A 115,343-nucleotide genomic window follows, 5' to 3' on the forward strand; every position below is an offset into this window, starting at 1 on the left:
CGGGATTAGCTGCGCTCTTCCCTAAAAGGCTCCGCCTTGAAAGTAAAAACCCCAAACTTACAAATTCAAGCAAGCTTGATTTGCCGTTTGGGATTTTTACTTATTCGTGACCCCGGAGGGATTCAAACCCCCAACCCTCAGAGCCGAAATCTGATGCGCTATTCAGTTGCGCCACGGGGCCTTTTGCTAATATAATTACTGACTCTTTTGTATAGCAACTACCGGTATTGGTTTAGCGAGCGCAATTTACGCAAAAAGAGCTACTCGGCGCTAATAAAATTCGTTCAATTGGTATTTTCTTTTTACAATTTGGACAGATTCCAAAATCGCTGGCGCCCAATTTCTCCAGGTTTTGCTTTAATCCGGACAGTCTTTCTCTGGCTTTTACCAAAGCTGCATCCATAACCCCTTTGTTGTTGATAGCATCCATCCTCGATACTCTGCCAATAGCATTATCAGGAGAAATTGGTTGAGACAACTCTTCGTATTGCCGGATCTTTTTCTCAGTCCTGGCTATATCTGATTCGAAGCGTTCACGAATTTTTTGAACATTCATTCCAAAGCTAGGTAAGTTTGGCACGAACAATACCGGAAATTGTTTTCCCATCTGCCTGGCCGGCTAATTGCTTAGATACCATCCCCATTACTTTACCCATATCTTTCATGCCACTGGCGCCAGTACTTTCAATAATCTGTACAACAACTTTTTCTATCTCATCCTCACTTAATTGAGCCGGTAAAAATTTTTCAATTACTGCTACCTGCGCCAATTCGGGTTCTGCAAGATCCTCTCTTCCCTGTTCCTTAAAAATAACCGCACTGTCTTTACGCTGTTTTACAAGCTTTTGTATTAATTTAATTTCTTCAGCATCGGACATTTCACTACCGGCTCCCTTTTCTGTTTGCGCAAGTAATAAAGCAGATTTTATTGCCCTTAAGGACTCCAGAGCTACTGTATCTTTAGCCTTCATTGCGGCTTTAATTTCTTCCATCACTTGATTCTGTAAGCTCATATTTCTTAGGATTTTAGAAACGACAAGATAAAAAAATAAACCCGAAAAAGTAATGACTTTTCGGGCCTATTCTATGTTTGGGCACATTAGCGCATAATCTGACTAATCCACATTATCATGTAAAAAGGAGTTGTTAGAACGCAATTGAATTTCATCATTGCTATCTTCACTTAAAGTAGTTCTGGAGACTTTACCTTCTTTGGGGTTTTCATTTAAATCTATCCCCTGGCGTTTATAAGCAGGTTCCTTTTCAATTTCATCAATATTATTTACGCTATTCTTGAACTTGTAGTTAAAATCCTTTAGTTTTCTCCTTCGCTCATCAGCCCTTTCTCTCAGTATTTCTTCTATTGGAGTATTCATTGGATCTCTGTCCTTGGTATCAACTTCATCTTTCGCGGCAACGGTCTTTCTCTCAAAAACCAATTCATCCTCTACCAATTTAGGTTCAAATTCCTCTGCTTTGGACTTTGCACCCGTTAATTTATTTTCCAGTTCCATATAGTCATCAAGACTATAGCGTGTTTCCCCTTCTTTGTTGTATTCCAAAACAGGAATTACCTCTATATGTTCATTAACATCCAGATCATTTATGTTTTCATCCAGGCTGAAGGTAATTACATTTTCATTTTCTTCTTCCGCAGAATCGGTCAATGGCATATCAAATCGCAGTGCTATCTGCTCCTTGTCATCAACTTTTCCGGATAACTCTTCAGGGTCTATTACTTCAATGTCCTCCAGGGTTTTTTTAGAATCAATGATTATAAAATCTTCCTCCGAAACTTCTTCTGCTATTACCTCTTCGTAAAACACGTTAAAGTTTCTGATATAGTTGGTTGTCGGAATAAGATCTATGGTATCTTCTGTCTCCAAAGAGTGTTTTATTACGGGCTCAAGTATTTCCTCTTCCTCTTCTTCTTCCAATTTGTACACAACATTTTCATCACTCAAATCCCGCTCTGCTTTTTGCTCATCTTCAAGAGTATGTATTATTTTCTTGGTTTCAGTATTGACAATTTCATCTTGTTGGTCAATATTAAAACCGGTGGCAATTACGGTAACAGCTATTGCCTCACCCAGGTTTTCATCTTCACCCACACCCATAATAATATTGGCGCCATGACCTGCCTCAATTTGAATATGATCATTAATTTCCCCTATTTCATCAATGGTAATCTCCTGGGATCCAGAAACAATAAGCAATAAAACATTTTTAGCTCCTGTAATCTTATTATCATTCAATAAGGGAGAATCCAGTGCCTTCATTATAGCTTCCTGTGCTCTGGCTGAACCCGATGACATGGAAGAACCCATAATAGCGGTACCACTATTTGAAAGAACTGTTTTGGCGTCACGTAAGTCAATATTCTGAGTATAATGGTGGGTAATTACCTCAGCAATTCCCCTTGCCGCCGTTGCAAGCACTTCATCTGCTTTTGAAAAACCAGCTTTAAAACCCAAATTCCCATAAACCTCCCTTAATTTATTATTATTGATTACAATCAAAGAGTCTACATTAGAGCGAAGTTTTTCAATACCAATTTGAGCCTGCTGGCATCTCATTTTACCTTCAAACTGAAATGGCATAGTAACAATCCCCACAGTTAGGACATCCATTTCTTTAGCTTGTTTAGCGATAACCGGAGCTGCCCCGGTACCAGTTCCACCACCCATACCGGCTGTGATGAAAATCATTTTAGTGGTATTATCAAGCATTCGCTTAATTTCCTCCATGCTTTCAAGGGCTGCTTGCTCCCCTACTTCAGGATTGGCACCTGCTCCGAGTCCTTCTGTAAGAGAAACACCTAATTGTATTTTATTGGGGACAGGGCTATTTTGCAAAGCCTGCGAATCCGTATTGCAAATCACAAAATCTACTCCATTTATTCCTGCCTGGAACATGTGATTTATAGCATTACTTCCGCCTCCTCCAACGCCAATTACTTTAATTACATTACTTTGATTTTTTGGTAAATCAAAGGCTATATTTTCAAATTCGGTATTCTTGCTCATGTTTTCTGTGTTACTTGTTATTAGGTGCTACTATTTAGGTTTACTCTGCGTTATCTAAAAAATCTTTAAGTTTCTCTGACCAAACGTCAAATACAGATTTTCTTTCCCCCTTTGACTTTTCGGTTTTTCTTCCCTCGGGATGGCCCTCTAAAACTAATTCTTCCTCTTTCTTATCTTCTTCCTGATAAATAAGGTTTTTTTCTTTATTCTCTATGGCATTCATCAACAATCCTACAGCGGTTGCATACAGGGGGCTGGCAATTTCCTGATCGGAATCCCCGGCTAAATGCTCATTAGGATATCCAATTCTGGTATCCATACCAGTGATATATTCTACCAGCTGCTTTAAGTGTTTTAACTGGCTCCCTCCCCCGGTTAAAACAATACCGGCGATCAATTTTTTCTTTTGCTCCTCGTGACCGTAATTTTTGATTTCCACATAAACCTGCTCAACAATCTCTACTACCCTCGCATGTATGATTTTGGAAAGATTTTTAAGGGTGATTTCTTTGGGTTCTCTTCCTCGCAATCCAGGTATTGAGACAATTTCGTTGTCTTTATTTTCCCCCGGCCATGCAGAACCAAATTTCATTTTAAGAAGTTCTGCCTGTTTCTCAATTATGGAACAGCCTTCTTTAATGTCTTCGGTTATAACGTTACCGCCAAAAGGAATTACTGCCGTATGTCTGATAATCCCGTCTTTAAAAATAGCAAGGTCTGTTGTCCCGCCTCCAATATCAATTAAGGCAACTCCTGCTTCTTTTTCTTCCTGGCTAAGAACTGCATCTGAAGATGCCAGGGGTTCTAAAGTAATATTACCCAGGTCCAGTCCTGCACTTTTAATACACCTGCCAATATTTTTAATAGATGAAACCTGACCAACAACCACATGGAAATTAGCTTCTAGCCTGCCGCCGTACATCCCTATTGGCAGCTTTATTTCTGCCTGACCATCTACCTTATATTCCTGAGGCAATACATGTATGATCTCCTCTCCTGGCAACATGACCAGTTTATATACCTGGTTACATAGTTTATCCAGATCGTCTTCATTGATTACTTCTTCAGAATTAGCCCTCGTTATGTAATCGCTATGCTGAAGGCTCCTGATATGCTGTCCGGCAATTCCAACAACCACGGAACCAATTTTTAATCCGGAATCGGCCTCCGCCTGCTCAACAGCCTGCTGAATAGACTTTATGGTTTGTGTTATGTTATTCACCACACCCCGATGTACACCTAGGCTTTTAGATCTGCCTATGCCTAACACCTCAATCTTGCCATACTCGTTTTCCTTTCCAATTATGGCAACAATTTTTGTAGTACCTATGTCTAACCCAACTGAATAATTGCTATTTTCCATACTAATTTAAATTTTGGTGCACACTACTTGATTATTAAATTCTAAACTTACTATATTATAGTTTTCCAATGTTTTGTCTTTGGCAGCTTTAGTGTAAAAAGCTTTGAAATTATTGAACTTCTGCTCCAATTTATCCACATCACCTAAATTCACAACAAAGTTTTCCATGCGGAATTTTAACTGATAATTATCCTCATGTTCAATATGAATTCCGATAACATTTTTTCTTAAAAAGTCGTCCTTGTTTATGTACTCCAATATCACATAAACGTCTTCCAAACTTTTTCCAGTGATATTGCCCGTAATGATCGGCACCCTTGCAGAGTGATTTCTGGATAATGGCATATTTTTACCCTCCTCATCCAGGTAAAATTTTGTCTTTCCCTCTACACGTCCGATTGGCTGCCTTTGTAAAATTTTTGATGTAAGCTCACCATCTATAGTAAGATAAACTTGGGCACTTTTTACCATTTCATTGGTCTCAATGACCTTTTCTATAGTATCCAAATCTAATTTTTCTTTGGGCACGTTTTTAATGATTCCATAATTTTGTATTAACAATTTATTAACCATTGATTTTGTGAGGTAGAGATTGTTCTCACCAATGAATTTTACTGAAATCTCCTGTACACCTCTCGAATCGCTTCTATGACCTGAAAATGCATAAAGACCTGTGATACAAATTATTAAACAAATAAATTTGATGTAATTCCAATTAATTTTCATATTCAAGTTCTTGTTGTATTTTTGATATATCCAATCCAATATCTCCAGCACCCATAGTAACCAAAACCTCCGGTTTTTGCCTTTTAATCTCGGCTATCAGATCAGCTTTTTGCATTAATTTTTTATTCGGATTCTTTATTTTAGCCATTAACCATTCAGAATTCACTCCTTCAATAGGTTTTTCTCTCGCCGGATAGATATCCAATAATAAAACGCTATCAAATTGTGAAAGACTCAGAGCGAAATCTTCAGCGAAATCCCTTGTTCTTGAAAATAGATGCGGCTGGAAAACTACCAGTGTTTTCTTATTAGTGTGCATCTCTGAGACGGCATCATATACGGCATTTATTTCTGTTGGATGGTGTGCATAGTCATCTATAAAAACAAAGTCTGCATTTTTAATCCTGTATGAAAATCTCCGCTGCACTCCCTTAAAGGTTTCTAAAGCTTTGACAAGCAGATTAGGTGGGGGTCCAATCTGTATTGCCATTGCAAAGGCAACTAAACCGTTAAGCAAGTTGTGCTTTCCGGGTTTGTTAAACTTAACACCTTTAAGGGTAGTGTCCGGAGTTTCCAAATCAAATATGTAGGCGCCATGTATTATTCTTAAATTTCTAATGCAATAATCCGAATCATCATCTATACCATAGGTTATTCCCTCCAAAGGCAAGCCCTTTCTAATAAATAGCTTCCCACCGGGTTTTAGTTTGTCAACAAATTCCCTGAAAGATTTTCTTAGTTCATTGCTGTCACCATAAATATCCAAATGATCAGCATCCATAGAAGTAATACAGGCAATGTCCGGAGATAACCGTAAGAATGAGCGATCGTATTCATCGGCTTCCACAACAGAATATTCACTGCCCCCAAACCAAAAATTACTATTAAAGTCTTCAGAAATACCTCCCAGAAACGCTGTAACCGGGGTGCCTGTTTCTCTTAATAAATGTGCCAGAATACTGCTTGTGGTTGTTTTACCGTGTGTTCCGGCTACTGCAAAACAAAAAGTATCTCGTGTAATAATGCCCAATACTTCTGATCGTTTTTTTATTTGAAAACCCCTGGAAGCAAAATAATTGTATTCTATCAGGTCGTCAGGAATTGCCGGTGTATAGACAATGAGCGTACTTTCTTTATTTTTGTATACCGTGGGAATTTCAGATATATCATCTTTATAATGAATCGGAATACCTAAAACAGTAAGCTCTCGGGTTAATGGAGTCTCCGTTTTGTCATATCCTGCCACATTCTTTTCTAGCAGTTTAAAGTATCTCGCAAGAGCAGACATACCAATACCTCCAATACCGATAAAATAAATGTTATGTATGTCTTTTAGCGTCATATTAACTTTTCAGTAAATGTTCTATTTCATCTACTATATTCTTTGTGGCGTCAGGCAGTGCCAGCGCCTTTATATTTTCACTTAATAATTTCTTATGCTCCTCCGATTCATTCAGATTTGAAAAAACTTCTTCAAATTTGTCCGCCAGGTCTTTTTCTTCTACCATCAGTGCCGCTTGTTTTAAAACCAGACTCTTGGCATTTTTGGTTTGATGGTCTTCTGCAACATTTGGCGACGGGATAAATAGTACCGGTTTACCTACAATACATAATTCAGAAACCGAACTCGCCCCGGCTCTTGAAATTATGACGTCTGCTGCTGAATAGGCAAAATTCATTTTGTATAAAAAATCATAGACTTTTACATCAGCTGAGTGATATTTTTTATATTCCTCATAGTATACACTGCCGCATTGCCAAATAAGCTGAATTCCTAACTTTGAAAAGAAACCCAGTTCCTTTTCTATCAGTTCATTTATTCTTCTTGCACCCAAACTACCCCCTAGGACAAGCAACGTAATTTTTTCTGGATTCAAACCAAAAAACTCATAAGCCTCATTGGCATGCTTTATGGGATCTATCAGATCTGCTCTTACAGGATTCCCTGTTTTCACTATTTTATCTTCCGGAAAAAACCTTCCCATATCGTCATATGCAACACAAATTTTAGCTGCTTTTTTAGCCAATAGTTTATTGGTTATACCGGCATATGAATTCTGCTCCTGCAGTACGCAGGGAATTCCTTTTCTTGAGGCCATTTTTAATACAGGGCCACTTGCAAATCCTCCTGTGCCTATTACCACGCTGGGTTTAAACTTCGCTACTATTTTTCCTGCACTTATCAAACTACTTATTAGTTTAAATGGGAACATTAAATTTTTTAATGTCAATTTTCTTTGTATGCCACTAATCCATAAACCTTTTATCTTATATCCTGCCCTGGGCACTTTTTCCATTTCCATTCTGTCCTTTGCTCCTACAAATAAAAATGCCGCATCCGGATATCTTAATTTTAACTCATCTGCAATTGCTATTGCGGGATAAATATGACCTCCTGTTCCACCACCGGATAATATAAACCTATAGTTGTCCACTTAGTATTTCCAATGGGTTAGCATCATCTATATCAGATTTTTTAATATCAACAGCTTTAAATTTTCTACTCGCACTCAACACAATTCCAATTGCCAGACAAGTCATCCAAATAGATGTTCCTCCGCTACTTATAAGCGGTAAAGTCTGTCCTGTTACAGGAAATAATTCTACCGCAACTGCCATGTTAATAAGTGCCTGAAATACAATGGGTAAACCAACACCAACCACCAATAATTTGCCAAATACCGTCTCGTTTGAATTTGCCACCACCACAATTCTGAATAGCAAAAGCATATAAAAGAACATTAGCACAAACCCTCCAACCAGGCCGTACTCTTCAATAATAATTGCATAGATAAAATCTGAGGAACTCTGAGGCAGGAAATTTTTCATAACACTTTTACCTGCTCCGTTTCCTATAATCCCACCGCTGGCAATTGCAATTTTTGCTTTTTCTATCTGATAATCAGCCTCCGTATCGGCAGGATCCCAAAAGCTTACAACTCTATTTGTCCAGGTATCGACCCTGTTTGGAAAAAGATCCGGATAAGCTTTTGCCGTAAGAATAAAAATGCTAAGCACTAGCAGACCTGTGCCTACTATTCCCGAAAGATACTTTAGCGGATACCCCCCTAAAAAACAGAGTGTGAGTACCATAAAAAACAAAATGGCAGCAGTAGAGAAGTTGGCTGGTAAAATTAAAATTGTAACAATAAAAACAGGAAGCCACAAGGGGACCAGACTTTCACTGAAAGTGATTATTTTATCTTTGATTTTGGTAAGGTATCTCGCCACATAGATCATAAGTACCACCGCTGCAAGATTTGAGGTCTGAAAAGTAATTCCGACCAATGGAAGGCGTATCCATCTACTCGCATTTGCCCCATCTATTGTAGTACCCTGGGCCAACGTATATATCAATAAGACCAAAACAACGGGCAAGGCAATAAGAGATAGGCCCTTAAAAAAATGCGTAGGGATTCTATGGACACCATAGATTATACCAAATCCTAAAAATAATAGCATTCCATGTTTAACCAAATGGCCGATTGTTGTACCATTTCCTACTACATAAACCAAATTACTACTGGCGCTGTAAACAGGTAAAAATGAAAAAAGAGCCAGTAGGGCAACTACACCCCAAATGGCTTTATCTCCTTTTATATTTCCAAAAAACCTGGACATTTTTATAAGTTTTTTATCGCTTCTTTAAATTGATTTCCCCTGTCTTCATAATTTTTAAAAAGATCAAAACTGGCACAGGCAGGTGATAGCAAAACAGTATCTCCCCTTTCTGCGATTTTATAGGCCACTTTCACAGCTTCGCTCATTGCATATGTTTCTACAATCAGATCTACTACATTGCCAAAAGCGTATTTAATTTTGGAATTATCCATTCCCAGACAAATTATGGCCTTTACTTTTTCCCTTACTAAGGGCATGAGCGCTTTATAATCATTCCCTTTATCTATCCCGCCAGCAATCCATACAACAGGAGTGCTCATACTTTCCAAGGCATAGTAGGTTGCATTTACATTGGTAGCTTTAGAATCGTTAATGTATTGGACATGATGAATTTTTAAGACCTTTTCCAGGCGGTGCGCAGCTCCTTGAAAATTCTGAATACTTTCGCGGATAGTATCCTTTCTAATACCAACCAACTTTGCAACTGTTGATGCCGCCATTGTATTTTTAAGGTTATGTAAACCTTCTAATGCCAAAGAATCTGCTTCCATTTCAAGTGTATTATTATCTGTTCTAATTAATATTTTGTCATTCTCTAACCATGCCCCTTCACCAAGTTTATTAATTATACTAAAGGGCAATAATTTTGATTTAATCGGGTTATTCTCCAGCCAGCTTTTGATTACCTTATCATCGTAATCATAAATCAATCTGTCCTGGGCACTATGGTTTTGCACAATCCTGAATTTCGAAGACACATAGTTTTCAAAAGAATGCTCATACCTGTCTAAATGGTCCGGGGTAATGTTTGTTATTACCGCTATCCCCGGTTTAAAATCAACTATTCCATCTAACTGAAAACTGCTTATTTCCAGCACATAGTAATCGTAGTCTTTTTCCGCTACCATTTTGGCAAAACTATCTCCAATATTACCTGCCATTCCCACGTTTAAGCCTCCCTCTTTTAATATGTGATACGTAAGCATTGTGGTAGTGGTCTTTCCATTACTGCCTGTAATTCCTATTATTTTTGCATTCGTGTATTTAGCTGCAAACTCAATCTCGGAAATAACCGGAATACCTTTGGCAATAAGCTTTTTAACGAGTGTTGCTGTATCCGGAATACCAGGACTTTTCATAACCACATCCGCATTGAGAATTTTGTCTTCTGAATGTCGTTGTTCCTCCCAATCAATCTCAAAATGTTCAAGAACGTTCTTATATTTTTTTTTAATCTTACCCCTATCCGAGACAAATACCCGGTAATTCTTTTTTTTTGCCAGAATAGCTGTTCCTACCCCGCTTTCACCAGCTCCGAGCACAACCATTAATTTCATTATCTCACTTTGAGTGTCACAATTGTAATTATGGCCAATAGTATTCCTATAATCCAAAACCTCGTGACTATTTTACTTTCGTGATACCCCTTTTTTTGATAATGGTGGTGCAAGGGTGCCATTAAAAAAATACGTTTTCCTTCTCCTGATCTATTTTTCGTGTATTTGAAATAACCTACTTGCAACATCACTGATATGGATTCGGCAAAGAAAATTCCGCAAAGAATAGGGATCAATAATTCTTTTCTTACAATTAATGCAATTACTGCGATGACACCACCTATTGTAAGGCTTCCGGTATCGCCCATAAATACCTGAGCAGGAAATGCATTGTACCATAAAAACCCTACCAGGGAACCCACAAAAGCCGCTATGAACACCAATAGCTCACCAGCCCTGGGTATGTACATGATATCCAGATATTCGGAAAAAATGATATTACCCGATACCCATGCGAAAATTCCAAGGGTAAGTACTATTATGGCAGACGAACCGGCCGCCAGACCATCAATACCATCCGTAAGGTTTGCTCCATTCGAAACCGCAGTAACAATTAAGATTACAATTGGTATAAAAATCAGCCATGCATACGATACTGCATTCTCGCCTAACCAGGAGATCAGATTACTATAATCCAATTCATTATTCTTAAAAAACGGAACAGTGGTCATTGTAGATTTAATATCCTCTCCTGTAATCTTTTCTACCATATATTGTTCCGTGATTATAGTATTGGTCCTTTCCCGCATAGTGACTTCCGGATGGAAGTATAGGGTTGCACCAACTATTAAACCAAGCACAACCTGACCGATCACTTTAAACCTTCCTTTAAGTCCCTTTTTATTCTTTTTAAATATTTTGATATAGTCATCTACAAATCCAATAATACCCATCCATATAATCGTGACTATCAATAAAATGACATAAATATTCATTATATCGGCAAATAATAAGACGGGGATCAGGGTGGACATTATAATTATTAAACCACCCATTGTTGGCGTACCGGTTTTCTGCTTTTGCCCCTCGAGTCCCAGATCCCGGATAGTTTCCCCTATTTGCTTTTGTTTTAGAAAAAGAATAATTCGCTTGCCATATACTGTTGCCAATAGTAAAGAAAGAAGAACTGCCATTGCTGCCCTGAACGTCTGAAACTGGAACAGACCTGCCCCGGGAAGCTGGTATTGTTTTTCTAGATATTCAAACAGATAATAGAGCATATTACGTTATCTATTTCTTGTTACTTATTTAAACCGGTTAGCACTTCTTTTACAATTTTAAAATCATCAAAATCGGTTCGTTCACCATTTGTTTCCTGATAGGTTTCGTGACCCTTACCGGCGACCAGAATAATATCATTAGGAACCGCAAGCTGACAAGCAGTTTTTATAGCCTGATTTCGATTTTCAATTGATAATACTTTGTTGACATTCTGCGGTTCAACCCCAGATTCCATCTCTTCAATTATAATTAGTGGCGGTTCAGATCGTGGGTTATCAGAAGTAAAAATTACCTTATTGCTCATTGCTGAAGCGATATGACCCATTACCGGACGCTTAGACCTGTCACGATCACCACCACACCCCACTACGGTGATGACGTTTTCATTTCCAGTCCTCAATGCATTGATTGTCTCAAGTACATTTTTTAACGCGTCCGGCGTATGGGCATAATCAACAATAGCCGTTATTCTTTCTTTAGATATAAAATACTGAAACCTTCCGTCTACATTTTCCAATTCACTTAACAACCTGAGGGTTTCAAGTTTTTCCAATCCCAACAAGTCTGCGGTGGCATATATTGCCAGGATATTGTATGCATTAAAATGACCTATTAACCGTGTCCATAGCTCATTATCATCAATTTTTAACAACTGACCATTAAACTGATTTTCCAAAATCTGGGCCCTGTAATCAGCATAACTTTTCAAGGCATAAGTGTATTTTTTTGCTTTGGTGTTTTGCAGCATCACAAGCCCGTTTTTATCATCGATATTTGTTAAGGCAAATGCTCTTTTAGGTAAATCGTCAAATAATTTCTTTTTTGTATCCCTGTATTCGGCAAATGTTTTGTGATAATCCAGGTGGTCATGTGATAAATTGGTAAATATTGCTCCCTCAAACACCAGGCCTTCTGTCCTTTTTTGATGAATACCATGGGAACTTACTTCCATAAAACAAAATTCAACGCCTGCCTCATTCATCAAAGCGAGATAATGATTAATAGTCATAGCATCCGGAGTGGTATGGGTGGCGGGAAATTCTTTATTATCGACCATTATTCTGATGGTCGACAACAGGCCCACTTTATATCCTGCCTTTTTAAACAACTGATACAACAAACTGCTAACCGTAGTCTTGCCGTTTGTTCCGGTAACACCTACAAGCTTCAGGTTTTTGGATGGATTATCATAGAAATTCGATGCCATAATAGCAAGGGCCTGGTTGGCATCAGGAACTTCCACATAAGTTATATCATTGACCAAATCTCCGGGAAGATCTTCACATACAATGGAATTAGCTCCGGCTTCTATGGCTTTATCAATATATTTATGCCCATCGGTTAAAGTACCCTTGATGGCTACAAAAACATTACCCTCAGCCACGTTTCTGGAATCAAAACAAATAGTATTTACTAATACCCCGGTTGATCCGCTCACAGCAGTAAGACTAACACCATACAATATGTCCTTCAGGGGCTTCATGAAAGTTCCAATATTATTTTCTTTACTTTTTTTAGATCTGTTCCCTTGGAAATTGATTGTTTTTTTACCTTTCCATTTCCTTTTACTTCTACCTCCAGGCCCATGTTTTCAAGGATAGAAATTGCATCCATTCCGCTCATGCCTTTCACATCGGGCATTTGATTGTAATTTTTTTGCGCGACTGTATAGTAGCTTTGAAAACTTGCCTCTAAATCATCGTTTGAAGGTTCCAGATTTTCTATTTCGTCAATCAATGGGTTGTTGGCATAAATCTTTCTGGCGATGGATTTAAATACAGGCCCGGAGACATCAGCCCCATAGTAGCCCACGCTTTTATCTGGTTCATGGATCACTACTATGCAGGAGTACTTTGGTTCATCTGCAGGGAAATAACCTGCAAATGTTGATATATATCTCAATTTATCAGGGTCGCGTGCGACATAGTTTTTTTGAGCTGTACCTGTCTTGCCGGCCATTGAAAAGTTTGGGGAATATAGACGATGTCCGGTTCCATGTTCTTTTTCCACCACATTCTTCAATAAGTCTTTTACCTGTTTTGCTGTCTCCTTTGAGCAAATAGCCCCATTAATGACTTCTTTATCAAACGTATAAATGGTTTTGTTCCATTCCTTAACCTCTTTTATTAATCTGGGGCGAACTAATTGGCCATCATTTGCTATGGCATTGTAAAAGGCAAGGGTCTGCAGCGGTGTTAAGGAAACTTCATAGCCGTGAGACATCCAGGCGAGGGAAATACCAGACCATCCCTTGTCGCCGGGATATCTGATTACGGGCTTTCCTTCTCCTTTTATGGGCATCCCAAGTTCCTGATGAAGCCCCATAGACATAAGTCGATCTACATAAACAGATGGTTCTTCTTTATAACTGTTATGAATCATTTTTGCGAAAGCTGTATTTGAAGAAACTTCAAATGCCTTTGCCATAGATATTTTTCCGTAACCTCCATGTTTTGAATCTCTGACAGTTCTATCGTAAATTCTCCAACGTCCTTTTTCAGTATCAATAACAGTGCTTGTGTCTATCTTTTGATCTTCCAGGGCGGCGACCAGGGACATTAATTTAAAGGTAGATCCAGGTTCATGAGATTCGCCAATTGCATAATTCAATCTTTCGTAATATTTACCATCTTCCGTCCTTCCAAGATTAGAAATTGCTTTTACTTCCCCTGTTTTAGTTTCCATAACGATCACACATCCATGATCTGCTTTATACTTTTCCAATTGAGTCAGTAGTCCATGATGTGCAATATCCTGAATATTGATATCGATGGTCGAAACCACATCATACCCGTCTTTAGGTTCTACAATATTGTCCAGGCCAATTGGCTTCCATTGCCCTTTTGCAATCTTCTGCTTTAGTCTCTTCCCTTCTATTCCTCTTAAATAATTACCAAAGGCACCCTCAAGACCTACCCTGGTCACATAGCCATTTTCATCAAATTTTTCATATCCCACACTTCTTTCCGCTATTTTTCCCAAAGGATGTTCTCTCACGGTTTTTTGTTCTGCAATAAAACCACCCCTGTTTGGTCCTTTATTAAAAAGTGGAAATTCCTTTACCTGCATATAATCTGAATAGTCAAGATTCCTGGCCACTAAAGCGTATCTGTTTTTATTGCCTTTTGCTTTTCTTAGTATTTGCTCATAATGGGCGGAAGGTTTCCCAAACAGGTTTGACAAGGCATCACACAAAGGCTGTATTTCCTCCTCAAAATCTGAATTTTTTACGGTAACCGCATCAAAACGTATTGTATATCTGGAGACTGATGTGGCTAACAAACTACCGTCATCTGAATAGAGATTTCCCCTGTTTGGCGCAATTGTAAAAAGCCTTTCTGTACGTTGAAGGGCCATCTCCTTGTACTTATTACCATGCACCATTTGAATACTGACGAGTTTTACTGCCACTGCAAGTGCAAAAACAAACAGACACGCTGAAACTATATAAAGTCTGGTAAGTATTTTTTTTTCTGTGATCGCCACTTATTATTTATTAGTTTTTACCTTAATTTTTTTTGGTGGTGCTTCAGAAGGAAAAAGACCTTCGTCCTTCACATAGTCCGTAACTGTTGATTCTAATTTCAATCGTTGCACATCTGAACGCATATCAACGAATTCGTTCTTTAATTCTTTAACCTCTTCATTTAATGCAGCAACCTGATGTACTTTTTTGTCTGCACTGTGAGAACTTGCAATCATTATAGTAGCCAAACCGGAAGCAAAAATTATAAAAAGCCAATTTTTCGGAGCATCACCACTCACCAGGAACTTGCCTTTTAAAATATCTATGATTCCCTTTCTCATGTGTTTTGTATTGTTTTTAATCTAAATCCAAAATTTATATTCGTTCTGCTATTCGCAATCTTGCACTGCGTGCTCTGCTATTCCTGGCTATTTCGTCGGCTGAAGGAACTATTAATTTGCCTACCTTCTTAAAGGGCACATTAATATTTCCGTAAAAATCCTTTTCTGCTTCACCTGAAAAACTACCTGCCCGAATGAATCTTTTAACAAGTCTGTCCTCCAAAGAGTGATAGCTGATTAAACTTAACCTTCCGCCTTTATCCATTATCTCCGGAGTTTGTAACAAAAATTCTTCTATTGCCACTAATTCCTGATTTACTTCAATGCGTATTGCCTGATATATCTGTGCCAAAATCTTGTTTTCCCTGAACTTCGGCAGAAAATCCTTAAGTACCATTTTTAAGTCGGTCGTTGTTTTTACAGGTGATTTTTCCCGTTGCGCAACAATTGTTTTAGCCATTGCATCTGCTCGTCGTAAATCGCCATATCGGAACAATACATTCCTTAGATCATCATAGGTATATGAATTAACCACTTCATAGGCGCTCTTTTTATTTCTGGAGCTCATCCTCATATCCAGGTCAGCATCAAAACGGGTTGAAAAACCTCGTTCAGCCTTATCGAACTGATGCGAAGAAACCCCGAAGTCTGCCAAGATTCCATTTACTTTCCTAATGCCATAGAACTTCAAAAACTGCTTTATATATCTAAAATTTTCATTGATCAGGGTAAACCTGTCATCAGCTATCGTATTTTTTAAAGCTTCCTCATCCTGATCAAATGCAAACAAAGCGCCTTCATTACCCAATCTTCTTAAAATCTCCCTGGAATGCCCACCCCCACCAAAGGTTACATCTACATAAATTCCATTCTCCAATATGTTGAGCCCGTCAACAGATTCTTTTAATAAAACAGGGTTATGATAGTTCGTCTCCATCATCTCCCATTACCTCTTCCGCTAATTCCGCAAAATTTTCTGCGGTTTCATCAATTACTTTTTCATAACTCTTCTTATCCCAAATTTCAATAATGTTTATAGCCGAACTCAAAACCACTTCTTTGCTAATTCCTGCAATGGAAACGAGGTTTTTGGGTATAAGCAATCTACCTGTCCCATCTATTTCCAAGGGTTTCACCCCGGCTGAAAACCGCCTGATAAAATCATTGTTCTTCTTCTTGAACCTGTTCTTTTTATTCATTTTTTCCATTAACAGATTCCATTCATCCATAGGGTACAATTCAAGACAAGGTTGAAATACGGAGCGTTTAATGACAAAGCCCTTGTTTAGAACAGGGGCCATCTGATTTTTTAGAGTAACGGGTATCATTATCCGTCCTTTGGCATCAGCTTTACAATCATATGTTCCTATAAAACTTATCACTTAAATCGGCTGGTTTTCTAATATAAACTCAAATATATAGAAATTATTACCACAATTTACCACAATTTACCACTTTGTTGATAAAAAATTCTGAAAAAAATGAGAAGTGTACTGCAAAGTCCGGCCATTTTAAAAAGTTTCAAAAATTGCGGAAGGACTTTATTTCTAAATAAAACATTGGTATTGTAAAGGTATCCTCTTTTTTCGAAAAGCATAGGTATTATGCGGAAATGCCTATATTTGCCCACTGAAGACAGAAGCAGCATTTAATGGAAGAGCACATTAAAAAAGAAGGTAAATATAAGTTTATTGAGATAGGAGAAGGAACTCCTATGATTATTCTTCACGGTCTTATGGGAGGGCTCAGTAATTTTCATGGTGTAACGGATTATTTTCCCAAGAAGGGCTACAAAGTCTTAATTCCTGAATTACCAATCTACTCTTTGCCATTATTAAAAACCAATGTAAAAAACTTTGCAAGATTCCTTGAAAAATTTATTGAGCACAAAGGTTTAAAAGATGTAATATTATTAGGAAATTCACTTGGAGGTCATGTAGGTTTATTACATACAAAGCTTTATCCAAAAATGGTTAAAGCTCTTGTTATTACCGGTAGTTCCGGACTCTACGAAAGTGCCATGGGCGATGGTTATCCCAAGCGAGGCGATTATGAATTCATTAAAAAGAAGGCGCAGGATGTATTTTATGATCCTGAAGTTGCTACCGATGAAATTGTTGACGAAGTCTTTGCTACGGTAAATGACAGAAGCAAATTAGTAAAGACACTGGCTATAGCCAAAAGTGCAATAAGGCATAATATGTCGAAGGATTTACCAAAAATGAAGACCCCAACTTGTATTATTTGGGGTGAAAATGATTCGGTAACACCACCGAATGTTGCCCGGGAATTTCACGAATTACTACCGGATTCAGATCTCTTCTGGATAAAAAAGTGCGGTCATGCCCCTATGATGGAACATCCAGACGAATTCAATGTCATTCTGGATCAATGGTTGCAAAAACGCAAATTCTAATACACTTTATATCATGAAGATAAAGTCTGCCGACTTTTTAATGAGCAACTCAAGTGTAGAGAAGTGCCCCAACCAGCCTTTGCCGGAATATGCCTTTATAGGGAGGTCTAATGTTGGAAAATCTTCCCTTATAAATATGCTAACCGCTCGCAAAAGCCTTGCGAAAACATCAGGAAGACCGGGTAAAACCCAACTTATCAATCATTTTAAAATAAATGACCAATGGTTCCTGGTAGACCTTCCCGGATATGGATATGCCCGTGTATCTAAAAGGGATAAAAAAACATTTCAGAAATATATCACCGATTACTTCCTTAAAAGAGAACAATTGGTTTGTGCGTTTTTATTAATTGATATAAGACACGAAGCCCAGAAAATAGATCTTGAATTTATGCAATGGATGGGTGAAAATGGTGTTCCGTTTTCTATAATATTTACCAAAGCAGATAAACTGAAGCCCGGAGCGATCGAAAGAAATGTCAAAAACTACCTGGATCAACTCCTTTCAGGAGTCTGGGAAGAAGTCCCAAAACATTTTATTACTTCTTCGTCAAATGGCATGGGCAGGGAAGAGGTTTTAGACTATATCGGGGAAATAAATGAAAGTTTCTTTGAGAGAATATAAAGCAGCTACCCTAGACTTCAATTTCCTTACCCCTCTTATTGATCAAATCAATTAAGGCTTCCATATTTTCCAGTTCATTGAGTTCTGTAGCAGAAACAAATACCTGTAGTTGGTCATTTATCGCTATCAGAACAATTGGAAACTCGAATTTATGTCCAAATTTAGAAGCGTACTGTTTTTTAAATTCATCCTTATATAAAAACTCCATGCCCCATTTTTTTTCTTCCCGGAATTTCCTCCATGCTTTTCTCTCTTTAAACACTCCAAAGGTCAAATCACAGAGATTACACTGATACGTATTCGGGCTCAATGCTTTATGAGCAGCATCTAAAAGAGCATTTCTCAATCCTGAATTGGCATTATAAATAAAAATTAGCCGGGCCTCCTGATGGTTTTCCATAAATAAATTTATACATTTAATAAGTACTGAAAATGCTCTTTACAACTTATTTCTCAGACAGTTAAAATACTCAATCCTTACAAATTATATCTTAAATCAACTCTTCTATGTGTAAACTTATAAAATGTTGTCTGCTATTGTTTATCCTGCAATTCCATTCAGGCTATGCTCAGGCTCAAGCGACTCCACTTTCCTCCCCATTTAAAAATATAGATACTCTAGCTACCAATGACTGGTGGAACAGAGCTCCTAATGAAATTATCAATCTTAAAGTAAACAGAGATAGTGTTGTAGCTTTCGGACTTTATACCGTGCATGCCAATGTCCTTAAATTAACTGCTCAACTTTATCCCCTTTATCCCAATGAGACCAGGACAATTAGTTTGGCTTTATACAAAGATGGAAAATGGAACACGGTTCAAAAACAAAATGTAAATGAATTAGGCTGGTCTGCACTTTTCAGGATAGAAAACTGGGACTATTCAGAAGATACCAAATACAGAATAAATCACGGCGAGGGAGCCTATTTTGAAGGAACAATCCGTAAAAATCCAGATTATAAGAATGAAATAGTAATGGCCGCGCTTTCATGTAATTCAAACAAGGACCGGGGGTTGAGGGAAAATTATGTAAGGAATATAAATTACCAGGATCCGGATATCCTGTTTTTTGCCGGCGACCAGTCCTATGATCATACGGAGCATACGGCCGCCTGGCTAAAATTCGGACTTCAATTCAGGGAAACTTTCAGAAACAGGCCCTGTATTACCATTCCTGATGACCACGATATTGGGCAGGGCAACCTTTGGGGAGAAAATGGTAAATTATCTACAGCCGAAGGAAGCAGCGATGGTGGGTATAGGTATCACCCCGAATATGTAAAAATGGTGGAGAGGTGCCAAACCGGTCATCTTCCCGATCCTTATGACCCAACCCCTATTGAACAAGGTATTGGTGTATACTACACGAATCTTATTTTGGGCGGTATCGATTTTGCCATACTTGAAGACCGAAAATTCAAATCGGGACCAGAAGGGAAGATTCCTCAGCAAGGTCCGCGACCAGATCACATCAGGAATCCCGACTACAATCCGAAGTCCATCGATTTGCAGGGTCTGACTTTACTGGGCGAAAGACAACTTAACTTTTTAAAAGACTGGGGGGCTACAAAATCTGAGGCCATGAAAGTGGTTTTATCACAAACCGGATTTTGTGGAGGTGCCCATATCCATGGATCCATGGATAACAGATTACATGCAGATCTGGATTCCAATGGCTGGCCACAAAGTGGCAGAAACAAAGCATTAGCGCTGATAAAAAATGCAAATGCGGTTCATATAGCAGGAGACCAACACCTTGCTACTGTTATTCAACATGGAATACAGGACTATGGAGATGGACCATGGGCGTTTGTAGTTCCTGCAATAGTAAATGACTATTACAGCAGGTGGTGGTGGCCGGAAGATGAAAAAGCGGGGGCAAATCCGAATAAGAATACTGCACTACCCTGGACTGGTGATTATTTAGATGGTTTTGGAAATAAGATAAGTATGATGGCCTATGTAAATCCTGAAAGTCCATCGAGTGGAGCAGGCTACGGCCTTATCAGATTTAACAAAAAAGAGAAGAATATAACCTTTGAATGCTGGCCAAGAAATACTGATGTTACCAAAGCTGAGGCAGCGCAATTTGAAGGATGGCCAATTACCATAACCGTGGATTAATCCTTTTTTAATTCGAGCTTCTCTGCGAAATAATCGCAAAAATCCTTCATCGTTGAGGTCATTTTTTCGTCCTGGGTAGCTTTCATAAAAGTATCGGACATTGCCATCAGGGTTTGATGAAAGAAAACTTTCATTTCATCCACAGGCATATCTTTGGTCCACAAGTCTATTTTTAAGGACTCCTGCTTCTTACTGTCCCACACCGACAATAACATAGCTTTAGCCTCTTCGTTTACAATCCCGCCGTCTTCTGCGGACCAGGTAAGTTCTTCAGGAACGCGATTTTCATCCAGGCCAACTTTAAGTGTTATTTGTGAAGTATGTAATTTTCCCATGATCTATTTTTTCGGTTTGTAATTTGACTTTTTAAAAATCTCTTCGGCAGATAATTCGAATAATTGATTCAGTTCCACTTCATTGTTATTCATAAAAGCCCTTACTATTTGCCATCCCATATAGCGACCCAGCCTACCCGGAGATTCATTATCCAGTTCCAGCCTGAATTTTGAAAACGGGGCAGGATCCAAAAACCTGGGAACCAACATATTGTCGGTACTGTAGAGTATTTCCTGTTCTATGAAATAACGCCAAATCTGTTCTTCATTGGCCTGTGCCCATTCCAATTCCTCGGTTGTATATACGATTTTCTGAGCATCTGTGGCCAGAGGCATCAACATATCTTTCAGATATAATTCTTTCCCATAATATATCATCTGTGCTAAAAATGTGCGGTCAGAAGGAAAACGGAGCCTGGTTTTATTAAAAGCACTTGCAACATCACTTATCAAATAATCTTTATCAAGTCCGGCTGCAATATATTGTTCTATTCCACCATAGAACCTGTGATCTTTACCAAGATAATTATCCAGGCCAATTAGTAATAGTGTATCCGCCAAAATTACCCGGTTGGAATAATCTACATCAGAAATAACCGTAATTACCTTTGGCACTTTATAATTGGGGAAATAATACAGAATATGCTTAAACAAAAGTTCCAGATCTGCCGTTTCCCTGGCAAAATCTGGAAATTCCTCATTAACTTCACTTAATAATTCCTTCTGTAACGTATCATTCAGTTTGGCAATCCAGACACTATCGGAATACTTTTTGGGAAAAAGATAAGGAAATTCATTCTTTAGTAAAGGTATGTCTCCAGGTTTTGCTTCAGCAAATTGTTTGTCAAATCGGATCACAGCAAGATTTATCCGGATCTTTGAAACATCTTCAGATACTCCTGTCTCATTTTTACAGGAATAGAACCCGAAAAGAATAAATAAAACAACAAAAAATCTTGTTTTCATATAAAGTAATGGCACTTCAGTTTTATTATTAAGCCTGCAGGCTTTATTTTTATCGCAACAAAGTTAATATTTCCACATAATAATGTACCCTATGCAAACAGAAAAGGTAATAGATCATATTGTAAACTGGTTAAGAACATATGCCACCCAGGCAAAAATCAATGGTTTCGTTATAGGTGTATCGGGTGGAATAGACTCTGCTGTTACTTCAACCTTATGCGCAAAAACCGGTTTTGACTTATTATGCATCGAAATGCCAATTCATCAAGGGGCAAATCAGGTGACACGAGCATCTAACCATATTGCCTGGTTACAGCAGAATTTTGATAATGTATCCAGACAACCTGTAAATCTCACTCCGGTATTTGATAACCTGGTTGCGGCACTGCCGGCAGTTGATAATGAAGAAGACAGATTTATGTCTTTGGCTAATACCCGTGCAAGACTGCGAATGACAACACTCTATTATTTTGCCGCATTGAAGAATTATCTGGTTGCAGGGACAGGTAATAAGGTAGAGGATTTTGGAATTGGTTTCTACACCAAATATGGTGATGGTGGGGTTGACCTCAGTCCTATTGCCGATTTGCTTAAAACTGAGGTCTATGAAGTAGCTGAATATTTGGGTATTAATGAAGAAATTATTATTGCTCCTCCTACAGATGGTTTGTGGGGAGACTCAAGAACAGATGAGGATCAGATTGGGGCCTCTTATCCTGAGTTGGAATGGGCTATGGAAATGAATAATAAAGGAAAGCAAGCCGATGATTTCAGTGGAAGAGAAAAAGAAGTCTTTCTTATCTTTAAAAGATACAACACCATGAATCAACATAAGATGCTTCCCATACCTGTTTGTGAAATTCCTGACAACCTAAAATAACATCTTGACTAAGAATCAGTTAATTAAGACGAATATTAACTGCATTTTTCCCAATTATTGATAAAAAAAGTACACTTTTGTTTAAGTAATTAGATTATTTAACCTTACATTGCATGTCAGTATTTTTAGACATGCAATAGTTTTAAAATCTACAAAAACCAATCAAAATGATAAAAGTTTTAATTGCAGATAGTCATCCAATAGTCAGAATGGGAATAAAGAATGTTTTAAATTCTGCATCCGGTTTTGAAGTTATTGGTGATGTTGCCACTACTACTGAACTTTTTACAAAATTAGAGACCTTAGATCCGGAAGTAATTATACTGGAAATGGACATTCCGGAAATAAATGGAATAGCAACTTTGAGAAAACTTAAACAAGAATATCCGGAGTTAAGGGTATTAATTTATAGTGGTCAGTCTGAAGACGTATATGCACTTAGCACTATTAGGGCAGGGGCGTTCGGCTATCTTTCAAAAACTGCGGACCTGGATTACATAATTACTGCCGTTAGAAAAGTAAGTGAAGGCAATATGTTTATTACTAATGAATTAGCACAAAGGCTGGCGTTCGATGAAGGCACTCAAAAACCGCGTAGGTTTTTTAGAAAATTGTCTACCAGAGAAGTCGAGGTTCTAAAGCTTCTGGCCAGTGGAAAGCGAAATAAAGAAGTTGCCTTAGGTTTAAATTTAAATGAAAAAACCGTTAGTACCTATAAAGCACGTTTAATGAAGAAATTAAATGTTGATAATCTTGTAGATTTGCTTCAACAAGCGAAGGCGCTGGAATTGTATTAAGCTCAGATCAAGAAATAGTACTAACCCTGACCAATGTGTCGGGGTTTTTTATACTCCTTAGGTGTAAATTGAAATAAGTTGCCTGCAGATTTCAGGAAAGAACCCTATTCAACTTCTTGTTTAAGAGTTTATTTAATTGAAGGTAATTCATTATCTCTTCCAAAGTCTCCTGGTGATCATCATTACTATCCTCCGTATTCTCCTGCAGGGAGGTGATCCGTTTTTTAATCAGAAAGCATCTTAAAGTTAAAATTGTTTCACTTACTAACTGAGAAATACTTTTTTCTTTGTCTTTTGGGTAGATGTCCTTTCTCTCCCAGTGATGCAGCTCATATTTTTCTTCCTCCATTAGTATGGACGAGATTTGAGATACCATTTCCTGATCTAGCTCAGTCATAAAGGCAGATATGGAAAAATCTTCTTTTTCATTCAAGCCTTCTATTAATTTGTAATAGATGTTTCTGAATTTGTCATGGGTAAGTTCTATCTCATCTTCCTGAAGGTCCAAATACACCTTTTCATATACCTTTGCTTCCATATTTTCCGGCTCCAGCACAAGATCCCCTGACTCATTTTCTTTTAAAATCAGGTCTTCAAATTCCTGAAGTTCATTCCCGTATAGCAGAAGCATTTCTATTATCTTCTTTTCCAACTCATATTGCACATCCAGTTTCTCCTCTCTCTGGCTATGCTTAACCACCTCAAATGCTTTTTGTTGCTGTCTGGCAATTGTAGCCGCATCTGTTTGTTCTTTCCTTCCAATCTGTGCAAGGGTATTAAACAAAACATCTTCTGAGATATTCATTATATGAGCACATTCCTGAATATAGATTTCACGTTTTATCCTATCGGGAATTTTAGAGATGCTGTTTACGATTTCACGTATAGTATCGGCCTTTTTTATTGGGTCATTCGCAGCATCCTCAGCCAGTAATGATGTTTTAAACTGTATAAAATCCTTGGCATTCTCTTTAAGGTAAAGCGTAATCTCCTCCAGTTCATTTTTCCTGGCAAAACTATCGGGGTCTTCTCCTTCGGGAAAGGTGCACACTTTTACATTCATTCCCTGCTCGAGAATAAGATCAATCCCTCTCAATGACGCTCTCAATCCTGCTGCATCGCCGTCGAATAAAACTGTAATGTTTTTAGTTAACCTATTTATTAATCGGATTTGCTCTGATGTAAGGGCCGTACCACTGGAAGAAACCACATTATGTATTCCTCTTTGATAAAGTTGGATTACATCTGTATAGCCTTCTACCAAATAACAATTATCTTCCCTGGCAATCGCCTGCTTTGCATAATAGATACCATATAGCACTTTGCTTTTATGATATATTTCGCTTTCGGGGGAATTTAAATATTTAGCAGCTTTTTTTTCATTGGAAAGTATCCTGCCTCCAAAACCCAAAACACGGCCACTCATAGAATGGATAGGAAACATCACTCTACCCTTAAATCTGTCAAATTTTTTAGAGACTCCGGGGTTGTTATTGTCTTCCTTAACAATTGTAAGTCCTGTCTTCTGCAAAAATTCCAGTTGATACCCTTCTTCAAGAGCAGAATTGGTAAATGCATCCCATTGGTCCAGGCTATAGCCCAGCCCAAATTTTTTGATGATCTCATCTGTAAACCCCCTTTCCCTGAAATAAGTAAGGCCAATAGCCTTACCCATTTCCTTCTCCCAAAGGGTATTTTTAAAATACTCCTTTGCATATTCAGATACCAGGTACATGCTTTCACGTTCGTCCGCCTGGGCTTTTTGTTCATCTGTACGCTCCGTTTCTTCAATTTCTATATTGTATTTCCTGGCCAGGTATTTAATAGCTTCGGGGTAGGTAAAATGTTCATGCTCCATAAGGAATGCCACAACATTGCCCCCTTTGCCACTGCTAAAGTCCTTCCATATTTGTTTTACAGGCGATACCATAAAACTTGGGGTTCGTTCATCAGTAAAAGGACTCAAACCCTTAAAATTAGAGCCAGATTTCTTTAGTTGCACAAAATCCCCAATTACCTCCTCCAGGCGCGCGGTTTCATAAACTTGATCTATTGTGAATTTTGAAATCAATGTGTTAAATATTTACCTTGTAAAAATAAGAAAATTGAATACTTTAAATTACAGTATTTTTAGAATTCAAACCGTTTGGAAATGATTAATTTTCTTTGGAAAAATAACAAATTTTATGATGATATTATTCTTTGGAATCAGGCCCGGAAAAACAATAAGCATAGACTTGAAACAGCTAAAGTGTCCTCATTGTAATCAGAATGATACACTTACCGGCGAAAGTACCCCTAATTTTTTTCATTTATTCTGGATTCCGATTTTTCGTGTAACAACAACTCAGGCAGTACATTGCAGTCATTGCAAAAAAGTGTATTACAAAGAGGAATTTACAAAAGAAATGAAAGCTGCTTTTTAGCGATAAATTACAAAGCAATGCCAAATAACAGCTTTCAAACATAAAATTTAACCTGAACTAACCCAAAAAAAAATGGGATTTCTAGTTTTTAAATCCTTCAAATAGCGAAGCGAAGACCAAAAGATATATTGCGTTGTTCGTCAGAAGGACTCTTAAAAATAGGATTAAGATCGTATTTAACATAGACGGAGAAGCAATTGACTCCCATATAACCACTAAGGCCATATATAAAAGGACTACTGTTTAACCCCCCCTTTATTTTTGTCTTTCTGTTAGATCCGTCCTGATCGTATTTTAGCTTTTGCCGGGTTCCCATATTAAGACCTCCATATGCCCCTACCCCTATTCTAAATTGATCTTTTAATGAATACCTAATCCTATTCTCAGATCTGGTAGTTTTAAAGGGTCCGAATTCAAAATGAATTGGAAATACCAGATTATCCATTCTTAACTTCGACTTACTTAAAGGGTATTCAAATGGAGCCTGTACAGTTTTTCCTTCGTCATCCACTACATAGTACAGGTTATCCTGTGATTTTAAGCCATTAAATTGAAAGGAAAATCCATAATGGAACCGCATAAAATTAGTATTATTAAAAACTCTTGTTCGCCAGGTCCAGCCTATTTCAAAAAATCTGCTACCCCAAACCTTATAGGGCGTATCATTAAGAGACTGGCCCTTAATAATAGCATTATTCAATCCAAAAGCAAAAACCAGGTCTGAATAGGTTCTGCGATCATATTTTGCCTTATCCGTAAAAATATCCCATTCTTCATCATCTATTTTTATCCAAACATCGTCATCTATTTTTATGGACACCCCAGTCTCCTCCTCCCTGTCAATGGTACTGTCATCTTCTCCTAAATCATCGTCCTTATTTCGTTCTAACAGGGCAATCTTATTATCAATTATAGCAAGTCTGTTCTCAATATTCAATGCGCGCCTCCTGGCCGCATCTTCCTTTAGTTCAGTTGCCTCTTCGGCATTAATGCTTCCTCTCTCCAATCGTTTATCAATGACTTCTACTTCATCTTTTAATGCTTCTTTTTCCTCTTGTGTGATTTTTTCTTTCTGTTCTTTCAGATCTTGTATCTTGTCTTTGTAATTGTCCTGTGCCACCACGGAATTGGTTATAATAGCAATTAAAACAAATACTAAATAGGTACTGATTGTTTTCATTTTGATTTATTTTTAATGATTGATGAATAAACTCCATACAGATTCCTGAAAATCCGATAAAGATATTTTAGAATCGCTGGTTTATAAGATTAATTATTACGATCCGCAACTGCTGTTCTGACTTTGTTGTATCCTGACTTAAGTTTCTGGAGAATCTTATCCCGGAATGACTGATCTAATTCATCTTCCACCTGTGCAAGCAGCGCTTCCGGATTAACAGAATTATCAGAATTATTGCGTTTTTCTGTTAAAATATCTTCCTCCGCCATTTCTAAAAGGAAATCTACTTCTTTATCTGTAAGTTCTTCGTTGTTCTCTTCATGGACAGAAACAATAGTTATTACCTCTTCTGTTTTTATATCAACTAATGCATTCGGATCTTCTGGTACCTCATTTCGGTTACCACCGGCATTTACCAATAGAGTTTCTTCAACTATTACCATTTTCTTTTTGGGTTCTTTTTTAGCAACTTCAGATGATTCTGCATCATCTGCTTTAAAGGAATCTTTAACTTCTATCATTGAGCTTTCTTCTTCGGCAAGAGGCACTTTAGTAAGTTGTTCTTTTTCAATATCAGCAACAGAGGTTGAAGGTTGAGGAACAATTTGCATCTCCTGATTTAAATCTGCATCATCAGCTGTATAGTAAAGTACGGATAGCAGCAATACTCCTATAAAACCAGCCGCAATCGCAAACCTGAAATATCCGTTATTCTTTGGTTTGGTATCCTGACCAATCTGTCCTTTAATTTTATGCCAGGCAGCTTCTGAAGGTTTAATTTCAGTTTCCTTTAAGGTCTTCTTAATATGATCTTCAAATTTAGTGGGTTCCATAGCCGAGTATACTTTGTTCTTTTAACTTATCCTGCAATAATCTCCTGGCTTTAAACAGTTGGGATTTTGATGTCCCTTCCGTAATGTCAAGCATTTCTGCAATTTCTGAGTGCTTATATCCCTCTACCACATAAAGCACAAATACCATTTTATAACCCTCGGGCAATTCGTCTATGAGCTTCTGAATATATTCAATATCCATAGGAGAAGAAATGGTAATCTGGTTTGGCGAGTTGTACTCATAAACCTCATCATCGAAGACTACAAATTGTTTTTTTCTAAGATAGGTGATGGCTTCTCTAACCATAATTTGTCTGATCCAACCTTCAAAACTTCCTTCATGTTTAAATGAATTTAGATTTTTAAAGACTTTTACAAATCCATTGATCATCACATCTTCTGCATATTGAAGATCCCTGATATAGCGCCTGCACACTCCAAGCATCTTAGGTGAAAACTTCTCATATATAGCTCTTTGTGCATTCGGATGGCCTGAAATTGCTTTCCTTATCAGCACTTTTTCATTATTGTAAAAAGAAATAATTTTCAAGCGTTTCATTTTAGTCTTCTATAGATATAGACGATTTGGGAATAAAAAACGTTGCCCGAAACCCGAAATTATGGAGAATTAATTCATAACAATTTGTAAATGCGGTGATTAGAAATTATATTTTTCTTTCCACCACATAATTTACCATAAGTCTAAGAGCATCTTTATATTCAGAATCCGGGTAGGTACTTAAAAGTTTCAGAGCTTTATCCTTAAATTCATTCATTTTGGTTTCTGCATAAGAAAGGCCACCCTTTGCCTTTACCAGGGCAATTACTTCTTTGACACGGGACTTGTCCTTATTGTAATTTTTTACAGAATTAATAAGCCACTTTTTCTCTTTGGGGGAACTGTTGTTAAGTACATATATTAAAGGCAGGGTCATTTTTTGCTCCTTAATATCAATTCCTGTAGGTTTACCAATTTTTTCCGCACCATAATCGAAAAGGTCATCTTTTATCTGAAATGCCATCCCGCAAAACTCTCCAAACTTGCGGAAAGTTTCAACATCCTGGCTATCCGGCTTCACAGAACACGCCCCAAGACTGCAACATGCTGCTATCAGGGTTGCTGTTTTCTGTCTGATTATTTCATAATATACTTCTTCAGTAATATCTAATCTTCTGGCTTTATCTATTTGAAGTAATTCTCCTTCACTAATTTCCCTTATCGCTACCGAAATAATTTTAAGTAAATCAAAATCTTCATACTCTACAGACAGTAACATGCCTTTGGAAAGCAAATAATCTCCAACCAGGACTGCGATTTTATTTTTCCACAGTGCATTTATGGAGAAAAATCCCCTGCGCTTGTAACTATCATCAACCACATCATCATGCACCAGAGAAGCCGTATGTATTAATTCTATCACAGATGCTCCACGATAAGTCCTTTCATTAACTTGCCCGTTATTAACCAGTTTAGCGGTCAGAAAAACAAACATTGGTCTCATTTGTTTTCCCTTCCGGTTTACTATATAATACGTGATCCTGTTAAGAAGAGCCACTTTAGTGGACATGGAGTCACGGAACTTTTTTTCGAAAAGTTCCATTTCTTCATTGATCGGTTCTGTTATTTGCGCGACAATTTTCAAAAGAATTCATTTTACCAATGATGAACGATAAATTTAGGGAAAATAAGTAGGGGAATGAAGTGAGTATAAAGAAATAAGAAATTCATTCTGATCCTTTATTCAATTAAGTTTTTCCTACACGACAAACTCTTTAGAATTAAAAGAAATTGTGATTTTAACTATAAAGATTTGTTGGCTAATTGTCCGCAAGCTGCATCGATATCTTTGCCTCTTGACCTTCGAACTGTAACTATTATTCGATTTTTTTCAAGTGCCTCTACATATTTATCTATGGCTTCATTAGATGCCTGTTTAAAGCTGGAATCATCTATCGGATTATACTCTATCAGATTTACCTTTGAAGGTGCAAATCTACAAAACGCCAAGAGTGCTTTAATGTCCTTATCCCTATCATTAATACCTTCCCATACAACGTACTCGTAGGTAATCCTGCTTTTTGTTTTTGAATACCAGTATATCAAAGAATCTCTCAACTCTTTTAAATTAAAGGTAGCATTGAAAGGCATAATAGATGTGCGTACTTCCTCGATGGCAGAATGAAGAGAAACAGCAAGTTTAAATTTAACTTCGTCATCCGCAAGCTTCCTTATCATCTTTGGAACGCCCGAAGTAGAAACAGTAATTCTTTTTGGAGACATCCCAAGTCCTTCGGGAGAAGTTATCTTTTCTATTGCCTTTAAAACATTATTGTAATTCATTAGTGGCTCACCCATACCCATAAAAACAATATTACTCAAAGGCCTGTTAAAATAGAGTTCACTTTCATTATTGATTGCCACCACCTGATCATAAATCTCATCCGGATTAAGATTGCGCATTCTTTTTAATCTTGCCGTAGCACAAAATTTGCAATCCAAACTGCAGCCTACCTGGCTGGAGACACATGCGGTGGTTCTTTCTTTTGACGGGATAAGAACTGACTCTACAACCAATCCATCATGTAAACGAACGGCATTCTTTATTGTGCCATCAGAACTTTTCTGTAATTGATCAACTTTTATATGATTGATCACAAATTGTTCTTCCAGTTTTTTACGTGTTTCCTTGGAGATATTGGTCATATCATCAAATGAATGCGCGGATTTCTGCCACAGCCATTCATAAACCTGGGACCCCCGGAAAGCCTCCTCGCCACGACTTTTAAAAAACTCCCGAAGTTGCTCTTTGGTAAGGGCTCTGATATCTTTTTTCTTTGAAACCATTTTTTAATTAAAAAAAATCCTGCCAGTCCTATTATAAAACAGGTAATGGCAGGATTCTTTATTTAAATAATACATTATTTATATGATGAGCATAGCGTCACCGTATGAGTAAAATTTATACCCTTCAAGTATTGCTTCTTTGTATGCCCTTTTCATTAGGTCATGACCCATAAATGCCGAAACCATCATTAAGAGGGTAGACTTTGGCAGATGAAAATTGGTTACCATAGCATTGGCTATACTAAAATCATAAGGCGGGAATACAAATTTATTTGTCCAGCCATCATACGTATTCAGAGTATGTTCAGAGGAAACAGCACTTTCCAGACCTCTCATTGCGGTTGTTCCAACAGCACAAATTCTTTTCTTCTTAAGTTTAGCTGAATTAACAATCTCTGTAGCTTTCTCATCAATCACCAATTCTTCACTATCCATTTTATGCTTGGAAAGATCTTCCACTTCTACAGGGTTAAAAGTGCCCAGACCTACATGAAGTGTAAGTTCGGCAAACTGAACTCCCTTTATTTCCAGACGTTTTAGTAAATGTTTGGAAAAATGCAGTCCGGCCGTAGGTGCTGCAACAGCTCCTTCGTGTTTTGCATATATGGTTTGGTAGCGAGACTCATCTTCTGGCTCAACTTCTCTTTTAATATATTTTGGCAGAGGCGTCTCACCTAATTCTCTTAATTTTCTTCTAAAGTCGGTATAAGATCCGTCATAAAGAAATCGTAGTGTCCTTCCTCGTGAAGTGGTATTGTCAATGACTTCAGCTACCAAATTTTCATCGTCTCCAAAGTAAAGTTTATTACCTATTCTGATCTTTCTGGCAGGATCTACCAGAACATCCCATAACCTTTGTTCTTCATTTAGCTCACGAAGTAAAAATACTTCTATCCTTGCTCCGGTTTTTTCTTTATTACCATATAATCTTGCCGGGAATACTTTGGTATTGTTAAGAACCATTACATCACCTTCATCAAAATAATCAATAAGATCCTTGAACATTTTATGTTCAATTTTACCAGTATCTTTATGAACTACCATTAATTTGGATTCGTCCCTGTGTTCTGCCGGATATTCGGCCATCAGTTCTTTTGGCAATTCAAAACTAAAGTGTGATAATTTCATATGTGAATTTTAATTCGCCTTTTTAGCGGCTGCAAATATACAATCCTGAAGTAGGGCTTGTCAAGTAAAAACGCTATTAAATAGCCTTAGAGAGCTTTAATCTTAAATCCAAGTTGCTCCAGATCTTCCCAAAAATCCGGATATGATTTGGTAACTACCTCCGCATCGTTTATTACTATTGCTATTTTTAAAGCCATTGGTGCGAATGCCATAGCCATTCTATGATCATTGTAAGTATCAATTGCAGCGCCGGAAGTTATAGTATTGGAAGATTCCAAAGTTAATGTGTTATTAGTAACGACAATCTTAGCCCCCAGTTTGGAAAGCTCATTTTTTAATGCAACCAGTCTATCCGTTTCCTTTATTTTTAAGGTGTGTAATCCAGTTAAGAGGCATCCAATTCCTAATCCAAAACATGTTACTGCGATGGTCTGTGCCAGATCAGGAGCATTGGCAAGGTCGCATTCAATAGCATCCTGCTCTTGGGGACCAGCCTTAAACAGAACAATGCTATCTTCCTTAAATTCAGTATCAACGCCAAAAAGTTTATAAATTTCTATCAGGATGCTATCGCCTTGCAAGCTATCCCGCCTATAGGAAGACAAACTAATTTTAGTACCTATTTCACTTAAAGCCGCAATACTGTAAAAATAGGAAGCAGAACTCCAATCAGATTCAACAGTTAAGGTTAATTCACCTATAGATTTTTTTGGAAGCACCCTTACTACATTACCCTCAAAAGAACTATTTACTCCTATTTGCTTTAGGAGGCCCAGCGTCATTTTAATATAAGGAATCGAGGTAATTTTCCCCAATAGTTCTAATTCAAGTCCCTTTTCTAAACCCGGGGCAACTAACAATAGAGCAGAGATATATTGACTACTGACATCGGCGGGAAGGCTTACTTTAGATTCAGTGAGATTTTGTCCCCTTATTCTCAATGGCGGAAAGCCTTCATTTTCCAAATAATCAATTTCCGCGCCTAGATTTTTCAATGCATTCACCAGTATTTTAATAGGTCGTTCCTGCATTCGGCTTGAACCGGTAAGAATAACATTTGCTCCTTCCCGGGAAGCAAAAAATGCAGTTAAAAAACGCATTGCTGTGCCTGCGTGGTGAATATCAACCTTTCCTTCTTGTAGACTAATTCCCCGCTTCATTACAGCAGCATCGTCAGAATTAGACAGGTTTTTAATTGTAATTCCAGGGTAGAGTGCCTTTAACAATAATAGCCTGTTGGATTCACTCTTGGAACCTGTAATCTTAATATGTGCGTTCAGGAGTTTATCAGATGGACCTAAGAGACGTAATTTCAAATTAGTGCTGTTTTAAAACCGAATGCAAAGATACTATTATTTCAGTTTTTTGTTGTTCTGATGCCTGTCATGGTCTCGTTTAGCCTTAATATCGAGTTTTCGGTCAAAGGCTTTCTGAAGATCAATACCCGTCTGGTTTGCCAGACATAGAACAACGAAAAGAACATCGGCCAATTCCTCTCCAAGATCCTTTTCCTTATCAGATTCCTTTTCACTTTGTTCCCCGTACCTACGGGCAATAATACGAGCCACTTCCCCTACTTCTTCTGTGAGCTGGGCCATATTTGTTAATTCATTAAAATAGCGGACGCCATGATCTTTTATCCAATTGTCAACTGCTAATTGTGCATCTTCAATTTTCATAAGTCTTTATTTTTTGTATCAATAATTATCGTAACCGGACCATCATTTACCATGGCTACTTTCATATCGGCGCCAAAAATACCGGTGCCTATCTTTTTACCCAAATCGATTTCCATCTGACGAACAAAAGTTTCATAAAGTGGAATGGCGATATCTTGTTTTGCCGCTCTAATATAGGAGGGCCTGTTTCCTTTTTTAGTTGCGGCATGCAATGTAAACTGACTTACCACAATTGCATCTCCGCTGGTTTCCGCTAAAGATAGATTCATAACCCCATTTGGGTCATTAAAAATTCTAAGGTTAACTATTTTCTTTGAGAGCCATTCAATATCATCCATGGAATCAGAATCCTCAATACCTAAAAGTACCATTACACCAAATCCAATTTTGGAGATGGTTTTGTCATTTACGACAACGCTCGCAGATGATACTCTTTGAATTACTGCCCTCATAATTCTTCGTAATTATCCATTCTATAAGTGTCTTCAACCCCTGTTACAATCTGCACATAACTCCGATAGCGACTCAAGGAAATTTCATCATTTTCCAATGCAGCTTTTACCGCACATTTAGGCTCATCTAAATGGAGGCAGTTGTTAAATTTACAATCACCCTTCAATTTAAAAATTTCCGGAAAATAATCTCCGATTTCATCCTTGTCCATATCAACTATTCCAAAGCCCTTAATCCCCGGAGTATCAATAATTCTTGCTCCGAAATTTAAGTCATACATCTCAGCAAAAGTGGTAGTATGTTGACCCTGCAGGTGTTGGTCAGAAATTTCCGTAGTCTTTAAATTTAACTCGGGTGCTATGAAATTAATAAGCGTGGATTTACCCACACCAGAATGCCCTGCAAACATACTCGTATGATCTTTCATTAAGTCCCTTACCTTTTCCACATTCTTTCCTGTTTTTGCTGAAATCTCAATACATGTATAGCCTATTTTACTGTATAAAGCGGCCAAATACCTTACTTCGGCCAGCTCTTTATCATCGTACATATCTATTTTATTGAAAAGAAGTACCGTTTTTATATCATAGGCTTCAGAAGTTACCAGAAAACGATCAATAAAAATAGAATAGGTTTTTGGATTCTTTAGCGTAACCAATAGAAAAACCTGATCAATATTAGCCGCTATGATATGCGTTTGCTTGGAGAGTTTAACTGATTTTCTGATTATATAATTCTTCCTGTCTTCGATTTGGGAAATAACCCCGTTAATCTCGTCACCAATCTTCTCCACTTCAAATACCACAACATCGCCAACGGCAATTGGATTGGTGCTTTTAATTCCTTTAATACGGAACTTTCCCTTTATACGGCATTCATAACTATCTCCCTCTTCCGTTTTTACGGTATACCAACTGCCGGTAGACTTGTAAACAATTCCAAGCATAATTGTTTGTATTTCAATACAAAGAAACGATAATACTTTAATTTGGAACGGTATATTTGGTCAGGAAAGTCCTAAAAAAAGCAATCAAAACGACAAAGTATGAAAAAAAGTAATTTTTATTGCTTTCCTAATTCTAACTGCAACTGTAGAAGTAAATGCATAACAATTTAAAGTAACATCCGGTGTTGAATCTATTATACCTAATGGTGTAGCAAGCTTGCGGATTGTATATACCATGGAAGAAAAAGCCTTTAAAGATATATCTCCACCCAAACGGATGAAGTCAATACAAGAAAAAGATCAGACCATGGTGAGATTCGTGTTAAAAATTATGAGGAAGTTAAACTCCTTAATTTTATAATATTGGCGGGAAATAGTTTGAAACTAATCAATAACAACAAAAAAACCCGGCGTTTGCCGGGTTTTTAAATTACCTAAGAAATTAGTTCTTAAAAACTATTCTTCCACCTGCTAAAGTTGTTTTATTTACTTCTTTTGGGTTCCCATAAACATAGACATCACCTCCTGCTTTAACGTTGATTTCCAACTTATCTGAAGCGTATAGCTCTGCTTCTCCTCCAGCCGATATTTTCACACTTGCTACTTCTGTCAACAATTCCCTGCCTTCAAAAACTCCGCCGGTATTCAAAACAATTATTTGATTTTTTGCCAATCCGGATGCCTCAATTATACCTCCTGTGACCGCTTTCATCTCCACATCTTTTACATCCATTCCAATTTTGATATGTGCTCCTTCCTGGGCCCTTATCTCTATATTTTCCTTTTCTACAAGTTCATTACAAACAATTTTAGCTCCTTCATTTCCATCAATAATCCGAAGATCTGTATAATAAACTTCAACAAATGTGTCTTCACCCTGAAACTTTTCATCCAGTTCCATGCGTAATTTTAAAACTCCATTTTTATTTACGAATTTGATATCGTAAACGTTATGGCCCTTAATGACTATCCGATTCATATCAGACTTAATAAGGTTTACTTCTATTAAGTCATAAACTTTTATCTCCTGAAAGTCGCCTACCTCTTTCTCAAGCATGCTTTGAGAAAAGGAATTAAGAGTAACCAGCATTATGCAAAGTGTTATCAGTGTTTTCATATTTATTTGTGTTACACGTTTTTTTAAAGATTATGGTGTTACCATTTTGTTACACTTTCAGGCAGTTATATTTTAAGATTTCCCCTAGAAAAAACATTTATTTCTTTAAGGCTTCTGCATTAATAATTTTCTCCTGATGATTTATTGACTCCTGGTGAATAGCTTTAAACATTCGCAACACAAATTCTTCACTCAATCCTTTAGATTCGCCTTCCAGGATCATTTTACCCAATATTTCGTTCCAACGGTTGGTCTGAAGGACGGCTACATTGCGCTGTCTTTTTAATTCACCAATCCCATCAGAAACTTTCATTCTTTTACCAAGGGTGTCTATAAGCTGATTGTCAATAATATCAATTTGGGTACGGAGATTGCTAATTTTTTGGCTGTATTCAGCCTCCTCATCCGTTTCCTTTCTAATCTTTAAGTCTTCCATAATTTGCACTAATCTTTTCGGAGTTACCTGTTGCGCGGCATCGCTCCAGGCGTTATCCGGATCATGATGTGTTTCAATCATTAATCCATCAAAATTCAGATCCAGGGCAGTTTGTGATATATCGAAGATCATTTCCCTGTTCCCACTAATATGTGAGGGATCATTAATCAAAGGCAGGTCTGGAAATTTAGTTTGCAATTCAATTGCCATTTGCCATTCCGGTATATTCCGATATTTGGTTTTCTCATAGGTCGAAAACCCACGATGTATAACACCCAGCTTTGTAATATTAGCCTTTGACAATCGTTCAACTGCCCCCAGCCATAAAGAAAGATCAGGGTTTACGGGGTTTTTAATAAGGATAATTTTGTCCGTTCCTTCCAAAGCATCGGCAATTTCCTGAACGATAAAAGGGCTTACGGTAGATCGGGCACCTATCCAAAGCAAATCCACGTCGTGTTCCAATGCCAGATCTACATGATTTTTGTTTGCGACTTCGGTGGCCGTCTTAAGGCCAGTTTCTTCTTTTACCTTTTTTAACCAATTAAGGCCTATTGCTCCGACTCCTTCGAAGTTACCCGGTCTGGTCCTCGGTTTCCAAATGCCGGCCCGATAGTAGTTTACATCTGTATCTTTAAGCTCATGAGCTATACCTAACACCTGACCTTCAGTTTCTGCGCTGCATGGCCCTGCAATTACCAAAGGATGTGATAATTTCATATCATCTAGCCATGATCTTAACTTTTTTGAATTCTCCATTATTATCTGTCTTTATTTTGTGGTATTCCTTTTAATATTAATTTTATCTTGTTGGTATTGTCCATTTCATTATATATGCCTTCAAAATTATTGGCGATTAGCTTTTGTTTAAAAGCTTCCAGATTTTGAATATATTCATCCAAAGTTTCCACCACATTTTCTTTATTTTGCTGGAAAATAGGGGTCCACATAGCCGGTGAGCTTTTTGCTAATCTCACTGTACTTTCAAAACCACTTCCTGCCATATCAAAAATGTCGCGCTCATTTTTTTCTTTTTCAATTACCGTTTTACCTAGCATAAAAGAACTTATATGTGACAGGTGGGAAACGTAGGCAATATGCCGGTCATGCGCTTCGGGATTCATATATCTTATTCTCATGCCCAGTCTACTAAAAATACTCAATGCCCTTTCCTGGAGCTTAAATGCTGTTTTCTCTACTTCACAGATTATATTTGTTTTACCTGCAAACAATTCCGTGACAGCAGCAGAAGGACCGGAAAATTCGGTTCCGGCAATAGGATGACAAGCCAGAAAATTTCTTCTTTTGGGATGATCTGCAATTATACTGCAAATTTCTGACTTTGTTGACCCGGCATCTATCACCAATGAATCATCACCAATGCGGTCTAACAATTTTGGAAGTTCCTTTACAATGGCATCGACCGGGATACTAACTATAACAATATCAGCTTCTGAAAATTCCTTGGAGCCGGCAATACCGTCAATAATACCAAGGCTAATAGCCTCTTCAAGATGAGCTTCACTTGCATCCATCCCAAAGATCGATGCTTCCGGATACTTGCATCTCAGGTCCTTTGCCATTGAGCCCCCGATTAATCCTGTACCTACTATTATTGCGTTCATCTTTCCAACTTAAAATCTGTCTATCGCTTCCTTTATCTTTGCTTCTGTTACGCAAAGTGAAAATCTGATGTATCCCTCCCCATTGCTCCCAAAAATAGTCCCTGGTGCAACGAAAATATTTTTATCCTGTAATATTCTATCAATAAAATCTTCTGAGTGCAGTGATCCTTTTGGCAATTTAGCCCAAACGAACATACCAACGGTATTAGAATCATAGGTACATTGCAATTTATCTGCCAACTGAAACATTAACTTTCTCCTGGCTTTATATGTACTATCTAATTGATCAAACCAGTCCTTCCCACTTTTTAGTGCTTCGATTGCCCCTTTCTGAATTCCATAGAACATTCCGGAATCCATATTGCTTTTTACTTTTAAAATTGCAGTTAAATTCTCCTCACTTCCCAAAACCATTCCAACTCTCCACCCTGCCATATTGAAGGTTTTACTGAGAGAATTAAGTTCTATAGCTATATCCTTGGCTCCTTTTACGCTTAAAATACTTAACGGATTATTACTTAAAACAAAGCTGTAAGGGTTGTCATTTATTAATAAGATATTTTGCTCTTTTGCAAAAGCCACCAATGCCTGAAATTGAGAAGAACTGGCCTTAGCCCCTGTGGGCATATGCGGGTAACTAACCCACATTAGTTTTACACCGGACAAATCTTGCTGCCTCAGGCTTTCTAAATCTGGAAACCAACCATTATCAGCTGCCAAATCATATTGCTTTGGCACAGCTCCTACCAGTTTTGTGACTGATGTATAGGTGGGATAGCCGGGATTTGGAATTAATACCTCATCTCCTTCGTTCAAAAAAGCCATACTAATATGCATAATACCTTCTTTGGAACCCATAAGTGGTAATACCTCATTCGAGGGATCTACATCCACATCAAATTTTTCTTTATAAAACTTAGCTATTGTTTCCCTTAGCTCAGGGAGTCCCTGATAACTTTGGTATTGATGCGCTCCGGCATGTCCTACCGATTCCCGGAAGGAATTAATTACGGCTTCAGATGGCGGGAGATCGGGGCTGCCTATGCCAATATTAATTATTGGTTTTCCGGCAGCAGCCATGGCTCTGACTTCCCGCAATTTTTTCGAGAAATAATACTCCTCTATAGATCTTAAGCGATCAGCAGTTTGTATCATATTCGGCCATTTTTATATTCCCCCAAAACCTTAAAATCTTCGGACATTATATTCAATAATGATTTCGCTTTGGCAAAATGATTATACTCCTCAAAAGTTATGTCCACAAAAAATGCATATTTCCAAGGTGTTTCAATAATTGGCAACGATTGAATTTTTGTCAAATTCAAGTTGCAATCACTCATAACATTTAATACAGTGGCAAGACTCCCTCTCTTATGATCTGTAATAAAGCGAATGGAAGCCTTGTTAATCTCTTCTTTTGAAATTTCTTTATTCTTTGTCTTTACGATTATAAATCTTGTTGAATTATTCTTTATAGTTTGAATTTCGGGCTCAATAATTTTTAAATCGTACAGATCTGCAGCTACAGCAGGAGCAATTGCGGCTATTCCTTTTAATTGGTTTTCCTGAATTTGTTTTGCTGTTTCTGCCGTATCAAAATCTTCAACCATTTTTATATGGGGCTGGGATTTCAAATACTCCCTGCATTGTAACAAAGCCATGGGATGCGAACGCACTTCCCTGATATCTGACAATTCCTGTCCATTCAGAACCATTAGATTGTGATGGATATTCAAATAATATTCACCTATAATGTGCAAATTATTCTGATATACCAGAGCGTAATTGGGAATTATAGATCCGGCTATTGAATTTTCAATGGCCATTACACCTTTATCCGCGGAATTATTAAGCAACTTGTCTACCAAAGCATGAAATGTCAGGCATTCCACTAAATCTATATCATCACCAAAGTAATCCAAAGCTACCTGATGGTGATTAGACCCTTTAATTCCTTGTATCGCTATTTTCAAACCCATATGGTTAAGTTACCCTCAAAAAAAAATCCCGTATTTCACGGGACCTTATTTGATATATTGTTCACAATATTCTAAAACAGTCCCGTACTTCTTTTAAAAAAGAAATAAAAATAGGTTCCGTTCCAAAAATAATTGCGAGTCATTTTTCTATAATTCTGTGGCTAAGGTAAATATTAAATTTAAATATCGATGTTTATAAATATATTTTTTTGAATATTTATAGTAAGCCCTATTTCTTTGCGGATATTTTTTGGAATGTAAATTTTTTTTGAGAATTTATCATTCCTTTAAATTGCATAGTACTGTGCATCGCTATATTTTTCGTTGTATCATTTAAAATTATGCGAGCGAAATTCCAGCTTAATCCTTCAATTGTTACTTTTGTTTAAATTTTTACCACATGTCTTTAAAGGTCATAAATATCTCTAAGAGTTTTGGGTCACAAAAAGCACTGAATAATGTGTCTTTTGAGATAAAGAAAGGGGAGATTGTGGGTTTCTTGGGGCCAAATGGTGCAGGGAAGTCCACTATGATGAAGATTCTTACTACCTACAGCAAAGCAGACACTGGCGAAGCTTTTGTTAATGGGTTTAACGTGCTCGCGAAGCCAAAAGAAGTACAAAAATGCATAGGATATCTACCGGAGCATAACCCGCTCTACAAAGACATGTATGTAAAGGAATATCTGGCTTTTAATGCCGAGGTTTACAAAATATCCAAAAATAGAATTGACCAGGTAATTGTACAAACCGGATTAAGCGCTGAAGCCCATAAAAAAATTGGCGCTTTATCGAAAGGATATCAGCAGCGCGTAGGTCTTGCTGCAGCTCTGTTGCATGACCCCGAAGTACTTATTTTAGACGAACCCACAACAGGCCTGGATCCTAATCAGCTTATTGAAATAAGAAAGCTTATAAAGCAAATTGGCAAAAAAAAGACTATCCTGCTATCAACTCATATAATGAAAGAAGTTGAAGCTGTTTGCGATAGGGTACTGATTATTAATAACGGAACTTTAGTGGCAGATAAAAAGCTTGCCGATCTAAGGGAGGAGAATGATCAGATAATAGAAGTTGAATTTGATTATCGTGTGGAAGAGGCATTCCTGGAAAGGCTACCCAATGTTACCAAGGTGGTCAACACCGGAGGATTCCTATATGAAATTACTTTTGGCACTACTAAAGATATGCGGCCGGTTGTTTTTGATTTTGCCCATGACAATAAACTCAAAACGCTGCAGCTCAGCAGAAAGAATAAAAATCTGGAAGTATTGTTCACAGAATTAACCGGCAACTCAACAAGCTAATCGTTAAAAATTAATTTTCCTTTATATAGTTCTTCAACTTCCACTATCTCCGGACGATTATAACTCTGCACATCGCCGGTTCCTCTTATAGTACCCGTCAATGACTCCCGGGGATTAATGAGTACATCATTGCTGCCTCTGTGATTAAGCGTTATATTTTGTACTATTAACGAAGCGGCCTCAACTCTGGAATCTCCCGCTGCAACTACCACGCTGAAATTTTCTGAACTACCGTTTAACTTAAAATAGGCAATTCCATTAACAACAATATTTACATCCTGCGATGCCAGCTGAAGGTCGAACTCACCATCTGTTGTAAGATTTTCGGGATCATTAAAACTCTCAGAAACAAGCGTAATCCGGGGGTAGGTTAAAACCCCGTCACTGACGGTCGAAAAGCCGGTATTACTTCTGATTTCTGTAATATTCGGTGCGGTAACATAAAATGTAGTAAGACCATAGGGTCTGAAAAAGTTACAATTATTGGTATCGGTCAGTAAAAGTCTTCCGTCCCTGACTTCCGCATTTACTTCGTTGCGCAAAAATTCCCCGGTTTCAACCTCCACCGATATTGTGCTCCCTTCTTTTAGGACCAATTTAGTATTTTCATTCACTGTTATTTTTGTAAAATTCTCTACCGGGATCACATCTCTAATAATAGTACCCGTATTTTGAAAACAGTCGGGTGCAGCATCGCCATTACAGCTAATCAAAAGAATGAGTCCGACAGAACTTAATACTAACCTAAAATTAATGATCAAATACTTCATGCCTTTAACTAATTTATTGTCCGGAACAATTATAAACGAATTCCAAGTCCAAACTCTACAGCCTCGGCGGCAGCCCCATGTGATTTTAAAGTAACTGCCCCAAATAACTTTTTACCAAAATAATATTTTAAGCCAATTCTATTATACAATCTTCCTTCAAAATCAAAAGGATAGTAAAGATAATAACCCAGTTGAGCGATAGCGCTTAATTTAGAAATATAGAGTTCATATCCCAGAAACATTCCTACACGTTTATAATCTGTATCCGGATCCACATTCAACTCCGGGAAAGAAATAGATTGAAAACGTATCAATTCTTTCAAAAAATTTGAAAAAAACACTTCTGCTCCGAGCTGTATTCCACTTTTCCTGGATAATCGCTTGTCTGCATAGGCAGAGAAAATATAAAACGGAAACTGGCCCGAGTTAATTACATCACTTTCATTTATTCCGGATCTGAAAACCAGATTAGCCTTTAGCGGTTGTGTAATCTTTTTCTTTTCAAACTTCTTCAAATAGACAACTTCTTCATTTCCGTTTAAATCGTAAACAAGTCCTGCATTAAAAGCAAATGTATTGGTAGAAGTATTCGGGGCTTTTACATTTGCATTGGAATAATGAATGATAGATATTCCAGCTTTAATGCCCAAACCCTTAAATAATTGTTCCTTATGATAATTGAGCATCATAAAAGTAGAACTCATAATATGCGATCCATAGGCATTACCTCTGAAATTTTCATTCTTATCATATGGGTTGGTGTTATAGGCTAAGCCCTGACCAATTCGGAACTGCATGTTTCGCTTAAAGAAATAAAAATTATAATGTGCGTATAAACTATAATTCTTCCCCAGGACAGCATCATTCATGTCCTGATAAACAAAGGAGATTCCGGTATCCGGATAGTTATATTCCTGATGCCATTCTTTGGATCCAAAATTCTTTTTATTAAACCCCAGAATAACTCCGGCAGGATGCGCATTGATTAAATGCGAAATATCGGTATTATGAAGCATAATGGAACCATAAAAAGGATTGGCGTCTATGGTAAAACTTTTCGGTGTTTCCTCTTTTTGTGAAAAACACGATAGACAGCTAAGTAGGCATACATAAAAAAATCTGGTGTCCATTGGGTGTAAAAATAGGAAATATTACCAGTTAATAACTCTGAATTTTGAGGGTTGTATTCAGCTAAGCAGGGGAAAGCAATTTTTTGCAAATATTAAAATTCAATCTAATGATCTTTTAATGAAGTTATATCGAATCACAGATTTCACATTATAAAATTCAATGCTTAATTAAAATATTGCCTCTGCTATGGCCTTAATATTATCCGATTTGCCCATGGAATAGTAATGCAAGACCGGGACTCCGGCTGCTTTTAATTCTTTTGACTGCAGTATCGCCCATTCAATCCCGATTTGTCTTACTTCTTTATTGTTCTTGCAGGACTCTACAGCATCAATCAAATCCTGAGGGAGGTCGATTCTGAATACCTGAGGCAACAATTGCAAATGCCTTTTGACCGCAATGGGTTTTATTCCGGGAATTATGGGAACCGTAATACCCATATCCCTGGCCGCTTTTACAAAATCAAAATACTTTTTATTGTCAAAAAACATTTGGGTTACCACGTAATGAGCCCCAAGTTCAATTTTTTTCTTAAGCCATTTTAAGTCTGTTTGTAAAGAAGGTGCCTCCATGTGCTTTTCGGGATAACCGGCTATGCCAATACAAAAATCTGCACAATAGTCCGTTTCCACGACTTCATGTAAATACTGCCCGCAATTTAGGTTATGTATCTGCTCTACAAGTTCTGATGCGTATACGTGTCCCCCTTTGGAAGGTTCAAAATACTTTTCCTCTTTCATGGCATCTCCACGCAGGGCCATGATATTATCTATCCCCAGATAATGACAGTCAACCAGTAAATATTCTGTTTCTTCTTTGGTAAACCCTCCACAAAGCACATGTGGAATAGTGTCTACATTATACTTATGCTTTATTGAAGCACAAATCCCGACAGTACCTGGCCTCATGCGCGTAAGTTTTTTATCTAAAAGTCCGTTTTTATCTATATAAATATACTCCTCTCTGGAAGTAGTAACATCTATAAAGGGTGGTTTGAATTCCATTAAAGGATCTATATTATCATATAATTCCTTTATGTGTCTGCCTTTAACAGGTGGAATGATTTCAAAAGAGAAAAGTGTATTCCCCATAGCCTTTTCTATATGTTCGGTAACTTTCATTTATACTTACTACTTGTCAATATTTTTATTCTTCGAATTTTTTGAGACTGCCAGACAATTATGCCAATTCAAATCCATCAGGGTTTTTCATTTATTCCTCAGCCATATTTGGGGCAAGCCATTTCCTGGCGCTAATCAATTCGGTATCTTTCCTTCGGGCATAATCAATAATCTGGTCCTCTGTTATCTTTCCCAATCCAAAATACCTTGCTTGTGGATGTGCAAAATAATAACCACTCACACTGGCCGCAGGAAACATGGCCAGGCTTTCCGTCAATTTAACTCCTATCCTCTTTTGTACGTCTAGTAATTCCCAGATGGTCAATTTTTCGGTATGATCCGGACAAGCCGGGTAGCCCGGTGCCGGTCTAATTCCTCTGTACTTTTCTTCTATCAAATTCTCATTGGTGAGTTGTTCCTTATTTGCATATCCCCAATATGTAGTTCGCACCTCTTTATGTAAATACTCCGCAAAAGCTTCCGCGAGTCTGTCGGATAACGCCTTGATCATTATGGCATTGTAATCATCAAGGTTTTTTTCATAAGCTGCTGCCAATTCACTGGTACCAAAACCAGCTGTTACGCAAAAACAGCCAATATAATCCTGAATTCCCGTTCCCTTTGGAGCAATGAAATCTGCAAGGGCAATATTTGGAACACCTTGTCTTTTTTTGGATTGCTGACGCAGGGTCCTAAAAATATATTTTTCATTATCCTGTTTCTCAACAAGGGTATCTGTATTCTCAAGATGTGTTACCACCTCTATATCGTCATCATTGATAGTATTGGCCTGAAAGAGTCCGAAAACCGCTTTTGCCGTCAATAATTTCTGCTCGAATATCTTTTTCAGCATTGCCTGTGCATCCTTATATAACTCGGAAGCCTGCTCCCCCACGATTTCATCCTTTAAAATATTCGGGTATTTTCCATGCAAGTCCCAACTTCGGAAAAAAGGTGTCCAATCTATAAATTCCTCTAAAAGCTGAAGATCCATATCATCAATTACCTCTATCCCCAATCTTTCAGGCTTCTTAATATCAGAAACACTCCAGTCTATAGGAAACTTATTCTTTCTTGCATCTTTAAGGCTTAGGTATTCTTTCTGTTTCCCTCGATTTATGAATTTCTCCCTGAAAGAAGAATAGTCGGTTTTGACCAAAGCCTTATAATCATCCGAAGTATCTTTCTGCAATAGATCACCCAGGACTGTAACAGCCCTGGAGGCATCATTTACATGAACAACAGAGGCACTATACTGAGGATCGATCTTTACCGCAGTATGCGCTTTACTGGTCGTTGCCCCGCCTATTAACAAAGGTATTTTAAACCCCAGACGTTCCATTTCTTTGGCCAGATGAACCATTTCATCCAAAGACGGGGTGATTAGTCCGCTCAACCCTATTATATCTACCTGTTCTTCTGTGGCTTTTTGAATTATTTTTTCAGGGGGTACCATTACTCCCAAATCTATGATTTCATAATTATTACAAGCCAGTACCACACTTACAATATTCTTACCTATATCATGCACATCCCCTTTAACTGTAGCCATTAAGACTTTTCCTGCAGACTGCGGCACATTGTCTTTATCTTCCTCAATAAATGGCAATAAATGGGCAACCGCTTTTTTCATAACCCTTGCAGACTTAACTACCTGCGGAAGAAACATTTTTCCACTACCGAAAAGATCCCCTACTACATTCATGCCTTTCATTAAATGACCTTCAATGACCTCAATTGGCTTAGTAACTGCCAATCTTGCTTCTTCCACATCGGATACAATATATTGATCTATTCCTTTTACCAAAGCCCGCGTAATTCTTTCCTGTAGTGGTTCTTTACGCCAGGAATCATCTGCTTTCTTATCCTTGGTCTTACCGACAACTGTTTCAGCAAACTCAAGAAGCCTTTCCGTAGCATCATCCCTTCTGTTTAAAATGACATCTTCCACCCTTTCCAGCAAATCTTTTGGAATATCATCATAGACTTCAAGGATAGCGGGATTTACGATTCCCATATTCATCCCGGCCTGTATGGCATGATACAAGAAAACCGAATGCATGGCCTCACGAACCGGTGTATTCCCCCTAAACGAAAAAGAAACATTGCTCACTCCCCCACTCACACTGCTATGTGGAAGGTTTTTACGAACCCAGGCGGTAGCTTCAATAAAATCTACAGAATTCCTTTCATGTTCCTCCATTCCCGTTGCAACAGGAAAAATATTAAGATCAAAAATGATATCCTCCGGAGGGAAATTTACACGATTTACCAATATATCATAGGACCGTTTGGCTATTTCAATGCGCCTCTCATAATTATCTGCCTGCCCTTTTTCGTCAAAAGCCATTATAATTACAGCTGCTCCATAAAGACGAATTAATTTGGCCTGACGGATAAATTCTTCTTCTCCTTCCTTTAAACTGATTGAATTAACTACGCACTTACCTTGAATTAGCTGTAATCCGGCCTCAATAATCTCCCATTTAGAGCTATCTATCATAATGGGAACACGGGCTATGTCTGGCTCTGCCATCACTAAATTCAAAAACCTGATCATGGCTTGTTTTCCATCAATCAGGCCATCGTCCATATTTATATCAATAATCTGGGCGCCACCTTCTACCTGATGCCTGGCTATTTCGAGGGCTTCCTCATATTGCTCTTCTTTAATTAGTCTTAGAAACCTTCTTGATCCGGCAACATTTGTTCTTTCCCCTACATTTATGAAATTACTTTCAGGAGTGATAACAAGTGGCTCAAGACCTGCGAGTTTGAGGAATCTTGGTTTTGCAATGGCATCAATATCATCCTCCTGCCCTTTTACAGAATTCATTTGTATGTTGGTTGCATTTTTCATTTATTAAAATTGAACCCCTTTTAATTCAGAAAATGTAAATTTTCTGGGTTTATATCCCTTTGTCAATTCAGCAATAGCTTTTATATGTTCAGGTGTTGATCCGCAGCATCCACCAATTATATTCACCAGACTTTTGTCAAGATATTCTTTTATCTGAATTGCCATCTGTTCCGGTGTCTGATCATAGTCCCCAAAAGCGTTAGGCAGGCCTGCATTGGGATGTGCCGAAATCGCAGCTTCTGTTCGATCTGAAATAGCGTCTAAATGAGGCACCAGTTGCTTTGCTCCCAGGGCACAATTAAAACCTACAGACAATAGAGGAATATGACCAATTGATATTAAAAAAGCTTCAGCGGTCTGTCCTGATAATGTGCGCCCCGAGGCATCAGTAATGGTTCCGCTGACCATAACCGGTGTTTGAATATTTCGTAACTGTTTTACCTCTTCAATTGCGAATAGTGCAGCTTTAGCATTAAGAGTGTCAAAAACAGTTTCTACCATGAGAATATCCACACCTCCATCTATAAGTGCCTCTACCTGCTGTTTGTAAGCTAATCGCAATGTCTCAAATGAAACCGCCCTGAAACCCGGATCATTTACATCGGGTGACATACTTGCCGTTTTATTTGTTGGCCCAATACTTCCCACCACAAACCTTGGTTTATTTGGTTCCTTTTCCGTAAATTCTCTGGCTACCCGCTTTGCTATTCTGGCAGACTCATAATTAAGTTCATATACCAAATCTTCCATATGATAATCCGCCATGGCAATAGAAGTGCTGGAAAATGTATTCGTCTCCACTATATCGGCTCCTGCCTCAAAATATTTGGCATGAACTTCGGCTATAGCTGCAGGCTGGGTTAGTGTCAGTAAGTCATTATTACCCTGCAATGGATAAGGCCAATCTTTAAAACGATTCCCCCTAAAGTCTGACTCAGTAAATTTATAGCGTTGAAGCATTGTACCCATTGCGCCATCCAGTATCATAATCCGTTCCTTCAGTATATTCTTTATCTTCTTCATATGTTTCCGTTCTATAAGAATTCCATTTTTAAACTTCAAGATATGAACTACCTAACCATTATAACCTAATAACAGTATGATCAATATCTGCTTGTTGGATATAGCTATCGGGCTATACTACAATATTATCAAGAAAAATATGTAAAGACAAATAACCTTTACTCTGTGTTATCTAGCCCTAGTTGCACTATAAAAGAAGCCTAGTGGTAGAATGTAGCACCTTCTTTAAAGTTAAAGGGTTGCTAAGGTTTCAACGGGTCTAGTCCCTCCTCCTTTCTTGATAACATTGTCAATGTTGTAATGAACAGATACAAAGAAACGCCACATGCCATTTAAAAACAAGTAAAATGTGCTTTTTTTGGCTTGCCTACAATTATAAGCAAGCTCATCTTTAGGAGTCAAGTCTTATTTGATAATTAGAATTTTACAGAAACAAAATTAATCTTCCGTATTGGTAATCAGTGTTTCTGTTACTTCGTTCATTGCACTAACCTTCTGTTCAAAATCTCCTTTTATTGTTTTTCGATATGCATTCAGATTCTGGACCATCCTGCTGATATCTTCGGGTATAACATCTTCAAAAAATTGCCTCAGTCTCTTGGCAGTTGTAGGGGACTTGCCATCGGTAGATATGGCTATTTTTACATTACCCTTGGTGACAATTCCTCCCATATAAAAATCACAGTAAGGAGGGTTATCTGCAACATTCACCAGTTTGTTTATACTTCTGCAGTCATAATATACCTTCATATTTACTTCGGGTTGGTCAGTTGTAGCAATAACCAGGTGTTTCCCCGACAGAAAATCGGCATTATAAACCGATTTAATAAGCGCAACATTAAAACTCCTGGCCAGATCAAGCGTATTTTTCCTAAACAAGGGGGATACCATGGTAATTTTGGCATCCGGACTGGATTTAGTTAAAAAGGACAATTTTTCTTCCGCTACATTGCCCCCTCCAACTATCAATATATGAAGTGAATTTGTCTTAAGAAAAACAGGATATAAATTATTCCTTTCCATTATTCTGTGATTTGTAATTCATACTGGCGGCCAATCTGAATAATCTGGTTTCGCTGTTTTACCACTTCTCCTATAATAATAATAGCCGGGTTAGCTAATTTTTGTTTATTAACTATGCTTTGGATCGTATTAATGGTTCCAACGCCAACCCGCTCGTCTTCTTTTGTGCCATTTTGAATAATTGCAACGGGAGTATTTGACTTGTTCTCCTTAATAAATAGTTCTACTATGGCTGAGAGTTTTGACATGCCCATTAAAATGACTACTGTGGCATTTGATTTAGCAGCGAGTTGAATATCTGAAGAGAGCTTATGTTCTTTAGTTGTTCCTGTAATTACCCAGAAACTTTCTGCGGCGCCTCGCTTGGTAACCGGGATATTCTGAGATGCCGGAACCGAAATGCATGATGATATACCAGGTACTATTGCTACTTCAAGCCCATATTCCGCTGCATAGGCCATTTCCTCTGCGCCACGGCCAAAAACGAAAGGGTCACCTCCCTTTAATCGTACCACATGACCTTTAAGTTGTGCTCTTTGCACAATTAATTCATTGATTTGATCCTGATGAAAGGCATAACAGCCTTTTCGTTTGCCAACAAAAATATGCTCTGCTTTATCAGCATAATCCAATAATGCTATATCTACAAGGGCATCATAAAGAACCACATCTGCCTCCTGCAAAGCTTTAATTGCTTTTAGTGTAATGAGTTCCAAATCTCCGGGACCTGCACCGACAACTGTTAACTTTGGGCTTCTAGGCATGTATCAGCTCATTTTTTCTATAGGCTTCCACCTTTTCTAAAAATTCCTCAGCCTTAGCAAGGTAGTTTTTAGCAAAGGTCCCATCAGGTTCATTCTTGTTCAATTGTAAAACCAAATCTTCGAAGGAACAGTTTAGTACTATTCTGCTGTTTGCAACAAAATAGGTGTCGAAGTCCTTTATTATGCTGTTATGCGTATTTGTCTTGGTTTTTTCGGAAGTTAAAAGTGCCTTGGCCGTATTTACCATAGAAGAATAAGAATAATAAATACTTGCAGCCCATTTTTGTTTCACAATAGCCTCTTTGGCGTTATGTATCTTTTCATCACTTTCATATAACAATGTAGCAACTAAATCTATTACCACGCCGGCGCACTCTCCTATTCCTATTGCCTTCTGATAGCGCTGATTACTTCCCCAATCCAAATAATCCTCAGGAGCTAAATTATCAATATCTGCAAGTGGCTTAAGAAGTTCGTAAAAATAATACTCCCCTTTCCCGGCATAATAAGATTCATAGGAGGCCCCTTTGCCATTGGCCTCAAAATCATCTAATATCTGTCTAAGGGCTTCTGGCCCTCTTTTACTCGGAATCTTAATTACCTTATCGGCAAATAAGCCCCGCCCATCTCCTAAATTACCACCTCCAAGCAACACCTGCAATGCAGGTGCAACCAACTTTTCCTTAGTTCTTACAGACATGCCCTGAAAACCAATATTGGCCATGGAATGCTGACCACAAGCATTCATACAACCACTAATTTTAATGACTACATCTGCATTATTTGCATATTGCGGATATTCTTCCTTTATAACACGCTCTAATTCTGAAGCTATTCCCGTACTGCTTGCAATTCCAAGGTTACAGGTATCCGTCCCCGGACATGCGGTAATGTCTATTGCCTTATTATATCCTGCATCTGCAAATCCAAGTTTTTTAAGTTCGGCGTAGAAATAAGGAATCAAGGATTCCTTTACATAGGGAACGAGTATATTCTGTCTCAATGTTAAACGAATTTCACCTGCAGCATACCTTTCCACCAAGTCTGCGAGCAATCGGGCCTTGTCTGTATAAAAATCTCCTAACATTACTTTTATTCCAATAGCTACATAACCGGATTGTTTTTGTGCAACCAGATTGGTGGTTTTCCACTGTTCAAAGGCTTCAGTATCTTCAATAGCAACCTGATGAACCTGCCCATCTGAAACAACAACTTTGGGATAAGAACTTACATCAATGGGGTACTGCTTAAAAGGAACCGCTTTCTTTTCTGCAATTAATAATTCTCTAAAGGCTTCCAGTCCTAAATCTTTTAATAAAAACTTCAGTCTGGCTTTGGCCCGGCTCTTTCTTTCACCATATCTGTCGAAAACACGAACAACAGTTTCCATCATAGGAATTATTTCATGGGTTGGAAGAAAAGAAAACAGTTCATCTGCATGACGAGGTTGCGATCCAAGACCTCCTCCCAGCATTACTTTAAAACCTTTAATCCCGTCTTGTATTTTAGCTATAAAACCAAGGTCGTGCATATAGGATAGTCCTGTATCTGCATCACTACAGGAAAAGGAAACCTTGAACTTACGGCCCATCTCCTGGCCTATGGGATTTCTTAAGAAATACTCGAAAACAGCCTGAGCATAAGGTGATACATCGAATGGTTCATCCTCATCTATTCCGGCGGTTTCGCTAGCCGTTACATTCCTTACGGTATTGCCACAAGCTTCTCTAAGTGTAACTTTATCTTTTTCGAGTTGTGCCCAAAGTTCAGGAGTGCGTTCAAGGTCTACATAATGAATCTGGATGTCCTGTCGTGTAGTAATATGCAATCTTCCTGTTGAATACTCATCGGCAACATCTGAAATCCTGCGAAGTTGCCCTGAGCTTACTTTTCCATACGGTAATTTTATGCGAATCATTTGAACGCCGGGCTGCCGTTGGCCATAAACACCTCGCGCCAGGCGAAGACTCCGGAATTTTTCTTCATTCATAGAACCACCTCTGAACTCCCTGATTTTTTTCTCCAGTTCAATGATGTCTTTTTCTACTATCGGGTTTTCTATTTCGGTCCTAAAACTTTGCATGATATTTAATATCCATCTTTCCTATATATTTAATAGATTTTATTTCAATAAATGACACTGAATTTAGTTTAAAATACTTCTTATACCGGTAAATTAATTTTTTACCCTAAGTGTGTAAACCGCACTCCCGGTTTTCCAAAACTTTAGTCGGGTCAAAATAATTGTGTTCATTAGGAAGTCCCCGCTCATTTAAATAGGCGTCCAGGCGTGTATCATTCCAATGATAAAAAGGACTTACTTTCAATACCCCTGCTTCACTTAAACTTAAGATGTTTAATGTATCTCTCAAAGCAGTCTGTCCTTTTCTTAGGTTTGTAAACCAGACATCGGGCTTGTATTCAGCCATTGCTCTTCTGAAAGGCTCCAATTTTACTTGTTCTGTAAATTCTTTGTGCCTGGGGTCATCAATATCCGGTATTCCCATTACAGCATCTCTATGGGCGGTGGTCTGCCTGGGAACGAACAGTTTTATATTTAACTTTAAGCCAGAAATTAATTCTTCTGCATGTTTATACGTATTGGGCGTATTGTATCCGGTATCACACCATATAACGGGAATATCCGATTTAACCTCTGTAACAGCATTTAATATGGCTACTTCATATGGTCTGAAATTCGTAGTAACTACAGATTTAGAACCATATAGAATAGCCCACGAAATTATCTCTTCGGGAGGTATCCCTCTAAAGTGATTATTCAGGTGTTCTATATCCTGCGCAGACAAACTCATATCTTATTTGTTTTAAGTTAAAATTATCTCCCACATTTAATACTGTTCCACATTCGCTCATGTAAAAAATACAATACCATCTTAGTTACAAGTTCTACCATTCCAATGGAAAAGGCCAGCGTAAGTGCTCCTGTAATAATCCATGATATTACTATTGTATCCAATGTTCCGATGACACGCCAGCTCAAGGACTTGACAACGCTCCTCTTAGGTTGTTCAGAAACTCTATCTGTCTTATAAGTGCTATTCGTTGTTGCCTTTTGTAGCAATAACTGATCTGCAATCATTGTGTTTATTTTTATCCTATCGGTTTTATAGAGTAATCAAAAATAAAATAATAATTCATAGTGAGACGTTAAAATTATATAAATATTATGTTTAGCCTATAGTTTTAGTAGATTAATTAAAAATCCACACAATCATTACGAATGATTCATTAGTATGAAGCGGATATTGAAGATATTTTATTCGGATATCAGATCGGCAAGTGTATTATTCCTGTAAACTTCCAGAACGCTGTCACGCACCTGAAGCATTAATTTGTGCACAGCGCATTTATTTTCATCCGGACAGTCATCGCACTTTTCATAAAAGTTAAGGCTTACACAGGGTACCATAGCAATTGGACCTTCCAGTACTCGAATAACGGTTGTCATGGGAATTTCACCAGGGTCTTTCAGCAAATAATAGCCTCCCCCTTTTCCTTTTTTGGATCCTAAAAATCCTGTATTGCGCAAAGTGAGTAAAATACTTTCCAAAAATTTTTGAGATATATTCTCGTGACTGGCAATTTCAGAAATCTGTACCGGCTCTCCTTTACTTTGAGATGCCAGATAAGTCAAGGCTTTTAATCCGTATTTCGTCTTTTTAGAAAGCATTATGCGAAGATAGTCAAAATAGGAATATTCCTATTTCTCATATCCTGTCCAGGGCCTGGCTAATGTCATTAATAATATCTTCTGCATGCTCCAAACCAACTGATATCCTAACCATTCCATCCGTAATACCACATTCCAATCTTTCTTCTTCTGACAACTTACTGTGTGTTGTGGATGCAGGATGGGTAACAATGCTTCGGGTATCTCCCAAATTAGCGGACAGGGATAACATACTAATAGAATCAAAAAATTTCTTCCCTGCTCTGCGTCCGCCTTTTACCTCGAATGCGACTACACAACCGCCGGCCTTCATTTGTTTCTTAGCAAGCTTGTATTGAGGGTGTGATCTAAGAAATGGATATTTTACCCAATTAACACTTTTATTGCCTTCCAAAAATCGGGCTACTTTAAGCGCATTTTCACAATGCCTGTCTACTCTTACACCCAGAGTTTCAAGACTTTTGGATAGAACCCACGCATTAAATGGAGAAAGCGCAGGGCCCGTAATTCTGGAATACCGATAAATCTGATCTATTAAAGCCGCTTTACCTACCGTAATGCCGGCCAACACCCTACCCTGCCCGTCCATGAGTTTTGTGCCTGAATGAATTACCAGGTCTGCACCAAATTTTATGGGTTGTTGAAGATAAGGAGACGCAAAACAATTATCTACGATCATTATAAGCTTATGCTTTTTTGAAAACCTCCCAAGTGCCCCGAGGTCCAGGATATCTACCCCCGGATTTGTAGGTGATTCAGCGAAGATTATTTTCGTTTTTGGTGTGATTAATTTTTCCAAATTATCTAAATCCCCAATCTTAAAATAGCTATGGCTAATATTCCATTTTGGAAAAACCTGAGTGAAAAGGCTATGGGTTGAACCAAAAATACTGCGTGCTGAAACAATATGATCGCCGCTATTCAACAAAGCGGCAAAAGTAGAAAAAACGGCCGACATTCCTGAGGAGAATGCAAACCCATCCTCTGCGCCTTCCATTTTACATACCTTTTCTATAAATTCTGATGAATTAGGATTGGAATATCTCGAATAAATATTTCGGTCCTTTTCTTCCGCAAAGGAAGCCCTCATATCTTCGCTATCTTCAAAAATAAAACTAGAAGTCAGGTATATAGGGCTGGAATGCTCCAAAAACTTTGATCGTTCTAATTGCGTGCGAATCGCCTCAGTTTCAAATTTTTTTTTCTTCATCTTTATATTTAACCGGGGTTATTCCTTTATTACTATATTTTTTCAGCAATACGTAAAATATCCCCAAAAACACCCCGTGCTGTTACAGCGGCACCAGCACCGGCTCCCTGAATTACCAAAGGATGTTCACCATACGATTCCGTATAAATCTCAATAATGGAATCTGAACCTTTAACCTGACCCAAGGCACTCTCCTTAGGGACAGATACCAATTTCACTTCCAGATTGCCCTTTTCCTTTTGCAAATCACCATATAAATCGCCAACATAACGGAGTACATGATCTGGTTCCTGCTTGTTCTTAATTTTACTAAAAAAATCATCCAGCACTTCAAGTTCATTTAAAAATTCCTTTACACTCCCCTTTCGAAGGGGTGCCGGTATAAGATTTTGAATCAAGATATCCTCAAATTCATTTTCAAGTTCCAGTTCACGGGCCAATATCAGCAACTTTCTACCTACATCATTCCCGGATAAATCTTCTCTTGGATCGGGTTCAGTATAACCATTTGAAATGGCCTTTATCAAAATTTCCGAAAAGGAAGTATCCTTTTCAGAAAAAGTATTGAAAATATAGCTCAAAGAACCTGAAAAAACACCTTTAATGCGGGTAATATTTTCACCTGAGAGATGCAAAAGCTTAATTGTATCTATTAAAGGTAAGCCGGCACCAACATTGGTTTCATATAGATATTGTTTTTGTTTTTTTGCCAACTCCTCCCTTATCAATCTGTAAAAATCAAATCCCAGGGTATTCGCAATTTTATTTGAAGAGACCAGATCAAATCCATTATCGATAAAATCAAAGTAATTGACCACAAAATCCCGGCTTGCCGTATTGTCTATAGCTATTAAATTTTCAAGATGATGTATTCTGGCATACTTAAAAATATCATCAATCGTATAGGGTATGCCATTATCATTAATTTCCTCCTCCCATTTTTTAGAAATCCCTTTTTTGTTTAAAAGCAAATTTTTAGAATTCGCGAGAGCAAACACATTAAGATTGATCCCTTTTCTTTCCTCAATACCCTTCCTGGAATCTAAAATCTGATTTACTAACGTACCTCCCACATTCCCATGCCCAAAAATGGCCAGGTTAATTTTTTTGCTAATGCCAAAAATTTGACCGTGCATTACATTAAGTGCTTTATGCAGGTCAGATTTCTTAACCACCAGGCTCACATTTTTCCCTGATATGGTATTATTAAATAAAAGGGGTACTATTTGATTCTTGATAAGGGCATTGTATGGTTTGTGAAAAGAACTAAGATCCTGACCCACTATAGAAATGACTGAAACGTCGTCTACAATAGTTATTGTATTGATATCACGCGATTGAAAATCGCTTTCAAATTCCGTTTCCAGGGCTCTTTTTGCCAAATGGGCCTTTTTTGAGTTCACAACTAATCCAATTCCTCTTTCAGAAGAACCCTGGGAGATGATGCTTACGCTTATGTTATTAAGGCTAAGAGTCCTGAAAATACGAGCATCAATTCCTACCTTCCCTAATAAGCCTCTCCCTTCAAGATTAATCAAGGCTTCATCTTCAATAGCGGATAATGATTTTATTCCTGCTTTGCTGGATTTAGCACTAATAAGTGTGCCATCATTGTCATTGTTAAAAGTATTGAGTATCCTCAGCGGAATATTCTTTTCAATTAAGGGTATAATAGTCTTTGCATGCAAAATGGTTGCGCCAAAATTGGCAAGTTCATTTGCCTCACTATATGACAATTGTTCTATTCTTTGGGCTTCAGGCACAAATTCCGGGTTTGCCGTGAATATACCATCTACATGTGTATAATTTTGCAATTCTTCGGCGTCCAGAAAATTTGCAATGAGCGAAGCCGTATAATTGCTGCCATTACGCCCTAAGGTTGTAGTTTCATCTGCTTCAGTAGAGGCTATAAAACCGGTTATCAATGGCACCACATCCGATTTTAATTTTGAAAATTCATGGATTACATTTTCCCGTGAAACATCTTCCAGCAATTTTGCGTCTCCATAAGAATCGTCCGTTTTTATCAGTCGGCGAGTATCAAGTAGTTTTGCATTGATACCTTTCCCAATTAGTAATTTTGTAATTAACTTACCCGATATCAGCTCGCCATAAGCCAGGACCTGGTCTTTTATTTTAGGGCTATAATCCCCAAGCAAAGTAACTCCTTCAAATAATTTAACCAATTCCAGGAATTCTTCTGAAAGACTGATATTTTTAAAAGTGTGTTTTTGATATCTTTCAAAATCTTCAAAATCTTTCCTGTAATCCAGACCCTTTGCAGCTTTATCCAATATTGACTCCAATTGATCCGTAGCCTTTTCCCGTGCGGATAAAACCACGGCAATATTTTCTCCATTTTTGACTTTGTCAGATACAATATCCAACACCCTTTCCAATCCTTCTCCGTTAGAAAGGGACTTACCCCCAAATTTTAAAATTTTTATTCTCTGAGATTTGCCGTTGGTATCAAAAACGCCTTTGAGCAGTTGTTGCATTTGTTCAAATTCAATCAAAAATGCATCATGCCCGTGCAATGACTGTATTTCACCATAGGTAACATTACTTTTGGCCTGAGCCAACTGTTTAAAGGTATCCTTATTCTCATTCGCTGTAAAAAAAAGGTCAGAATCCACACCTATAATGTGAATATTGGTTTTACTGTTTTGAAGGTTATTAAATGCCGTTTCTCCATCTCTGGTAATATCAATGGTTTTTAATAACTGGTTGGCTAATTTATACGCTGAAAGTTGAAACCTTTCATTCAATTTTTTTCCATGATGCGTTAGCCAGCTTTCAACATTAAATACCTGTAATTCTTCATTCGTGCTTCTTTGAAACCTTGCTTTAAAAGACTGTGGCGTTCTGTAACACAGCATTGCATGCATCCTTGCATCGTGAACCGGTTGCTTTGAATTTACCAGAAATTGTTCCTGAATCTGACAATTGGCAATAAGCCAATCTGTTGACTTCCAATCCGCAGCCACAGGGATCAAGTGTTCTGTAAGCCCGGGATTTATTGCAGCCATTTCCCAAGCTATACCACCTCCCAAAGATCCTCCGATAAGGGCATATAAACGATCTATACTAAGTTCTTTCAATCCCAGCAGAAATATCCTTGCGATATCACCTGCCACAAAATCTTTATAATTGTCCACCACAAAACCGTCATATCCGTTTCCGGGTATATTGAAGGCCAAAACCGTATATTTTGCAGTGTCTATGCATTTGCCATCTCCAATCAATGAGGCCCACCAGCCATCTTCTCCGGCTACATTTGAATTTCCCGTAAGGGCATGATTTACCACAACAATAGGTGCTGAATGTAAATCTTTGCCAAAAAGCTGATAGGACAACTCAATATCCTGAACAACACCCCCAATGGCTTTATACTGCAGAATTTCTATTTTTTGAAGAGTTGTATTCAATTTTTTCATCCAGGTAATGTCATTAAAACTGAGCGGATGCGATTCTAATACTTATTGAATGCTCTCTACTCAGCTTATATCAGTATTGTGTTATGGCTATGCCAGAACAGATTTATCAATTGTGGCAAAAGCTTGTTCCAAATCGGCTTTAAGGTCATCCAGATTTTCCAATCCAACAGATAAACGTATCAGGTCTTTTGTTACTCCAGTAGATTCCTGCGCTTCATCATCCAATTGCTGATGCGTGGTACTTGCCGGATGAATTATTAAAGATTTGGTGTCACCAATATTGGCCAATAAGGAAAAGATTTGGGTTCCGTCGGCTATTTTCTTTGCAGAATCATATCCCCCTTTAACACCAAACGTTATTAAGCCGCTTTGGCCTTTTGGCAAGTAAGCCTCGGCCTCGGCAAAATATTTACTACTTTTTAAACCCGGATAATTTACCCAGGTAACTTCATCCCTGCTATCCAGCCATTCTGCCAGATCAAGCGCGTTTTCACTATGTTTTTTCATACGCACTTCCAGAGTTTCCAGGCCCTGGATTATTTGAAATGCATTAAAAGGGCTCAAACATGCGCCATGATCCCTTAAGCCTTCAATACGCACTTTAGCAATAAAGGCAGCGGGGCCCAGTGCATCATGATAAACCAAACCATGATATCCTGCTGAAGGTTCCGTAAATTCGGGAAATTTCCCGTTTGCCCAATCAAAGGTTCCGGCATCTATTACAGCCCCTCCCAATGCGGTGCCATTGCCATTGATATATTTGGTAAGAGAATGTATTACGATATTGGCCCCATGCTCAATAGGGTTTAACAAGGCGGGTGTTGCTACTGTATTATCCACAATAAATGGAATTTTAGCAGCCTTTGCTTCTGCCGAGATAGCTTTTAGGTCAAGAACATCCAGCTTTGGGTTCCCCAACGACTCCACAAAAATAGCCCTTGTATTCTCCTTTACAGCCTTCCCAAAATTAGAAGGGTCTGAGGGGTCTACAAATGTTGTTGTAATCCCAAATCGGGGAAGGGTAACACTCAACAAATTATAAGTACCCCCATAAAGGCTATTGGAAGCTACAATATGATCTCCGGATTTCAACAGAACCAATAAGGCTGTATTAATAGCTCCGGTTCCGGACGAAGTAACTACGGAGGCAATACCTCCTTCCAGGGCAGCAAGTCTTTGCTCCAAAATATCATTCGTGGGATTATTAATCCTGCTGTAAATATTTCCAAACTCAGCTAAAGAAAATAAATTAGCCGCATGTTCAGAATCATTAAAAACATAGGCGGTACTTTGATAAATAGGTACTGCCCGTGTCCCGGCATTTAAAGTTGTGTCGTGGCCGGCGTGTAGGGCATTAGTTGAAAATTTGTGTTCACTCATGATGTTTGTTTCTTTGTATTCAAAAAGAATACTGGTTCCTAATAGAAATTGTTTTCAAAACGATTTTTAAATCATTTTTGTTCATATAAATCAGCACAATCCAACCCTAAGTGCTACACTGAGCGGTTCGGAAATATTAAAATGTTATAAAGAAAGACGAATTACCAGGTGTAATTCTTGATTGTTATCTGTCACATTTTTACTGTGATAGAATTTAGCACCTTCTTTGCGTTTGAAACAAAGGGTTGCTAAGGTTTCAAAGGGTCTATTCCCTCCACCTTTCTTGATAACTTTTCAACAAGTGATTGAACTTACTAAAAGCAAATATAAGTACGGATTAACTGATATTCCTAGTATTTGTGCAAAAATTTACAAATTGAATGCTGATTTTACCTTATCCACCATATTCAATTTCTCCCATGTAAATAACTCCACTGTTTTTTCAACTCTCCCATTATAAGGCGATTCAAATACTTTTGACACTATTCTTGGTTCCTTCCCAAAATGTCCGTAAGCCGCTGTTTCCAGATAAATAGGATTTCTTAACTTAAGTCGGTCTTCAATATCATAAGGCCTCATTTTAAATAGTTCCGCTACTTTCCTGGCTATTTCACCATCACTTAAAGCCACTTTTGAAGTTCCATAAGTATCTACAAAAATAGAAGTAGGCTCTGCCAATCCAATTGCATAACTTACCTGTACTAATATTTCATCAGCAACTCCTGCTGCAACCAGATTTTTTGCCGCATGTCTTGCTGCATAAGCGGCGCTCCGGTCTACTTTGCTAGGATCCTTTCCACTGAAAGCGCCTCCACCGTGGGCACCTTTTCCTCCATAGGTATCCACAATAATTTTTCTTCCGGTTAAACCCGTATCTCCATGAGGTCCACCAATAACAAATTTACCGGTAGGATTAATATGGTAAGTAATCTTATCATTAAACAAGGCCTGGGTACTCGGTGGCAATTTTGCTATAACTCTCGGCAATAAAATGGTAATGAGGTCTTCTTTGATTTTTGACAGCATTTTATCATCATCCTTGTCAAACTCATCATGTTGGGTAGATATTACTATGGTATCAATCCGAACAGGTTTATTATCATCCGAATACATAATTGTAACCTGTGCTTTAGCGTCAGGTCTTAAATAAATTATATCTTTATTTTCTCTTCTTAACAGCGATAGCTCCTCCAGTATTCGATGCGAAATATCCAATGCCATTGGCATATAATTTTCACTTTCGTTAGTTGCATAGCCGAACATCATGCCCTGATCGCCTGCACCTTGATCTTCCTTTTTTTCGCGTTCAACTCCCTGATTTATATCCTTAGACTGCTCGTGTATCAATGATATGACTCCACATGAATCACCACTGAACTGATATTCGCCTTTGGTATAACCAATTTTATTAATAACATCTCGTGATATTTGTTGAAGATCTACATAGGTATGGCTTTTTACTTCACCTGCCAAAATTACCTGACCCGTCGTTACCAGGGTTTCACAGGCTACCTTACTTTCTGAATCAAAGGCTAAAAAATTATCTAATAATGCATCACTAATCTGATCGGCAATCTTATCCGGATGTCCTTCACTAACAGATTCTGAAGTAAACAAATAGGCCATAGAAATTTCTTTTTAGCATTAAAATTGATTTGACGTATGCTGGAAAAGTAGTTTACAACTCAGATTGATCTGTAGAAACTGCTTTAGCATTTTTTCTTGTGCAGGATCTTAAGGATTGTAACCGATCCACTAAAATATAATCTGCATAAGAGGTTGCAATCAGTCAAATCCCTCCTCTTAATTTAATGTTAACAAAAATACATAATTGCCAATGAAATAAAAAATTTTTAAAATATAATTAACTAAAGTATTTCAACAACTATTTTTTCTCTTCCAGCAGATACTTTGTATATTGTGTTCCTCTTATATTTAAGATACCAACCTTAAATTAAAACACTTTATGCATATTGCTGTAGCTGGAAATATAGGAGCCGGAAAAACTACCCTCACCCGGCTTTTAGCGAAACATTACAGATGGGAGGCTCATTTTGAAGATGTAGTAGACAATCCTTATTTAGATGATTTTTACAATCAGATGGAACGTTGGAGTTTTAATCTTCAGATCTATTTCCTCAATAGCAGATACAGGCAAATATTAAAGATCCGCGAATCAGGAAAAAATATAATTCAGGACAGGACCATTTACGAAGATGCCCACATCTTTGCCCCTAATTTGCACGCGATGGGCCTTATGACTAACAGGGATTTTGGCAACTACACCAGTCTTTTTGAATTAATGGAAAGCCTAGTACAACCGCCAGATCTGCTGATCTACCTTAGAAGTTCTATCCCCAATTTGGTAAATCAAATTCACAAGCGAGGCCGCGATTATGAAAATTCTATTTCCATAGACTATTTAAGTCGGCTGAACGAACGATATGAAGCCTGGGCCCATGGTTATGAAAAAGGCAACTTATTGGTTATTGATGTGGATCAATTGGATTTTGTTGACAATCCGGAACATCTCGGTGAAGTTATAAATAAGATAGACGCCGAAATACATGGACTCTTTTAGAGGTTACCAGCAAAAAATCCCCGTGGTTCGCCCGGGGATTTTTTTTTGAAGCTTGGAAATAACAATTACTATTCCTCCGTAACTTCTTTTACCTGCTTTTCTATGCGGATTTTTGAATTAGAATCGACTTCATCTAATGCTTCTATCTGCTTTTTTACTTCTTCTTCACTGCCTTCAAAAATAAGTTCACGACTATTCTCCGCGCCATTTTCCATAGTGGTTATCGTTACAACGGCTTTTACAAGATCCTTATCGTTCTTTTTCATCTCCACCTGTATCTCTTTCTTGACTTCCACCTTACTATTTGTAGCATTATACGCAGTTAAGGTATCTGAAGAAATGGCGATACTTGGCGCTATCACCAAGGCTACAACAGACATAAGCTTTAAAAGTATGTTCAATGAAGGCCCAGAGGTATCCTTAAAAGGATCTCCAACGGTATCTCCTACCACAGCTGCTTTATGTGCGTCCGTGCCTTTACCGCCGTCTGCTTCAATCATTTTTTTGGCATTATCCCATGCGCCACCCGCATTCGATTGAAATATTGCCATAAGCACGCCACAGGTAGTAACCCCGGCTAAAAGTCCTCCGAGCATTTCTGCACCTCCTATAAAGCCAACTGCAACAGGTACAGCAATTGCCAATAATCCCGGCAATACCATTTCTTTAATGGAAGCTTTTGTAGATATATCTACACATTTGTCATATTCCGCAACTCCGTCTGCAGCATCAAATATTTTTCTGTCCTCTGGCGTTGCTTTGGACATATCAGAATCATACTTTCTCATGACTTCCAATGCAGCATGCAATTCCGGAATATCCCTGAACTGTCTGCGAACTTCTTCGATCATAGCCATAGCGGCCCGGCCCACTGCATTCATAGATAAGGCAGAGAACACAAATGGAAGCATACCTCCTACTAATAAACCAGCCATAATATCAGGTCTTGACACGTCTATCGCAGTAACATTAGCTACTTTCATAAAGGCTGCAAACAATGCTAAAGCTGTCAATGCAGCAGAGGCAATGGCAAATCCTTTTCCTATTGCTGCTGTAGTATTACCTACGGCATCTAATTTATCTGTACGCTCACGAACCTCTTTGGGCAATTCAGCCATTTCTGCAATTCCCCCGGCATTATCGGAAATAGGACCGTAAGCATCCACTGCCAATTGAATCCCGGTATTTGCAAGCATTCCAACGGCAGCTATTGCAATCCCGTATAAACCTGCAAAATGGTGTGAAACCAAAATAGCCCCTGCTATTAAAATAATAGGAACTGCAGTAGACATCATTCCAACACCTAAACCTGCAATAATATTTGTAGCAGCCCCTGTACTGGATTGCCGCACTATTGAACTAACTGGTTTAGTTCCTGTACCTGTATAGTACTCCGTTATTTTACCAACCCCAAAACCAGCTATTAAACCGGCTAAGGTAGCCCAGAAAACACCAATTGCCCCAAAAGGCAATCCGTCAATAGTTTCAGGCAACATAGACGTAATTATAAAATAGGATGCAATTATCATTAAAAACCCAGATCCGAATTCGCCTAAGTTTAAGGCCTTATGAGGGCTTCCCCCATCCTTTACCTTAACGAAGAAAGTGCCAATAATTGACATTACAATACCTACAGCAGCTAATACCAATGGTAAATATACTGCTCCCAGACCACCGAATTCCGGCGTAAAGATAAATGCACCTAAGACCATGGTACCTATAATGGAACCAACAAAAGATTCAAATAAATCGGCTCCCATACCTGCAACATCCCCTACATTATCTCCTACATTATCTGCAATAGTTGCGGGATTCAACGGGTGATCTTCAGGAATACCTGCTTCAACTTTACCTACTAGATCTGCACCAACATCTGCTGCCTTGGTATATATACCTCCACCAACACGAGCAAACAAGGCTATGGATGATGCTCCCAGGGAAAATCCGGAAAGCACATTTAGTACCATAGGAATATTTTCACTACCCGGCCAAATCATTTGGTAAATCATAAATAGCCCGCTTAATCCAAGAACACCAAGTCCGACAACACCTAATCCCATTACAGAACCACCTGCAAAAGCTACTTCCAGGGCCTTGCCCAAAGATTGTCTGGCTGCCTGTGTTGTTCTAACGTTTGCCTTTGTTGCAACACGCATTCCTATAAAGCCGGCTAATGCAGAACAAATGGCACCTACTACAAAGGAAAGTGCAACCATTCCATTGGATCCTTCTTCAGAAGCTCCCTTGAAATACAACAAGATAGCTACAGCCACTACAAAAATTGAAAGGATTTTATACTCCGCCTTTAAAAAAGACATTGCCCCATCTGCAATATTTTTGGCGATTCGTGCCATCTTTGCATCCCCCACCTCTTGCTTGGAAACCCAAATATTTTTTATTAAGACAAAAAGCAGTGCTAAAACACCAAAAGCAGGTAAAATGTTTACGATTAATTCCATATTAGTTAGTTATTTGCTATTTAAAACGGGTGCAAAAGTAGTAAAATGGATTAGAATAAAAAAGCTTAAATAGTTTCTATGGAGAATTTAAAAACTAAAACCAAATGTTCCTTTAATACTAAAGGGGCGGGCATCCGGGTTCTCCAAATAATTACCTCTGAAATTAAAGTCGATTCTGAAAATCTTGAAGATATTCCCAATACCAAAAGAGTACTCCCAATAAATCTTGTCGGAAGGAGCTATCAGTGGGATATTCGTTGGGCTGCTCAGTGCAATATTTTCATCCGTTAAGGTGCCCCATGCTCCCCGTAAACCAACTATCTCCCTTAAATTCCAATTTCGGATGATTGGTATCCTTGAAAAAATCCGGCCATTGAAATTATGTTCTAAATGAACAGTGGCATAGGTATCCGTAACAAACTCGTAAAAATTTAAATTTGGAAATGTATTATATATGGTCCATAAGGTCTGGTTTCCGGGTATTACACTCAATAGGCCCAGGGGCACAGATCCAAATGTTTTACCAACCTCAACAGTACTTAACAATCTTCCGAAACCTCCAATCTGCCATGGTTGTGTATACGAAAATTGAATTTTATCAAATTCAAAATCGCTTTGAAAAAACCCTTTTAAGCCCCTTGTATAGTTTAATAATAGAGTGCTGTAATTGTCATTTACGTTTCTTCTTTCCACCCCGTTACCAATAGTTTTTTTACCAGGTGTAAACAAGAGTATTGTATTTAGTTCAAACTGTTTAATCTCAGAAGATATACCTGTAGGAGAAGCAGGATCAATATAATCCAGACTAAATGCATCGGGCAATGCCGAGCTTAAAGTGCGATAGGAACTCCCGAAACGAATCCTGAAATTGGTTATAGGCTCAATATCTGTGTTGAATGTCGTAAGGTTAATATTGGTAAGCCTGTCATTAGCTCCAACCGTAAAAATTGCTGAAGAGGCCACGCTTCTGCCTAGCACATCAGTAGTTTGAGTGAGGTTAATACCCAATTGCTCTATATCTCTTCGGTTACCTCCGGATAGTATCAGTCTCGTTTTTTTATCCAAAAGCCATTTGCCTGAAATACCGTGCTTAAATTTTTCATCTTTAAACCCATATGCCAAATACCCCTCGATTCGCCAGGGATCATTTTGCCCAAAATACGTTCGGGCCCCTCCTCTTAATCTAATTCCTTCGGCTTCATTATACCCAAAACCACTGTAGATACTTCCCAAGTCTATATTCCATCTATCAATTTCTATATAACCAGATGCCAAAATGCTTGCAATATCATAGGCCGTATTAAAACGTGGTACCGTCTTGAGTGTATCCAAAAGATCATATATTCCCTGTTCATCCTTATTAAGGGATTCCAATCTGTTATTTTTCCAAAATATGCTGTCGCGTTGAAACGTAATAGGGTTAAAAGGATCCGTTTTATTTTTATAGAACTGCCCGGGTTTTTCTATATTAAAACTATAGTTATCGTAAACAGTTGTCCTTTTTCCATAGACTCCCTTGGATTCTTCTTTTTTAAAGAGGCTAAAATCACTCAGCATATAGTCTCTTTTTAATAAAAAAACAGAATCGTTGAGTACTTCGTATTCCTGTTCTATATAAATTTCCTTAACCCAATTTATATTGGCACTTTTTGTAACCTCCAGATTAATTTTTTTAATGGCAAAAGTTGAATCGTTAACCCAAAAATCTCCTTTAAATGTCAGTTCATTTTTTCTCCTGGGATAATATATAATATGGTAGCACCATTTGCTGTCTATATATGCACTGTCTGAAAGCACATAATTATAAGCATCAATACCAGCTTCAGAAACCGGACTGGGAAAACTCTTATCGAAAAACTTTAAATACCTATCATAAATATCATATTCCGAATAAAGATCCTTAACAAAGCCAATAATTGCCTGATTATTACTAAAGCCTGAATTTTTATTCCCTAAAACATCCTCTTTGGTCTGGCCTAAATTGTTATCTCCATATACTTTACTTGAGGTTTCATTTAGAAATATTGGCAAATAAGTTTTTCCTGTAATTCTGGACGTATCAAGATCCTGAAATACAAATTCCATTCCTTTAAAAAGCTTACTCTTCATCATGGAACTATCTATTGAATTTAGGTCAAATTCTACCTTTTCATATTTATCATATTGATACTGCTCAAACATATAAAGGCCATTGATTTTCTTTTTTGCCCATATTTTTTTCAGGATTTCTATTGCCGGATTATTCTTTTTAGATTGTTTCCCCATATACACAATAACCTCATCTAACTGTTCCCCTTCCTGCAAAACAACCTTGAGATTGTAGTTTACCCGTTGTGCTAACTTTAATTCTTCTGTTTTATAGCCAATGAATGATATGAGCAGAGCGTCGTATTTTATTGAAGATTCCAAATAGAATAACCCATCTTCATTGGTAATAGCACCCTCTGTAGAACCTTTAAAAACAACGTTGGCAAATGCTACAGGATCTCCTTCCCCGTCTACTACAATCCCGCCGGCTTTAGTCTGAGAAAAGACAAATACGGGCGTTAACAAAAGAAAGAATAACAGGAATCTTTTCATCAGAATTGAATATTGCAATTCTCGATCCAAAGTAATCGAATACACAAAATTTGCAGCTATGGTTTAGGGTAAATTGACTTCGAATAGAGTTCCTTTAATAAAAAAGCTTCGCCAAACCTTGGTCGACGAAGCTAAGATACCTTTACAAAATCATTTAACTTATTTATATAACACTTTCTTAACAGCCTTGATTACATCTTTATAATTCGGTATCCATTCTTCGAGCAATACCGGCGAATATGGTGCAGGTGTATCTGCGGTGTTTATCTTTACAACAGGAGCGTCCAAATAATCAAAAGCTTCTGATTGAACCAAATAAGTTATCTCGGTTGCAACGTTTCCAAAGGGCCATGCCTCCTCAAGTATAACCAACCTGTTTGTTTTCTTAACCGATTTTAATATCTCTTCACGATCCATGGGCTTTACTGTTCGAAGGTCAATTATTTCGCAACTTATACCTTCTTTTTCCAATTCATCAGCCGCTTTGTATGCCTCTTTTATAATTTTTCCGAAAGAAACAATAGTGACATCTTTACCTTCCCTTTTAATTTCCGCTACTCCCAGGGGTATAGTATATTCTCCCTCGGGTACTTCACCTTTATCCCCGTACATTTGTTCAGACTCCATAAAAATTACCGGGTCATCATCCCGGATTGCAGATTTTAAAAGCCCTTTGGCATCATTAGGATTCGAGGGCACTACCACTTTTAAACCCGGACAATTGGCGAACCAGCTTTCAAATGCCTGTGAGTGTGTTGCGGCTAACTGCCCTGCTGAACCTGTAGGTCCGCGAAAGACAATTGGACAATTAAACTGCCCCCCGGACATCTGTCTGATTTTTGCCGCGTTATTTATAATCTGGTCTATCCCTACAAGTGCAAAATTGAAGGTCATAAATTCTATTATAGGCCTGTTTCCGTTCATTGCAGACCCTACACCTATTCCTGAAAAACCCAATTCAGAAATTGGCGTGTCCAGAACACGCTCCGGACCAAATTCATCTAACATTCCTTTTGATGCCTTATAGGCCCCATTATATTCTGCGACTTCTTCACCCATTAAATAAATAGATTCATCTCTCCGCATTTCTTCTGTCATTGCCTCAGCAATAGCTTGCCTAAATTGTATAGTCTTCATCTAATTGTGGTCCCCTTTTTAAATAATTCACTTTAAAATGCCAACAAAAATAGGAAAATATCTACCAATTAGCGCTTCCGGCGAATTAAAAAAAGATACAAAATTTACTATGCATGCATAGTAAATTTGAAAATTAATAGCTATCTTTGCTGCTACTTTTTGAATGCACAAAACGCAAGATAGGCATGAAAATATTAGTTTGTATCAGTAACGTACCGGACACTACTTCGAAAATCAATTTTACTGAAGGAGATACAAAATTTGACACCAATGGTGTGCAATTTGTAATTAACCCCAATGATGAATTTGGTCTGACCCGTGCCATGTGGTTTAAGGAAAAACAGGGGGCAACTATTCATGTGGCGACTGTTGGGGGCCCTGGCGTTGAACCAACAATGAGAAAAGCCCTTGCCATTGGCGCAGATGAGGCTATTCGAATAAATGCAGAACCAACAGATGGACTTTTTGTTGCTCAGCAACTTACCGAAATTATTAAGACTGGTGGCTATGACCTTATCATAGCCGGCAGAGAATCAATAGACTATAATGGAGGTATGGTTCCCGGCATGATGTCCGCCATGTTAAATTATAATTTTATAAATACATGTATTGGACTGGAAATTGAAGGCAATTCTGCTACAGCCGTACGTGAAATTGATGGTGGGAAGGAAAAACTCTCCGCGGAGCTCCCCCTAATTATAGGCGGTCAAAAAGGCCTGGTAGAAGAAAGTGATCTCCGTATTCCGAATATGAGAGGCATTATGATGGCCAGGCAGAAAAAACTAAATGTACTGGAACCCATTGATGCCAGTTTTGGAACCGAAGACATTAAATTTGAAAAACCAGCGACCAAAGGCGCTGTAAAATTGGTAGAATCAGATAATATTTCAGAATTAATAGACCTGTTGCATAATGAAGCCAAGGTCATCTAATTATTAAATCAGGTTTCAAAATTTCTTGAAATTTTGAAATTAATCTTTAAAAGCACAATATGTCAGTTCTTGTTTATACAGAGTCCGATAACGGTAAATTTAAAAAAAATGCCCTGGAGGCTGCCTCCTACGCGCATAAGTTAGCTGAACAATTAGGCACTTCAGTAACTGCAATAACAATTAATATGGCAGATTCCGAAGTAATCGGAACTTACGGAGTTTCAAAAATTTTGAAAGTTACCAATGATAAACTTTCCATTTTTAATGCGAAGGCTTACGCAACAACTATAGCACAGGCCGCACAAAATGAAGGAGCCAGCACCATTGTCGTTAGTTCCAGCACAGACACAAAGTATATGGCTGCTATCCTCGCCGGAATACTAAATGCAGGATATTGCACGAATGTTGTTGCTCCACCTCTAAGCACCAATCCTTTGGTTGTAAAAAGAACGGCTTTTAGCAATAAGGGATTTGCACATACAAAGTATAAAACTGCTACCAATATTATAGGAGTATCGAATAATGCCTACGGAATATTCGAAAACAAGCTTAGCCCACAGTTAGAAGACTTTGAACCCAGCTTAACTGATGCCGATTTCTCTGTTCAATCATTGAATATTGACAAAGTGGTTGGAAAGGCAACCATAGCGGATGCAGATATAGTCGTATCTGGCGGAAGAGGATTGAAGGGTCCCGAAAATTGGGGTATGATTGAAGAATTGGCAGAAGTTCTCGGAGCAGCCACAGCCTGCTCTAAACCGGTTTCAGACATGGGATGGAGGTCTCATAGTGAACATGTTGGACAAACAGGTAAACCTGTTGCAAGCAATCTTTATATTGCAATTGGTATTTCCGGAGCAATTCAACATCTTGCAGGTATTAATGCCTCCAAAGTAAAAGTAGTGATCAATACAGATCCCGAAGCGCCATTTTTTAAGGCTGCGGATTATGGCATAATTGGGGATGCCTTCGAAGTCGTACCCAAACTCACCGAAAAATTAAAAGAATTTAAGGCCCAAAACGCTTAATTTTTGTTAATTTGTGCCTCTAAAGCACTATTTAAATATCTGGAGAACCCTTATTTAAATAGCGCTGATTGGTATACTTATAAATATGAGTTTAGTAAGGTTAAAAATAAAAGGTATTTCCTATAGTCAGACCCAAAATGGGGCTTATGCCCTTATTTTAAATGAAGTAGATGGCGACAGAAAACTACCTATAGTAATTGGAGCATTCGAAGCCCAGTCTATTGCCATTGCTCTGGAAAAAGAAATAAAGCCTCCAAGACCTCTTACTCACGATCTTTTCAAGAATTTTGCAGACCGGTTCGACATAGTAGTTAAACAGGTTATAATACATAAATTGGTGGATGGCGTCTTTTATTCGAGTATTATTTGTGAACGCGATAAAATTGAAGAAATAATAGATGCCAGAACGAGTGATGCCATTGCCCTTGCACTTCGGTTTAATGCGCCAATTTTTACTTATAAAACCATTTTAGACAAAGCTGGTATCTTCCTGAAGTTTTCCTCGAAAGACAAAGAAAAAGCAGAGGGGGACGATAGCATTGTAGTTGATGAAATTTTGCAGGAGGGCGAAACGGTAGAAATAGATCCCGGCACAGCAACTCCTTACAAGGAATTAAGTCTCGAGGAATTGAACAAGGAATTGGCCAAAGCCGTGGCCAATGAAGACTATGAGAAAGCTGCGAAACTAAGAGATGAAATATCTAAACGCAATTGATAATATACCATCTCGTCTATGAACCTCAGGTTTTGGATTCTTTTATTTTTATTGATTCTTTCATTTCCTTTAGTAGCTCAGCTAAATCAGATTCCGGATTCTCTGCCCGTTTCAATAGATACCACTACATTAAATGACATTTCCACACAAACCATTGATATTATAACTCCTAATCAGGGTTTTTCATTTAACTCCCTGTGGAGAGGAGCTTTAGGAATGTTTGTGTTAATATTGATATCCTATCTCTTTAGCGCCAACCGTAATGGAATTAATTGGAGAACGGTCGGAATTGGGGTTGGGGGTCAACTAATTCTGGCCATAGGGATATTAAAGGTTCCCTTTATTCAGACTATTTTCAGAGCCGCAGGACAGTTTTTTGTAAATATTCTTGATTATACGCTTGCAGGAAGTGAATTTTTACTGGGTAACCTTTTAAATGTGGACAATCCAAACATTGGATATGTCTTTGCATTCCAGATCTTACCCACCATCATTTTCTTTTCGGCACTCACCTCCGTTCTGTTTTATTTGGGAATTATACAAAAAATTGTCAAAGCCCTGGCCTGGTTACTCACAAAAACGTTGGGTATTTCAGGTGCAGAGGGCCTTTCTGTTGCCGGCAATATCTTTTTGGGACAAACAGAGGCTCCTTTATTAATCAAGGCATATTTGGAAAAAATGAACCGTTCGGAAATTCTTTTAGTAATGATTGGCGGAATGGCTACTGTTGCGGGAGGGGTTTTGGCTGCATATATTGGTTTTCTGGGAGGTACCGATGAGCTACTTCGATTAGAATTTGCACGCCATTTATTGGCAGCTTCAGTCATGGCGGCTCCCGGGGCAATTGTAATATCTAAAATACTCTATCCGCAAACTGAAGCAGTTAATAAGGAGATACAGATATCTAATGAAAAAATTGGATCAAATTTGCTGGATGCCATTGCCAATGGAACTAGCGAAGGTTTAAAACTGGCAGTAAATGTAGGCGCTATGTTACTGGTTTTTATTGCCTTTATAGCCATGATTAACGGCATCTTAGGTTGGTTTGGCGACTTTACTTCCCTAAATGAATGGATTTCTTCCAACACTGTTTACGATTCCTTTTCGCTGGAAGCAATTCTGGGGGCTCTTTTTGCACCTTTAATGTGGCTGATTGGCGTAAATACTTCAGATATTATGCTAATGGGACAGTTATTGGGAATCAAACTAGCTGCCAGTGAGTTTGTTGGCTATATTCAATTGGCAGAATTAAAAAATGTCCTGAACCCTACCCACTTTGCCTTTAATAAATCCATTATTATGGGCACCTATATGTTATGTGGATTTGCCAATTTTGCTTCAATTGGAATTCAAATCGGCGGAATAGGTTCGTTGGCTCCCGGTCAGCGAAAAACACTATCAGAATTTGGCATGCGAGCGGTCCTGGGAGGTACGCTGGCTTCCTTGTTGTCAGCCACAATTGCCGGGTTGATTTTGGGTTAAACTTTTTTTAAAGTCTTTGCTAAAATCTGTTCTGGTTAATAAGTTTTTAAAACTCAAAAACCAATCCAATCTATCTTTCATTAAATTCGTCTTCGAAAGTTTAATTCCTATGAAACAATACCACGATCTATTAAAGCATGTTCTTAAAACCGGTGCTCAAAAATCGGACAGGACCGGAACTGGTACCTATAGCGTCTTTGGCTACCAAATGCGATTTGACCTCAGTGAAGGATTTCCGATGGTAACAACCAAAAAATTGCATTTAAAATCTATCATTTATGAATTACTTTGGTTTTTAAAAGGAGATACGAACATTGGCTATCTGCAGGAAAATGGCGTTAGAATCTGGAACGAATGGGCTGATGAAAAAGGCGAATTAGGGCCGGTATATGGGCATCAGTGGCGCAATTGGAATGGTGAGCATATAGACCAGATATCTGATGTTATTAAAACATTGAAGGAAAATCCGGATAGCCGAAGAATGCTAGTATCTGCATGGAACCCCAGTGTTTTGCCGGATACTACTAAATCTTTTTCGGCAAATGTTGCAGATGGAAAAGCGGCATTACCTCCCTGCCATGCTTTTTTTCAGTTTTATGTTTCAGATGGAAAATTATCATGCCAGTTATACCAACGCAGTGCGGATATCTTTTTAGGTGTACCATTTAATATTGCTTCCTATGCCTTATTTACAATGATGATGGCTCAGGTTTGTGGCTATGCCCCGGGAGATTTTATCCATACTTTTGGTGATGCTCATATATACAACAATCACCTGGAGCAAATTGAGCTGCAACTCAGCCGCGAGCCCAGACCACTGCCAAAAATGGTACTCAATCCCGAAGTCAAGAATATCTTTAATTTTAAATTTGAGGATTTTAAACTGTTGTATTATGATCCGTATCCGCACATCAAAGGCACTGTAGCAGTGTAGTAAGGAGCTCTTTTATCTCCGCCCATAAATTCCTATATTTAAAGGAAATATTATGCTATGCTTCTTACTGAAACACTTTTAGATACGTTCTTAATTACCAGAAAAGAAAGTGAAACAATTTGCGCTCCTCTTGAAATCGAAGACTATGTAGTTCAGCCTGTAGAATACGTTTCGCCACCTAAATGGCATCTTGGACATACAACCTGGTTCTTTGAAGAATTTTTACTAAAACCATACTTAAAAGGCTATAAGGTTTTCGACAGGGAATTTTCCTATGTCTTTAACAGCTATTATGAAACTGTGGGAAAAAGAGTGGTCCGTGCAGACCGCGGCAATCTTTCAAGACCATCGGTCCAAAAAGTATATGCCTACAGACAATACGTCACCAACGCTATTAAACTCCTTTTAGACAAAGTAAAGGATGAAAAGATGCATCAACTTTTGGAAATTGGTATACACCATGAAAAGCAGCATCAGGAACTTTTAGTAACAGATATCAAATATATTTTAGGAAATAACCCCTTATTACCCGCCTATACTGATTCAATTAAGGAACACAGAGAAGAGAGCCATCGGCAAGACTGGATTTCAATGGATCCCGGCATTTATGAAATTGGCCACGACCAGGATTCATTTTGTTTTGACAATGAGCAGGCAAGGCATAGGGTTTACCTGCAGGCTTATGAAATTTCAAACAAACTTGTTACGAATAGAGAATATTTGGAATTTATTAATGGCGGGGGCTATAGTTCATTTGAATTATGGCATGCGGAAGGTTGGGATTGGGTCTGCAAAAATGAAATTTCCTCTCCACTTTACTGGCATACTATTGATGGAGAATGGTTTAACTATACCCTTGAAGGACTGCAAGAAATTAGTGGGGATACCCCAATTACACATCTTTCCTATTTTGAAGCCTTTGCATTTGCACAATGGAAAGGGTATAGGCTGCCAACCGAATTTGAATGGGAGGCCGCACAGGAATATTTCCCATGGGGATACAGATGGGAATGGACAGAAAGTGCCTACCTGCCTTATCCGGGCTATAGGAAAGAGGAAGGCGCCTTAGGGGAGTACAATGGCAAATTTATGATAAATCAGAAAGTCCTTCGTGGAGGCTCTTTCGCCACTCCCGACAATCATACACGCTTTACATACCGCAATTTTTTTCACCCGCATTTAAGATGGCAGTATACTGGTTTAAGGTTAGCCAAATAATTCCGACAAAAGCAGTATGCAAGAAAAAGCAACAATATTATCAACGTCTCAATTCCACAAAGACGTCTATACCGGGCTAACTGATTTCCCTAAACACTTATCTTCAAAATATTTCTATGATGCAAAAGGAGATAAGCTCTTTCAGGAAATCATGGATATGCCGGAATATTACCTGACGAATAGTGAATATAAAATTCTTGACAAGTTCAAAGATGAAATTTGCCATGTGTTTTTTAAAGATTCGGAGGAATTCGACCTTGTTGAACTTGGAGCAGGAGATGGAAAGAAAACAAAGATTCTGTTACGACATCTTTCTTTAAAAGGGATCCCTTTTCAGTATATCCCCATTGATATTAGTGAGAATGCCCTGAATGAACTTGAGGTGTCTATAAACAATGAACTTCCGTCAGTGAAAATTAAATCATTGCAGGGAACCTATTTTGAAACCCTGGAACAGTTGTGCAAAATGCAGCACAGGAAAAAAGTTATTATGTTTCTGGGATCAAATATTGGCAACTTACTTCATCCTCAGGCAATAGAATTTTTGAGGAATATACAAGAGCTAATGAATAAAGACGATATTTTCTTTATTGGCTTTGATCAAAAAAAAGATCCACAAACCATTCTTAATGCCTATAATGACAGCGCAGGTATTACCGAGAGATTCAACAAAAATTTGTTAGCCAGAATAAACGTGGAATTAGATGCTGATTTTGATCTGAATAAATTCTCGCATTGGGAAGTATACGATCCGGAATCAGGTACTGCCAAAAGTTATTTGGTTGCCAGGGAAAATCAGACCGTTCGTATTAATGGTCTTGATCTTACAGTAGCTTTCGATGCTTGGGAAACTATACATACTGAAATTTCCCAAAAATATGATGACAAGGTAGTCTTATGGTTAGCTGATAAAGCCGGCATGAGAATAAGCAGTGTTTTTAGTGATGAAAATAAATTTTACAAAAACTATATTTTAAAAAAACGGATATGAAAGCCTTATGGAATAACGCAATTATTGCTGAGAGTGACGACACAATTGTAGTTGAACAATCATTACTTTCCGGCTGAAAGTATTAAAAAAGAGTATTTCAAAGCCAGTACTACCCACAGTAGTTGCCCATGGAAAGGTGTGGCTTCCTATTATACACTGGACGTCAACGGAAAGGAAAACAAAGATGCTGCCTGGTACTATCCCGAGATCAGCGAGCTTGCAAAACAAATAAAAGGTTTTGTTGCCTTTTGGAAAGGAGTAGAAATTGTGGAATAAAAAAGCCGGGAGTTTTCCTGAACATCCCGGCCTGTAAAATCCTGATTGTTAATTACAATTCTAAAACAGCATTTTCTGAACCAGCGAAATCGTTCCACTGATAGCGGTCTGCCTCTGTTTCATTAATGAAGTCCCCATCTACGATATACTTAAACTCGAACGTTTTCTCTTTTGGTAAATCGAACGTTCCTTTAAAAGTTCCGTTTTTTAGTTTTTTCAACATGCTTCCTTTTGGATTCCAATTGTTGAAATCTCCTACTACAGCAACTTTTTCTGCATCTTTAGCAGGTACCGTAAAAGTTACCTTACAAATTGGTTTTGTTTTTAAATATTGTTTTGCGATTGACATGATTTTTAATTTTTATGATTAAGGTGCAAAAATAATACATTAAATAGCTCATTTCCAATGACTAAAATCATAATTATTAATTTCTTAAAATATTAATGCCTTTTAGTTCACTTTGGCAAAAAGGGGTAGTTTCTTTTTGCAACTAAGTAATTCCTATATCTTTTTTCTAATGATCTCCAATATGAAATCAATATCTTCCACCGTATTATAATAGTGAAAACTAAGCCGGATGCCATTCCCGCGCCTGGAGCATACTACATTTGCTTCAATTAAATGATTGAATAACCGATCATCACCTTTAATATTAAAAATAGTGCTGTGTCGGGGTCTATGGAGAACATCGCTATTTAATAAGCCTAATTCCCTAAAACCTTTAAGAGCCCTGGTACTTAAATGCTCGTTATAAACTGTAATTTCTTTCATTCCAATATCATTGAGCAGTTCCATAGCAAGTTTCAGGCTTCCAAAATTTAGACTATCCAGATGACCGGGCTCAAAATGCTTATTAAATGGTATTGTTTCCTTCGCAAGGATAACTGCATTTGCAGAATTGAAGCCCGTGGCTTTTATACTGAACCTTCCTTTGGCCGAATCCCTGAATAGCATAAATCCATTACCGGTTCCTGCCAAAAGCCATTTATAACCACTTGCCCCGAGTACATCTATCCCTGAATTTTCAAAATCAATATCAAAAGCTCCACAAAACTGTGTGCCGTCTGCAATGATTAAAAGTTGCGGAAATTCTTCTTTTAATGATTTCAGGAAATCCAGGTCTACCCGAATACCGTTTATCCATTGAACCAAGCTAAGAGCAAGCACTGTCACAGAATTGGTCTTAACTTGCTCTTTAATATTCTCCTCTAACTTATCATCAATTTTAGCATAAGAAATTTGAAATCCTCTACTTTCAAAAGGCCAGTTGACGGAAGGATAGTCATTTTCAAGTAACAGTATATGTTCTTTGCTATTTAATCCTTCAAGCAACAGATTCAGCCCTAAAGAAAAATTTGGAATTAGAGCAACCAGATCCTTTTTACAATTAAAAAAATCGCCAATCAATACCCTTGCTTCACTTATGAGCCCCATACTATCAATCTTCATGGTGCTACCACCTACAAGATAATCCAAATCGTGATTTTGGCGCCACTCTAAAAGCTCCTCGCCCAAAAGACCAAATGCAGCTGTATTTGCATAAATAGCATGATTAAGAACAGGATATAACTTTCTATATTTTAGCATCCGGGATATTTATTGAAATTTTTGATTTACTGTATCTTTGTGTCTAAAGATAAGTATAAGAATGTCTTCCAAAAATAAAAGTACATCCGGTATAGACAGAGAGCAGCATGAACAGCTGGAGTATGCGCATAAGCGGATCCGGCAGAAAAAAAATCTTTATGTCCATTTTGTGCTATTTCTGATCGGGAGCATATTTCTTATTTTGATCAATAAAATTCTCAAATATGGCGAAGAATATAATTGGTTCCTATGGGCCATCACATTTTGGGCATTCTTGTTTGTAGTGCATTTGGTAAATGTCTTTATAACCCAAAAATTTATGGGAATTGATTGGGAAAGGAAACAACGGGAAAAATTAGTTGCAAAACAAAGGCAACGGATCAGGGAACTCCAAAAGGAAATTGAAACAGATTTTCCCATGACCAATTATAAAAAAAAAGAGTAGTGGGTAAAATTATTATGATTGCTGCCATTGGAAAAAATAATGCCCTGGGAAAGGATAATGACCTCCTATGGCACCTTCCGGATGATTTTAAACGTTTTAAGCAATTAACAACTGGTCACAAAATTATTATGGGCAGGAAAACATTTGAAAGTTTTCCAAAACCTTTGCCAAACAGAACGCATATAATTATTACACGAGACCCAAATTACAATCCGGATTTGCCTTCCTGTATTGTAGTTCATTCCATAGAAGAAGCAATACAATTGGTATATGATGATGACATTTCCTTTATAATTGGTGGAGGGGAAATCTATGAATTGGGGATGCCATATGCGGATGTTTTGGAAATAACCAGAATCCATGAATCTTTTGAGGCTGATACCTACTTTCCGGAAATAGATGAAAAGGTATGGAAGCAGACCAAAGAGGAATTTCACCCGGCTGATGAAAGACATAAATTCGATTTTACCTATCTCACTTACCTAAGATATACCTCTTAGGAATTACTGAAATTACCATTTTTGACCTTCAGCAGAAAGTCACATTTCACAAGATTACACTTATTTTATTAGTGGCTTTTATTAAAAGTCCAGATATGAGATTTGTTTTAAATTATCGTCATCTTCCAGAAAAGAAGTGAATATCTCAATATCGTTATTGGTGAAGAACTGTATATTTCCAGGTGATTTTTTTGGATTTTGGAGATTAGATTTCTTAAGGACTGCCTGGGTTTGTCTGGCTACGGCGGCACCACAATCAATAATGTTCACATGAGGCGGCAGTATTTCTCTTAAGACAGGGATTAAATAGGGATAGTGCGTACACCCCAATACAATATGATCCATATTTGCTTCGAGCATAGGCTTAATATAGCCAATCAATAATTGTCTGGTCTCTGAGGAATTTAATTTTCCGGCTTCAATTAATGGAACAAGACCAGCACCCTCACGTTCAACAATGTTTATTTCTCCGGCATGGTCTTTTGAGGTTTTCAGAAATAGACTACTACTCAGGGTTCCTCTGGTTGCAAGCACTCCTACGGTTCCTGTTCCAGAATTTAGAGCTGCAGGTTTAATAGCCGGCTCAATACCTATAAAAGGAACATCATACTTTTGTCGTAAATGAGATATGGCATTGGTTGTAGCTGTATTACAGGCAACTACAATAAGTTTACAACCCTTTTTCAGCAAAAGTTCAGTGTTCTTAACACTTAATTTAATTATTTCTTCTCTACTTCGTTGACCATAGGGTGCATTTTTACTATCTGCCAAATAAATAGTATCCTCATGGGGCATAAGCGCGTGTATTTCTCTCCATATTGAAGTACCTCCTACCCCTGAATCAAAAATACCTATGGGTTTTACATTCATGCAAAATGTGGTTTACCAGAAATGATTTTCAAAAACAAATTTATACATTCCTAAAACAAGCTTCCAGTTCTTAAACCATTATTATGCTCCCGCATATTTATCTGCCACCAAGTCATTGGCTGTCATATATGAAATGCGCACTGGTTCTCACTAAGAAATAAAAAAACTGTCCTTGTGGGACAGTTCTAGTATTATTTGATGAAAAAACAAAAATTAGAATCCTAATTCCTGTTTTACTTCGGCCAATAGGTCTTTGCCTTTTGCAACAATTAAGCCTCCACCCTGAGTGGCATCGATTACGTAATCATAGCCTTGTGCTGCAGCCACTTTCTCTATAGCTGCTTTGGCTTTTATTGAAATTGGTTCAAACAATTCTGCTTGTTTCTTGGCCAATTCCTGCTGCGCAGCTTGCTGAGCATCTCCTATGTTCTTTTCAAAACCCTGAAGCTCCTGAGCTCTTTTTTGGTTCTCCTCTTCAGATTTTGTAGTAGCTTCATTGGAGTACTGCGTATACTTGTTCTTTAGCTCCGTCATTGAACTTTCAATATCTGCCCGGTAAGTTTCCTGAAGTTTTTTTAGTTCTGCCTGAGCGGCTTTCATTTCCGGCATCTCACCCAATAATTCCGTTACATTAATATGGGCGATTTTGCTTTGTGCATGTACAAAACTAGTAGCTGCTACAAATAAAGCTATGGCTATTGCTACATTTTTAAACTGTTTCATGATTTTGATGTTTACTATTTGAGTGTTAATTAAATTATTTTTCAAGTTTTAGTTATTAGTTTCTTCTTTATTTTCAATTATTTGATTTCGTTCTTCTGCTTTTTCTTTCTTCTTTGCTTCCCTCTCTTCCAGTAATTTCTTTCTTCTCTCTTCATAAGCTTTCTTACGCTCTTCTCTTATTCTCAGTTGCTCTGCCCTTCGCTCCTCAGCCGTTTTGATTCTTGTTTCTTCTGCCTGCTTGGCCATTGCCTGTCTTTCGAGAAGTGCATCACTTATTTCCTCTTCTTCAGGGTCTCCTTCAAAGTTTTCCAGCTGGCTTTTGGTATTCTCCTTCTTTTTTGGTGCACTTACCTTCCTGGTCCTTGCTATCCCCCTTAACACCAATTCACTTATGTCATGTCTTTTTTGGGAGTACAACATTACAACATCCGCCGATTTATCAAAAATAAAATCGTATTTTTTATTTGATCCGATTTTTTGTACTTCATTAAAAACCTGATCCTGTATTGGCTGAATTAATCTTTTCCTTTGCAATACCAAATCCCCGTTAGGACCGAACCGATTTTGCTGATATTCAATCATTTCCTTTTCCAGAATCTGTATTTCTTCTTCTCGTTCAAGGATGAGTTCATTTGTCAACAAGACTTTTTCTGCCATTAAATCTTTCTTCATCTGATCCACTTCGCTCTGCTTCTGCTCCACTTCTATTTTCCACCGCTGAACTTTATTTTCCAATTGCTCACTGGCATCGCGGTATTCTTCCACATTTTCAAGGATATACTCCATGTCCACATAACCAATTCTTACACCACGTTGCGAAAATGTGTTAGACCAAAGCAATAAACCAACAAATACTAAAAGAACTTTTGTCTTCATAATTCAATTCGTTTTATTACATAGAAAATATCGTGCCAAAATTACTATTTATTTTAAAATGAGTGGATTAACCTAAAATATTATTGGAAAAATTGCTTAGTTAGAACTGTTGCCCTATAATAAAGTGCGTTTGCCAGCCGCTTGGACCGCCACCCGCAGACTGTGGACGGCTATCTTCATCGAAACCATAACCAAAGTCAATCCCCAATAAACCAAATGCCGGCATAAATATCCGGACACCCACTCCGGCCGATCGTTTTAAAAGAAACGGATTATATTCCTGAAAATTGTTGAAATTATTTCCTGCCTCTAAAAAAGATAGGGCGTAAATAGATGCAGATGGCTTTAACGTTAATGGATATCGAAGTTCCAGCGAATATTTATTAAATACAATTCCACCTTCCTGTTGCCCGGTAAGAGGATCAAGTGGCGTAATGGAGTTATTCTCATATCCTCTTAATTGTATGGTCTCTCTTCCATCCAATGTAAAATTACCTGCCAGACCATCTCCACCCATGAAGAAACGTTCAAAAGGCACCTTACCCAAATCACTGTTATAACTACCAAGAAAACCAAATTCAACATTAGTACGCAAAACCAGTTTACCTACTATACGTGTATACCAATCTCCTTTAAATTTTATTTTAAAATACTCTAACCATTCAAACCTCTCTTGCTGAATTGTCTCCAGTTCACTGATTTCGTCTTGCGTCAAAGGACGTTGCTGACTAATTTCACCAAGCTCAGTAGTTCTTTCCTGCAATGCTGCATAGTCCGTATTGCTAAAGAGAGAATAAGGAGGGGTTAACTTGGCAGTAACCTCAAAAATAGAACCTGACAAAGGGAAAATTCTTCCTGGGCCTGCAGAACTCCGGGATAGTCCCAAAGTATAGGTTAGGGAATTAGATGACCCATTACCAAACTGAAAAAGACCGGAATTGTAATTCTGAAAATCATATAATTGATATCCCAATGCATGAGATATAGTAAAAAAGTCATCCGGCCATTGTAATCTTTTGGCAAGTCCAATAGAAATCCCTGTTATGGAAAACTGCTGATCTTTATTGACTTCAATTCTTCCTGAAGTGCTGAAAGATGCGAGGAATTGCTGTGTCCTGGAAAACGACATGTTAAACCTTACCGGTTTCTTACCACCAAGCCAGGGTTCCGAAAAATTAAGACTATAAACCCTAAAAGTTCTACTGGCTTGTAAGCGCAATGCAAAAGTCTGGCCATCTCCCATAGGTACCGGTTTATAGGCCTTACCATTAAATATGTTTTTTATAGAAAAGTTATTAAACGACAAACCGAGGGTTCCTATAAATCCCCCACCGCCATAACCTCCCTGCAGTTCTATCTGACTCGCTCCTGATTCCACAAGGCTATACTTCAAATCAACCGTACCGGCATTGGGGTCCGGGTTTAAAATATCTGGTTTAATTTGTTCGGCATCAAAAAAGCCAAGTTGCCCTAATTCCCTTACACTACGGACTATGTTGTCTTTGCTGTATTTCTGACCGGGTCGAGTTCTTAACTCTCTGAAAATTACATGATCATTGGTTTTGTCATTCCCCTCAACATAGACATGATTTAAAAAAGTCTCCTTCCCTTCAATTATCCTGATTTCAAAATTTATAGTATCATTTTGGGCTGAAACTTCAACCGGGTTTATTTGGGAAAACAAATAACCATTATTTTGATAAAGGTTGGTGATGTCTTCCGCATCGGGTTTACTATCATCGGCTATTCGTTCTCTTAGAAGAACCCCATTATAGGTATCTCCCTTATTGATGCCCAAAACCTGATTTAGCTGACGATCTGTATAAACCGAATTACCTACAAATTCTATATTCCCGAAATAGTACTTATTCCCCTCCTCTACCTTAATATCAATATTTATTTTCTTGTCATTTAGAACAGTAATGGAATCTGAGAGTACCCTGGCGTCCCTATACCCTTTCTCTGCATATTTATCGACCATTCTTGCGAGATCTTCCTGATAGTCTGCCTCAATATATTTAGATTTTTTCCAAACCCTCCCAAATTGTTGTTTCTTCGTATTCTTCAATGCTTTGCGAAGTTGCTTGTCCGAAAGCATTTTATTTCCATCAATGGTAATTTTTTTAATCTTTACCTTATCTCCGGTCTTAATATTAACCACCATGCTTTCCGCATTTGTGTCCGAAGTGTCTACAGCAGTGGCAATCGTAACCTTGGCATTTAAATAACCATCTTTCTTATATTTATTTTCAATATAGTTTCTGGTATTTGAAATAAAACTCTCCGTAACCTTTTTGCCTTTTTTAAGATCGGTTTCTTTAATTATTTCATCTATCTTTTTCTTTTTAATCCCATAAACCGTAACCTTAGATAAGGTTGGCCTTTCCACTATGTCAAGTTCCAGGAAAACCTTATCTCCTTCGATATTTGAGATATAAAAATTAATATCACTAAACAATTCCAGGTCCCAAAGTTTTTTAATTACTGCACTAATTTGATCACCGGGAACGGTTATAGGCTGTCCTTCCCTTAGGCCGGTAAATGTTTTGACTGTCTGCTCGTTATAACTTTGCAAGCCTTTAACTTCAATTCCCCCGAGTATATATTTTTTACCATTCCCATAGGGAGTTTCCTGAGCAGAACTGAATGTAGTAAAAAGGAGTAGTAAAAATAAAATCAGAAGTTCAAGTGATATGAACTTGTTCATATCGCTAGTTGAGTTGTTCGCTAGTTTTTCCAAATCTTCGTTCTCTGTGCTGATAATTCTTTAAAGCCTCTAACAGATGATGCTCTTTAAAATCGGGCCAAAATACATCAATAAAATATAATTCAGCATACGCTATCTGCCAAAGTAAAAAATTGCTAATCCTGTGTTCACCACTGGTGCGGATTAGCAAGTCTACGTCTGGTAAATTTCGCGTGTAAAGATGGTTATTAATAATGGTTTCATCAATATTTTCGGGAGAAATTATATTATTTTTAACTTTGGTACTAATGCTTTGAATTGCTTTTTTGATCTCCTCTCTGGAACCGTAACTTAAAGCAAGGGTCAGCGTCATTGTTGTATTGCTGCTTGTCTTGGCCATTACTTCTTTTAGTTCTGCGAGAGCCCTCGAAGGAAGAGATTCAATATTACCAATGGCATTTAACTTTATATTATTCTCGTTAAGTGTGTGAAGTTCTTTTTTTAAGGAAGACACCAGTAATTTCATTAAGGTATCCACTTCTAATTTAGGTCGCTTCCAGTTTTCGGTAGAAAAGGCATATAGGGTAAGATACTTTATGCCAAGCTTAGAACAATTTACGGCTACATCCCGCACTGCTTTTACACCATGCTCATGACCAAAAACACGCAATCTTCCTTTTTGCTTAGCCCACCGGCCATTACCATCCATTATAATAGCCAGATGCTTTGGAAGTTTCCCGTTTTTTAAATCATCAATAGAATCCATCATATGTCTTACTCAAAACAATCGGAACATGGTTTTCTGCCAAAGGTATAAGTTAGTGTAATTCCTGAGAAAACGTACCAATCATCACTAAAAATATTTCCGAATCTGAATTGTTCAAAATTAGATCCTTCAGGATTACTGCCATCCAAATTGTCAGTAAAAGTCAATCGGGCTCCTATTTCCGCACCAATAATTAAAAACTGCGTTAACCTCGCTTTTGCTCCAATGGTCATCGGAATAGCAAAAGAACCGTCTTTTTGACCCAAATCCTGCACTTGTCCGGCATCAAAATATTTATACTCATATCTGAAATATGTAATTCCAGTATATAAATAAGGTGTAAATGCGGGTCCTAATTTATGCAAATTATATTCAACAAAATTAAATTCCAGTCCTGCGGATGCTTCCAGCAGAGAATTATCCATATTGTATGCCCTTTGCCTTCTTGAAGAAATACTCGATTTTGCATCATCTGCAGTAAACTCTCCATATATCAAACTAGCTCGCCAGGCATAGCGCTTACTTTTATTCCATTTAAAAATTCCACCAAATGCCGGACCTGAAGGAGCTATATAGTTCATTCTTCCAACATCTCCAATATTATTGACCCCTCCTGCATAAATCCCAACTTCATAAGTTTGGGCATTTATTAAACCATAGCCAAGTAAAAGAAAAACAATAATATAAGCTCTCATTAAACTCAAAAGTTTGCAAATATAATTAATATGGTATTTTAGACCTATTGTCTTGATACCTCTGTTTACTTTTGATAAACAGTATTTGCAGTTATTTATTGTTTTCGGGAAGTATCTAATTCCGCTTATCCTGTCCCCAAAGCAATTTGTTTCTAATGGTTTCTAAAAAGCTCTCGGAAGTATAGGCAATCATTTTTATTTTAAAAGGAGCCTTTTTAATCGTAATTTCTTTACCATTTTCGATCGTGGCAATCCGTGAATCCAAGGAAACAAGGTGATTTTCCTCTCGTCCCGAAACTTTTAGCCGTATTATTGTATCGTCCGAAATAACCAGGGGTCTTGCGCTTAAATTATGGGGGGCAATCGGGGTTATTACCAAAGATTGCACTCCTGGTAAAATTACCGGACCTCCGCAACTCAGTGAATATCCCGTAGATCCTGTTGGCGTTGAAACAATAAGGCCATCTGCCCAATAGGAGGTTAGATATTCATTATTGAGATGTGTTTCCACAGTTATCATAGAAGTAGTATCCTTTCTGCTTACGGATACTTCATTTAAGGCGTAATTCATATCCTTGAATTCAGGGATATCAAAATCTGCATTTACTTCTACCAAGCTGCGTTCATCTATGGAATAGCCTCCTGAAAGAAATTCAGTTACAACTCTTCTGACTTCTTCCTTTTTTAAAGTAGAAAGAAATCCGAGTCTGCCCGTATTTACCCCTACTATAGGAATTCCCAGATCACGGACATAAGTTATAGCTCTAAGAATTGTTCCATCCCCTCCAAAGCTCACAAACATTTCAAAAGACGAATCCAATCCAACTTCCCGATCGAAGGTAGTGTAATTTTCTATTTGCCTTGCTGCAGATAACTGTTCGTAAAAATCAGATTCAATAGATACTTCTGCGTCAACATTCTTGCATTCATCCAATAATTCAACAACATAATCGATAGCTTCAGTCTGGTAAATCTGAGCATATATCGCAATTTTCATAGTACACAGGTTTATGAAATCATTCTTTTTTTAAGGAGGATGATGCAACTGAAATTACTTTTTTCAGAATATTTAACCGCATAAAATTTAAACATTAAGGTATTTATCCAGATAATCCGATCTTTCTTTTAAATTCTCAATAAACTGATCATCCTTGTTACCAAAGAGTATGTTGTAGTTGTATCGTCTGAAAGTATGGACTACCTCACTAAAATTACCGGTGCTTATTTTTATTGTAATTTGTAAAATATCATTTCGAATATCTGTAATAAATGCGCCAAGCAACCTGGTATTATTGCTTTCAACAATCTGAGATATTTCGCTAAAAGAATAGTCCTTTATGTTTTTTTCCAATACCAGTATTCCACCTGGTTCGGTAAAAAAAGGGGTGTCTATGAATACTCCTACTATATCATTAAGATCATAATACCCCAAAACCTTATTTTCTTCATCCAAAACCGGCAATAAATTGCATTCATTTCTGGCAAATTTTTCAAGGACATCCAGCCATGACGTGCTTTTAAGGACAAAAAAGGACTCAAGATTATATTTGTAGTCCTCTATTTTTTTTTCGCTCTCAAAGGTTTCAAGATCATTCTCCGATAAGACCCCCAAAAAATAATTATTCTCAACGATAGCTACATGCGAATAGGTCGTATGCTTAAAAAAGTGAATGACCTTTTTGAGTGTTTCTTCCAAATTGAAAACCGGAATCGTATTGATTATGTGAGATTGAATCTGCATGTCATTAAAATCTTACGCAAAATACTAATTTTAAATATCAAAAGGTATGCCTAATTTGTATTTTTGAGCCCTGGAAAATATAAATATCGCAAAATGACAAAGCTTAGTGTTAATGTTAACAAAATAGCCACCCTAAGAAATTCAAGAGGAGGGAATGTCCCTGATCTCTTAAAAGTAGTAGCTGATATAGAAGATTTTGGTGCACAAGGTATAACTATTCATCCCAGGCCGGACGAAAGGCATATTAGATATGAGGATGCCCGGAAATTAAGAGATGTTGTAACCACAGAATTGAATATCGAAGGGAATCCTATTGATAAATTTATTGATTTGGTTTTAGAGGTTCAGCCAGCTCAGGTAACTCTGGTACCGGACTCCCCGGACGCTATAACATCCAATGCTGGCTGGAACACCATAACTCATAAGGACTTCCTAAAAGAAGTCATTGGGGTATTTAAAGAAAAAAATATTCGGACGTCCATATTTGTAGACCCTGAAACCAGCATGGTAGCAGGAGCAGCAAAAACCGGTGCAGACAGAATTGAGCTCTATACAGAGCAATATGCCAGGGATTATGAGGCAGGCAACATGCATGGGATTCAGCCCTTTATTGAGGCTGCAAACATTGCGTATGAATTGGGCCTTGGTATAAATGCAGGGCATGATTTAAGCCTCAGGAACATAAAGTATTTCAAGGATCATGTTTCAAATCTGCTGGAAGTATCCATCGGGCATGCACTGATTTGCGAATCTCTTTATCTGGGGCTGGAGAATGTAATTAATATGTATCTACACCGATTGAAATAATGAACTTACTTCATTCAAATATTTTAGGCCAGGGTAAACCACTTATAATTCTACACGGTTTTTTGGGAATGTCGGATAATTGGAAAACGTTGGGTACCCAATATGCCCAGCACGGTTATGAAGTTCATCTTTTGGATCAGCGAAATCATGGCAGGAGCTTTTGGTCTGAAGAGTTTAATTATACCATTCTTGCCGATGATTTGAAGTACTATCTGGACTATCACGACTTATCAAAGGCCTGTATCCTGGGCCATTCCATGGGAGGCAAAACCGCAATGACCTTTGCTTGCAAGCATCCGGATTCTGTAGATAAATTATTAGTTGCCGACATTGCTCCAAAATTTTATCCACCCCATCATCAGTATATCATTGATGCCTTAAAAACTTTACCCACAAACGAACTTACCTCCCGAAGTCAGGCCGATTTTCTTCTGGCGGAACACCTTCATGACTGGGGAATCAGGCAGTTTTTGTTAAAAAACCTCCATCGTACAGAAAAAGGAAAATTGGCATTTCGTTTTAACCTCAGCGTCCTGGCAGAAAAAATGGAAGAAATTGGCGAAGCACTGGGTCATACCGAATATTTTACCGGCCCTGCCTTATTTCTGCGGGGCAGCAGATCAGAGTACATTACCCCTGAGGACCTGTCTCAGATTAAGCATCATTTTCCAAATGCCACGCTAGAAACTATTGATGACGCAGGGCATTGGTTACATGCAGAAAATCCGCAACAGTTTATTGAAAAATCCATGGTTTTTCTGAATAGTTAAAAAAAGGCAGACCTGCCAGATAATGATCCTCCGGATCTAAGAACTTGTTTACATGTGAAATAACAAAAAATATAACTATTTTTAATGGCGTCAATGCATACTGACGCTATTTTTATTTAACCTAAAGACCAAAACAAATGAAACTTATTGTTCGAATTTTATTGAGTGCCCTTGCAGTTGTAATATTGTCAAATGTGCTGCCCGGCGTTGGAGTCGACTCCTATACTACGGCGATTATCGTGGCCATTGTATTGGGCCTTCTAAATTTTGTCGTAAAGCCTATTCTTATAATTCTTACCTTGCCCATAACCATACTAACACTGGGATTGTTCTTACTGATTATTAACGCCCTGATTATTCTGCTCGCAGACAAATTTGTGTCCGGGTTTACTGTCGATACTATCTGGTGGGCGCTACTGTTTAGCCTGCTTTTGACCTTCCTGGAATCTATCTTTTTCTCATTTTTAAAAGAGGATTAAATTTCCTTATATAAGAATTGATAATCAGCTATTTAAAAACTTGTCCCGGTTTATAAAATATCCTATTTTTGCATCCCATTTTAGAAAGCAAATAGAGATATAAATGAATATTCAGAAAGAGCAGATAGACGAGTTAAATGCTATTGTTAAGGTAGCAATAACTAAAGATGACTATAGTGACAAGGTAGATAAAATTCTTAAGGATTATAAAAAACAGGCCAATATTCCAGGATTCAGGAAAGGCCAGGTTCCTATGGGATTAATCAAAAAACAATATGGCAAAGCCGTCCTGGTTGACGAAGTAAATAAGCTTTTGCAGGATAACCTTAACAAATATCTTACCGAAGAAAAATTAGATGTCCTTGGAAATCCACTTCCAAAACAACAAGATAATTTCAATTGGGAGGCAGAAGATTTTTCTTTTGAATTTGAATTAGGCCTCGCCCCTAATTTTGAGGTATCCTTAAAGACAAAAAAGCCGGTTACGCACTATAAAATTGTAGCCGATAAGAAGATGATAGATGAACAGGTTGAGCGTATCAGAAAACAGTACGGAAAACTTATCAGCAAATCTGAAGCAGGAAAGAACGATGAGCTTACAGGTACTTTTCGCAATGAAGGAGAGGAAATAGACAATAAGTCCACTCTTGAAATGTCTAAACTGAAAAGCAAAAAAGCCATTAACAGTCTTATCGGGAAAAAAGCGGGAGATACCGTTGTTTTGAAAACAAAAGGCCTTTTTGAAGAAGACTACTTATTATCAGGAGCTTTAGGAATTCAGAGAGACCAGGCAGCAAAACTCAATATAGAAGTTAGTTTTACGATAGAGGAAATAAATGAGAGGGAGTCTGCAAATTTAGATCAGGACTTATTTGACAAGTTATTTGGTAAAGATGTCATCAAATCGGAAAAAGATCTGAGAGATAGAATTAAAGAAGATTCGGAGAAACAATTTGAACAACAGTCAGATCAAAAATTATTAAATGATATTACCGAAAGACTAATAGAAACCATAAAATTTGATCTTCCAACCGGGTTTCTTAAAAAATGGATTCAGACTACAGGAGAAAAGTCCCTTACGGAAGAAGAGGCCAATGATGAGTATGAAAAATCTGAAAAAGGATTGCGCTATCAATTAATTGAAGGCAAAATCATTAAGGATAATGGAATTGAAATTCAATTTGACGAATTGAAAGAATTTGCCAAAGGTTTTATTAAGTCGCAAATGGCACAATACGGCCAGTTAAATCCGCAGGAAGAAGAACTTGACAATATTGCTGCCAGAGTTATGAGCAACCAGGAGGAAGTGAAAAGGTTATCCGAACAGCTGATGAGTCAAAAGTTACTTACACTTTATAAGGAAAAGGCAAATTTGAAGAAGAAGGAAGTTACCTATGACAATTTTGTGAAAGAGGTTTACGGTTAGAATTCAAAAATAAATTAAGTATCTTTACGGTGCCGAAAGCAGTAATTTCGGCACCTTTTTTTTTAAAAAAAACATCATTATTTATATGGATTTCGGAAAAGAATTTCAAAATTATGCCATTAAAGACCAGGGCATTAACAGCATGTACTATGAGCGTATTATTAGTAGTATGTATCCGGTTAACATGACACCAAACATTATTGAGGAAAGGCAGCTGAATGCAATTGCAATGGATGTTTTCTCCAGACTTATGATGGATCGTATTATTTTTTTGGGAACAGGAATTAATGACCAGGTCGCAAATATTGTGCAGGCACAATTACTTTTTCTGGCGAGTGCAGATTCATCAAAAGATATTCAGATTTACATAAACTCTCCCGGAGGTAGTGTCTATGCAGGTCTTGGTATTTACGATACCATGCAGTTTATTAAACCCGATGTGGCTACAATCTGCACAGGAATGGCAGCTTCCATGGCTGCAGTTCTGTTGTGTGCAGGGGAAAAAGGCAAACGCAGTGGTTTAACCCATTCCAGGGTTATGATTCACCAACCGATGTCCGGAGCACAGGGGCAGGCAAGTGACATAGAGATTGCCGCCAATGAAGTACTTAAAATTAAGGATGAATTATACCAAATTATATCTAAACACTCAGGTCAAAAATTTGAGAAGGTCTATGAAGATAGCGATCGGGATTATTGGATGAAGGCTCAGGAAGCGAAGGATTATGGTATGATAGATGAAATATTGGAAAGGGATAAGGATTAATTTCGACGAAATACCAACATTTATAGTGTTATAGGTATATTTTAATGAACCAAAATAGCTTTTGTTTCGTTATTGTTTAGAAATCTAGTATAAGTTATGGCAAAGGAAAATCTGGAATGTTCTTTTTGTGGAAGAAAAAAACCCGAGACAAATCTCTTGATAGCAGGTTTGGATGCGCATATTTGTGACAGATGTATAGAGCAGGCCCATGGGATAGTTGCGGAAGAATCAAAGCAATCAAAGAATGATGACCTCTCTTCTGAACTTATCCTAAAAAAACCGGTTGAAATAAAAGATTTTCTGGACACCTATATCATTGGTCAGAAACGCACAAAGAAGGTGCTTTCCGTAGCAGTGTATAATCATTATAAAAGACTCCTGCAACCGCGTTCCAAAGAGGATGAAATAGAGATTCAAAAAAGCAATATTGTAATGGTTGGTCAAACCGGCACCGGCAAAACACTAATGGCCAAAACCATTGCAAAAATGCTTAATGTACCACTGGCTATTGTTGATGCAACTGTATTAACCGAGGCGGGTTATGTAGGTGAAGATGTGGAAAGTATCCTGACACGACTTTTACAGGCTGCAGATTACAGCCTGGAAAAAGCGGAGAGAGGCATTGTTTTTATTGACGAGCTTGACAAAATTGCCCGAAAAAGCGATAATCCTTCAATTACCCGTGATGTTTCCGGTGAAGGTGTGCAACAGGGATTACTTAAATTATTGGAGGGAACCGTGGTAAATGTGCCGCCCAAAGGCGGAAGAAAACATCCCGATCAAAAATTCATAGAAGTAAATACAGAAAATATCCTGTTTATCGCGGGAGGTGCTTTTGATGGGATAGAGCGAATTATAACCAAACGATTAAATATGCAGGCTATTGGCTATAGTGCAGCTAAAAAAGAAGATAGTCTGGATAATTCGAATGTACTGCAATATATCATACCAAAAGATCTAAAAGAATTTGGGCTAATTCCGGAAATAATTGGAAGATTGCCAGTCCTTACACATATGAATCCTCTGGACCAAAAAGCACTAAGAGCTATTTTAACTGAGCCTAAAAACGCTATTATAAAACAGTATGAAAAATTATTTGCCATGGATGGCATTAATTTTAAGATTACAGATCAGGCATTGGACTACATTGTGGAAAAAGCAGTGGAATATAAGCTAGGGGCCAGGGGTCTAAGATCTTTATGCGAAGCAGTTTTTACCGATGCAATGTTTGAGCTACCCAGCACTGATGAAACAGAATTCAAGGTTACTAAACCTTATGCAGAGAATAAGTTGTCCTTTGAAACCATCAAGAAACTAAAGGCAGTTTCTTGAAACTAAGTGTGTTTTTTAACAGGCCTTGCAGCAAATTCAGACTTACCTTTTGAATTATTTTGTCGTCACTATATAATTCCCTGCCGAAGTTCGGGACAATTTCCATGTTTACATCCAATTCAGAAGCCCATTTAGCAGTCGGCTTGTCCCTGTGATATTCGCCAAAAAGTAAATTTACCTTACATTCTGGTTTTTCGTTTTGCATATGGAGGCTTAAAGGGGATATTGCGGTTAGTGACTTCATTGGCAGACCTCGTAATGCGGCATTCCAGGCTATAGTGCCACCTGCACAAAAAGTGAGGTAATGACTTTCTTCTCTCTCTTTGGATAAAAGTTGAGCCAATGCTATATTCATGCCTCCTTTGGAAAACGCTTCACAGACATTTTCAGGGGTATAGTCAGAAAGTTTTATATCGGAAAGTTGAAGACTATCGTAAAAAACAATATCAAAATATTGTTGCAAATAGCCTAAATAAGACGTAATCCATAATCCCTTTTTTGCGCCCCACATGTCGGATAAAACAACCAGTCGTTCAGCCATAAATGTGATATTTATTAATAATCAGGTTAAGTTAGGGGATGCAAATTGACCATTAATAATCTATTTCCGGAATTTTTTGGATTAATTGGTGTATTTCATCGATATAGTAGCATAATAAGTAGTATCCTGAGGAAATTAAAGGTAATCAATCAGGTTTTTAGCTATTCATTTCCAATAACTCATCCACATAGATCCTCTCATTGGACAGTCTTGGAATTTTATGCTGTCCGCCAAGTTTTCCTTTAGACTTTAACCAGTCATAGAAAAGGTTTCTTCTGGCTATATGAACTTTGGGCATTTTTAATGTCATATTATTGTATCGCTTTGCCTCATAATCAGAATTTAAAGATTTAAGAGCATTGTCCAATACTTCTGTAAAATATTGAATTTCTTCCGGAGTTTTTCGGAATTCAATGATCCATTCATGCGCCCCTTTTTCATTTTGTGACATAAAAATGGGTGCTGCGGTATAATCCATTATTTCCGCACCGGTCTTCTGACAACTATTTTTGAGTGCCTCTTCAGCATTTTCAATGATAAGTTCCTCACCGAAAGCATTAATATGGTGTTTTGTTCTTCCTGTAACCTTTATCCTATAGGGATTGGTAGAAGTAAAACGAATAGTATCTCCTATTGAATAGCGCCATAGTCCGGAATTTGTCGTAATTATAATGGCATAATTCTGATTCTTTTCTACCTCCCATAGCGGAATTACTTTCTGATCCGGATTTCCATAGGATTCCATTGGAATAAATTCGTAAAAAATCCCATAATCGAGCATTAACAATAAGTCATCTGCATTATTCCGGTCCTGAATGGCAAAAAATCCTTCAGAGGCATTATAAATCTCATAATAGTTGAAATTCCCCTTTGGAAGCAGATTATGGTATTGCTCCAGATAGGGGTTAAAACTTACACCTCCATGAAAGTAGACTTCAAGATTTTCCCATACCTCAAACAAATTATCCTTCCCTGTTTCTTCCAGTACCTTATTTAAGAGAACCAACATCCAGGAAGGAACACCAGCTAAACTGGTAACGTTTTCCTGTATGCTTTCCTGTATAATGGCATTCATTTTAGTTTCCCATTCGCTCATAAGAGAAACCCTGCTGCTGGGGGTACTGCTCAGCTCTGCCCAAAAGGGCATGTTATCAATCAAAATAGCCGAAAGATCGCCAAAAAATGTACCGTTATCTTCATATAGCTCCTTGCTGCCTCCCAAGCGAAGACTTTTACCCGTAAACAACTGAGAATTCTCATTATTATTTAAATAGAGACATAATAAGTCCTTGCCCGATTTATAATGGCAATCTTCTAACGCCTCTGCACTTACAGGGATAAATTTGCTTTTGGCATTGGTAGTTCCACTACTCTTTGCAAACCACTTAATTGCTGTAGGCCAAAAAATGTTTTGCTCACCTCTTCTGGTACGCTCTATTAAAGGTTCTAATTCCTCATAGGTAACAATAGGAATGCGTTCAGCAAAAGCCTTATAGCTTGTAATTGAATCAAATTTGTGTTCTCTACCAATCTTTGTGTCTTCAGCAATTCCCAACAATTGAAATAAAACCTCCTCCTGTACTTCTGCAGGGTACTTAAGAAATAGTTCTATCTGGTGATAGCGCTTTTTCAAAAGCCATGAAGCAATAGAATTAAATAAAGGTATTGGCATTTTTGGGTATCTTTAGTGACTTAATCCTAACGGCTAAAGTTAGTATTTTCAATTGAATTTTTAACAAAAATCACGTTTCATGCTTTACGAAGGTGTATTGCGCAAGATGCAATCTGAAATGGGCAACCCTATTCAGTATTATCTGATATTTAAGGAAGATTTTTTAAATGTCAATCAGGTGCTGGACAAAGAATTACAATTGCGTTTTATAAAATACCAGTGCCTGAATTGTGGTGAAGACAAGCCTGTTTTCAGGCAGGGTTTTTGTCAAACGTGTTTTTTTGAAACTCCTGCCGCCGGCGATTGGATAATGCGACCAGAACTGAGTACGGCCCATTTGGATAAGGAGGACCGGGATTTGGAATATGAAAAAAAAGTGCAGTTGCAACCTCATATAGTCTATCTGGCAAATTCCAGTAATGTAAAGGTAGGCGTTACAAGGAAATCACAGATCCCTACCAGATGGATTGATCAGGGAGCACATGAGGCCATCGAAATTGTTGAGGTCCCCAACCGCTATTTGGCCGGCATAACGGAACTCGCCTTAAAAGAACATGTCAGCGACAAAACTAATTGGCGTAAAATGCTAACAAATACTTTGGAAGACGTAGATTTGATTGAATGGCGAAACAAGTTAAGGCAATACATCCCCGATGAAGCTGTTGCTTATTATATAGAAAATAATCAGGAAACCCATATGAAGTTTCCGGTTCTTCAATATCCGGTAAAAGTAAAAAGCCTTAATCTCCAAAAAACAAAGGTATATAAAGGCATTCTCAAAGGAATAAAGGGACAATACTTATTATTTGAAGATAATACTGTGCTTAATGTTCGGGGCAATGAGGGTTTGTATGTAAGTCTCGGAATCAGTTAATTGTATCTTCCACAGCCTTAGATTCATTTGTATTTTTTTTCTTTCCACCCAAAATACCTCCCAGAATTCCTTTTGCTGCTTTTGTTACAGGGTCTTCCTTTGCTATAGAGTCGCTCTTTAAATTGGATGTGTCATTTTTTTCTGTCTGCCCTGCCACTATACCTCCAAGGACTTCGTTTATTTTTGCATTCTCTTTGCTCCCTTTGCCGGCAGAGTCGGTTTTATTGCCGTTTCCGGATAAAATACCTCCCAGTAGTTCTCCTGCTTTCTCCGTGCCTTTATTTATCATTTTTTGTTTTTGAACGACAAGCAGTCTTGAAGTTAAATCTTTCATTCCTGCACTAAGGTCCGTATTAATTTCTGGTGCATCATAAAAACCACTAACATTGGCCTTCACAGGAAGAGTCAGGTTCTCCAGTTCTTTTTCATCAATCTGGGCGATTAGCGAATTAATCTCCTTACCCAAATATTTTCGCGGAACTTCTATGTTCAGGTTATAATTCAACTTTTTATCAAAGGAATGGCTGCCTCCTACGGCTATGGCAATATCGTCGTAGTTAATTGTAAATGGTTTAACACTGACGATGCCGTCTTTGAAGGAAAGTGCAGTTTTCAAGGCCTTTAAATCAAATTTGTCTGCTTCAATGAAATTCAGACGTGAATTCAGCGCATTTATAATTTTGCTGTTTTCGGGATTCAATTTCATGGCCAGCATTTCTGCATTTACCGTTCCGGTAATTGTATTGAGGTCCGGCGTAAAATCATCATTCAATTGGCCGGAAATACTTATTGCCGAATTTAATTTTCCTTCCAGGGATGCTGCCATAGGGGCAAGAATGCGGAATAGCTCCAGAGATTTAAAGGTGTTTCCTAAATTTAAATTTGTCATGCCAAGTTGCATCTGAAAATCAGGTGTTTCCCCTTTGGTACTTGTAAAGCCGTTTAAGTTCAGGCTCCCATCAAATAATGATGACTCAAAGTTGGAAAGCTGTGCTTTTTGATCAACAATTCTTAATCGCCCTTTTACATTTCGCAGAATAAGATTATCATAAACAACTGAACCAGCCCTGGCATCAATAGTACAATCGAGGAATGCCGGGATTTGAATTTTTTCCGTTTTAAGTTCTGATCCTTCCTTGCTTTTTGCTGTATCCGTTTTTTTGGAATCTGCAATTTCTTCCTTCGACATAAAATCGCCCAGATCAAAAGTGTCTGAACTCATTGTAAAACTGCCTGTTATATTTTCATCATTAAATAAAAACCCAAGCAGATTTTGAATGGTTCCATCTATATTAAAATCCGTTTTACCAAGTTGTCCATTCATATCCTCGAGCATTACCCCTGAAGGGGCAAATTCCATTCTGGCAGTACGAATTGAGAGAGGTTCGGATAAAATATCAGAATTGTATCTCAAACCATTTACTTTTAAATGCCCATTTAGCACTGTATTTTTATATCTCTTTTTTTCTATGGATTCCATATCAAAAGAGGTATTTATATCTGCATCGAGCAGACCTTTCAAATCCAGTACCCCGGGCAAGGGGTAAGCGCCTGAAATATTTGCAAGATTCATGTTGCATATCACATGCGACTGCACTTTGGTATTACCCAATAATTCCGTAAGCCTTGCGCTTAATACGAAACGGTCATTTTCGATTGCAAAGGAGGCATTGTCAATTTCTATAAAAGTATCCTCCGCCAGACCCGAAGTATTTTTAATACTCATGTCCATATTGATGTTCTTAATGGCCTTTGGCAAATCCGGATACTTTATAGAAGCATCCCTGGCATCTATCCGGACATCAAATTCCGGAATATGTTCATCATCTAGAATACCGGCAACCACACCTTCAACATTGAAAATTCCTGTGGTTTTAACATCTTCAATATTCCGGGCATAGGCTTCAGGAATAACTGCCAAAAAATTGTCAAACCCGGATGACGGCGTTTTGAATTTTATATCCACTTCCTGCTTTTCTTCAAAATTTCTGACATATCCTTCAAATACTAAAGGAAGCTTGTTAACAAACCCCTCGTTCTTTAAAAAGGAATAAGTGTTTGTTTTAAGGTCAATCCCAATTACGGCATCCAGCAAAACCAGTGTATTATCCAAATATCTGGTACTATCTCGTTCAAACGAAACAAGAGCCTTGGTTTGCGTTACCAGTTCACTTAGCTCCAGGGAAAGGTCTCCTTTGCCAATGTGTTCCAGGTCTTTTAATTCAAGTAGTATTCCGGAACTCAGATCTTCATAGGTTATTTCAGCATCTGTTAATTGAAAAGATTCCAGACCTAAAGTAAAACCACCTGAATCCAATTCATTCTTAGTATTCGGTTCCTCCTTATTAGCTATCTGGTAATTTGCATTTTGTAGTTTATCTGTTTTGAGTTTCAAAACTGCTCCGTCCACGATCAGGCTATTTATTACTATTGGCTCCTCAGCATTCTTTAAGAGTTCCTTAATGCCCATTTCTAAGGAAATAGATTCTGACCTAAAGAGGGTATCACCTTCAAACGAACCCTTTGTAAGCAGGACCAGGTCCTCAATTCGAAGCTCGGCCTTAGGAAAGCTTCTCAGGAGACTTAGGTTTACTTTAGAGAAATCTAACGTTGCGTTGATGTTCTTATTTACATTGTTCTTTATCAGATCACCAATCTTAGCCTCCAGGAAGAAAGGGACGGCGATTAGCACCCCCAAAACAACCAACAGCAGTATTCCGGTAATTCTTAATATTTTCTTTTTCATAATGTATGAAGCTCAGTCCGTTTAGAACTTAAAATAAATAGTATTAGTATACCTTTTATCGAAAACTTAAAAAATAAAAAAAGGTTCTCTAGTTAACAATGAATAGACTCTATACTGCCAATCAATTTCCGGCATCAAGGTCAATTTCCTCACCCATGGCCAGTTTAAATCGCTTTCTGAAGATATATACGAACAAATAGAGAAAAGGGGTATCCAGAAAAGCGATGAATATTTTAAAAATAACGCCACTTATAACTAAACCCTTGAACATATTCCATGGAATTACCCCAAAAATGCAGAGTAGCCCCACTACGGTAGTGGTATCAATAATCTGCGAAGAAAAAGTGGAGAAATTATTACGAAGCCATAATAATTTTCCTTTGGTCAGGCGCTTCCAGAAATGATAGATTGCAATGTCCACGTATTGCGCGCTAAGGTAGGCCAGCATTGAGGCGAGAACAGCTAAAGGAGATAGCGCAAAAACGCTCCTGAAAACAGAATCGTCTACAGGAGAGGAAGGAATTGACGGGGCAATATCTGCCAGCAGGATAATACCCATGGAAAAAAAGGAAGCAAAAATCCCCGTGGTTACAACCTGATTGGCTTTTTTCCTTCCAAATATTTCGGAAATAAGGTCCGTAATTAAAAAGGTAATGGGGTAAGGCAATACCCCGACGGAAATCTCAAATAAGGGCGCTCCAAAAACAGTAACATCGCCAAAAGGATACCAAAAAAAGAATTTTTGGAATATTAAATTGGAAACAACCAGGGATGTTATAAAAAGTGCACCCAGGTATATGTATATACGATATGCCTGTTTTCTTTTATCGGGAGTCATTAAGCTATTTAATGGTTAAGGTAAAAGGCAAGCGCGCCTGAAATCCTTTTTGTTCCATTACAGATTTGACTTCCTTATACAGACCATAGATCTCAGTGCCAATCTCTCTGCGGATTATTTCTTCCTTGTTTAGAATACTTGTCCCTCCAAAATCTTCCATAAAACGTTCAAAACTGCTTTTATATTTCGGATATTTCCTTACCGAGTAAGAATCCACATTAGCTAATAATGCAGCTGCTTCAATGGCATCTTCAAGACCTCCCAATTCATCTACAAGTCCAAGTTCTCTGGCCTGGGCCCCACTCCAAACACGGCCCTGGGCCAGACTATCTGCCCGGGCAATGGTAATATTCCTGCCCTCAGATACTTTACCCAGAAAAGTCTGGTAAGTAGACTCTATGCCTTCTTTTACAAATGCTCTAAATTCATCACTCATTGGTTCAAACAAAGAATAATCAACAGAGTTTTTATTGGTCCCCACCTGCTCCGCATTGATTCCAATGTTAGTTGCCAGTTCATTAATATTCGGAATAGCTCCAAAGACCCCAATAGATCCTGTAATTGTTGTAGGTTCCGCATAAATCTTATCAGCACCGGCAGAAATATAGTAACCTCCGGATGCAGCAACATCTCCCATAGACACAACAAGTGGTTTTTCCTTTTTTGCAATTTCCAGTTCACGCCATATAATGTCTGAGGTAAGTGCGCTGCCACCAGGAGAGTTCACCCTTAATACAATTGCCTTAACAGACTTGTCATCCCTTGCTTTAATAATAGCCTTGTTAATTATGCCCTGCCCAATATAATTGGGCCCTCCTTCTCCATAAAATATCTCACCCTGTGCATAAATGATTGCTATTTTATCTTTTCCTGAAAGCAATTTCTTTTTGCGTGAAACCCTCGTATAATCTTCAAGTGAAATAATGTTGAGTTTATCATCCTCACCAATACCAACAGCCTGTTTTAATCGTTTTGCATATTCGTCATAGTAAATAACATCATCAAGCAGTCCTGAAGCTTTTGCGTATTCCGGCTTTCTGCCCCCCAGGGTGTCAGCTATTACATTTATATCCTCCTCAGAAATTGACCTGTCCATGGCAATTTCAGCGACAATGGTATTCCAAATTGAACCTATAAGCTCACTGATTTGGGTTCTGTTTTCCTCACTCATTTCATTGGAAAGAAACGGCTCTACAGCGCTCTTGTATTTGCCGTGCCTTACAACTTCCATTTTTACCCCTGTCTTATCCTGCAAATCTTTAAAAAATAATACTTCCGCAGCGAGCCCCTTAAAATCCATTGCGCCAACCGGATTTAGAAAAATACTATCTGCGACGCTCGCCAGATAGTAGTCCTTTTGCATATAGAAATCCCCAAAGGCGTATATGAATTTTCCACTTTCCTTAAAATCGGCTAAGGCATTTCTTATAGCCTGCGTTGATGAAATTCCGGCAGAAATATAATTGTTATTAATACTGATACCCTTAATATCGTTATCCTCTTTTGCCACCTTTATCGCATGGAGAATTTCGTCCAGACCCTGTGCCTTCTCAAAAAGAACATCAAAAGGGTCTCCTTCTTTATTCCCGGTATAGTCAGTAATAGCGTATTTCATTTGTAATTCCAAAACGGAATTCTTCTTAACCGTTACCGCTTCTTCCGTGTTTACAAGACTTATAAAAAACACAAACATGAAGAATATTATGCCGAAGGCTATCAAAGTACCCAGTATGGCAGCCAGGAGATTTCTTAAAAAATTCATACAATACTAATCTTAATAGATGTCAAAGATAACCAAACTTAAGATGATGCAATCAAGTTATTTTTTACTTTATCCTATTTCAAACCAATCAAATAAAGTATCAGGTGCTTAATAAATTGAGTTTCATTATTGTAATTAACTCATCATCTGGCGTACCTTTGTTTACACACTATGAAGGAAGCCAAAACAATATATCTTTCGCTTGGAAGCAACCTTGGAAACAAACTTTTCAATCTGCAGCGTGCCGTCCTGCTCTTACAAAAGGAGCTTGGAACCATTCTTAAAATTTCCGGTGTTTACAAGAGTCCTTCATGGGGGTTTGAAGGAGAAGACTTCCTGAATGCGTGCTTGTCCGTCGAGACCAAACACACACCGGCCGAGGTACTGCATATTATCTTAAGAATTGAGCAGGATATGGGCCGACTGAGATCTGAAGGAGAAGGATTTCAGTCCAGAATTATTGATATTGATTTGTTGTATTATAATTCCGAAATAATTCAAACAGATGAACTAACAGTACCACACCCCCAAATGCATTTAAGAAGATTTGTCCTAAAACCCCTGGCAGATATTGCTCCACAATTCTATCACCCTGTGCGGGGCAAGGATACCAGAAATTTGTTGCAGGAATGCAAAGACAAGACTGGTTTGCAGCAAACCCCTCATAAATTATACCCCAGCAGGGAGTTACTCTTTTCGCAATTGCATTTGGTAGCTATTGAAGGTAATATTGGTGCAGGCAAAACTACCCTGGCCAGGAAAATAGCCAGTGAGCACAATGCCAAACTTGTATTGGAACGTTTTGCGGACAACCCTTTTTTGCCGAAATTCTACAAGGATCAAAGCAGATATGCCTTTCCATTGGAAATGTCTTTTTTGGCCGACAGGTACCAGCAGTTTACAGATGATACCTCCCAATTTGATCTTTTTAAGAACTTCATGGTAAGTGATTACGATATCTGCAAATCCCTGATTTTTGCGCAAATAACTCTGCAAAAAGAGGAATTTAAGCTATATCGTAAAATGTTTAATTTTATGTATAATGAAGTAAAAAAACCCGATATCTACATCTTCCTCTACCAGAGTACCGAACGTTTATTAGAAAATATTAAAAAAAGAGGACGTTCTTATGAACAGGGAATAGACAAGGAATACCTGGAGCTGATAAATCGCGGGTATTTTGATTATTTAAAGGGTTTTCCTCCCAGCAAAAGCCTGGTCATTGATATTGCGGATCTCGATTTTGTTGAAAATACCTCGCATTACGAATTAATAATTGACAAAATTCTTGAACAGGCACTTACCCAATAAAGCCATTTTTTACCCCCGATTTTAAAGAAAAAGCACTTGCCTTTTTAACACTTATTTAGCATTTTTCTTGCATAGTTGAAAAGGAATTACTTTATTGCACCTCCAATTTAGAGAAACTAACTAACTCAAACTATATACCCGAAAACCCTGGCTTTTTTGTCAGGGTTTTTATTTTCAGGCAGTTACGGCCTAAAATCCACCACTAAATTTATTTCATTTTTAAGGCAGGCTGAAGCTTAGACCATAGGTCCCAAATGACTACTCCGGCACTTACAGCTATATTTAAGGAATGCTTGGTTCCATACTGGGGTATTTCCAAAACACCCATACAACTATCAACCACTTCCTGTGAAACCCCTTTTACTTCATTACCAAATACCAGCGCATACTTTGTTGAACTTTCAGGAATAAATTGATTTAGTGGAATGGCATTTTCCGTTTGTTCCACCGCCAAACACAAATAGTCTTTCTTTAGGTCCTTAATTAAATCTACGGTATTCTTTTTATACTCCCAGGCTACACTCTCGGTTGCCCCCAGCGCCGTTTTGTGAATATCCTTATGCGGGGGTGAAGCGGTTATTCCACATAAATAAATCTTTTCGATCAGGAACGCATCCGCGGTTCTGAAAACAGAACCTATATTGTTTAAACTCCGGATATTGTCTAAAACAATAACCAGGGGGGTCTTTTGTGCGTTCCTGAACTGATCAGTATCCAGGCGGTCCAGCTCACTGTTTTTAAGTTTTCGCATATTTAGACTAAGATTTCAAAATCCAGGGAATAAGCCTTCCCATAAATGAACTTGTACTAAGTTATCCGAAAATATCAACAAGGGGTCACAAACCCTGGGAAAAATAGTATTTTCGTTTACTCCCTGAATGACAAAAATAGGGTAATAAACTGCTTTGGCCAATTCCGGTAAAATAAAGAAAGTGACGCCTCTTATGAGGCAGTACAACACCATCAAGACGAAATATCCTGATGCACTGTTGCTATTCAGGGTTGGCGACTTTTATGAAACTTTTGGAGAAGATGCCGTAAAAGCGGCAGGAATTCTTGGAATTGTGCTAACTCATAGAAACAATGGTGGCGACAGGACAGAGCTGGCAGGTTTTCCACATCATTCATTAAACACTTACCTCCCCAAGCTAGTAAAGGCTGGGCAACGGGTTGCTATCTGTGATCAATTGGAAGACCCTAAATTAACAAAGACAATAGTAAAAAGGGGAGTTACAGAGTTGGTAACCCCCGGGGTGGCATTAAATGATGATATCTTAAGTGCCAAATCGAATAATTTTCTCTGTGCCGTTCATTTCGGAGCTAAGCTGCATGGGGTCTCTTTTCTGGATATCTCAACCGGTGAATTCTTAACGGCCGAGGGCAACCTGGAACAAATAGATAAATTGCTTCAAAATTTCGCGCCTAATGAAGTTCTGGTTTCCAAAGCACATAAGACTGATTTCAAGGAAGCTTTTGGCGCTGGTTTGCACACTTTCTTTCTGGAAGACTGGATCTTTCAGGAGGACTATGCCCGGGAGACCCTTACCAACCATTTTAAGACGGCAACTTTAAAAGGTTTTGGTATTGCTCAGCTAAAGTATGGCATAATTGCTTCAGGGGCGGTGATGCATTATCTTTCCGATACAAGGCATAATCAATTACAGCATATTCAAAAGATACAAAGAATAGCAGAGGAGGAATATATCTGGATGGACAGGTTTACCATAAAAAACCTGGAATTGTATCATTCACAAAATGAGAATGCTGTTACGCTTATAGACGTTATCGACAAGACTATTTCCGCCATGGGCGGGCGCCTGTTAAAACGCTGGCTGGCACTTCCTCTTAAGAATATTGAAAGAATAAGGAACAGGCATGAGGTAATTTCTTATCTCATTGAAAATGAAGACTCACTGCATAAACTACAGTATGGTATTAAACATATTGCAGATCTTGAACGACTTATTTCCAAAGTTGCCACCGGCAAAGTGAATCCCAGGGAAACCGTGCAATTAAAAAATTCACTGGAAGCCATTGTACCCATAAAACAATTAATTGTCCAAAGTGAAAACAAATCCTTGCGGTTATTAGGAGATCAGTTAGATACATGCGATAAGGTTCGCGAAAAAATAAAAAAGCTGTTGCAGGAAGATGCCCCAATTAATGTTCTCAAAGGCAATGTTATTGCAAAAGGATATTCTGCAGAGCTGGATGAACTCAAGGAGCTAGCCTTTACCGGAAAGGACCATCTGGACCAGATGCTGAAAAGGGAAACAGAACGAACCGGCATTACATCCCTGAAAATTGCATCCAATAATGTTTTTGGATACTATATTGAAGTGCGCAATACGCATAAGGAGAAGGTTCCTGAAGATTGGATTCGCAAGCAAACCCTGGTGAGTGCAGAACGTTATATCACGGAGGAATTAAAGGAATACGAAGCTAAGATCCTGGGAGCTGAGGAGCGTATCCTAAGTCTTGAGCAGCAGTTGTTCTCGCAATTAGTGGTATGGTTGCAGGAATATATTTCTCCGGTGCAACAAAATGCCCATCAGATTGCCAGGCTTGATTGCCTGTGCGGTTTTACACAACTGGCAAAAGAAAACAATTATGTGGCTCCCTCCTTAAACGACAGTACTGAAATTTCCATAAAAAATGGCCGGCATCCTGTTATTGAAAAGCAACTGCCCTTAGGCGAAGCATATATTCCCAACGATCTGGTCTTAAACAGGGAATCTCAACAAATTATAATGATTACAGGACCCAATATGAGTGGTAAATCAGCCATATTAAGACAAACCGCGCTCATTGTTTTGCTGGCGCAGATGGGAAGTTATGTTCCGGCAGAAGCCGCCCAGATAGGTTATGTTGACAAGATTTTTACGCGAGTTGGTGCCAGTGATAATATTTCCCTTGGAGAATCTACTTTTATGGTGGAAATGAATGAAACGGCATCTATCCTCAACAATCTTTCGGAGAGAAGCTTAATCCTGCTTGATGAAATTGGAAGGGGTACCAGCACGTATGATGGTATTTCCATTGCCTGGGCTATTTCTGAATATTTGCATGAACATCCGGCAAGGGCAAAAACCCTTTTTGCCACCCATTATCATGAACTCAATGAAATGGCAACCACTTTTGAGCGGATAAAGAATTACAATGTTGCTGTAAAAGAGTTAAAGGATACGGTTTTGTTTTTAAGGAAGCTTGTGCCCGGGGGAAGTGAGCACAGTTTTGGGATCTATGTGGCTAAAATGGCGGGTATGCCCCAGCAGGTTATCCATAAGGCCGGGAAGATCTTAAAAAAACTGGAAAAATCGCATTCCAGCGAAGAACTCACAGATAATCTGCAGGCGGCACAAAATGAAATGCAACTCAGTTTTTTTAACCTGGATGACCCTCTGCTTGAGCGGATAAAGGAGGAACTGATGCATTTAGATATCAATACTCTAACCCCTGTTGAAGCATTGATGAAACTTAACGAAATTAAACGAATGCTCACCAAGAATAAAAAAGCTACTTCCTGATTTAAGTGGACTAATTACTTCTGATCCGGGGCACCATAATCCGGGATAATTTTTTTTACATTTAATAGGCATCTTCCTGTTCTTTTTGGTTAAAAGTTCTTTGCTTTCTATAGAATTGTATTAAATTTGCGTCCGCAACCATTTTTGAGGTGCCACGTTCTTTAGAATACGCGAAAATAGCTTCCCGATAGTTATCGGGAGTTGAGCGCCACATTGCCACAGCAATAAGGGTTCAAAAACTGAAGGGCTATTTTCTAAATACGCGAAAATAGCTTCCCGATAGTTATCGGGAGTTGAGCGCCACATTGCCACAGCAATAAGGGTTCAAAAACTGAAGGGCTATTTTCTAAATACGCGAAAATAGCTCAGTTGGTAGAGCGCCACCTTGCCAAGGTGGAGGTCGCGGGTTCGAATCCCGTTTTTCGCTCAAATTAAGAACCACGTGCTGCCCGTGTTCAGGCAGCCGCTACCAAGGTAGTTAGGCTCGAGTGGTGGAATTGGTAGACACGTTGGACTTAAAATCCAATGGCCATTATGGCCGTGCGGGTTCAAGTCCCGCCTCGAGTACAGATGAGAAGAAAAGTCAGAGCAAAGCTCTGGCTTTTTTTGTTTCTAAAACAGACCCGAGTTTGCTCGAGCGAGAGTTTAAGAAACGAAAGAAGTTAGCCTGTAAGGCTTACTTTTCTTTTTTAAAGATGTTCGGGCGCGACAAACCGATCCCGATAGTTATCGGGAGAGGTAATTCTCCGCCTCTAGTGCAGATACACGCAAAAACCGGATGTAATGTGTGCTTTTGCCTGTTCAAAATGTTTGAGCTGGGATGATCATTTGTTCCGGCAATATCCGCCAAAGAAGACCAAAAGAAATATATCTAAATGAAGGTTTTGCTTCGTAAATTAGTGTTAGATATTTTTAGGCGACAATTATCGATTTAAAATGTGGTCAGGTTTGAGAATTTGGTGTTTATTTATTGCAATTTTCCTTTACTCAACAGAATATTCTTTCTCTCAGAATACAAGTGACTCACTTAATTCAGTGAAGCTGGTTGGACTGAAATTTCACCTAGGTTCGGTACTTATCCACAGCCGGGAGCTCAGACCAATTGAGGATTCCTACCCTACTGGCATTGAATTGGATTTGGCCTGGCACAAAATATCTCAAAAAGCATGGGAGTCATGTATGTGTTATCCAAAACTTGGTATTGCGCTCACCTATTGGGGATTTGACAATAAGGAAGTGCTTGGACAAGGGATAACGGGACTCTTTTATATAGAACCTGTATTTAATACCAAGGGCAGAGTAAATTATTCCGTGCGGGCAGGTCTTGGTTTATCGTATCAGAACTCCCCATATGATCCGATTTCAAATCCGGATAATCAGAGCTACAGTACCTATATAGGTTTTCCCTTGCAACTGGGAGGAACGGTACACTTTAGAATCAAATCCCGTTGGTTACTGAATGGGACACTGGTATATAACCACATTTCAAACGGTGGCGTCAGCCAACCTAATAAGGGTATTAACTGGCCCTCTATAGGTATTGGTATGGCCTATTATCTAAAAGAGTTTGAATTTAAGAAAAGAGCTGTCAACAACTGGAGAGATCTTGGCCCGCCTCAAAAAAGGCTGGATTTTACTTTTTTTATGGCCTATGAAGAACCGAGAGATAATCTATTTCTGCTTTCCCCTGGTCTGGAAATAAAATGGAGCAAGCAGTTTGCCCGGGTAATTGCATACACCTTGGGAGGGGAAGTCATGTATGATAATGGTACCGGATATGTACTTGAACAGAACGGAGATGAAGCTAGTCCTGTGAACGCCGGAATAGCAGTTGGTCTTGAATTCTTATTAGGAAAGTTTCTTTTCAGTCAGCAATTTGGAGTCTATCTTAACAACCCTAATCCTTTGCACTCGGATGTGTATCAGAGATACGGGCTGGTATACAGGATTAACAAGCATTTTAACATTGGAATCAATCTGAAAGCACATGGTCATGTGGCGAACTTCCTTGATATTAGAATGGGTTTTTCCTTATGAGTTTAGAAATGATACAGATTTTTTTTGGACATAGAATTAAGAACCGTATTGAATACATTAGAACCTTCTTAATCGATTGATTTTAATGGTTTACTGATAATATAAATCGTTTCTTTCCTACATTCTTATTTACGACATGAATAAAGACTTTATTATTCAAATCTTCTTAGGAACATTGCTATATAAACCCGGGCTATCTCCTTCTTTAAATGTTCCTTTGCCTATTATCTCATCCTTTTCATTATCCCAAATAACCTCAACAAAGAACAGATCTATGGCGTAAAGGACATATTTTTAGTGCCTTCAATAACAATATCCAAAAACTTTCCTTTAGAAAATACAGTATCGTACTGCTCATCTTCTGATAGCATTTTGTATTCGTAAAGAGTCATTGTAGCAATTTAATTATGTTGAGTGCAGTTATAATGCAGAATTAGATTGTTTTAATTATAGTCTTTGTTGTGCTTTCGTTATTGTTCTAATTCCTGATCTATTGACAATATGACCTGTTCAGCCCTTTTCCTGCTATTAACAAGTGTTTCACAAGTCAAAGAAACCTTATCTAATAAGGTATGTAACCTGATTATAATAAGTTTGTTTTCTCTAATAAGTCTAATTGGATCTTCTACATCACTCATCCTTCTAAGATCAATCTGATGTTGATTCTCTAATAAATCTTTAGTTTTCATTGTTATTTCTAGATTATTATCCCACAATGCCCCGGAAAACCACATTTCTGCATTAAGATAGTATTCGTTAATTATCGATTTTAATTCTGGGTTATTCAAAGCAGAAAACAGACCCGAATTGCCAAATTCTATAATGGCTTTATCATTTATAAACGACCCTACTGTGCTCAAATCGATCGCTGAAAAACATGCCTCAAAATATGCTCGATCCCAACCCTCAGGAATAGGTTTGTTCCACAAAACCCGAGGTTGGTTAGGAAATTCATCATATTGGTAATCATATAGTCTAACGGTTTCACCGGCCATTTCTAATATATACTTTATGGCATGAAATCTAAACCCTTCCATCCCAAGAACCCTGTCATGTGATTCAATATCAGATTGAATTGCAGTTTTCAAATTTTTTAATTGCAGATTAACCTGATTTTGAATCTGGCGGTTTTCATTCCAATTATTGATCTGCAAGGCAATTAATATCCCAACAACCACTAATACAACCTCACCAATAGCATATCTGGCGTATTTAAAAAACTGGTTGTCATCAGCGAGTTTTTTACGGATTTTTCTAAAGAAGTTAATCATGGAAAGGAAGCAGTTGGTTGTTCTTCCTAAGGTAAGGAATTATTATAAGGAACTTAAAATCAAGACCACCACATTATGCAATATCATGGATGTTTTGGTGGTTGGGGAAGATTGCCAGCCTTTCCTTATCTTTCTTCACCCGCCTTAGTTATTTTTTCCATATAGAAATAGTCAATCATACGTATTTAATTTTCCAAGTTCCCTATTTATATGTGCAAGAACCAATTCTATTCGATCAATCCCCGCAAAATTCAAACCAATTTTCCGCCTTCTAATCTGAAATGTTTCCTGGAGATCAATTTGTAATTCATTATCATTTCTAATCTCAGAGATAGATTTTATTTTGAATTTATATTCAGGATATCGGGAATAATTTAATTGATTCCCTACTATTTGATCTGTTAAAATGAAATGTTTTTTATAATAAGGATGAAGTGCCATGCTGATATCCCATCTAGGATTCGATTCATCCCATTCTTTTATCCTTGGGAAAGTGAGTTCGTATAGTTCCGTAATCTCTAATCTAAGTGAGTCATTTGAAATTATATTCATATCAGAGGATTTAAAAGATTCATAACCTGATGAATTTGGGAAAAAATGTCGGTCTTGACTCAAAGAACTAAAGTGCAGAAATATTGAATCCTCTAACATATTCTCACCTAATAAGAAGCGTTTGAACTTATTGCCATTTTTTTGACTTTCTAGATGACTCTCATAGTCGTTTTTGAGATCGATTAAGGTTCTATCCAAATCTGTTCTTATAGTTTTGAGCAACTCAATTTCGACAACTTTACTTTTACGATCCTCATTCCAATTATTGACCTGCAAGGCTATTAGTATCCCAATAACTACCAATAAGATCTCACCTATAGCATACTTCATGTATTTCAAAGGCTTGTTATCGTCTGCGAGTTTTTTGCGAATACGTCTAAAGAAATTTATCATAGTCTTAGTCTTAATGCCCTCCCGCCGGCTGGCCCATTCACTAAAAACATTCGCTGAATGTTTTTTTAACGCTCTGTCCTCTAAAGAAGTTGATCATATTTTAAAAATATTTACTCGTTTAATTCAATTAGCAAGGAGTGAAATTCTGTATAGCCTGTATTTTCAATTGAATGTACGACATCTTTTATCTTAAATTTTTGTCCTTTTTTGAATGAACGTTCCATAACGGTATCATTAACGATATTTATCCTTAATTCGGCATCCTCAAGAAAATACGCGTACATAGGTGGATGATGATGTATGGGTTCTTTTTCTCCAGGTTTAAGAACATGGTCTACAATCCGAACATTTTCATTCTCATATAAAATTGTGTAGTAAGGCTCAGGAAGAGGTGTAAAGGCGGAATCTTTAAATGAATTTTGTAGCAAGTATAAAAGCGCTATTCCTATTACAATTCCCATAGCCAGGAAAGTAATTTTAGTTTTCATAGTTGGTGAAGTTATCTATTTCCTAAGGTAAGGAATTATTATCTATGGCATAAAGGACATACTTGGTGTTACTATCAATATAAATATCCAGGAACTTGGCTTTGGCAATTGAAAGGTCAGAATATCAAATTGAACGTAATTTGATGGATTATCCATAGTGAGATGATCAACAAATATGGTTTATAATTCCTGCCATTTTTTCTATCGAGAAATATTAACCCGATCAGGATAAGATATATCACCATGCAAAAAACATTCTGATTTACTTTATCTGACAGCCCTAACCAGAAAATTCCAATTCTGCCTAATGTAGGGTCTAGAAAAACCAGTGCTGCACCGATCATATACCTCATATGTTTTGGAGTGTTGAGCTTATAATAAATTGCCAGTGAATAAAACAACACTAACATAATAACATCCGATAAAGGAAAAAATAAAATGGCCGGGGCATCTGAATTGGCTATCCTTACCATTCCCGGAATAAAAGATAAAATAAGCAGGGGGAAAACCCAGTATGAAATTTTCCCCACCAGACGGTGCAGTTTATATTTCTTTTTTCTTATTAACAGGGGTTGGGCTATAAGCATCAAAATCCATATAGAAGCAATTGCGGCATGAATATGAATATAGGTATTAGTCTCTTCAAATGTTGGAAACTGATTAAAATAGGTTTTGTAAAAACCGAAAAACGTAAACGGAATCAATAAAAGCAAAACGTAACCTAAATTTTTATATGCTTTTTCCATTATTTTAAGTTTTGTATCATAATAACCGCTAACAGTCTCTTATATAGATCCTTTTAATGGTTTATATATATTGTTAGCCTTTCGTTATTTTTAAATTTCTTATTTATCTCTTTTATACAATCAATCAGATTTTTTTAATTCTTGCCTCACCATGTGCAAAATTCGCTGGTTTTCTTCTCTGTGATCGGTAATCAGGTCTAAAAAGTACATACGTTGACCTTCAGTTTTATTAATAAGGGCAATAAAATAATAGTTTTGCAGTATTTTGTCTGGTTCAAAAGGAATATAAAACACATCCTCATCGTTCTTATAAATCTTCTGAACAAAATGTTCGTCAATAAACTTCTCCCTATCTGCTTTGTCTACATCACCCCATTCCAATTCTACATGAAAACGTGGTTGTGTTTCTTCAAAAAATAACATCAATTCTTTTTTCAGACTGTCATTTTGAACAATTTCAAAACCTGTATTTTTAATGGATTCATATCCCATATCGGCGAGTTTAAATCCGGAGGTATTCATTAGGGCACTATGGAAAATCACGGAAAGGGAATCGTGGTATGGCATTTTTTGATCAAGGACATTAATTATATGCTGCCCTGCGCCACGGAAATAGTTGATAAAGTGAAACCGATTTTCCATCAAAGCCTCATTCTGCTCTAAATTATCGACTAAATTCTCTAGCAGTTTTTTCTCCAATACCTTGTCTTTTCTCACTTCATTCCAATTATTAATCTGCAAGGCAATCAAAATCCCAATAACCACCAATAAAATCTCCCCAATAGCATACCTCATGTATTTTAAGGGCTTGTTATCGTCTGCGAGTTTTCTGCGTATTCCCCTAAAAAAATTAATCATAGTTTCTAATAATATTTTCAAGACGTCCGCAAGCGGCTATCTCAACCATCCCGATAACTATCGGGAGTCCACTGGACATTTGATTTTGCATTTGCAAAATTCTGTTTCGATAATGGAAGAAGTTGATCATTGGTTATTGTTAGCCTTTCGTTATTTTTAATCTGCTCCATTTAATTGATCATCAATGCTGGCGATCAGGTTTTCAGCGTCAGCTATTTTGCGAGACATATCACCAATGTATGCTCTGCGATACCTGAATGATTTTTCCAATGCATTTCTGACCCCTCTTTTATTAAAGATTTCGTTAAAGTCGAAATCAACCTTATTGGCTTTTGGATTTATTTCATTGTAATCGACATTTGGATGAATGTGAAGTATTTCAAGTTCTTGCAATGTTTCCCCCAGTTTTGTAATAGCAGCATTAATAGATTGGGTTTCTTGAAGGTAGGTTAAGAATTTGCGATTCAATTCTTTATCAATTCTATCAATCGTACCCTGCGCAATTACTAAATCATTTCGATTGATGTTTTTATTAATCGGAGTAAGTATTTGAAAATCAGTCAGAGCCGAAACGATTTCCTGATGTTCATCAGGAGTAAGACTTTGAACACCACCATCAAACAACTTTATGGTGTTTTTTATGTTATCATTAATTCTCTGATAATGAGATTTTCTTTCCCTAAGTGATGATATATCTACTGACAATTCAACTTTCAAATTGTTCAGAAACTCAATATCCTGGATGTGAATTTTTCTAAGTTCATTCCAATTATTAATCTGCAATGCAATCAAAATTCCAATGACTACCAACACAATTTCACCAATAGCGTATTTAAGATACTTTCCAGTTTTACCTTCTGAAAGTAGATGTTGACGGATTTTTTTAAAGAATTTTATCATTGGTTATAGTTTCTATTCCGAAGCCTTTCGGCCTTCGGAGCCAGGTTACTTGCGCCTCCGATAATGCTTCAGCCGCACGCGGACGGCCAAGCAGGCCGGCGCAGGATTATTGAAGCACAACGGATAACTTTGGTCTTCATAGTTTTTGCTGGTGTTTCAATTTTACTGCAACGCATCCTTAATAAGTTGGAGGACTCTTTCGGTTTCCTTCTTACACAACATCATCACCTTAAAAACTCTATTTCTTCCACCCTCTATCTCCCGGACAATAGTCATAAATTTTTTATCTTCTATCAGAGAACCATAGTCCAGAGGAATTAAGCCTGGATCAGAGGGTCCAATGTAAAAATAATCTTGCATCCACATGGGATTACTCCCCCAGGTGGCATTGACCACTTCTGTCTCCTGGACATAGCTTGGATAACTTGTTTCAAATAGCGATAAGATTTCATTCTTAAGCACTTTTGAAGTAAGAATTTCAAAACCAATATTTTTAAGAGATTCGTACCCATTTGTGTTTAAATTTAACAGGTAAGAACCTGACCTGTTAAATTGGCTAAAATGATACTTCAATGTATCTGTGTACGGCTTTCTTTCCGCAATAATCTCTATCATAGTCCCGGTGCTCTTGTTTATTTCATTCATCTCAGCGGCAGCGATATCAATAAGAGCAAGGTTTCTTTCTAAATTGTTCTCTAACTCCAGTAAAATGCTTTTTTCGATAATTCTCTCCTTCCTCCACTCATTCCAATTATTAATCTGCAACGCAATCAATATCCCAATCACAACCAATATAATCTCGCCAATTGCATATCTGGCATATTTGAAGAACTGGTTATCGTCGGCCAGTTTTCTACGGATTTTTCTAAATAAACCAATCATCAGAAGTAAATGTTAGTTGTTCTTCCTAGGGTAAGGAATTATTAAATATAGCATAAAGGATATAATTGGTGTTGCCATCAATATGAATATCTAGGAACTTGCCTTTTGAAAATACAGTATCCTAATGGTCATCTTCAAAAAGTATTTTGTATTCGTACAGAGTCATTGTCCTAAGTTAATTATTTAATTGATTCAACTCGGTCTTAATGTCTTCCAATACCTGCAAGGCCATTTGGCTACTGTTCAAAAATGTCTGGCAGCTCCAAGATATGTTATCTAGCAAAATGTGGAGCTTTGAAGTTATTACAGTATCATTTTTAAATAATTCTATCATGCCTTTCACATCTCTTACCCTTCTGCTATCTATTTGGTGTTGATCGAGCAAGAAATCCCTTATTTGCAGAGATATATCAAGTTTGTATTCCCAGGCCCGACCAACATACCTAGTATCAGTATAGATGTAATATTCATTGATTTTCTTTTTGAGTTCTACATTTTTCAATGAAGAGAACAATCCAGTAGAATTAAACTCACTAATAGCTGATTTATTTATAATTGATCCAGTTGGGCCATTATCTAAGATAGATAAACAAGTTGTAATATATTCCTCATCATATTCTTCGGGAATTGGTTTGTCCCACATAAAAGACCATTGATTCTTTGGAAATTTATGGTAGTCATAACTGTAAATGAGAATTTCTTCTTCAGCCAGTCCTAATAAGTATTTTACAGCATGAAATCGAAATCCTTCTTGGGACAAAAGATTTTCATAGCTTTTTACATCACTTTCGATCGCATCAATAAGGTTAATCAATTGAGCTTGTACATTCTCTTGGGTCTTGATTTTTTCATTCCAATTATTGATCTGCAAGGCAATCAATATCCCAACAACCACTAATACAATCTCACCAATAGCATATCTGGCGTATTTAAAAAACTGGTTATCATCTGCGAGTTTCTTGCGGATTTTACGGAAGAAGCCAATCATGAGAAGTAAAAGTTAGTTGTTCTTCATAAGGTAAGGAATTATAGCCATTATTGTGGAGCATATTTTCATTCAACATCTTCAATGATAGTCAGCAATTTTTGCCTGGCCTTTTCGAAATGAGCGGTAATATTAGGTGCCGGATTATCTCCATATGCCTGTTTCGTCATATTTTCGGACACTTTTAATATTTCCAGAAGTTTATTGGCTGCTACTACTTTGGCAGCAGAAGACGTACTTCCTATTACATTGAACCAAATTGGTGAACTCTCTGCATATATATAACTATCCATCACAGGCCACTCACTCTTGCTCCCTGTAACCCGACCGGTAACCCACCCACCTTCCGGAACTTTAACAGAACCTTTATAACTTAAACTATTGCCATCTTTACTTTTCGTTGACCATACCACTTCGCCATTGATGAATATTTCAACTTTGTCGTACGGTACCGGCGAATAGGTGTTAAGCGTCCAATTAACATTCTTTTTCTTGGTTGTTACCACTTCGCCTACCTCTTTGCCATTTACACTGAATACCAGTTGCGGGC

General features: G+C 37.8%; 107 protein-coding genes, 3 tRNA genes, 1 pseudogene and 2 riboswitches (1 of these 113 only partly in view). Of the genes and pseudogenes, 31 read left to right on the top strand and 80 right to left on the bottom strand.

The features are described from left to right. Positions 1-107: 107 nt before the first annotated feature. The 16 genes from G504_RS0115120 to mraZ all read right to left on the bottom strand — a co-directional run bounded on the left by G504_RS0115120 (position 108) and on the right by mraZ (position 16,483). Positions 108-181 (bottom strand) — tRNA-Arg (locus G504_RS0115120). A 51-nt stretch (positions 182-232) separates the two neighbouring features. Further along, positions 233-556: a TraR/DksA family transcriptional regulator gene (locus G504_RS0115125; protein WP_019671038.1), complete on the bottom strand. Its 324-nt coding sequence runs from the start codon at positions 554-556 to the stop codon at positions 233-235. A 7-nt stretch (positions 557-563) separates the two neighbouring features. Next, positions 564-1,013, bottom strand: coding sequence for a GatB/YqeY domain-containing protein (locus G504_RS0115130; RefSeq protein ID WP_019671039.1), 450 nt, complete (start codon positions 1,011-1,013; stop codon positions 564-566). A gap of 102 nt (positions 1,014-1,115) precedes the next feature. Further along, on the bottom strand, positions 1,116-3,026 hold the full coding sequence (ftsZ, locus tag G504_RS0115135) for a cell division protein FtsZ (RefSeq protein ID WP_019671040.1): 1,911 nt from the start codon (positions 3,024-3,026) through the stop codon (positions 1,116-1,118). Between the two features lie 40 nt (positions 3,027-3,066). Beyond that, entirely contained in the window at positions 3,067-4,389 is a 1,323-nt protein-coding gene (gene ftsA / locus G504_RS0115140) for a cell division protein FtsA (protein WP_019671041.1), read from the bottom strand. A 6-nt stretch (positions 4,390-4,395) separates the two neighbouring features. Continuing rightward, positions 4,396-5,115, bottom strand: coding sequence for a cell division protein FtsQ/DivIB (locus tag G504_RS0115145; RefSeq protein WP_019671042.1), 720 nt, complete (start codon positions 5,113-5,115; stop codon positions 4,396-4,398). Beyond that, positions 5,105-6,457 carry a UDP-N-acetylmuramate--L-alanine ligase gene (gene murC, locus G504_RS0115150; protein WP_019671043.1) on the bottom strand — a complete coding sequence of 451 codons (1,353 nt, stop codon included), beginning with the start codon at positions 6,455-6,457 and terminating at the stop codon, positions 5,105-5,107. Before murC ends, G504_RS0115145 begins: the two co-directional genes overlap by 11 nt. Position 6,458: 1 nt before the next feature. Beyond that, positions 6,459-7,550 carry an undecaprenyldiphospho-muramoylpentapeptide beta-N-acetylglucosaminyltransferase gene (gene murG / locus G504_RS0115155; RefSeq protein WP_019671044.1) on the bottom strand — a complete coding sequence of 364 codons (1,092 nt, stop codon included), beginning with the start codon at positions 7,548-7,550 and terminating at the stop codon, positions 6,459-6,461. Then, positions 7,537-8,736: an FtsW/RodA/SpoVE family cell cycle protein gene (locus tag G504_RS0115160; protein ID WP_019671045.1), complete on the bottom strand. Its 1,200-nt coding sequence runs from the start codon at positions 8,734-8,736 to the stop codon at positions 7,537-7,539. The genes murG and G504_RS0115160 overlap by 14 nt, the downstream gene beginning before the upstream one ends. A gap of 2 nt (positions 8,737-8,738) precedes the next feature. Continuing rightward, the gene (murD, locus tag G504_RS0115165) at positions 8,739-10,073 is read right to left on the bottom strand and encodes a UDP-N-acetylmuramoyl-L-alanine--D-glutamate ligase (protein ID WP_019671046.1); all 1,335 of its coding nucleotides are present in this window, start codon (positions 10,071-10,073) and stop codon (positions 8,739-8,741) included. Beyond that, entirely contained in the window at positions 10,073-11,293 is a 1,221-nt protein-coding gene (gene mraY / locus G504_RS0115170) for a phospho-N-acetylmuramoyl-pentapeptide-transferase (protein WP_019671047.1), read from the bottom strand. The genes murD and mraY overlap by 1 nt, the downstream gene beginning before the upstream one ends. A 20-nt stretch (positions 11,294-11,313) precedes the next feature. Continuing rightward, the gene (locus tag G504_RS0115175; RefSeq protein WP_019671048.1) at positions 11,314-12,777 is read right to left on the bottom strand and encodes a UDP-N-acetylmuramoyl-L-alanyl-D-glutamate--2,6-diaminopimelate ligase; all 1,464 of its coding nucleotides are present in this window, start codon (positions 12,775-12,777) and stop codon (positions 11,314-11,316) included. Then, complete coding sequence (locus tag G504_RS0115180; RefSeq protein WP_026348618.1) at positions 12,774-14,780, bottom strand: penicillin-binding protein; 2,007 nt, start codon at positions 14,778-14,780, stop codon at positions 12,774-12,776. The genes G504_RS0115175 and G504_RS0115180 overlap by 4 nt, the downstream gene beginning before the upstream one ends. Positions 14,781-14,783: 3 nt before the next feature. Continuing rightward, the gene (locus G504_RS0115185; protein WP_019671050.1) at positions 14,784-15,101 is read right to left on the bottom strand and encodes an FtsL-like putative cell division protein; all 318 of its coding nucleotides are present in this window, start codon (positions 15,099-15,101) and stop codon (positions 14,784-14,786) included. 34 nt (positions 15,102-15,135) lie between these two features. Then, a complete protein-coding gene (gene rsmH / locus G504_RS0115190; protein WP_019671051.1) occupies positions 15,136-16,041 on the bottom strand; it encodes a 16S rRNA (cytosine(1402)-N(4))-methyltransferase RsmH in 906 nt (301 codons plus the stop codon). After that, a complete protein-coding gene (gene mraZ / locus G504_RS0115195; RefSeq protein WP_019671052.1) occupies positions 16,019-16,483 on the bottom strand; it encodes a division/cell wall cluster transcriptional repressor MraZ in 465 nt (154 codons plus the stop codon). The genes rsmH and mraZ overlap by 23 nt, the downstream gene beginning before the upstream one ends. A 269-nt stretch (positions 16,484-16,752) precedes the next feature. Between mraZ and G504_RS0115205 the strand changes: the two genes are divergently transcribed. Together G504_RS0115205 and yihA are read left to right on the top strand one after the other, a co-directional pair. Next, on the top strand, positions 16,753-17,517 hold the full coding sequence (locus G504_RS0115205) for an alpha/beta fold hydrolase (protein ID WP_019671054.1): 765 nt from the start codon (positions 16,753-16,755) through the stop codon (positions 17,515-17,517). Positions 17,518-17,530: 13 nt separating this feature from the next. Next, complete coding sequence (gene yihA / locus G504_RS0115210) at positions 17,531-18,142, top strand: ribosome biogenesis GTP-binding protein YihA/YsxC (RefSeq protein ID WP_019671055.1); 612 nt, start codon at positions 17,531-17,533, stop codon at positions 18,140-18,142. A gap of 10 nt (positions 18,143-18,152) precedes the next feature. Here the strand turns inward: yihA and G504_RS0115215 are convergent, their stop codons facing one another. Next, positions 18,153-18,542 carry a hypothetical protein gene (locus G504_RS0115215; protein ID WP_019671056.1) on the bottom strand — a complete coding sequence of 130 codons (390 nt, stop codon included), beginning with the start codon at positions 18,540-18,542 and terminating at the stop codon, positions 18,153-18,155. 107 nt (positions 18,543-18,649) lie between these two features. Here G504_RS0115215 and G504_RS0115220 point away from each other — a divergent pair, with 107 nt between their 5' ends. Continuing rightward, entirely contained in the window at positions 18,650-20,266 is a 1,617-nt protein-coding gene (locus G504_RS0115220) for an alkaline phosphatase D family protein (protein WP_019671057.1), read from the top strand. On the opposite strand, the gene gldC is transcribed toward G504_RS0115220, so the two are convergent. Beyond that, positions 20,263-20,601, bottom strand: a complete 339-nt coding sequence (gldC, locus tag G504_RS0115225) for a gliding motility protein GldC (protein ID WP_019671058.1) — start codon at positions 20,599-20,601, stop codon at positions 20,263-20,265. The two genes, G504_RS0115220 and gldC, sit on opposite strands and share 4 nt — an antisense overlap. A 3-nt stretch (positions 20,602-20,604) precedes the next feature. Next, positions 20,605-21,567, bottom strand: a complete 963-nt coding sequence (gene gldB / locus G504_RS0115230; protein ID WP_019671059.1) for a gliding motility lipoprotein GldB — start codon at positions 21,565-21,567, stop codon at positions 20,605-20,607. Between the two features lie 91 nt (positions 21,568-21,658). On the opposite strand from gldB, the gene nadE reads away from it, so the two are divergent. Then, positions 21,659-22,447, top strand: a complete 789-nt coding sequence (gene nadE, locus G504_RS0115235; RefSeq protein WP_026348620.1) for an NAD(+) synthase — start codon at positions 21,659-21,661, stop codon at positions 22,445-22,447. A 167-nt stretch (positions 22,448-22,614) separates the two neighbouring features. Further along, positions 22,615-23,244, top strand: a complete 630-nt coding sequence (locus G504_RS0115240; protein ID WP_019671061.1) for a response regulator transcription factor — start codon at positions 22,615-22,617, stop codon at positions 23,242-23,244. A 91-nt stretch (positions 23,245-23,335) separates the two neighbouring features. Here the strand turns inward: G504_RS0115240 and dnaG are convergent, their stop codons facing one another. After that, complete coding sequence (dnaG, locus tag G504_RS0115245) at positions 23,336-25,315, bottom strand: DNA primase (RefSeq protein ID WP_019671062.1); 1,980 nt, start codon at positions 25,313-25,315, stop codon at positions 23,336-23,338. Between the two features lie 118 nt (positions 25,316-25,433). On the opposite strand from dnaG, the gene G504_RS0115250 reads away from it, so the two are divergent. Continuing rightward, complete coding sequence (locus G504_RS0115250) at positions 25,434-25,670, top strand: zinc-ribbon domain-containing protein (RefSeq protein ID WP_019671063.1); 237 nt, start codon at positions 25,434-25,436, stop codon at positions 25,668-25,670. Positions 25,671-25,767: 97 nt separating this feature from the next. Here the strand turns inward: G504_RS0115250 and G504_RS0115255 are convergent, their stop codons facing one another. The 15 genes from G504_RS0115255 to G504_RS0115330 all read right to left on the bottom strand — a co-directional run bounded on the left by G504_RS0115255 (position 25,768) and on the right by G504_RS0115330 (position 39,891). Next, positions 25,768-26,850, bottom strand: a complete 1,083-nt coding sequence (locus G504_RS0115255) for a hypothetical protein (protein WP_019671064.1) — start codon at positions 26,848-26,850, stop codon at positions 25,768-25,770. An 89-nt stretch (positions 26,851-26,939) separates the two neighbouring features. Next, positions 26,940-27,683 carry a hypothetical protein gene (locus tag G504_RS0115260; RefSeq protein ID WP_019671065.1) on the bottom strand — a complete coding sequence of 248 codons (744 nt, stop codon included), beginning with the start codon at positions 27,681-27,683 and terminating at the stop codon, positions 26,940-26,942. Beyond that, positions 27,670-28,233 carry an RNA polymerase sigma factor gene (locus G504_RS0115265; RefSeq protein WP_026348621.1) on the bottom strand — a complete coding sequence of 188 codons (564 nt, stop codon included), beginning with the start codon at positions 28,231-28,233 and terminating at the stop codon, positions 27,670-27,672. Before G504_RS0115265 ends, G504_RS0115260 begins: the two co-directional genes overlap by 14 nt. A 115-nt stretch (positions 28,234-28,348) precedes the next feature. Further along, entirely contained in the window at positions 28,349-29,326 is a 978-nt protein-coding gene (locus tag G504_RS0115270) for a polyprenyl synthetase family protein (RefSeq protein ID WP_019671067.1), read from the bottom strand. 158 nt (positions 29,327-29,484) lie between these two features. Continuing rightward, on the bottom strand, positions 29,485-30,528 hold the full coding sequence (gene rlmN, locus G504_RS0115275; RefSeq protein ID WP_019671068.1) for a 23S rRNA (adenine(2503)-C(2))-methyltransferase RlmN: 1,044 nt from the start codon (positions 30,526-30,528) through the stop codon (positions 29,485-29,487). 78 nt (positions 30,529-30,606) lie between these two features. Then, positions 30,607-31,656, bottom strand: a complete 1,050-nt coding sequence (gene queA, locus G504_RS0115280; protein WP_019671069.1) for a tRNA preQ1(34) S-adenosylmethionine ribosyltransferase-isomerase QueA — start codon at positions 31,654-31,656, stop codon at positions 30,607-30,609. A gap of 86 nt (positions 31,657-31,742) precedes the next feature. Next, positions 31,743-32,972 (bottom strand): 3-phosphoshikimate 1-carboxyvinyltransferase, encoded by a 1,230-nt coding sequence (locus G504_RS0115285; RefSeq protein WP_019671070.1) that lies wholly within the window; start codon positions 32,970-32,972, stop codon positions 31,743-31,745. Between the two features lie 36 nt (positions 32,973-33,008). Further along, positions 33,009-33,335 carry a nucleotide pyrophosphohydrolase gene (locus G504_RS0115290; RefSeq protein ID WP_019671071.1) on the bottom strand — a complete coding sequence of 109 codons (327 nt, stop codon included), beginning with the start codon at positions 33,333-33,335 and terminating at the stop codon, positions 33,009-33,011. After that, positions 33,332-33,787 carry a D-aminoacyl-tRNA deacylase gene (gene dtd / locus G504_RS0115295; RefSeq protein ID WP_019671072.1) on the bottom strand — a complete coding sequence of 152 codons (456 nt, stop codon included), beginning with the start codon at positions 33,785-33,787 and terminating at the stop codon, positions 33,332-33,334. Before dtd ends, G504_RS0115290 begins: the two co-directional genes overlap by 4 nt. After that, positions 33,784-34,734: a ribosome small subunit-dependent GTPase A gene (gene rsgA / locus G504_RS0115300; RefSeq protein WP_019671073.1), complete on the bottom strand. Its 951-nt coding sequence runs from the start codon at positions 34,732-34,734 to the stop codon at positions 33,784-33,786. Before rsgA ends, dtd begins: the two co-directional genes overlap by 4 nt. Positions 34,735-35,176: 442 nt before the next feature. Further along, positions 35,177-35,851 carry a head GIN domain-containing protein gene (locus tag G504_RS0115310; RefSeq protein WP_026348622.1) on the bottom strand — a complete coding sequence of 225 codons (675 nt, stop codon included), beginning with the start codon at positions 35,849-35,851 and terminating at the stop codon, positions 35,177-35,179. Between the two features lie 97 nt (positions 35,852-35,948). Then, complete coding sequence (locus tag G504_RS0115315; RefSeq protein ID WP_019671076.1) at positions 35,949-37,046, bottom strand: bifunctional 3-deoxy-7-phosphoheptulonate synthase/chorismate mutase type II; 1,098 nt, start codon at positions 37,044-37,046, stop codon at positions 35,949-35,951. Positions 37,047-37,048: 2 nt separating this feature from the next. Continuing rightward, on the bottom strand, positions 37,049-37,912 hold the full coding sequence (locus G504_RS0115320) for a prephenate dehydrogenase (protein ID WP_019671077.1): 864 nt from the start codon (positions 37,910-37,912) through the stop codon (positions 37,049-37,051). Positions 37,913-37,921: 9 nt separating this feature from the next. Then, entirely contained in the window at positions 37,922-39,067 is a 1,146-nt protein-coding gene (locus G504_RS0115325) for a pyridoxal phosphate-dependent aminotransferase (protein ID WP_019671078.1), read from the bottom strand. Beyond that, on the bottom strand, positions 39,064-39,891 hold the full coding sequence (locus G504_RS0115330; RefSeq protein WP_019671079.1) for a prephenate dehydratase: 828 nt from the start codon (positions 39,889-39,891) through the stop codon (positions 39,064-39,066). Before G504_RS0115330 ends, G504_RS0115325 begins: the two co-directional genes overlap by 4 nt. Before the next feature lie 400 nt (positions 39,892-40,291). On the opposite strand from G504_RS0115330, the gene gldA reads away from it, so the two are divergent. Continuing rightward, a complete protein-coding gene (gene gldA / locus G504_RS0115335; RefSeq protein ID WP_019671080.1) occupies positions 40,292-41,197 on the top strand; it encodes a gliding motility-associated ABC transporter ATP-binding subunit GldA in 906 nt (301 codons plus the stop codon). On the opposite strand, the gene G504_RS0115340 is transcribed toward gldA, so the two are convergent. The 15 genes from G504_RS0115340 to metK form a co-directional block, all read right to left on the bottom strand. Beyond that, entirely contained in the window at positions 41,194-41,967 is a 774-nt protein-coding gene (locus tag G504_RS0115340) for a head GIN domain-containing protein (protein WP_019671081.1), read from the bottom strand. The genes gldA and G504_RS0115340 overlap by 4 nt on opposite strands. A gap of 29 nt (positions 41,968-41,996) precedes the next feature. Continuing rightward, on the bottom strand, positions 41,997-43,097 hold the full coding sequence (locus G504_RS0115345) for an acyloxyacyl hydrolase (protein ID WP_019671082.1): 1,101 nt from the start codon (positions 43,095-43,097) through the stop codon (positions 41,997-41,999). A 168-nt stretch (positions 43,098-43,265) separates the two neighbouring features. Then, positions 43,266-44,219 carry a methylenetetrahydrofolate reductase [NAD(P)H] gene (gene metF / locus G504_RS0115350; protein WP_019671083.1) on the bottom strand — a complete coding sequence of 318 codons (954 nt, stop codon included), beginning with the start codon at positions 44,217-44,219 and terminating at the stop codon, positions 43,266-43,268. A gap of 91 nt (positions 44,220-44,310) precedes the next feature. After that, positions 44,311-47,055 carry a methionine synthase gene (gene metH / locus G504_RS0115355; RefSeq protein WP_157473448.1) on the bottom strand — a complete coding sequence of 915 codons (2,745 nt, stop codon included), beginning with the start codon at positions 47,053-47,055 and terminating at the stop codon, positions 44,311-44,313. Positions 47,056-47,082: 27 nt separating this feature from the next. Then, complete coding sequence (locus G504_RS0115360) at positions 47,083-48,102, bottom strand: homocysteine S-methyltransferase family protein (protein ID WP_019671085.1); 1,020 nt, start codon at positions 48,100-48,102, stop codon at positions 47,083-47,085. A 165-nt stretch (positions 48,103-48,267) separates the two neighbouring features. Beyond that, positions 48,268-48,389: riboswitch (SAM riboswitch) on the bottom strand. Between the two features lie 151 nt (positions 48,390-48,540). Further along, a complete protein-coding gene (locus tag G504_RS0115365; protein WP_019671086.1) occupies positions 48,541-49,125 on the bottom strand; it encodes a precorrin-2 dehydrogenase/sirohydrochlorin ferrochelatase family protein in 585 nt (194 codons plus the stop codon). After that, positions 49,125-49,889 (bottom strand): uroporphyrinogen-III C-methyltransferase, encoded by a 765-nt coding sequence (gene cobA, locus G504_RS0115370; RefSeq protein ID WP_019671087.1) that lies wholly within the window; start codon positions 49,887-49,889, stop codon positions 49,125-49,127. The genes G504_RS0115365 and cobA overlap by 1 nt, the downstream gene beginning before the upstream one ends. Next, positions 49,882-51,972 carry a nitrite/sulfite reductase gene (locus G504_RS0115375; protein ID WP_019671088.1) on the bottom strand — a complete coding sequence of 697 codons (2,091 nt, stop codon included), beginning with the start codon at positions 51,970-51,972 and terminating at the stop codon, positions 49,882-49,884. The genes cobA and G504_RS0115375 overlap by 8 nt, the downstream gene beginning before the upstream one ends. Before the next feature lie 106 nt (positions 51,973-52,078). Continuing rightward, on the bottom strand, positions 52,079-52,702 hold the full coding sequence (locus G504_RS0115380; RefSeq protein ID WP_019671089.1) for a phosphoadenosine phosphosulfate reductase domain-containing protein: 624 nt from the start codon (positions 52,700-52,702) through the stop codon (positions 52,079-52,081). A 23-nt stretch (positions 52,703-52,725) separates the two neighbouring features. Beyond that, on the bottom strand, positions 52,726-52,989 hold the full coding sequence (locus tag G504_RS0115385; protein ID WP_019671090.1) for a DUF2061 domain-containing protein: 264 nt from the start codon (positions 52,987-52,989) through the stop codon (positions 52,726-52,728). A gap of 177 nt (positions 52,990-53,166) precedes the next feature. After that, positions 53,167-53,580: an RrF2 family transcriptional regulator gene (locus tag G504_RS0115390; RefSeq protein ID WP_019671091.1), complete on the bottom strand. Its 414-nt coding sequence runs from the start codon at positions 53,578-53,580 to the stop codon at positions 53,167-53,169. A 37-nt stretch (positions 53,581-53,617) separates the two neighbouring features. Then, entirely contained in the window at positions 53,618-54,790 is a 1,173-nt protein-coding gene (locus G504_RS0115395) for a trans-sulfuration enzyme family protein (protein ID WP_019671092.1), read from the bottom strand. 32 nt (positions 54,791-54,822) lie between these two features. After that, positions 54,823-58,227, bottom strand: coding sequence for a bifunctional aspartate kinase/homoserine dehydrogenase I (gene thrA / locus G504_RS0115400; protein ID WP_019671093.1), 3,405 nt, complete (start codon positions 58,225-58,227; stop codon positions 54,823-54,825). Between the two features lie 87 nt (positions 58,228-58,314). Beyond that, on the bottom strand, positions 58,315-59,607 hold the full coding sequence (locus G504_RS0115405) for an O-acetylhomoserine aminocarboxypropyltransferase/cysteine synthase family protein (RefSeq protein ID WP_019671094.1): 1,293 nt from the start codon (positions 59,605-59,607) through the stop codon (positions 58,315-58,317). Between the two features lie 181 nt (positions 59,608-59,788). Then, positions 59,789-59,900, bottom strand: a riboswitch (SAM riboswitch). Positions 59,901-59,976: 76 nt separating this feature from the next. Further along, the gene (metK, locus tag G504_RS0115410) at positions 59,977-61,233 is read right to left on the bottom strand and encodes a methionine adenosyltransferase (protein ID WP_019671095.1); all 1,257 of its coding nucleotides are present in this window, start codon (positions 61,231-61,233) and stop codon (positions 59,977-59,979) included. A 340-nt stretch (positions 61,234-61,573) separates the two neighbouring features. Here metK and G504_RS0115415 point away from each other — a divergent pair, with 340 nt between their 5' ends. Beyond that, positions 61,574-62,188 carry a deoxynucleoside kinase gene (locus G504_RS0115415; protein ID WP_019671096.1) on the top strand — a complete coding sequence of 205 codons (615 nt, stop codon included), beginning with the start codon at positions 61,574-61,576 and terminating at the stop codon, positions 62,186-62,188. A gap of 68 nt (positions 62,189-62,256) precedes the next feature. On the opposite strand, the gene G504_RS0115420 is transcribed toward G504_RS0115415, so the two are convergent. From G504_RS0115420 to G504_RS0115430, 3 genes are all read right to left on the bottom strand, one after another. After that, complete coding sequence (locus tag G504_RS0115420) at positions 62,257-64,647, bottom strand: sodium-translocating pyrophosphatase (RefSeq protein WP_019671097.1); 2,391 nt, start codon at positions 64,645-64,647, stop codon at positions 62,257-62,259. Positions 64,648-64,734: 87 nt separating this feature from the next. After that, complete coding sequence (locus G504_RS0115425) at positions 64,735-67,227, bottom strand: DUF5686 family protein (RefSeq protein WP_019671098.1); 2,493 nt, start codon at positions 67,225-67,227, stop codon at positions 64,735-64,737. A 159-nt stretch (positions 67,228-67,386) separates the two neighbouring features. Beyond that, positions 67,387-68,364, bottom strand: coding sequence for a pyruvate dehydrogenase complex E1 component subunit beta (locus G504_RS0115430; RefSeq protein WP_019671099.1), 978 nt, complete (start codon positions 68,362-68,364; stop codon positions 67,387-67,389). A 185-nt stretch (positions 68,365-68,549) separates the two neighbouring features. Between G504_RS0115430 and G504_RS0115440 the strand changes: the two genes are divergently transcribed. The 8 genes and pseudogenes from G504_RS0115440 to G504_RS18865 all read left to right on the top strand — a co-directional run bounded on the left by G504_RS0115440 (position 68,550) and on the right by G504_RS18865 (position 75,940). After that, a complete protein-coding gene (locus tag G504_RS0115440) occupies positions 68,550-69,296 on the top strand; it encodes an electron transfer flavoprotein subunit beta/FixA family protein (RefSeq protein WP_019671100.1) in 747 nt (248 codons plus the stop codon). 59 nt (positions 69,297-69,355) lie between these two features. Next, positions 69,356-70,324 (top strand): electron transfer flavoprotein subunit alpha/FixB family protein, encoded by a 969-nt coding sequence (locus G504_RS0115445; RefSeq protein ID WP_019671101.1) that lies wholly within the window; start codon positions 69,356-69,358, stop codon positions 70,322-70,324. Positions 70,325-70,409: 85 nt separating this feature from the next. Continuing rightward, a complete protein-coding gene (locus G504_RS0115450) occupies positions 70,410-71,039 on the top strand; it encodes a bifunctional nuclease family protein (RefSeq protein WP_019671102.1) in 630 nt (209 codons plus the stop codon). Positions 71,040-71,057: 18 nt separating this feature from the next. Next, on the top strand, positions 71,058-72,521 hold the full coding sequence (locus G504_RS0115455) for a NupC/NupG family nucleoside CNT transporter (RefSeq protein WP_019671103.1): 1,464 nt from the start codon (positions 71,058-71,060) through the stop codon (positions 72,519-72,521). 109 nt (positions 72,522-72,630) lie between these two features. After that, positions 72,631-73,455 carry a thymidylate synthase gene (locus G504_RS0115460; protein WP_026348623.1) on the top strand — a complete coding sequence of 275 codons (825 nt, stop codon included), beginning with the start codon at positions 72,631-72,633 and terminating at the stop codon, positions 73,453-73,455. Positions 73,456-73,512: 57 nt separating this feature from the next. Next, complete coding sequence (gene egtB / locus G504_RS0115465; protein ID WP_019671105.1) at positions 73,513-74,673, top strand: ergothioneine biosynthesis protein EgtB; 1,161 nt, start codon at positions 73,513-73,515, stop codon at positions 74,671-74,673. Positions 74,674-74,689: 16 nt separating this feature from the next. Beyond that, entirely contained in the window at positions 74,690-75,664 is a 975-nt protein-coding gene (egtD, locus tag G504_RS0115470) for an L-histidine N(alpha)-methyltransferase (protein WP_019671106.1), read from the top strand. After that, a pseudogene (locus G504_RS18865) lies at positions 75,661-75,940 on the top strand (DUF427 domain-containing protein). The gene egtD and the pseudogene G504_RS18865 overlap by 4 nt, the downstream one beginning before the upstream one ends. A 52-nt stretch (positions 75,941-75,992) precedes the next feature. Here the strand turns inward: G504_RS18865 and G504_RS0115480 are convergent. Both G504_RS0115480 and G504_RS0115485 read right to left on the bottom strand, forming a co-directional pair. Beyond that, a complete protein-coding gene (locus tag G504_RS0115480) occupies positions 75,993-76,289 on the bottom strand; it encodes an isoamylase early set domain-containing protein (protein ID WP_019671108.1) in 297 nt (98 codons plus the stop codon). Positions 76,290-76,442: 153 nt separating this feature from the next. Continuing rightward, positions 76,443-77,528, bottom strand: a complete 1,086-nt coding sequence (locus G504_RS0115485) for an aminotransferase class V-fold PLP-dependent enzyme (protein WP_019671109.1) — start codon at positions 77,526-77,528, stop codon at positions 76,443-76,445. A gap of 61 nt (positions 77,529-77,589) precedes the next feature. Here G504_RS0115485 and G504_RS0115490 point away from each other — a divergent pair, with 61 nt between their 5' ends. Both G504_RS0115490 and G504_RS0115495 read left to right on the top strand, forming a co-directional pair. After that, positions 77,590-77,973 carry a 2TM domain-containing protein gene (locus tag G504_RS0115490; protein ID WP_019671110.1) on the top strand — a complete coding sequence of 128 codons (384 nt, stop codon included), beginning with the start codon at positions 77,590-77,592 and terminating at the stop codon, positions 77,971-77,973. Then, positions 77,973-78,473, top strand: a complete 501-nt coding sequence (locus G504_RS0115495) for a dihydrofolate reductase (RefSeq protein ID WP_019671111.1) — start codon at positions 77,973-77,975, stop codon at positions 78,471-78,473. The genes G504_RS0115490 and G504_RS0115495 overlap by 1 nt, the downstream gene beginning before the upstream one ends. 81 nt (positions 78,474-78,554) lie before the next feature. Here the strand turns inward: G504_RS0115495 and murI are convergent, their stop codons facing one another. From murI to G504_RS0115535, 8 genes are all read right to left on the bottom strand, one after another. After that, positions 78,555-79,343, bottom strand: coding sequence for a glutamate racemase (murI, locus tag G504_RS0115500; protein ID WP_019671112.1), 789 nt, complete (start codon positions 79,341-79,343; stop codon positions 78,555-78,557). A 213-nt stretch (positions 79,344-79,556) separates the two neighbouring features. Next, positions 79,557-80,066: an OmpH family outer membrane protein gene (locus G504_RS0115505; RefSeq protein WP_019671113.1), complete on the bottom strand. Its 510-nt coding sequence runs from the start codon at positions 80,064-80,066 to the stop codon at positions 79,557-79,559. Between the two features lie 48 nt (positions 80,067-80,114). After that, complete coding sequence (locus G504_RS0115510) at positions 80,115-80,942, bottom strand: OmpH family outer membrane protein (protein WP_019671114.1); 828 nt, start codon at positions 80,940-80,942, stop codon at positions 80,115-80,117. Between the two features lie 100 nt (positions 80,943-81,042). Then, positions 81,043-83,649, bottom strand: a complete 2,607-nt coding sequence (locus tag G504_RS0115515; protein WP_019671115.1) for a BamA/OMP85 family outer membrane protein — start codon at positions 83,647-83,649, stop codon at positions 81,043-81,045. Between the two features lie 4 nt (positions 83,650-83,653). Then, positions 83,654-84,394 carry an isoprenyl transferase gene (locus G504_RS0115520; RefSeq protein ID WP_026348624.1) on the bottom strand — a complete coding sequence of 247 codons (741 nt, stop codon included), beginning with the start codon at positions 84,392-84,394 and terminating at the stop codon, positions 83,654-83,656. A gap of 8 nt (positions 84,395-84,402) precedes the next feature. Continuing rightward, positions 84,403-85,089 carry a type IX secretion system protein PorG gene (gene porG, locus G504_RS0115525; RefSeq protein ID WP_019671117.1) on the bottom strand — a complete coding sequence of 229 codons (687 nt, stop codon included), beginning with the start codon at positions 85,087-85,089 and terminating at the stop codon, positions 84,403-84,405. 115 nt (positions 85,090-85,204) lie between these two features. Beyond that, positions 85,205-86,086: an NAD kinase gene (locus G504_RS0115530; protein WP_019671118.1), complete on the bottom strand. Its 882-nt coding sequence runs from the start codon at positions 86,084-86,086 to the stop codon at positions 85,205-85,207. Positions 86,087-86,173: 87 nt separating this feature from the next. Then, positions 86,174-86,830, bottom strand: coding sequence for a CBS domain-containing protein (locus G504_RS0115535; protein ID WP_019671119.1), 657 nt, complete (start codon positions 86,828-86,830; stop codon positions 86,174-86,176). A 93-nt stretch (positions 86,831-86,923) separates the two neighbouring features. On the opposite strand from G504_RS0115535, the gene G504_RS0115540 reads away from it, so the two are divergent. The 6 genes from G504_RS0115540 (at position 86,924) to clpX (ending at position 92,410) form a co-directional block, all read left to right on the top strand. Continuing rightward, the gene (locus tag G504_RS0115540; protein WP_019671120.1) at positions 86,924-87,637 is read left to right on the top strand and encodes a pyridoxine 5'-phosphate synthase; all 714 of its coding nucleotides are present in this window, start codon (positions 86,924-86,926) and stop codon (positions 87,635-87,637) included. Beyond that, positions 87,637-88,407, top strand: coding sequence for an alpha/beta fold hydrolase (locus G504_RS0115545; RefSeq protein WP_019671121.1), 771 nt, complete (start codon positions 87,637-87,639; stop codon positions 88,405-88,407). The genes G504_RS0115540 and G504_RS0115545 overlap by 1 nt, the downstream gene beginning before the upstream one ends. Positions 88,408-88,544: 137 nt before the next feature. Beyond that, positions 88,545-88,886, top strand: a complete 342-nt coding sequence (locus G504_RS0115550) for a phage holin family protein (protein WP_019671122.1) — start codon at positions 88,545-88,547, stop codon at positions 88,884-88,886. Between the two features lie 103 nt (positions 88,887-88,989). Next, positions 88,990-90,312, top strand: coding sequence for a trigger factor (gene tig / locus G504_RS0115555; RefSeq protein WP_019671123.1), 1,323 nt, complete (start codon positions 88,990-88,992; stop codon positions 90,310-90,312). A gap of 85 nt (positions 90,313-90,397) precedes the next feature. Next, complete coding sequence (clpP, locus tag G504_RS0115560) at positions 90,398-91,078, top strand: ATP-dependent Clp endopeptidase proteolytic subunit ClpP (protein WP_019671124.1); 681 nt, start codon at positions 90,398-90,400, stop codon at positions 91,076-91,078. A 96-nt stretch (positions 91,079-91,174) separates the two neighbouring features. Next, positions 91,175-92,410: an ATP-dependent Clp protease ATP-binding subunit ClpX gene (clpX, locus tag G504_RS0115565; RefSeq protein WP_019671125.1), complete on the top strand. Its 1,236-nt coding sequence runs from the start codon at positions 91,175-91,177 to the stop codon at positions 92,408-92,410. Here the strand turns inward: clpX and G504_RS0115570 are convergent. Both G504_RS0115570 and G504_RS0115580 read right to left on the bottom strand, forming a co-directional pair. After that, complete coding sequence (locus G504_RS0115570) at positions 92,385-92,951, bottom strand: hypothetical protein (RefSeq protein WP_051089573.1); 567 nt, start codon at positions 92,949-92,951, stop codon at positions 92,385-92,387. The two genes, clpX and G504_RS0115570, sit on opposite strands and share 26 nt — an antisense overlap. A 157-nt stretch (positions 92,952-93,108) precedes the next feature. Next, positions 93,109-94,623 carry a GH3 auxin-responsive promoter family protein gene (locus G504_RS0115580; protein WP_019671127.1) on the bottom strand — a complete coding sequence of 505 codons (1,515 nt, stop codon included), beginning with the start codon at positions 94,621-94,623 and terminating at the stop codon, positions 93,109-93,111. Between the two features lie 79 nt (positions 94,624-94,702). Here G504_RS0115580 and G504_RS0115585 point away from each other — a divergent pair, with 79 nt between their 5' ends. Beyond that, positions 94,703-95,497: a DUF2797 domain-containing protein gene (locus G504_RS0115585; protein ID WP_019671128.1), complete on the top strand. Its 795-nt coding sequence runs from the start codon at positions 94,703-94,705 to the stop codon at positions 95,495-95,497. Here the strand turns inward: G504_RS0115585 and G504_RS0115590 are convergent. From G504_RS0115590 to sppA, 3 genes are all read right to left on the bottom strand, one after another. Next, positions 95,490-98,243 carry an AsmA-like C-terminal region-containing protein gene (locus G504_RS0115590; RefSeq protein ID WP_019671129.1) on the bottom strand — a complete coding sequence of 918 codons (2,754 nt, stop codon included), beginning with the start codon at positions 98,241-98,243 and terminating at the stop codon, positions 95,490-95,492. The two genes, G504_RS0115585 and G504_RS0115590, sit on opposite strands and share 8 nt — an antisense overlap. Positions 98,244-98,364: 121 nt before the next feature. After that, complete coding sequence (locus G504_RS0115595; RefSeq protein WP_019671130.1) at positions 98,365-99,081, bottom strand: queuosine precursor transporter; 717 nt, start codon at positions 99,079-99,081, stop codon at positions 98,365-98,367. Between the two features lie 4 nt (positions 99,082-99,085). Next, entirely contained in the window at positions 99,086-100,843 is a 1,758-nt protein-coding gene (gene sppA, locus G504_RS0115600) for a signal peptide peptidase SppA (RefSeq protein ID WP_019671131.1), read from the bottom strand. Positions 100,844-101,014: 171 nt separating this feature from the next. On the opposite strand from sppA, the gene folK reads away from it, so the two are divergent. Then, complete coding sequence (gene folK / locus G504_RS0115605) at positions 101,015-102,154, top strand: 2-amino-4-hydroxy-6-hydroxymethyldihydropteridine diphosphokinase (protein ID WP_019671132.1); 1,140 nt, start codon at positions 101,015-101,017, stop codon at positions 102,152-102,154. A 208-nt stretch (positions 102,155-102,362) separates the two neighbouring features. On the opposite strand, the gene G504_RS0115610 is transcribed toward folK, so the two are convergent. Further along, complete coding sequence (locus tag G504_RS0115610; protein ID WP_019671133.1) at positions 102,363-102,905, bottom strand: RNA methyltransferase; 543 nt, start codon at positions 102,903-102,905, stop codon at positions 102,363-102,365. A gap of 193 nt (positions 102,906-103,098) precedes the next feature. Here G504_RS0115610 and mutS point away from each other — a divergent pair, with 193 nt between their 5' ends. After that, positions 103,099-105,681 carry a DNA mismatch repair protein MutS gene (mutS, locus tag G504_RS0115620; RefSeq protein ID WP_051089577.1) on the top strand — a complete coding sequence of 861 codons (2,583 nt, stop codon included), beginning with the start codon at positions 103,099-103,101 and terminating at the stop codon, positions 105,679-105,681. A 61-nt stretch (positions 105,682-105,742) separates the two neighbouring features. On the opposite strand, the gene G504_RS19705 is transcribed toward mutS, so the two are convergent. Next, positions 105,743-105,901, bottom strand: coding sequence for a hypothetical protein (locus G504_RS19705; RefSeq protein ID WP_205619675.1), 159 nt, complete (start codon positions 105,899-105,901; stop codon positions 105,743-105,745). A 134-nt stretch (positions 105,902-106,035) separates the two neighbouring features. Between G504_RS19705 and G504_RS0115630 the strand changes: the two genes are divergently transcribed. From G504_RS0115630 to G504_RS18875, 3 genes are all read left to right on the top strand, one after another. Continuing rightward, positions 106,036-106,108 (top strand) — tRNA-Gly (locus G504_RS0115630). A gap of 55 nt (positions 106,109-106,163) precedes the next feature. Next, positions 106,164-106,248 (top strand) — tRNA-Leu (locus G504_RS0115635). A 381-nt stretch (positions 106,249-106,629) separates the two neighbouring features. Beyond that, positions 106,630-107,718 carry an acyloxyacyl hydrolase gene (locus G504_RS18875; RefSeq protein WP_169336923.1) on the top strand — a complete coding sequence of 363 codons (1,089 nt, stop codon included), beginning with the start codon at positions 106,630-106,632 and terminating at the stop codon, positions 107,716-107,718. A 470-nt stretch (positions 107,719-108,188) separates the two neighbouring features. Here G504_RS18875 and G504_RS0115650 read toward each other — a convergent pair whose 3' ends face one another. Next, entirely contained in the window at positions 108,189-108,989 is an 801-nt protein-coding gene (locus tag G504_RS0115650) for a DUF6090 family protein (protein ID WP_019671139.1), read from the bottom strand. Here G504_RS0115650 and G504_RS19710 point away from each other — a divergent pair. After that, positions 108,988-109,137, top strand: a complete 150-nt coding sequence (locus G504_RS19710) for a hypothetical protein (RefSeq protein WP_019671140.1) — start codon at positions 108,988-108,990, stop codon at positions 109,135-109,137. The two genes, G504_RS0115650 and G504_RS19710, sit on opposite strands and share 2 nt — an antisense overlap. 23 nt (positions 109,138-109,160) lie before the next feature. Here G504_RS19710 and G504_RS0115660 read toward each other — a convergent pair whose 3' ends face one another. The 9 genes from G504_RS0115660 to G504_RS0115700 all read right to left on the bottom strand — a co-directional run. Then, positions 109,161-109,934: a DUF6090 family protein gene (locus G504_RS0115660; protein WP_157473433.1), complete on the bottom strand. Its 774-nt coding sequence runs from the start codon at positions 109,932-109,934 to the stop codon at positions 109,161-109,163. A 110-nt stretch (positions 109,935-110,044) separates the two neighbouring features. Then, positions 110,045-110,422 (bottom strand): cupin domain-containing protein, encoded by a 378-nt coding sequence (locus tag G504_RS0115665; protein WP_019671142.1) that lies wholly within the window; start codon positions 110,420-110,422, stop codon positions 110,045-110,047. A gap of 116 nt (positions 110,423-110,538) precedes the next feature. Further along, positions 110,539-111,168, bottom strand: coding sequence for a hypothetical protein (locus G504_RS0115670; protein WP_019671143.1), 630 nt, complete (start codon positions 111,166-111,168; stop codon positions 110,539-110,541). Positions 111,169-111,288: 120 nt separating this feature from the next. Further along, complete coding sequence (locus G504_RS19325; RefSeq protein WP_019671144.1) at positions 111,289-112,026, bottom strand: DUF6090 family protein; 738 nt, start codon at positions 112,024-112,026, stop codon at positions 111,289-111,291. Beyond that, positions 112,019-112,156: a hypothetical protein gene (locus G504_RS19715; RefSeq protein ID WP_157473436.1), complete on the bottom strand. Its 138-nt coding sequence runs from the start codon at positions 112,154-112,156 to the stop codon at positions 112,019-112,021. Before G504_RS19715 ends, G504_RS19325 begins: the two co-directional genes overlap by 8 nt. 26 nt (positions 112,157-112,182) lie before the next feature. Beyond that, positions 112,183-112,926, bottom strand: coding sequence for a DUF6090 family protein (locus tag G504_RS19915; protein WP_019671146.1), 744 nt, complete (start codon positions 112,924-112,926; stop codon positions 112,183-112,185). Positions 112,927-113,088: 162 nt separating this feature from the next. Further along, complete coding sequence (locus tag G504_RS19335; protein WP_019671147.1) at positions 113,089-113,808, bottom strand: DUF6090 family protein; 720 nt, start codon at positions 113,806-113,808, stop codon at positions 113,089-113,091. A gap of 175 nt (positions 113,809-113,983) precedes the next feature. Beyond that, a complete protein-coding gene (locus G504_RS0115695) occupies positions 113,984-114,796 on the bottom strand; it encodes a DUF6090 family protein (RefSeq protein ID WP_019671148.1) in 813 nt (270 codons plus the stop codon). A 65-nt stretch (positions 114,797-114,861) separates the two neighbouring features. Then, positions 114,862-115,343, bottom strand: partial view of a CehA/McbA family metallohydrolase gene (locus G504_RS0115700; RefSeq protein ID WP_019671149.1) — the 3' end only. It continues 1,945 nt past the right edge of the window; 482 of the gene's 2,427 nt are visible here — the last part of the coding sequence; its start codon lies beyond the right edge, outside the window; its stop codon occupies positions 114,862-114,864.

It is taken from the genome of Eudoraea adriatica DSM 19308 (assembly GCF_000382125.1).
In the GTDB taxonomy this organism is placed as follows: domain Bacteria; phylum Bacteroidota; class Bacteroidia; order Flavobacteriales; family Flavobacteriaceae; genus Eudoraea; species Eudoraea adriatica.

Bases quoted from the DNA above. Each gene is read 5' to 3' on its own strand.
- G504_RS0115445 (WP_019671101.1), top strand. From the start codon at position 69,356: ATGTCAGTTCTTGTTTATACAGAGTCCGATAACGGTAAATTTAAAAAA.
- clpX (WP_019671125.1), top strand. From the start codon at position 91,175: ATGGCAAAGGAAAATCTGGAATGTTCTTTTTGTGGAAGAAAAAAACCC.
- G504_RS0115490 (WP_019671110.1), top strand. From the start codon at position 77,590: ATGTCTTCCAAAAATAAAAGTACATCCGGTATAGACAGAGAGCAGCAT.
- G504_RS19715 (WP_157473436.1), bottom strand. From the start codon at position 112,156: ATGATCAACTTCTTCCATTATCGAAACAGAATTTTGCAAATGCAAAAT.
- sppA (WP_019671131.1), bottom strand. From the start codon at position 100,843: ATGAATTTTTTAAGAAATCTCCTGGCTGCCATACTGGGTACTTTGATA.
- G504_RS0115255 (WP_019671064.1), bottom strand. From the start codon at position 26,850: ATGAAAACAATCAGTACCTATTTAGTATTTGTTTTAATTGCTATTATA.
- G504_RS0115260 (WP_019671065.1), bottom strand. From the start codon at position 27,683: ATGGAACCCACTAAATTTGAAGATCATATTAAGAAGACCTTAAAGGAA.
- G504_RS0115390 (WP_019671091.1), bottom strand. From the start codon at position 53,580: ATGCTTTCTAAAAAGACGAAATACGGATTAAAAGCCTTGACTTATCTG.
- metK (WP_019671095.1), bottom strand. From the start codon at position 61,233: ATGGCCTATTTGTTTACTTCAGAATCTGTTAGTGAAGGACATCCGGAT.
- G504_RS0115360 (WP_019671085.1), bottom strand. From the start codon at position 48,102: ATGAAGAAGATAAAGAATATACTGAAGGAACGGATTATGATACTGGAT.
- murD (WP_019671046.1), bottom strand. From the start codon at position 10,073: ATGAAATTAATGGTTGTGCTCGGAGCTGGTGAAAGCGGGGTAGGAACA.
- G504_RS0115340 (WP_019671081.1), bottom strand. From the start codon at position 41,967: ATGAAGTATTTGATCATTAATTTTAGGTTAGTATTAAGTTCTGTCGGA.
- G504_RS0115125 (WP_019671038.1), bottom strand. From the start codon at position 556: ATGAATGTTCAAAAAATTCGTGAACGCTTCGAATCAGATATAGCCAGG.
- G504_RS0115320 (WP_019671077.1), bottom strand. From the start codon at position 37,912: ATGAACGCAATAATAGTAGGTACAGGATTAATCGGGGGCTCAATGGCA.
- G504_RS0115415 (WP_019671096.1), top strand. From the start codon at position 61,574: ATGCATATTGCTGTAGCTGGAAATATAGGAGCCGGAAAAACTACCCTC.
- G504_RS19710 (WP_019671140.1), top strand. From the start codon at position 108,988: ATGGAAAGGAAGCAGTTGGTTGTTCTTCCTAAGGTAAGGAATTATTAT.
- G504_RS0115520 (WP_026348624.1), bottom strand. From the start codon at position 84,394: ATGGATTCTATTGATGATTTAAAAAACGGGAAACTTCCAAAGCATCTG.
- G504_RS0115405 (WP_019671094.1), bottom strand. From the start codon at position 59,607: ATGAGTGAACACAAATTTTCAACTAATGCCCTACACGCCGGCCACGAC.
- yihA (WP_019671055.1), top strand. From the start codon at position 17,531: ATGAAGATAAAGTCTGCCGACTTTTTAATGAGCAACTCAAGTGTAGAG.
- G504_RS0115540 (WP_019671120.1), top strand. From the start codon at position 86,924: ATGACAAAGCTTAGTGTTAATGTTAACAAAATAGCCACCCTAAGAAAT.
- queA (WP_019671069.1), bottom strand. From the start codon at position 31,656: ATGAAATTATCACACTTTAGTTTTGAATTGCCAAAAGAACTGATGGCC.
- G504_RS0115550 (WP_019671122.1), top strand. From the start codon at position 88,545: ATGAAACTTATTGTTCGAATTTTATTGAGTGCCCTTGCAGTTGTAATA.
- G504_RS0115315 (WP_019671076.1), bottom strand. From the start codon at position 37,046: ATGGAGAATTCAAAAAAGTTAAGATCATGGCTAGATGATATGAAATTA.
- G504_RS0115480 (WP_019671108.1), bottom strand. From the start codon at position 76,289: ATGTCAATCGCAAAACAATATTTAAAAACAAAACCAATTTGTAAGGTA.
- G504_RS0115145 (WP_019671042.1), bottom strand. From the start codon at position 5,115: ATGAAAATTAATTGGAATTACATCAAATTTATTTGTTTAATAATTTGT.
- G504_RS0115430 (WP_019671099.1), bottom strand. From the start codon at position 68,364: ATGAAGACTATACAATTTAGGCAAGCTATTGCTGAGGCAATGACAGAA.
- rsmH (WP_019671051.1), bottom strand. From the start codon at position 16,041: ATGATGGAGACGAACTATCATAACCCTGTTTTATTAAAAGAATCTGTT.
- murI (WP_019671112.1), bottom strand. From the start codon at position 79,343: ATGAATGTAAAACCCATAGGTATTTTTGATTCAGGGGTAGGAGGTACT.
- metF (WP_019671083.1), bottom strand. From the start codon at position 44,219: ATGAAAGTTACCGAACATATAGAAAAGGCTATGGGGAATACACTTTTC.
- G504_RS19915 (WP_019671146.1), bottom strand. From the start codon at position 112,926: ATGATAAAATTCTTTAAAAAAATCCGTCAACATCTACTTTCAGAAGGT.
- cobA (WP_019671087.1), bottom strand. From the start codon at position 49,889: ATGCCTAGAAGCCCAAAGTTAACAGTTGTCGGTGCAGGTCCCGGAGAT.
- G504_RS0115505 (WP_019671113.1), bottom strand. From the start codon at position 80,066: ATGAAACAGTTTAAAAATGTAGCAATAGCCATAGCTTTATTTGTAGCA.
- folK (WP_019671132.1), top strand. From the start codon at position 101,015: ATGAAGGAAGCCAAAACAATATATCTTTCGCTTGGAAGCAACCTTGGA.
- murC (WP_019671043.1), bottom strand. From the start codon at position 6,457: ATGACGCTAAAAGACATACATAACATTTATTTTATCGGTATTGGAGGT.
- egtD (WP_019671106.1), top strand. From the start codon at position 74,690: ATGCAAGAAAAAGCAACAATATTATCAACGTCTCAATTCCACAAAGAC.
- G504_RS0115240 (WP_019671061.1), top strand. From the start codon at position 22,615: ATGATAAAAGTTTTAATTGCAGATAGTCATCCAATAGTCAGAATGGGA.
- G504_RS0115310 (WP_026348622.1), bottom strand. From the start codon at position 35,851: ATGAAAACACTGATAACACTTTGCATAATGCTGGTTACTCTTAATTCC.
- porG (WP_019671117.1), bottom strand. From the start codon at position 85,089: ATGAGAGCTTATATTATTGTTTTTCTTTTACTTGGCTATGGTTTAATA.
- G504_RS0115450 (WP_019671102.1), top strand. From the start codon at position 70,410: ATGAGTTTAGTAAGGTTAAAAATAAAAGGTATTTCCTATAGTCAGACC.
- G504_RS0115205 (WP_019671054.1), top strand. From the start codon at position 16,753: ATGGAAGAGCACATTAAAAAAGAAGGTAAATATAAGTTTATTGAGATA.
- G504_RS0115175 (WP_019671048.1), bottom strand. From the start codon at position 12,777: ATGAAGCCCCTGAAGGACATATTGTATGGTGTTAGTCTTACTGCTGTG.
- G504_RS0115650 (WP_019671139.1), bottom strand. From the start codon at position 108,989: ATGATTAACTTCTTTAGAAAAATCCGTAAAAAACTCGCTGATGACAAC.
- G504_RS0115440 (WP_019671100.1), top strand. From the start codon at position 68,550: ATGAAAATATTAGTTTGTATCAGTAACGTACCGGACACTACTTCGAAA.
- G504_RS0115420 (WP_019671097.1), bottom strand. From the start codon at position 64,647: ATGGAATTAATCGTAAACATTTTACCTGCTTTTGGTGTTTTAGCACTG.
- G504_RS0115585 (WP_019671128.1), top strand. From the start codon at position 94,703: ATGCTTTACGAAGGTGTATTGCGCAAGATGCAATCTGAAATGGGCAAC.
- G504_RS0115185 (WP_019671050.1), bottom strand. From the start codon at position 15,101: ATGAGAAAGGGAATCATAGATATTTTAAAAGGCAAGTTCCTGGTGAGT.
- G504_RS0115545 (WP_019671121.1), top strand. From the start codon at position 87,637: ATGAACTTACTTCATTCAAATATTTTAGGCCAGGGTAAACCACTTATA.
- G504_RS0115515 (WP_019671115.1), bottom strand. From the start codon at position 83,649: ATGAACAAGTTCATATCACTTGAACTTCTGATTTTATTTTTACTACTC.
- G504_RS0115425 (WP_019671098.1), bottom strand. From the start codon at position 67,227: ATGAAAAGATTCCTGTTATTCTTTCTTTTGTTAACGCCCGTATTTGTC.
- G504_RS0115590 (WP_019671129.1), bottom strand. From the start codon at position 98,243: ATGAAAAAGAAAATATTAAGAATTACCGGAATACTGCTGTTGGTTGTT.
- G504_RS0115455 (WP_019671103.1), top strand. From the start codon at position 71,058: ATGAACCTCAGGTTTTGGATTCTTTTATTTTTATTGATTCTTTCATTT.
- clpP (WP_019671124.1), top strand. From the start codon at position 90,398: ATGGATTTCGGAAAAGAATTTCAAAATTATGCCATTAAAGACCAGGGC.
- G504_RS0115220 (WP_019671057.1), top strand. From the start codon at position 18,650: ATGTGTAAACTTATAAAATGTTGTCTGCTATTGTTTATCCTGCAATTC.
- G504_RS0115130 (WP_019671039.1), bottom strand. From the start codon at position 1,013: ATGAGCTTACAGAATCAAGTGATGGAAGAAATTAAAGCCGCAATGAAG.
- G504_RS0115160 (WP_019671045.1), bottom strand. From the start codon at position 8,736: ATGTCCAGGTTTTTTGGAAATATAAAAGGAGATAAAGCCATTTGGGGT.
- egtB (WP_019671105.1), top strand. From the start codon at position 73,513: ATGCTTCTTACTGAAACACTTTTAGATACGTTCTTAATTACCAGAAAA.
- nadE (WP_026348620.1), top strand. From the start codon at position 21,659: ATGCAAACAGAAAAGGTAATAGATCATATTGTAAACTGGTTAAGAACA.
- dtd (WP_019671072.1), bottom strand. From the start codon at position 33,787: ATGAGGGCAGTAATTCAAAGAGTATCATCTGCGAGCGTTGTCGTAAAT.
- rsgA (WP_019671073.1), bottom strand. From the start codon at position 34,734: ATGCTTGGAATTGTTTACAAGTCTACCGGCAGTTGGTATACCGTAAAA.
- G504_RS0115460 (WP_026348623.1), top strand. From the start codon at position 72,631: ATGAAACAATACCACGATCTATTAAAGCATGTTCTTAAAACCGGTGCT.
- G504_RS0115530 (WP_019671118.1), bottom strand. From the start codon at position 86,086: ATGAAAATTGCGATATATGCTCAGATTTACCAGACTGAAGCTATCGAT.
- G504_RS0115665 (WP_019671142.1), bottom strand. From the start codon at position 110,422: ATGAAAACTAAAATTACTTTCCTGGCTATGGGAATTGTAATAGGAATA.
- G504_RS0115215 (WP_019671056.1), bottom strand. From the start codon at position 18,542: ATGGAAAACCATCAGGAGGCCCGGCTAATTTTTATTTATAATGCCAAT.
- G504_RS0115290 (WP_019671071.1), bottom strand. From the start codon at position 33,335: ATGAAAATTGAAGATGCACAATTAGCAGTTGACAATTGGATAAAAGAT.
- G504_RS0115325 (WP_019671078.1), bottom strand. From the start codon at position 39,067: ATGATACAAACTGCTGATCGCTTAAGATCTATAGAGGAGTATTATTTC.
- G504_RS0115375 (WP_019671088.1), bottom strand. From the start codon at position 51,972: ATGCAAAGTTTTAGGACCGAAATAGAAAACCCGATAGTAGAAAAAGAC.
- G504_RS0115580 (WP_019671127.1), bottom strand. From the start codon at position 94,623: ATGCCAATACCTTTATTTAATTCTATTGCTTCATGGCTTTTGAAAAAG.
- thrA (WP_019671093.1), bottom strand. From the start codon at position 58,227: ATGAAAAAATTGAATACAACTCTTCAAAAAATAGAAATTCTGCAGTAT.
- metH (WP_157473448.1), bottom strand. From the start codon at position 47,055: ATGAATTCTGTAAAAGGGCAGGAGGATGATATTGATGCCATTGCAAAA.
- G504_RS0115670 (WP_019671143.1), bottom strand. From the start codon at position 111,168: ATGGAAAAAGCATATAAAAATTTAGGTTACGTTTTGCTTTTATTGATT.
- G504_RS0115595 (WP_019671130.1), bottom strand. From the start codon at position 99,081: ATGACTCCCGATAAAAGAAAACAGGCATATCGTATATACATATACCTG.
- ftsZ (WP_019671040.1), bottom strand. From the start codon at position 3,026: ATGAGCAAGAATACCGAATTTGAAAATATAGCCTTTGATTTACCAAAA.
- G504_RS0115485 (WP_019671109.1), bottom strand. From the start codon at position 77,528: ATGCTAAAATATAGAAAGTTATATCCTGTTCTTAATCATGCTATTTAT.
- G504_RS0115660 (WP_157473433.1), bottom strand. From the start codon at position 109,934: ATGATAAATTTCTTTAGACGTATTCGCAAAAAACTCGCAGACGATAAC.
- G504_RS0115535 (WP_019671119.1), bottom strand. From the start codon at position 86,830: ATGCAGATTCAATCTCACATAATCAATACGATTCCGGTTTTCAATTTG.
- G504_RS0115345 (WP_019671082.1), bottom strand. From the start codon at position 43,097: ATGGACACCAGATTTTTTTATGTATGCCTACTTAGCTGTCTATCGTGT.
- G504_RS0115380 (WP_019671089.1), bottom strand. From the start codon at position 52,702: ATGAGTTTGTCTGCGCAGGATATAGAACACCTGAATAATCACTTTAGA.
- mraY (WP_019671047.1), bottom strand. From the start codon at position 11,293: ATGCTCTATTATCTGTTTGAATATCTAGAAAAACAATACCAGCTTCCC.
- G504_RS19335 (WP_019671147.1), bottom strand. From the start codon at position 113,808: ATGATTGGTTTATTTAGAAAAATCCGTAGAAAACTGGCCGACGATAAC.
- ftsA (WP_019671041.1), bottom strand. From the start codon at position 4,389: ATGGAAAATAGCAATTATTCAGTTGGGTTAGACATAGGTACTACAAAA.
- G504_RS0115695 (WP_019671148.1), bottom strand. From the start codon at position 114,796: ATGATTGGCTTCTTCCGTAAAATCCGCAAGAAACTCGCAGATGATAAC.
- mutS (WP_051089577.1), top strand. From the start codon at position 103,099: ATGAGGCAGTACAACACCATCAAGACGAAATATCCTGATGCACTGTTG.
- gldC (WP_019671058.1), bottom strand. From the start codon at position 20,601: ATGGGAAAATTACATACTTCACAAATAACACTTAAAGTTGGCCTGGAT.
- gldB (WP_019671059.1), bottom strand. From the start codon at position 21,567: ATGAAAACAAGATTTTTTGTTGTTTTATTTATTCTTTTCGGGTTCTAT.
- gldA (WP_019671080.1), top strand. From the start codon at position 40,292: ATGTCTTTAAAGGTCATAAATATCTCTAAGAGTTTTGGGTCACAAAAA.
- G504_RS0115610 (WP_019671133.1), bottom strand. From the start codon at position 102,905: ATGCGAAAACTTAAAAACAGTGAGCTGGACCGCCTGGATACTGATCAG.
- G504_RS0115385 (WP_019671090.1), bottom strand. From the start codon at position 52,989: ATGATTGCAGATCAGTTATTGCTACAAAAGGCAACAACGAATAGCACT.
- G504_RS19325 (WP_019671144.1), bottom strand. From the start codon at position 112,026: ATGATTAATTTTTTTAGGGGAATACGCAGAAAACTCGCAGACGATAAC.
- tig (WP_019671123.1), top strand. From the start codon at position 88,990: ATGAATATTCAGAAAGAGCAGATAGACGAGTTAAATGCTATTGTTAAG.
- rlmN (WP_019671068.1), bottom strand. From the start codon at position 30,528: ATGGTTTCAAAGAAAAAAGATATCAGAGCCCTTACCAAAGAGCAACTT.
- G504_RS0115365 (WP_019671086.1), bottom strand. From the start codon at position 49,125: ATGGAAAGGAATAATTTATATCCTGTTTTTCTTAAGACAAATTCACTT.
- G504_RS0115510 (WP_019671114.1), bottom strand. From the start codon at position 80,942: ATGAAGACAAAAGTTCTTTTAGTATTTGTTGGTTTATTGCTTTGGTCT.
- G504_RS0115330 (WP_019671079.1), bottom strand. From the start codon at position 39,891: ATGGGTTTGAAAATAGCGATACAAGGAATTAAAGGGTCTAATCACCAT.
- G504_RS0115570 (WP_051089573.1), bottom strand. From the start codon at position 92,951: ATGGCTGAACGACTGGTTGTTTTATCCGACATGTGGGGCGCAAAAAAG.
- G504_RS0115250 (WP_019671063.1), top strand. From the start codon at position 25,434: ATGATATTATTCTTTGGAATCAGGCCCGGAAAAACAATAAGCATAGAC.
- G504_RS0115395 (WP_019671092.1), bottom strand. From the start codon at position 54,790: ATGAAGAAAAAAAAATTTGAAACTGAGGCGATTCGCACGCAATTAGAA.